This window comes from Mesorhizobium sp. CA5, from assembly GCF_020165105.1.
Classification (GTDB): domain Bacteria; phylum Pseudomonadota; class Alphaproteobacteria; order Rhizobiales; family Rhizobiaceae; genus Mesorhizobium.
The window spans coordinates 1-100,248 of record NZ_JAIUHJ010000021.1 but is presented as its reverse complement, the minus strand read 5'-3'; the positions used below and the strand labels follow the sequence as shown (position 1 = coordinate 100,248).

The following is a 100,248-nucleotide window of genomic DNA, read 5'->3' as shown; positions in this document are numbered from 1 at the left end:
TCCGCACGCTCTTTTGCTTTGACAGCCTTGGCTCGTTCCTGTTCAGCCGCGTCGCGCTCGAGGCGGGCTTTATCGAGATCCTCACGGGTCGATGCTGCGGAAGCGCGTTCTCGGGCGAGAGTCTGCGCAGTCTCGGTTGCGGTCTGCTCCACCCGTCCTCTCGCTGTGGCTGCACCGGTTCGTTCCCGCTCGGCCTTATCCGCGATCGCCGCCTTGGACAGTTCCATTGCGGCGAGGTCGCCACGAAGGTCCTTCGACTTCCGGCGCTCGTCGTCAAGCACTCCGTTCACTTGCGCAAGCGAGGCCTTGGCACTGGCGCGGTCCTCGGCGGCCGTGGCCTGAAGCTGTGAAATTTGCGCCCGCGCTTGGGATAGGTCGCGCGCCATCAATTCAGTTCGCTGACGCTCCATATGAGCAGCCGGCATCTGCGTAACGACATAGTTGATGCTCTCGCCCAGCAGCCTGCGAGCATCTCCCGCAATGCGCTGCAATGCGTCATACGTGCGGGCTGCCGCGAGTTCGTTGCGCAAACGCTCCCCGTATGCGCTGTCGGCTGCTGCCATGCTTGTCCTCAGCGCGTCGACCTGCTTGCGCGATTCCAAGAGCGCACTCTGCAGAGAGGCGCTTCTGGCGCGCTCTTCTTCCACAGCTCGGTGCTCCTGGCCGGCCAGATTCCTCGCAGCGGATGCCTGAGCACGAGCAGCCTCGACTTCAGCCTTGGCAGCCGCGAGATCCGGGCCAGGCGATTCGGCATTCGTACGCCCGTCGCCCTGGGCTGGTCCCTCCATATCCAATGCAGCACTCGCCGGAACCGCGAAGGATCGCGAAAGATCGGGCTGGGAGGGATTCTGGGCCCGCGAAATGGCGGGGGCGCTTTCGACTCGATTTTGTCTCGTCATCGTATAGCCAAGCGGCACGGCCAGGCAGATCGTGGCGATGCCCAGGCGTGATACAAGACCGATAGGCCAGCGAACACGGGGAGGTGAGGCCGTAGCGCTGTTTGTCGGGGAAGCGAAGGGATTGGGCAGGTCGCCTGGCGAACTCTCATAAGCTTCGGAGATCATCTCGAAATGCTCGATTCGCACCCCGAACTGACGGTAGTTTGCATCCTGAGGCCGGGCATCCGCATCCGGGGACACGACAGCCTGAGAAGAACCAGGTCCGGTTGCAAGGTCGACCGGGCGTTCCCAGACCCAAGGAACCTCCTCGAGAGGAACAGGCTTGCATTCTTTCAGGTAGGCGTTTGGTTTCGGGCGACTCCGCAGCACTGCGACAAGGGCATGCCGGAGCACAAGAAAGACGCCCGCCAGTACGAGTATCGCAATCCCGGCCAGGATGGCGAGATCTGTGTTATTCGTGTAAATTTCGGCAAGATGATTTGGCATCGTCGTGCCCATGTGGTCTTGGGTGCAATTTAAGTTCGCGAAGCGGTGTTTGGGTCTTCTCCCCGATGCTGGCTAAAGCTGCTGCTGCTCTCGAAGCTGTCACTGCTTCGGGTCTTCCAGTGCGGTGCGAATGTATTTGTTGCGTTGCGGAGCGCGGTCATGCGCCGGCAGAAGATGTGCGCTCGAACCGAAGCTCGAAGACACCGTGGCCGCCGGTTGTCGCCCGCCGCAAATGTCCCGAAAAGCCGACTCGCACCTCTCCATCGTCAATATCCCAAAAGTTCTCCCACGATGCTTTCCAATCCGCATTTTTGGGAGTCCGGACGGTCCATTCTGAACTCTAAGCTAGGTCATAGACCCTCACGGTCAACCACCTCGGCAGGACTTCCGGCCATGCAGAACGGCCATGCTGATGCCCGCTCTTCGCGCGCGTCTGAGTCTCCGTTCAAACTCGATAGGCGCGTCGACAACGCCTTCTATGATCGAATCTGCGCATTGGTCGAACAGACGCGTCTCCTGCGTGAAATCGCGGCGGAGAATCGTACATGGGGACGGCGAAAGAAGCTTGTGGAACCAAGTCGTCCACAGGACATCCAGTTTGGCTGGGGAACCTGGATTCGAACCAGGACTAACGGAGTCAGAGTCCGTGGGTCTACCGTTAACCTATTCCCCAGCAGGCGCGTCTGGTATCGCGCGATGCGGACGGCTCATGTGCCGCGAGCGCTGCCTTGTAGCCGCCATCCGAAAATAGTCAAGCCCGCAGCTGAGATCAACGCAGGCTTTTTGAACCTTTGTCCGATGCATGTCGTTCTCCCAAAGCCGTTCCGCACTTTGGGCGACATGCATTGGCTCTGCCGCCGGGCGCCGAAGGCTCAGCTCTCGCCTTTGCTGTATTGGGAATGCTCGAAATAGAGCACCACGCCAAGGCCGATCAGCAGCGGAATGATGAGATAGAACAGGCGGAACACCAGAAGCGCGGCGAGCACGCCGACGGGATCCATGTCCGAAAGCCCGGTGAGGAAGACGAATTCGAACACGCCGAGCGCGCCAGGCGCGTGCGACAGGAGCCCGATCGAGAACGACACCATGAACACGCCGAGCACCACGAAATAGCCGGGATTGCCGATCTCGGGCAGGGCAAAATAGATGATCGCGGCGGCCCCCAGCAGTTCGACCGGCCCGATCAGCAATTGCCGCGCCACGATCGGCAGCGCCGGATAGTGCAGCTGGAAGCTGCCTATCTTTAGCGGTCTCAGCCGCAGCCAACTGCCGAAGGCGTAGGCGCCGACAAGGATGAGCATGGCGAGCCCGGCGGCGAATGCGGCGCCGTGATGCGGCGCGCCCGTGAAACGGTCGATGATCTGGGGTTCCAGCAACAGCACGAGGCCGCCGAGGAAAACGCTGGACAGGATGAAGGTGAACCAGCAGATCGCCACCAGCACGCCGACCTCCTGGCCGGTCAGACCTCGCGTGCCGTAGGCGCGGTAACGGATGACCGCGCCGGAAAACACCGAGCCGCCGATATTGTGCGACACCGCGTAAGTGGTGAAGGAGCACAGCGTGACGAACAGCCATGATACTTTCTTGCCGATATGCAGCAGCGCGATATGGTCGTAGCCGGCGAGCGAGGCATAGGCGACGACCGCGCTCAGGGCCGCGAGCACCCAGCCGCGCGGCGGGATGGCGGCAATGCCGGCCCAGACATCGTCGAGCGAAACGCCGCGCAGTTCGTGGATGAGCAGCCACAGCGAGAACGCCACGGCCGCGATGCCTATGACCGGCCAGAAATAGCGCCTCCAATTCATTGCGTCGTCATCATGCGTTGCAACTCATTGATTTTGATGTTGCCCAACCTTCGAACCTTCATTTCAGACATGCCTGATTGAAGCCGGCTATTCAACCGGCAAGACATTGCCCCAACGTGATCTGGCAAAATGCGACGTTTGCGAAATTCGGCCTCGCGCTCTTGGTGATTGTGAACGGCGCTGCTACTCTGTTGCCAACTTGAACAAATCGAGGTGCCTGCTGCGTCCGCTACCGGTTCGCGCGGCGCCGGAAGGAACTGAAGTGGAAGACCACGATACCGGCGCGGGCGCGTCGGCAGTGGGCATGTCCGGGGCATCGCCGACGCAATCGGCGGGCCCGCACACGGCGCGATTCAGCCGCCACGCGGGTGCGCACCAAAGACATGCCGGCCAGCGACAGATTGGCCTAAGCCAGGCCGACCAGCATGGCGATCAACCGAAAGGCAAGACGCGCAAGCGACGCAAGCGCAAGCGCGGCCGCAAGGTGTTCGCGCGTGACGAGAACGTCGCCGTGCCGCATGCCGCGCCTGCCGCCACGGCGACAAAACAGCCTCCGAGCGGGCTTTCGCCGGTTGAGCCAAGGCTGGCGGCCCCGCAGCGTCCGCCGCAACAGGAATTGCCTGTCTTCGCCGCGCTCGACCTCGGCACCAACAATTGCCGGCTGCTGGTCGCGGTGCCTGGCCGTCACGGCCAGTTCCGCGTCATTGACGCTTTCTCGCGCATCGTCAGGCTGGGCGAGGGGCTGACCGCCAGCGGCCGGCTCAGCCAAGCCGCGATGGATCGCGCGGTCGAGGCGCTCAAGATCTGCGGCGAGAAGCTGCGCAACCGCAAGATCAGGAAAGCCAGGCTGATCGCCACCGAAGCCTGCCGTTCGGCCGCAAACGGTGTCGAGTTCCTGGATCGGGTCGAGCGCGAGGCCGGACTCAAGCTCGAGATCATCGACCGCCAGACCGAGGCCCGCCTTGCCGTTTCCGGTTGCGGCTCGCTGGTCGAGCGCGACACGCAAGGCGTGGTGCTGTTCGACATCGGCGGCGGCTCGTCGGAAATCGCGCTGATCGACCTGACCGGACGGCGCTCTCCGCGGCTCGCCAACCACATTGTCTCCTGGACCTCGCTGCCCGTCGGCGTGGTGTCGCTCGCCGAGCGCTTCGGTGGCCGCACAGTCACGCGCGAGACCTTTGCCGCCATGGTCGACGATGTGGCTGCGCGGCTGAAGGTCTTCGACGGCCGCGACCGGCTGGCACATGTACTGGCAAGTCCCAACTTCCACCTGCTCGGCACCTCCGGCACGGTGACGACGCTCGCCGGCGTGCATCTCGACCTCGAGCGCTACGACCGCCGCCGCGTCGATGGGCTATGGATGGACCGCGACAGCGTCGACCGTATGATCGAGCGGCTGATCGGCTGGGATTTTCAGCAGCGCTGCGCCAATCCCTGCATCGGCGCCGACCGCGCCGATCTCGTGCTCGCCGGCTGCGCCATCCTGGAGGCGATCCGCGGTGTCTGGCCGTCCGAGCGCTTGCGCGTCGCCGACCGCGGCCTGCGCGAGGGGATACTGAGCGAATTGATGGCCGACGACGGTGTTTGGCGCGATGGCGGGCGAGGCCGTTGATGGCTAGAAAACCGGATAAGCCGGGTTCCGCCGGCATTCGCGTCCTCAAGACCAGGATCAAGAAGAAGAGCGGCTTGAAGGAATCCTCGCGCCGCTGGCTCGAGCGCCACATGAACGATCCCTATGTGCAGCGCTCCAAGGCCGATGGCTATCGCTCGCGCGCCGCCTATAAGCTGATCGAGATCGACGACAAGCATCATCTGCTGAAGCCCGGCATGAAGGTCATCGACCTCGGCGCTGCGCCCGGCGGCTGGTGCCAGGTAGCGGCCGCCCGGACGAAGTCGACGGCCGAAAACCCACATGTCGTCGGCATCGACTATCTCGAGATGGCCGCGGTTCCGGGCGCCGTCATCCTGCAGATGGATTTCCTCGATCCCGACGCGCCGCAAAAACTTGCCGAGGCGCTCGGCGGCCGGCCGGATGTGGTGCTGTCCGATATGGCGGCACCCACGACCGGGCATCGCCGCACCGACCATCTGCGGACCATGCATCTGTGCGAAGTCGCGGCCGATTTCGCGTTGCACGTCCTGGAGCCCGGCGGACATTTCCTCGCCAAGACTTTTCAGGGCGGCGCCGAGAACGAGCTTTTGTCATTGCTGAAGCAGAATTTCCGATCCGTCCACCATGTGAAGCCGCCGGCCTCGCGCGACGAATCGGTGGAGCTGTATTTGCTGGCGAAGGAGTTCAAAGGCTAGCGCCTTTTCCTTCTCCCCTTGTGGGAGAAGGTGGCCGCGAAGCGGCCGGATGAGGGGTGCTCCAGGGAAAGCCAGCGTCTCACTCCGCTGGAACACCCCTCATCCGTCTCGGCGCTACGCGCCGATCCACCTTCTCCCACAAGGGGAGAAGGAGCGTTCACTTCCCCGCGGTCCCGACCGTTTCCAGCGTCTTCGGCTTGGTCAGCCGGCCGTGGCCCGAGACCGCGTTGCCGGCCTCCGGCGCAAGCCGCATGAAGGTGATCGATGCCGCCGCCGAGACGGCTGCCACGATGAAGAAGGCGATGTGGAAATCCCGCAGTGTCAGCGGCCCGCCATGGATCGAGGTCGACACTTCGAGGATGCCGCCGGCCAGCGCCACGCCGAGCGCGATCGACAATTGCTGGAAAACCGCCGTGATCGGTGTCGCCTTGCTGGTGTCGGCGGGCGTGATCTCGGCATAGGAAAGCGCATTGACGCCGGTGAAGAACATCGAGCGGATGAAGCCGCCGACCAAAAGGATCGCCAGCATCAGAGCGTAAGGCGTCTGCGGCGTGAACAGGCCGTAGATGGCGATCGATGCGGCCGCGACAAGCGAGCCCCAGATCAGCACGCGGCGGAAGCCGGCGAGCCTGAAGATCAGCGCGGTCACGAACTTCATGCCGATGGCGCCGATCGCCGAGACGAAGGTGATCATGCCGGACTGGAAGGGCGTCAACCCGAAGCCGATCTGGAACATCAGCGGCAAAAGGAACGGCACCGCGCCGATGCCGATGCGAAACAGCGAGCCGCCGAGCACCGAGGACCGGAAAACCTGGTTGCGGAACAGCTCCAGCGCCAGCAGCGGATTCCTGGCGTGCCGCGCATGAAGGAGATAGAGCGCGCCCGAGACCACGCCGACTACAATGGTGATGAAGCCGGCCATCGGCGGCAGCGCCGGCAGGCTGACGACGGAAAGGCCGAAGACGATGCCGGAAGCGGCAAGGCCGGAGAGCACGAAGCCCGGGAAATCGAGCGGCGGCGTCTCGGCGGGCTCCGTCCTGGGCAGATAGCGGGTGGCGAGCCACATGCCGATAAAGCCGATTGGCACGTTGATCAGAAAAATCCAGTGCCAGGTGAAGTATGTGGTGATGAAGCCGCCGATCGGCGGGCCGACGAGCGGGCCGACCAGCGCCGGCACGGTCAGCCAGGACATTGCCGCGACCAACTCGCTCTTAGGCGTGGCGCGCACCAGCACCAGGCGGCCGACCGGCGTCATCATCGCCCCGCCCACGCCTTGCAGGAAGCGCGACACCACGAAAGCCGGCAGTGAATTGGAAAACGCGCAGGCAACCGAGCCGGCGATGAAGACGCCGATCGCAGCGCGAAAGACGTTCTTGGCGCCGAACCGGTCGGCCATCCAGCCGCTGATCGGAATGAAGATCGCCAACGACACCAGATAAGCCGTCAGCGCCAGCTTCAGCGCGATCGGGCTGGTGTGGATGTCGACGGCGATCGCCGGCAGCGACGTCGCGATCACGGTCGAATCCATGTTCTCCATGAACAATGCGACCGCCAGAATAAGCGGGATGGTGCGGTTCAAGGGAAACGCCCTGATTTGTCTTCGCGATTCTAGGCCCGGCTTGGGGGCAAACCGGTGCGACCGGGCGGTTATCACGCCTCGGCCCGGATGTCGCATTAAATTGCTGTCACTTTTATATGACCGCAACTACTGGTGGCTGGAAGACGGTCGGGCGCAAGACTTTGCGATTGCCCAACGACCCGCTTTTCTTCCGCCCCAGGACGTGGTACCAGCCAGCGCCAATCCTGAAAGGGAAGAAGAGAGTCGGCGCTGGCCAATCGGCCCGGCGCCTTTTCCGCATTCAAAAGGACTGGCCATGGCAAAAATCATCGAAACGTCCACCGGCGCGCTGGCGCTGACTTTCGACGACGTGCTCTTGCAGCCCGGCCATTCCGAAGTCATGCCTGGCGAGACCGACATCCGCACCCGCATTGCCGGCGACATCGATCTCAACGTGCCGATCCTGTCGGCGGCCATGGACACCGTCACCGAGGCGCGGCTGGCGATCGCTATGGCGCAGGCCGGCGGCATCGGCGTCATCCACCGCAATTTCTCGCCGTCCGAACAGGCCGAGCAGGTCAGGCAGGTGAAGAAATTCGAATCCGGCATGGTGGTGAACCCAGTCACCATCGGCCCCGACGCCACGCTGGCCGATGCGCTGGCGCTGATGCGCACCTATTCGATTTCCGGCATTCCGGTGGTCGAAAATGGCGGCACCGGCGGCCACACGGTCGGCCGCCTCGTCGGCATCCTCACCAACCGCGACGTGCGCTTCGCCTCCGATCCGTCGCAGAAGGTCTACGAGCTGATGACGCGTGAGAACCTGATCACGGTCAAGGAGAATGTCGACCAGGAGGAAGCCAAGCGTCTCCTTCACAAGCATCGCATCGAGAAGCTGGTAGTGGTCGACAGGAACGGCAATTGCGTCGGCCTGATCACCGTCAAGGACATCGAGAAGTCGCAGCTCAACCCGCACGCCACCAAGGACGCGCAGGGGCGCCTGCGCGCGGCGGCCGCCACCAGCGTCGGCGACGACGGGTTCGAGCGCGCCGAGCGCCTGATTGATGCCGGCGTCGATCTTTTGGTCATCGACACCGCGCATGGCCATTCGCAGCGCGTGCTGGATGCGGTGACGCGGGCGAAGAAACTGTCGAACTCCGTGCGCATCCTGGCCGGCAATGTCGCCACCGCCGAGGGCACGCAGGCGCTGATCGACGCCGGCGCCGACGCCGTCAAGGTCGGCATCGGCCCGGGTTCGATCTGCACCACCAGAATCGTCGCCGGTGTCGGTGTCCCGCAGCTGTCGGCAATCATGTCGGCGGTCGAGACGGCCAGCAGGGCCGGCGTCAGCGTCATCGCCGATGGCGGCATCAAATATTCAGGCGATCTCGCCAAGGCGCTTGCCGCCGGCGCAAGCGCGGCCATGATCGGTTCGCTGCTTGCCGGCACCGACGAGAGCCCCGGCGAGGTCTATCTCCACCAGGGCCGCTCCTTCAAAGCGTATCGGGGCATGGGTTCGGTCGGCGCCATGGCGCGCGGCTCGGCCGACCGCTACTTCCAGGCTGAAGTTCGCGACACGCTGAAGCTGGTTCCGGAGGGCATTGAAGGGCAGGTTCCCTATAAAGGACCTGTGGCTGGCGTGCTGCACCAGCTTGCAGGCGGCCTGAAAGCCGCTATGGGTTATGTGGGTGGACGTGATCTTGCAGATTTCCGCGAGCGCGCCACTTTTGTGCGCATATCCAACGCCGGACTTCGTGAAAGCCATGCCCATGACGTCACGATCACCCGCGAAAGCCCCAATTACCCGGGCGGAATTTGATCGGCAGACCGATCGGCCTGACCGCCGGCGGGGACTGTGGCGTGACTTGAGCGTGGCGGTGCTTCGGCTGTCGCGTCACGCGGCGGCGCTCTCCATCGCCTCGATTGCGCTGTTCCTGGTCATGACAGCGCTGGAGTTTCTCTATTTCCAGCGCTTGAGCGGCGGCCTGGCCTCGCTCGACATGCGCGTCGCCGGCTTCACGCCCGACGAAGGCATGGCGTGGCTCACCGCGCTCGGCCGGCGCGGCGGCGAGATCATCATCGTCTGGCACTATCTGACCTTCGACCTTTTGTTCCCGGCGCTGCTGTCGCTGACGCTGGTGAGCCTTATCCTCGCCTTCGGGCGGCGACTCAGCACCTTCCGCGCCATGCCGGCGCAGCTGCAGGCCTTGTTCTCGCTGGTGCTGGTGGCTCCCTATGCGGTCGCCGACTACACCCAGAATTTTGCCATGGCGCGGCTGCTCTCCGATTTCCAGCTGGCCAATCCCGATTCGCTGGCCTTCGCCTCTTTGCTGACCGTCAGCAAATTCGCGCTGCTGGCGATCCCGGTCTTCGTCATCGCGGTCTTCGCGCTGGCCGGGCGGCGACGCTGAGGACAAGCAGATGCGCCAGACAGCCATCTTCTGGCCGATGCTGGCGCATGTGCTTCTGGTCTATGTCGTCTATCTGGTGATGTTCAAGCGGCGCTATCTCGCCGTGAAGTCCGGCGAAGCCAGGATCGGCCAGTACAAGGTCCGCTCAACCGAGCCGGCCTCGAGCGTCACCGTCGCCAACAACCTGATCAACCAGTTCGAGCTGCCGGTTCTCTTTCACGTGCTGTGCCTGGCGCTGTTCGTCACCAACGGCGTGAACTATCTGACGCTGGCGTTGATGTGGCTGTTCATAGTCACGCGCTATGTCCACGCCTGGGTGCATCTCGACAGAAACCATGTGCTGCACCGCAGCCGCGCCTTCTTCCTTGGCGCCGGCATACTTCTCATCGCCTGGATCTGGTTCGCGCTCCACCTGCTCGAGGTGGTGTGAGGCTCGCCTTTCCCTTCTCCCCTTGTTGTGGGAGAAGGTGGCCGCGCAGCGGCCGGATGAGGGGTGTTCCAGCTTGACACGGACTTAAGCCAGCGTTGGATGCCGCGATAGGAGATCGCCAGCGTTTCACTTCGCTGGAACACCCCTCATCCGTCTCGGCGCTGTGCGCCGATCCACCTTCTCCCGCAAGGGGGAGAAGGAAGAGGCGCTACAGCTCGAACAACGCGATCCGGCGCTTGTCGAATTTGATGCCGATCTCGCCGCGTACCAGCCTTAGCGCCTGCTCGCCGAAAACGGCGCGCCGCCAGCCCTGCAATGCCGCCACGTCGGCTTCGTCGCCCTCGGCGGCTATACGGTCGATATCGTCGCTGGAGGCAAGCACCTTGGTGGCCACGCCTTCCTTCTCCGCGACGATCCTGAGCAGCACCTTGAGCAGTTCCGCCGCCGCGCTCGACCCCTCCGGCGGCTGCACGCTTTTCGGCAGTTTCGGCATCGCGTCCTTGGGCAGCGCAAGCGCCGCGTTGACCGCGCCGAGCAGCGCGGTTGCCGTGGCGGAGCGTTCCCACCCTTTCGGCGTGGTGCGCAGCTTGCCGAGCGCGGCCGCATCGCGCGGCGCCTGCTGGGCGATCTCATAGATCGCGTCGTCCTTGAGCACGCGGCCGCGCGGCACGTCGCGCTCGCGCGCCTCGCGTTCGCGCCAGGCCGCCACCGCCTGCACGATCGCCAGCTCCTGCGGTTTGCGCAGCCGCATCTTCAGCCTTTTCCAGGCATCTTCGGGATGCGGATCGTAGGTCTCGCGCGAGGTGAGGACATCCATCTCCTCGTTCAGCCAGTGGCCGCGATTCTCGCGCTTCAGCTCGGCGCTGAGATGCTGGTAGACCTCGATCAGGTGGGTGACGTCGGCAAGCGCGTATTCGAGCTGCTTGTCGGAGAGCGGCCGGTGCCGCCAGTCGGTGAAGCGCGAGGACTTGTCCAGCCGGGCTCCGGTGACCTTCTGCACGAGCTGGTCGTAGGAAACGCTGTCGCCGAAGCCGCAGACCATCGCCGCCACCTGGGTGTCGAACACCGGATGCGGCACCAGATCGCCGAGATGGACGATGATTTCGATGTCCTGGCGCGCCGCGTGAAAAACCTTCAGCACCGCTTCGTTGGCCATGAGCCGGAAAAACGGTTTCAGGTCGATGCCGGGCGATAACGGATCGATAAGCGCCTCAATCCCAGGCGCGGCCATCTGGATCAGGCAAAGGATCGGCCAGAAGGTCGTCTCGCGAATGAATTCGGTATCGACGGTAACGAATTCCGACTTTTCGAACGCCGCGACAACGCTCTCGAGTTCTTCTTGTGTGGTGATGACCTGCATCAAATCGCTTTTGGCACAATATTAGGCCTCTTTCAATTTCAGCCGCGCGGGCATTCGTCAAGCGCCGCGACGTCGTCACGCACCGCTAGTTTCGCGCGATGGCGATATGCGCTGGCCCGGCGGGGCGGTTCAGGCCTCGCCGGCCTGCGCCTCCACGCTTTGCCTTGCGGTATCCGCGGCTTCGGCCGATGGCCGTCGGCCAAGCACGCCGGCTGTGGCCAGGCTGAGCAGGATGAAGGGGATACCGATGCCATAGGCCGAGCGGATGCCCCAGTGGTCCGACACGAAGCCGAGCAGCGGCGGGCCAAGCAGAAAGGCGACGAAGGAGATCTGCGACAGGGCCGCGACATTGATCGCCGCCGGACGGTCGGTACGCTGCGCCGCAGCCGAGATCGCCAGCGGAAAGATGGCGCTGCTGCCGATGCCCAGAAGCGCAAAGCCCAGCATCGAGATGAAGGGCAGCGGCGAGAAGAAGACGATGAAGACGCCGGCCATCATCGTCGCCAACAGCACGCGCGCCACGCCGCTTGGCGAGTAACGATCGACGAAGCTGTCGGCGAAGAAGCGTGTCATCGCCTGCGAGAAGGCGAACAGTGCGACCGTGATCCCGGCGACGAACGGCCCTGAGTCGAACACGGTGCGCATATAAATCGCCGACCAGTCCATGCTGGCGCCTTCCATCAGCATTGCCGACAGTGTCACCGCCACGAGGATCAGGATCGGCAGCGTCGGACGGGCGAATATCGGCGGCTTGTCGCCGGTCGCGGCGAAACGGGCAGGCGCGGGTTCGAAGCCGCCCAGGAACAGCGCCATCGCAACCGCCACCGTCGGCACCACCAGCGCCAGATGCAGTTGCGGCGACAGGCCGAGATGCGCCAGCGCGCCGCCGAACAGGCCGGCGCCGAAGAAGCCGATGCTCCAGAACGAATGCGCCCGGTTCATGATGCGGCGCTTGAGCAGGAACTCGGTCCTGTCCGCCTCGACATTCAAGATGATCTCGATGCTGCCGATCATCAATCCGACCGGGAGCAGCATCAGGAACAGGGCGGCGGGGCCCGACGCATGCACCGCGACGGCATAGGCGAAGCCAAGCAGCGGCACCAGCCACAGCAGCGCGCGGCGAAACCCGACGCGCTCCAGGATCGGCGTCCCCAGCGTCAGCGCGATCAGAGTGCCGATCGGCGTCCCGATCAGGGCGAGACCGAGCGTGCCGTCCTCGATCTGCATGGCCCGCTTGATGTCGGGCAGCCGTGGAAAGATATTGCCCATGGCAAAGGAATAGATCGCGAAGCCGGCATAGACGCGGTGCTGGGGGGCGAGTTTCAGGCCAAGGGTCATCAGGCAAATCCGATAAGGAGATTTTGGCGGCGGCTCTCAGGCTGCGGCGACTCTGTTTCTTGCATGAACAGGCAAAACATGCAACAACGTGCACAAATAAATAGGATCGCGCATGCTCACCGAAGAACGCCACCAACTCATTCGCGACCGGCTTGCGGCCGACGGAAAGGTGCTGGCCGGCGAGCTTGCCAGCCGTTTCGGCGTGTCGGAGGACACTGTGCGCCGCGACCTGAGGGAACTGGCGAAGGCCGGGCAACTGCGTCGCGTTTATGGCGGCGCTGTCCCATCGGGGCCCTTTGCAGCCGCGCCGCTCAGCCAGCGCAGCCGTCATGCGGTCGAGGAAAAAACCCGGCTCGCCAAAGCGGCTGTTGCGCTGCTCGGCGCGGGGCAGTCGCTGTTCATCGACGGCGGCACGACCAACGAGGCGATTGCCCGGGCGATCCCGCGCGATCTGGAGCTGACCGTCGCCACCAATTCGCTGGGCGTCGCCTCGGCTCTGACGGACCTTCCCCTGATCGAGCTGATCGTGCTCGGCGGCCGCTATGTGCCCGATCTCGGAACCTGCGTCGGGACCGATACGCTCGCCGCTGTGGCGCAGCTCGGCGCCGATCTGTTCTTTCTTGGCTCCTGCGGGCTGGATATCACGCGCGGCGTCACCGCTTTCGATTCGGCCGAAGCCGAGGTGAAACGCGCCATGGCGAAAAACAGCGCCGGCATCGTCATTGCCGTCACCAACGACAAGCTCGCCACCGCCGCGCCCTATCGCGTGGCAGGGGCGGATGCGATCCGCCATCTCGTGGTGGAAAGGACCGCGCCTGCTGCCACGCTCGCCGATTTCCAAAGCCGGGGTGTGCAAGTCCACTTTGCCTGAACAGTCGCAGCGGCGCGCCTGTGTGACCGCTTGCCTTGACAAAGCCGGCCTCTCATGCGCTTTTCGCGCCAATTTTCGAGCCGGGCCGGACGCCCGCAATTTCCGGACTTTACCCCATGACTATGCATCGTTACCGCAGCCACACCTGTGCCCAGTTGAGAAAGAACGACGTCGGCAATTCCGTCCGCCTGTCGGGCTGGGTGCATCGCGTGCGCGACCATGGCGGACTGCTCTTCATCGATCTTCGCGACCATTACGGCCTGACCCAGATCGTCGCCGATCCGGATTCGCCGGCCTTCAAGGCCGCCGAGACCTTGCGCGGCGAATGGGTGATCCGCGTCGACGGCGAGGTCAAGGCGCGGCTGCCGGAAACCGTCAATCCGAACCTGCCGACCGGCGAGATCGAGATTTTCGCGCGCGAGATCGAAGTGCTGTCGGCCGCCAAGGAGCTGCCGCTGCCGGTGTTCGGCGAGCCGGATTACCCCGAAGACATCCGCCTGAAATACCGCTTCCTCGATCTGCGCCGCGAGACGCTGCACAAGAACATCGTCGCGCGCACCAAGATCATCGCCGAGATGCGCAAGCGCATGGGGGAGGTCGGCTTCACGGAGTTTTCGACGCCGATCCTCACCGCGTCGTCGCCCGAAGGCGCGCGCGACTTCCTGGTGCCGTCGCGCATCCATCCCGGCACCTTCTACGCGTTGCCGCAGGCGCCGCAGCAGTACAAGCAGCTGATCATGGTCTCCGGCTTCGACCGCTATTTCCAGATCGCGCCCTGCTTCCGCGACGAGGATCCGCGCGCCGACCGCCTGCCTGGCGAATTCTATCAGCTCGACCTCGAGATGAGCTTCGTCGAGCAGGACGACGTGCTCTCCACCATGGAGCCGGTGCTGCGCGGCGTCTTCGAGACCTTTGCCGCCGGCAAGCCTGTGACCCAGGAATTCCGCCGCATTCCCTATGACGAGGCGATGCGCACCTACGGCACCGATAAGCCTGACCTGCGCAACCCGATCGAGATGCAGGCGGTCTCGGATCATTTCCGCGACTCCGGCTTCAAGGTCTTCGCCAACATCCTTGCCAACGATCCGAAAGCCGAGGTGTGGGCCATTCCGGCAAAGACCGGCGGCAGCCGCGCCTTTTGCGACCGCATGAATTCCTGGGCGCAGGGCGAGGGGCAGCCTGGCCTCGGCTACATCTTCTGGCGCAAGGAAGGCGAAAAACTCGAAGGCGCGGGTCCGATCGCCAAGAACATCGGCGAGGAGCGCACCGAGGCGATCCGCCAGCAGCTCGGCCTTGCCGATGGCGACGCCGCCTTCTTCGTCGCCGGCGACCCGAAGAAGTTCGTCACCTTCGCAGGCGCCGCGCGCACCCGCGCCGGCGAGGAGCTGAACCTCGTCGATCGCGAGCGTTTCGAGCTCTGCTGGATCGTCGATTTCCCGTTCTTCGAATGGAACGAGGACGAGAAGAAGATCGACTTCGCCCACAACCCGTTCTCGATGCCGCAGGGCGGCATCGACGCGCTTAACGGCCAGGAGCCGCTCGGCATCAAGGCGTTCCAGTACGACATGGTCTGCAATGGCTTCGAGATCGCGTCGGGCGGCATCCGCAACCATCTGCCGGAAACCATGGTCAAGGCTTTCGAGATGGTCGGTCTCGACCGCGCAACCGTGGAGGAGCGCTTCGGCGGCCTTTATCGCGCCTTCCAGTATGGCGCGCCGCCGCATGGCGGCATGGCGGCCGGCGTTGACCGCATCGTCATGCTGCTCGTGGGGGCCAAGAACCTGCGCGAGATCACCATGTTCCCGATGAATCAGCAGGCCTACGACCTTTTGATGAACGCGCCGTCGGAAGCGACCCCGCAACAGCTGCGCGAGCTGTCACTGCGCGTCGCGGTTACGAAAAAGGAAGGCTAGGACTCCGAGCCAAGCCTCTCCTTCTTTTCGAGAAATCGGTTCGACAAAAAAAGCCCGGCATCGCTGCCGGGCTTTCGTTTGGAGCTGACGTGTTCGATCAGTCCTGGTTCGCCTTGACCTTGACGCCAAGCGTCTTCGGCAGGTCGAGCGGGTTGGACATGGCGCCGGCCATGATCAGCGCGAACGGCACCGACGACGGCGGCTCGGCCGAGATTTCCAGGCTCTTTGGATTGTCGAGGAAGGTGTTGACCGCCGCCGAGACTTCCGCCGTCAGCTCGGGATTGTTGAGCTGCGCCATGCCGAACGGCACGATCGCCTTGGCCTGGTTGGCGACGTCCTTGGCCGACATGCCCTGTTGTTTGCCGACATAGTCGAGCACCTTGCCGGTGAGCGAATCGTCCTCGAAGCGCACCGATGCGCCGTTGAAAGAAAGCTGCTGCATCAGGCCGAGCATGGCCATGCCTTGCGCGGAATTGTCGGCGCCTTCCGGCTGGGCGGCGAGCTTCTTCTGCATCTCCTGCATCGACTTGATGAAGTCGAGCGTGTAGCCGCCGAGATTGAAGGTCATGCCGAGCGTGCCGGCATTCTCGACCGAGATGTCATATTTCGACAGCTCCATCTTGCCGTCGCTCGGCTGCCAGGTGCCGGCCATCGCGATGTTGCCCGAGATGTTCTGGTAGCCGAGCGCGTCGATCGCTTCCTTGGACTTCGGATCGTCGACCAGCGACAGGTCGGCGGTGAATTTTTCGGTATTGGCGGTAAAGTCCATCGCCTTGCCGTCGGCCGGCGGGGTGATCTGGACGGCAAGCCCGTCCATCGCGAAAGCCGTCTTGTCGCCGACCTTGACCGTCATGTTGGAGAGTTCCGCCGACTTGTACATCATCAGCGAGCCGAGCGGATCGGTGCCGCCTTCGGCCGGGACCTTCATGTCGTGGACGACCACCGGGCTGAGATTGAGCGTCACGCCGTCCTTGCTGTGCTCGAAAGGCGAGGTCGAGAGGGTTGCGATCTCATAGCTGCCATTGGCCTCGCTGACCCCCTCCAGCTTCACGTCGCCGATCGGCAGCGCTTCCTTCTCGGCCGCCGGCTTGATGGAAACACCTTGCAGGACGGCGTTCGAATCGTCGCCGGAGACGCCTGTCCAGGAAATCTCGACGCCCTGGGCGGCAAGGGCCGCCTTGATGCGCTCGGCCACCGCCGGATCGGCGGCGAAGGCCGAATTGAGCGGCAGCGTCAGCAGAAAGGTCGAAAAGGCCAGTTTCTTGAGTGTTGAGCGTTGGATTGTCATGGCGAGTTCCCTGTCCTGATTGGCTATTGTGAAATTATTTTTGACATCTGCTCCATCACCATTCCGTGACGAACGGGACGGGAAAAAGGCATTTCCGGGCCCATTTGTCGAAAACGGCGATGAAAAGCAAACGCCGGTCGGCAGCTATTGCCCGATGCGGTGAATTTGTCATGAAGACCGCGGCTTTCCTCCGCCAGCGCGTTGCATTGCCAGATAGCGGCCGCATGTAACGGATTGATGTTGGTCGGCCTCGTGTTGCCGACTAAGCCTGTTGCAGATCGGCGGCAAATTGCAGCTGCCGCGGGGCCGCTTCCGTGAAATTCTTCACACCGCCGGCTGCGCATCTATAGCCACGGCGAATGCGCCGACGTTCACGCGGCGCTTGCCGCGAATCACCCGCTCAGCTAGTCCAAATTCATGGGAAAAAGGCTTTTGCCGCCTGATGACAATGGCGGCGGCGATAAAATCGAACCGGTCGATCTGAAGGAAGCGCTCGAGCGGCGCTATCTCGCTTACGCGCTGTCGACCATCATGCATCGGGCGCTGCCGGATGTGCGCGACGGACTGAAGCCGGTCCATCGCCGCATCATGCATGCCATGCGGCTGCTCAGGCTCAACCCCGATCAGGGTTTCGCCAAATGCGCCCGCATCGTCGGCGACGTGATGGGCAAGTTCCATCCGCATGGCGACCAGTCGATCTACGATGCGCTGGTACGGCTGGCGCAGGATTTCTCGATGCGCTACCCGCTGGTCGACGGGCAGGGCAATTTCGGCAACATCGACGGCGATAACGCCGCGGCGATGCGCTACACCGAAGCGCGCATGACCGAGGTGGCGAGCGAGCTGCTTGCCGGCATCACCGAGGACGCGGTCGATTTTCGGCCGACCTACAATGAAGAGGACGAGGAGCCGTCCGTCCTGCCGGGCGCTTTCCCCAACCTGCTCGCCAACGGCTCGTCGGGCATTGCCGTCGGCATGGCGACCTCGATCCCGCCGCACAACGCCGCCGAGCTTTGCGACGCAGCACTCCATCTGATCGAGCATCCCGAAGCGCCGGTGGCGAAGTTGATGGATTTCGTCCAGGGGCCGGATTTCCCGACGGGCGGCATCATCGTCGACAGCCGCGCCTCGATCCTCGAAGCCTATGAGACGGGCCGCGGCGGTTTCCGCGTGCGCTCCAAATGGGGCCAGGAGGACCAGGGAAGGGGCACCTGGAGCATCGTCGTCACCGAGATCCCCTACGGCGTGCAGAAGGCCAGGCTGATCGAGAAGATCGCCGAGCTTTTGATGGCACGCAAGCTGCCGCTGCTCGAAGACATCCGCGACGAGAGTGCGGAGGACATCCGCATCGTGCTGGTGCCGAAGAGCCGCACCGTCGATCCCGGCATCCTGATGGAATCGCTGTTCAAGCTTACGGAGCTCGAAAGCCGCTTCCCGCTCAACATGAACGTGCTGTCGCGCGGCAAGGTGCCGAACGTCCTGTCGTTGAAGGGCGTGCTCAAGGAGTGGCTCGACCACCGCCGCGAGGTTTTGATCCGTCGTTCGAAATACCGGCTCGGCGAGATCGAGAAGCGGCTGGAAATCCTCGCCGGCTACCTGATCGCCTATCTCAATATCGACGAGGTCATCAGGATCATCCGCGAGGAGGATGAGCCCAAGCAGGTGATGATGGCCCGCTGGTCGCTCACCGACAACCAGGCCGAAGCCATCCTCAACATGCGCCTGCGCGCCTTGCGCAAGCTCGAAGAGATCGAGATCCGCAAGGAATTCGACGGCCTCACCGCCGAGAAGAAGCAGATCGAGGCCCTGTTGGCTTCCGACGCCAAGCAATGGTCGACGATCAAGTGGGAAGTCGCCAAGGTCCGTGACACGTTCGGTCCGCAGACCGAGCTCGGCAAGCGTCGCACCCAGTTTGCCGATGCGCCCGAGCACGACTTGACCGACATCGCGCATGCGATGATCGAGCGCGAGCCGGTCACCGTCGTTGTGTCGGAAAAGGGCTGGCTGCGCGCCATGAAGGGCCACCTGACCGACCATTCGCAGCTCACCTTCAAGGAAGGCGACAGCCTGAAGCTCGCCTTCCATGCCCAGACCACGGACAAGATCCTGGTCTTCACCACCGGCGGCAAGTTCTACACCATCGGCGCCGATCGGCTGCCGGGCGGGCGCGGCCATGGCGAGCCGATCCGCATTATCGTCGACATGGAGAACGACCAGGACATCGTCACTGCCTTCGTCCATGATCCCAAACGCAAGCTGCTGCTCGTCTCATACGACGCCAACGGTTTCGTCGTTTCGGAGGAAGAGGTCGTCGCCAACACCCGCAAGGGCAAGCAGGTGATGAACGTCAAGGCGCCGGACGAGGCCAAGCGCTGCATCCCGGTTTCGGGCGACCATCTCGCTATTGTCGGCGAGAACCGCAAGATGCTGGTCTTCCCGCTGGCCGAAATTCCGGAAATGGCGCGCGGCAAGGGTGTGCGGCTGCAGAAATACAAAGACGGCGGCGTGCTGGACCTGAAGACCTTCACCCTGGCGACGGGGCTCTCCTGGCAGGATTCGGCCGATCGCACTTTCACCAAGTCGCGCGAGGAACTGACCGAATGGATCGGAGCCCGCGCCGCCGCCGGCCGCATGGTGCCGAAGGGTTTCCCCAGGACGGGGAAATTTGGGTGAAGCAGCACCTTTCCTTCTCCCCTTGCGGGAGGAGGTGTCGCCGAAGGCGACGGATGAGGGGTGTTCCAGCTTGACACGGACTTGAGCAGCTTTGGATGCCGCGATATGGGGTCGCCAACGCCTCGCCCTGCTGGAACACCCCTCATCCGTCTCGGCGCTGCGCGCCGATCCACCTTCTCCCACAAGGGGAGAAGGAAAGGCACTATTTGGACTATCGTCACGATTGCTGCACTATGATGGTGCATAAGCATCCATCGAACGATCAGGCAGGGAGCAACGCCGGGTTGAAGCGCGCCGAGATCCAGAAGCCGGGGCAGCGCCTGTTCGGCCTGTCGACGCCGCTGAGGGCGGCCGTCATCCCGCCGCTGTCGGCGGCGCGCTGGCTCCTGGTGCTGATCGTCGCTGCCGGCGTCTATTTCTTCCACGGCTTTCTGTTCCCGGTGCTGGCGGCGCTCGTCATCGCCTTTGCCAGTTGGCCGCTGTACCGCCGGCTGCTCGTTGGTGTCGGCGGCAACCGAACGGTCGGCGCGACCTTGGCGATCCTTTTCATCCTCACCTTCCTGGTGGTGCCGATCGCGCTTGCCGGCACCTATGCCATCAATGAGCTGCGCGAGTGGGTCACCTGGGCGATCGAGACCAATCGCAACGGCGCGGTGACACCGGGTTGGATCGCCGCCATACCGGTCGTCGGCCAGTGGCTGAACGAGCAGTGGACGGCCTATCTCGGCCATCCCGGCGGCATCGGCGAGTTGATCCAGTTGATCAGCGGCTCCAACATCGGCAGCATCTATCGCGGCGCCTTGGCCGCCGGTGGCAGCGCCTTCAGCCTGATTCTGACGCTTCTGTTCATGATGATCGCGCTGTTCTTCGCCTATCGCGACGGCGAGTCTTTCGCGGCCCAGGTCGATCGCCTCGGCGAACGCATCCTGCCGACGCGCTGGGAACGCATCTCGCGCGTCGTTCCGGCGACCATTTCCTCGACCGTGACGGGCATGACCATCATCGCCATCGGCGAGGGCCTTGTGCTCGGCATCGCCTATTGGCTGGCCGGCGTTCCATCCCCGGTGACGCTCGGCGCGCTTACCGGCATCATGGCGCTGATCCCCGGCGGCGCGCCGCTCTCCTTCACCCTAGTGTCGATCTACCTCGCCGCCAGCGGCAAGCTTTTCGCCGGCACGGCGCTCTTCATCTGGGGCGCGGTCGAGCTCTTCATCGTCGACAAGACCTTGCGGCCCAAGCTCGTCGGCGGCCCGATCAAGCTGCCGTTCCTGCCGACCTTTTTCGGCCTGATCGGCGGCGTCAAGACGATGGGTTTCCTCGGCTTGTTCATCGGCCCGGTGTTGATGGCGCTGCTCGTCGCCATCTGGCGCGAATGGCTGCGCGAGGTCGAGATCATGGACGAGCTTCCGCCTGTCGCCCACGAGGCCGGCGCGCCGCCACAGATCGAAGCGGCGGCCGAGCCGAGGAAAGTTCAGGCCGGGTGAACCACGGCAAGCGCAGCACGGCGCTTGCGGCCCTCATGGAATTGCCACAGCGAATGCGCGACCAGCGTCACGATCAGGATCGAGCCGCCGATCAGGCTGTTGCGCGTCGGCTCCTCGGCGAAGATCAGCCAGACCCAGACCGGCGCCAGCACCGTCTCCAGCAGATAGAACATCGCCACTTCCGGGCCTGAAATATATTTCGGTCCGTTGGCAAGGCAGAAGAACGAGATCGGCATGATCACCGCGCCGTTGAAGACGATCCACCACGGCGCGTTCACGTGAACGCCTTCGCCCGAAATCATGAAGACGGCGAGTGCCAGCGGCAGGATGACGCCGACCAGCGCGGTGAAGCCCATGTCCTCGCCGCTGGCGCGCGAAATGGTGATGGCGAGGGCGACGAAGAAGGTCGAGCACAGCGCCATGAAATCGCCGAACAGATGCCCGGTGCCGACGGAGCCGCCGACGATGATCAGCACGCCGAAAATCATCGCCAGCATGGCGATGACGGTTGCAGGCCGCGGTCTTTCCTTGAGGAAGAGCCATGACAGCAGCGCCGCGAACACGGTGTTGAAGGCCAGGATGAAGACAAGGTCGGCCGTCGAGGTGTGATAGACCGCCGTGACGAAGCATATTCCGGTCATGCCGTAGCAAAAGGCCACGGCAAGTCCCGACCAGCCCGGGATGAGCCGGGGCGCGTTCCGGTCGAACGACCGCCAGACGGCCCACACCACCAGCCCGGCCAGCAAGGTGGTGGCGGTGCGCAACATCATGATCGTCCAGGGTGTGCCGTCGGCGAGCCGGATCAGCGGTATGTCGACGGTCAGTGTGAGGCCGCCTATGGCGGTGATCAGGAGACCTTTTTGGTGGTCGGTGTGGGTGGACACTTGGGCATTCTCGCAAACTATCTTGAGCAGGCGCACAGCGGCCCCGCCGCGCTCGTTCCAGCCTGAGGGCCGAAAGACCGGTGTCCTCCTCCTTGAAACAGTTAAGGATGAAGCGTGGGGAGGTTCAGCGACTGACCGCTTCGTGGTCGTAGCGTTCCCAGCCTTTCGGGCCGAGATGCTCCTGCGGCATGAAGCGCATCTTATAATTCATCTTGCGCGAGCCGTTGACCCAGTAGCCGAGATAGACGTGGGGCAGTCCCATCGCCTTGGCGCGGGCGATGTGATCGAGGATCATGAAGGTGCCGAGCGAGCGGTCCTCGAAGTCGGGATTGAAGTAGGAATAGACCATCGACAGGCCATCGGCCATCTTGTCGGTGAGCGCGACGGCTATCAGCTCGCCATGGCCCTTGCCGGTGATGAACGTGTCGGGGCCGCGACGCCGGTATTCGATGATCTTGGTGTCGACATGCGTGTCTTCCACCATCATCGCATAGTCGAGCACGGTCATGTCCGACATGCCGCCGCGGCGATGCCGGGCGTCGAGGTAGCTGCGGAAGAGGGAGTATTGCTCCGTCGAAGGCTGCGCGTCATGCATGGCGCCGACGAGGTCGGCATTGTGCTGGATGACGCGGCGCATGTTGCGGCTGGGACTGAATTCCTGTGCCAGGATGCGGACCGACACACAGGCGCGGCACGACTCGCAGGCCGGACGGTAGGCGATGTTCTGCGAGCGCCGGAAGCCGCCTTGCGTCAAGAGGTCATTCATCTCCGGCGCCTTGTCGCCGACAAGGTGCGTGAACACCTTGCGCTCGAACTGTCCCTCCAGGTAGGGGCACGGCGACGGCGCGGTCAGGAAGAACTGCGGCGACTGGGTCGGATGCTGCGTCATCTAATCTTGGAAACGCTCCTGCGAATCGCCCTACCTTTGGCCCGGTCGCCGAAAAATTCAACAGGATTATGCTGCCGCGATGGCCTTGGCCTGTTCATATTTAAGCACGGGCGACGCGGCGGCTTGATGCGCGCGGCCGTGAATCCGTCAGATATCGGTGCGGGTTACGACGGTGCCGAGCAGCAGGTCGTGCAGCGTGCGCTTGCGGTCGGAGAACAGCGTGACCAGGAGCACTAGCGGCGTCAGGATGACGTTGCCGGCCCAGAACAGCACCGAGTGAACCACAGCCGTCATGCCGTCGATGCGGCTGCCGTCGAGCTTCTCCAGGCGGATGCCCATGATCTTCATGCCGGTCGTCGCCTGGTCGCGGCTGCCCAGCGTGTTCCAGATGTAGAGGATGGCGACCATCGGCACCAGCACGGAAAACAGCGCCCAGCCGAGGCCAAAGGTCAACAGGCCGAGAATGGCGACCAGGATGGCGAAGGGAATGGTCAGCAGCGCGACGAAGAAATAGTCGAGCAGGAAGGCGAAAATGCGCCTTGTCCGCACCCCACGATATGCGCGGGTGTCCTCAAACCTCGTCGTGATGATCTCGCCGTCCAATACGCGTGCGTTCATATCCGTTCCTCGATCGCAGCACCCCCGTGGGAATGCCTGCCGCCTTTTCAAATGGTGAGGGCGGCCTGGAATTCAAGGAACGTGCCCGCCACCGCCGGGCGCGACGTCAGAAGATGCCGGGACAGAGCCTGTAGCGAACCCGCCCGAGATAGTCGCGATACTCCTCTGTCAGCGCCAGGATGCGCTCCTCGCGCAGGATGCGATGGACCTGGAACAGGGTAATGATCGCGTAGACGGCGAAATTGTAGAGCGAGAAGCTCGACAGCAGGAACAGGATGTGCCCTGCCAGATAGCCGGCATAGATTGGGTGCCGCACGAACCGATAGGCGCCGCCGGTGACGACGCCGCGGTTGGCCGGCAGGATGGCGAAGGAGCGGCCAAGCGACATCTTACCCCAGATCACCAGCCACAGCGCCAGGAATTGCAGCGGCGCCGCGATATAGAGCGGGATGACGGCGATTCCATCCTGGAACGATACGAAACCCGAACCGAAAGCGGCCGTCACCGAGATGAATACCGTGAAAGGGCTCCAGTCGCGGACAATCGGCCGGCGCGCCAGCAGCAGCCAGGTAAAGGTCAGAACGTCGGAGATCATGAGCAGCAGGATGTTCAGCCGGCCCGGATCGATGACGAGGTGACGAGCACCGCGATAGACGAAGACCGCGGCGACCACCAGCGCGATGAAACGGAACAGGCCCTCGCGCAGGTCGGTGAGAACCACGCTGCTCTGAAGGCCGGACCAGAAACCGGTCTCTGCGCCAGGCAGCGCATCGCTTTTGGAAATCGCCAACTCTGTTACCCCGGTGGTCCCCTCGACATGGACCATTGCACGCAAGCCTTGCCGTCCGGTTAAGGTTTCTCATGCTTTTGGTTGCATCGGCGGATTCGCCCGCCGAGGGAATGGTGTTGCCTGTTGAACATGACATTCTTCCCGGTCTAGCTTGCTGCGGCGCACAAAGGGGACGGGACATGGACTACGACATGCTGGTCATCGGCAGCGGCCCTTCGGGGCGCCGCGCCGCGGTGCAATCGGCCAAGCTTGGCAAGTCGGTGCTGGTGGTCGACAGGGGCCGGCGCCTTGGCGGCGTCTCGGTGCATACCGGAACCATCCCGTCGAAGACGCTGCGCGAGACGGTGCTCAACCTCTCGGGCTGGCGCGAACGCGGCTTCTACGGACGCGGCTACCGGGTCAAGCAGGACATTTCGATCTCGGATCTGGTCGACCGGCTGCACAAGACGCTCGATCATGAGGTCGAGGTGCTGCAGCACCAGTTCATGCGCAACACGGTGAAGAGCGCGCGCGCCGCGGTGAAGTTCCTCACGCCGAACAAGGTCAGCCTGACCGCCGATAATGGCGACTATAGCGAAGTCGGATTCGCCAACGCGCTGATCGCCGTCGGCACCAGGCCGCACCGCCCGGCCGACGTGCCCTTCGACAAGAAGCGCGTCTTCGACAGCGACGAGATGCTGGAGCTCCATCATCTGCCGCGCACGCTGACCGTGATCGGCGCCGGCGTCATCGGCGTCGAATACGCCACCATCTTTTCCGCCCTCGACGTGCCGGTGACACTGGTCGAGCCGCGCAACACCATCCTCGATTTCATCGATCGCGAGATCGTCGACGACTTCATCCACCAGATGCGCGACCGCGGCATGACCATCCGCCTCGGCAGCACGGTGAAGGAGATCGCCTCGAAACCCGACCACGCCGAAGTGACGCTGGCCGACGGCCGCACCATCCGCTCCGAGATGGTGCTCTACGCCGCCGGCCGCACCGGCAATGTCGCCAGCCTCGGCCTCGACACGGTCGGCATCGAGGCCGACGCCCGCGGCCGCATCAAGGTCGATCCGCAGACTTTCCAGACCAGCGTGCCGAACATCTACGCGTCCGGCGACGTTATCGGCTTCCCGAGCCTGGCTTCGACGTCGATGGAGCAGGGGCGGGTGGCGGCTTGCCACGCCTTCGGGGTTCACCTGCCGCCGCCGCCGGAGAGCTTTCCTTATGGCATCTACGCCGTGCCGGAGATTTCGACGGTCGGCCTGTCGGAAGAGCAGGTGCGCGACAGCGGCGCAGCCTACGAGGTCGGCCTGGCGCGCTTCCGCGAGACCTCGCGCGGCCACATCATGGGGGTGAGCAGCGGTTTCCTGAAGCTGTTGTTCTCGGTCGAGACGCGCCGCCTGCTCGGCGCCCACATCGTCGGCGAGGGCGCCACCGAGCTCATCCATATCGGCCAAGCCGTGATCAATCTCGGTGGCACGGTCGACTTCTTCGTCAACAACACCTTCAACTACCCGACGCTGGCCGAGGCCTACAAGATCGCCGGCCTGGACGCCTGGAACCGGATGGGACATGGGTGAGGGGATCGGGCGAGGCCGGTCGAGCAGCCCCTCAACGCGTGTCTGGACGATGTTCCTATAACATGCCGGGATGGTCTCGATCGTTGATGGCCGCACCGGGCCCCGCCTGGCCCAGTCAGGCGACCGCGACAGGCGCTGCCAGCCACTGCCGCAGGATCGCGGCGTCCGCATCGCCAAACTCGTGGCCCGAGGCGACGATGCGCGCGTCGACCTCGGCTTGGCGTTCGCTGAACAGTGTCACCAGGGCAGAGGCGAAAGGGCCATAGGTCTGGTCGGCCGCCCCGGCAATGATCAACACGCGGCTGCCGCCGAGGTTGGCCATCGGCGAGATGTCGAGCACCGGCATCGCCCTCAACAGCGCTGCCTGTCTGACAATGCCGGGATGGAGCAGCATCAGGCTGGAGACGACATTGGCGCCGTTCGAATAGCCAAGGAAGGTCGCGCGTTGCAGGTCGAGCCGCTGCACCTCCGCGACCTCCGTCACGAACTGGGCATAGGCGGCCGTCTCGGCATGGATGGAGACCTGCTCGAAACTGGTCGGCGTGATTCGCTCGAACCAGCGAAATCCGTCCTCCTGTGGAATGCGGCCGCGCGCCGCGACGATCACCGAACGCGGCGCGATCTGCCTTGCCAGCGGCAGCATCGTCGTCTCGTCGACACCTGACCCGTGCAGCACGAACAGGCACTCGCCGCTTGCGTTCGCCGGCCTCAGCAGACGGTAAGGAAAGGCGAGGTCCCGGCGCAGGATACTGTTTTTATCGCTATATTCGGAAGCGCTCATATCCATTTGATTCCATGAGAGATTCGTTGATTTGCCGGCTTCAAAACGGAATATTTTCGCGCTCCGCGAAAGTTGATTGAACCAGGCGCAATTCGGGCCGTTTTTCCGCCGATACACTCCCCCGTGGGAGGAATCGAAGCGGTGCGCCCCGGGGGTCGCATTTGCTGGCTATGAACAACCAGCTTTGAGGCCTTTTGTCGATGACCACCCCTGTTCCCAACGACCGCGATAAGCGTGTCGGAGAGCGCGATACGCGCATCAATGATCGTGACACACGTATCAACGATCGTGACACGCGTATCGACGTGCTGCGCGCGCTCGCGCTGCTCACCATTTTCGTCGACCATGTGCCTGGCACCGTCTTCGAGAACTGGACCTATAAGAATTTCGGCTTTTCCGACGCGGCGGAAGCCTTCGTGCTGATTTCCGGCATCTCGGTGGCGCTGGCTTACGGCACAAAGTTCAAGCCGGGCGGCCGGTTGCTCGCGATCTTGAAGATGTGGCGGCGCGCCGGGGTGCTCTACATCTCCCACATCGTCATCACCATGGTGGTGATCGCGCTGTTTAGCGCCGCCGCGCTGTTCGCCCACCGGCCGGAAATGCTGTCGATGATCAACATAGAACCCTTGATGCGCAACACGCCGCAGGCGCTGCTCGGCATCGTCACGCTCGGCCACCAGCTCGGCTACAACAACATCTTGCCGGTCTATGCGGCGCTGCTTCTGGCGGCGCCTGCGTTCGTCCTGTTCGTCAGCTATCGGCCCGTGCCGGCGCTGATCGTGTCCGGCCTGCTGTGGCTCGTCGCTGGCATTTGGCAGATCGCGCCGCCGAACTATCCGGAGCCCGGCCTCTGGTTTCTCAACCCGCTGTCCTGGCAGTTCCTGTTCAACATCGGCCTTGCCGCCATGCTGCATGTGAAGCGCGGCGGGCGCATCCCGGTCAATCCGTGGCTGCTGGGTGCCGCCGGCATCTATGTGGTCGGCGCGGCGATCTGGGTGCACACTCCGCTCTGGGGTCAGATCACATGGTTCAACCTGCCGGTGGTGATCGGCGGCTTCGACAAGACCTTCCTGTCGCTGCCGCGGCTCTTGCACATTCTTGCGGTCAGCTATCTGATCGTCGCGCTGCCGACGGTCTCCAACCTCTTCCGCGTCCGGCCCGACAATCCGCTCGCGATCCTGGGCAAGCGCTCGCTGCCGGTTTTCATCGCCGGCACGCTGCTTGCCATGGCGGCGCAGGTGCTGAAGCTGATCAACCCGGGCGGCCCGGCCTACGACACGCTGCTGATCGCGGCAGGCATCGCCATGCAGCTCGCGCTCGCGCTCTACCTCGAATGGCTTGCCAGCCTCGGCCCATCCCGCGCCAAGCCGGTGCGCGAGGAGCCTGCGCGTGCGACATTCGGCGTGCAGCCGCTGCCGGCGCGGGCGGGCGGCTACTAGCCGCAGGGCGAGGAAATGCCTGCGATCTATCCGAATTGCCTGAGCCCGCTCAGGCTTTCGGTGCCGGCCCGGTCGAACCTCTGACGACGAACTCGACGCCCATCGTCTCGCGCCGCACCGCGCCATCATGGTCGAGAATCATGCGCGCGGCGCGGCGGCCGATCTCGGTGATCGGCTGGGCGATGGTGGTCAGTGGCGGCGTGGACAGCGCGCCGTCCGGCACGCCGTCAAAGCCGACAATGGAGACATCGCCGGGAACGTCGAGCCCCCTTGCTCTCAGCCAGGCGATGGCGATCAGGGCCATGCGGTCCGACATCGCCAGGATGGCGGTCGGCGGTTCGCCGCTGGCGAAGATCGCCTCGAGGCCGGCCCTGGTGCTTTTTTCCTCGTTCTCGGTCTCATAGACCGGGATTTTCGCCGTATCGATGCCGAAGCGGGAAAGCTCCTCGAAATAGCCGGCAAGGCGATCGCGCGTTCCGGTGTAGACCGCGCTGCGCACCGCTTCCGGCGTTACGAAGCCGGTTCGGTTGTCGGCAAAGCCCAGCGACAGGACGGCGAAACGGCGATGGCCAAGCTCGGCGAGATGGCGCGCGGCGAGCCTGGCGCCGGCGACATTGTCGACGCCGATGGCCGATACGGTCTCGTCCTGGAAGCCGAGCTCCAGCGCAACGAAGGGCAACCTGCGCTCGCGCGTCAGGTCGACAAGACGCGAGCCGCCTTCGATGCAGAACAGTACAAAACCATCGACAAGCGCGCTCTGAATGTTCCAGGCCAGCTTTTCCTGATTGGCGGCCGAGACCAGCGCGATGCCCGCGCCGGTGGCATCGCAGGCTTCGGAAATGCCGGCCATCATCACGCGGGCGAACGGATCGTCGAAGAAGTAGGAGAGCGGCTCGGTCGTGGCGACGCCGATGGCGTTGACCTTGCCGGCGCGCAGCAAGCGGCCTTTCGGGTCTGGACCGGCATAACCCATCTGCTCCGCCACCGCCTTGACCCGCTCGCGCACTTCGGCGCGCACGATCTCGGGACGGCTGAAAACATTCGAGGCCGTGCCATGCGAGACGCCGGCGGCCTTGGCGATGTCGGCCAGCCTGATCGGTCTTGCCTGGCCTTCGAGGAGTGATGCCATGTCGTTCCTCCGAATCCGGTCACGGGAAGAACATGACCGCTGAATTGCTGCTGGTCATCTAACATTTTTGTTGGATCGATTCAAATCCTGCTTGACTTCGCGTGATTGAGGCCTATGATTTGAATCGATCCAAATCCGCTCGCTTTTTGACGGAGCGGTTTCAACAGGAGGGTGCCATGCATCCGGTGAGTTACTTGTTCGAGGACATCTACGGCAACGACTGGGGCATCGCCTCGGCGGCCATTAGCCAGAAGCGGCGCGGCAGAGTGGGTCCCTGGCGCCGCGAACTGCGCTTCCTCGTGGAGCGCAAGCGCGGCTGAACCGTGGCCATTTTTCGTGTCCACGCATTGGATCGATTCAACTTGAGGAGAAGCAGTCATGCATCCGATTGGTCATCTTTTTCAGGACATCTACCGCAACTATTGGGGCATCACGCGCGGAACCGAGCAGCCCGAGCGGCGCCGCGCCAACGACCTGCCTGCGCGCAAGCACAAGCGGCGCGCCGATTAAAAACGCTCGCCGGAAATACCTACGGCCGAGGACGCCACAGCGCCGAGACGGCGATCGCTACCCAGCCGGCGATCAAAAGTGTACCGCCGATCGGCGCCGACATCGGGAACAGCCGCGAGCCGAGAAAGTCGCGGGCGAGCAGATCGCCGCAGAACAGAAGCAGGCCCGCGAGCAGGACGAGGCTGGCGATTCTGAGGCAGCGATTGCCGCCGGCAAGGCCGATGGCAAGGAACGCCGGCGCATGCACCAGCAGGAAATTGGCCGCCGTGCCGGTGAAGGCGCCGCCGCGATGCGCCGCCGTCGCCGACAGCGCCACTCCGGCCGCGCCGACGAGGCCGGCTGCCAGCACGAGAACGCGGCTCCCGCCGTCTGATGCTTGCCCAGTAAGGCTCATCCTGGATGCTCCATGCTGCGGTTGAGGTGGAGGCGCCGGTTAGGATTCGCCGGCTTCCAGCAGCATATGCCGCGCCCGGCGCGACTCGACAATCCAGTTGTAGGCAGCACCCAACGCCATCAGCACCGCTGTGCCCAGAAACACCGAGCGCATACCGAAATGCCCGCCGACGAAGCCGCCGGACAGCGGCCCCGCGACCTGGCCGACATATTGCGCCGAAATCGCCAGGCCAAGCACATTGCCGCCGATCCCGTCAGGGATGTTGTGGCGGATCACGCTAGTGATGCAAGGCAACAGTCCGCCCAGCGCCAGGCCCATCAGGAAGCGCAGGCCGATCAATTGCCAGCCATTGGTGACGTAGGCTTGCGGAATGAGCAGCAATGCCGAGACGGCAAGGGCACCGACCACGACGTTCCAGTGACCGACGCGGTCGGCGAGTTTCCCCAGCCAGGACGAGGACAGGATAGTACCCAGCGCCGCCGCGGACATGACGACGCCTGCGACCATGGTCACCTTGCTCTGGTCCTCGGTGAGCTGCTGCACATAGACGGTGATGATCGGCTCGATCGACATGGTGGCGAAGGCGAGCAGCATGCCGGTGGCCAGCATGGCGACGATCGGCCGCTTGTCGGGGATCTGCGACCAGCCGCTTTTCGGCTTCGTCGTCGAGGCGGGCTTGGGCGCCGGCGGGTTCTCCTTGATCAGGAAAGTCGTCGCCAGGAAGGCCAGGAAAATGACGGCGCCGGACAGCAGGAAGGTCGCGCGGATGCCGATCAGCGGCGGCAGCAGGCCGCCCAGCAGCGGTCCGACCAGCGAGCCCGCCGTGATACCCGCCGCCAGCACGCCCAGCGCCCAGCCGGAGCGCTCCTTGGGCGTCTGCATCGCCACCAGGATCGTCGAACCCGATGAATAACCGCCGGCAAAACCGATCAGCAATCGAAGCAGCACCAGCTGCAAGACGCTCTCAACCATGCCGGTCAACGACATGCAGATCGCCATGCCGAACGAAGCGCGTACCAGCATCAGCTTGCGGCCGTAGCGGTCGCCAAGCCGTCCCCACAAAGGCGCGACCAGCGCGGCCGCGAAGAAGGTCGCGCCAAAGGCGATGCCCGACCACTGCACGATCGCCACGTGGCCTTCGGCGCCGAGCTGCTCGACGTATAGCGGCAGGAACGGAAGAAGCAGCGTCATGGCGACAAGCGTGCTGAACGAGCCGGCGAAGCAGACGGCGAGATTGCGTCGCCAATGGATATTGAAGCCGCTCTGTTCGGGTTCCTTGGGCGTCATGTCATGCGTGCCAATACTGGGGTTGTTGCGGATACCAATTTGGGATACCAAGATGGTATCCGTCATGGACCTGATACTCGCTACTGTCAATGCGAGCGCCGTCAACGCGGCTTGGAAAACGGGACGACAAATGTCGCAGATGCAAAATGTCGAAAGACAGCTTCGCGAGATGATCCTCGGTTTGGAGATCGGCCCGGGCGAGCGGCTGACCGAGCGCTGGATCGAGAGCCGCTTCGGCGCGTCGCGCACGCCGGTGCGGGCCGCATTGCTGCGCCTGGAGACGGAAGGGCTGATCGGCCGCGACGGCCGCGGCTGGACGGTGGCGCCGATCAACCTTGCCGAACTCGGGCAGATCGCCGTCTACCGCGAGGCGGTCGAAGTCGCGGCGGTTCGCCTCACGGCGGCGCTCGAAGACCGTGGCGGCATCGACGTGATCGCGGCGATGCTCGATTCCTGCGATGCTGAGACGCCGCGCGAGGAGTGGCATCGCGTCGGCCTGGATTTCCACATCGAACTGGCAAGGCTTTCCGGCAACGAGTTTCTGCTCAGGGCAGTGCGCGACGCGATGACCAGGCTGTCGCGTGCGCGCTGGCTGGAGGTGCGCGATGAGAAGGCGCTCGGCCGTGCTTGGGCCGAACATCATGCCATCCTCGCCGCCGTCAGGAGCGCCGATGCCGATGAAGCGGCGCGGCTGCTTTCCGCTCACATCGCCGGCAGCCGAGATCGGCTGGTCACCTCATTGCATGACGACCGGCGCGGTTTGCGCGCACGCGGGTTTGCCGTGGTCGCGGCTTGAGGGAAAGCGTCGACACAACGCCGGTTGCATTAGCGGGCTTGCAACATGGCCGGGAGAATGCTGTAGGAGACGAGGGGAACTTGCTGAACTCGCGGACGTATGGCCACACTCTCTCGAACCGCCGCAAAGCTGTTCTATTACGCGCGCAATTTCGCGCGCGACCGCGCACCGCAGTCCCTGTTTCGCGACCGCCTCGCCAGCCGGCTTGAACAGGCCATGCTTTCGGGCAAGACGGTTCGCGAGCGGCTGAACTACTACAACAAGCTGGAACACCCGTTCGTGCCCAGTCCGGACGCCATAGCCGTCGGCAAGCTGCCGTCCTCTTCCAGCATGTATTATTACGACCTCAAGGAATTCGCGCGCTATTTCGATCCCGGCCTGCTGATCGATTTCGAATTCGGCGACGTTGTCGGCGTTCCGGAGTTCCCGAGGATCGTCAAGGACCGGCCCATCGGCGACGACAATGCGAACGGCGTGCTGATGAAGCTGAACAAGTTCCGTCACTTCTACATGCCGCCCGACAAACTGTCTTTCGCCGCCAAGCGTCCGATGGTGGTCTGGCGCGGTCATCTCAACAATCCGATTCGCACCCGCTTCGTCGAAAAAGCCGCCGGCCTGCCGATTTGCGATGCGGGTTCCCACAGAGCCGATGCGCCGGACGGATACCGCAAGCCGTTCCTGAACATCGAGCAGCAGCGACAGTATCGCTACATCGTCTCGCTCGAAGGCAATGATGTCGCGACGAACCTGAAATGGATCATGAGCTCCAATTCACTTTGCCTCATGCCGGAACCGACCTACGAAACCTGGTTCGCCGAAGCCCAGGTCGAGCCCAACGTCCATTACGTGCCGCTGCAGCCGGATTTCTCCGACCTGCTCGACAAGGTGGCCTATTTCGAAAAACATCCCGACGAGGCTGGGCGGATAACCGCCGCCGCCAATGCCTATTGCCGCAGATTCGGCAATGAGCAGGACGAGCAGGCGATCTCGCTGCTCGTCCTCTACAAATATTTCGTGCTGAGCGGACAGGTAAAGCCCGACGCGGAAGTCTGGCGCTTTATCGCCGGCTGAGCGTTTTAAGCGTGAGAGCGGTCGAGCACCTCGTCGGCCGGCCCGAAACGATCCCTGGCCGTGAACTGCTGGTGCCAATAGGGATAAAGCACCGGCGGCCGGCTGACGACGTCGAGACGCTGCCGTTCGTCCTCGGTGAGCGACAGGCTTGCCGCGGCGAGGTTGTCCTTGAGCTGCGCCTCGTTGCGCGCACCGATCACCAGGGAGCTGACGGCCGGTCGGCCGAGCAGCCAGGCAAGCGCCACCTGCGCGCCCGACACGCCGCGTGCCTTGCCGATGAAGTTGAGCACGTCGACAATGCGCCACAGGCGATCCTCATCGCGGATCGGCGGTTCCGTCCAGCCGCCGATCTGGCGCGCGGTCGGGCTGTCGCGATGGTATTTGCCGGAGAGCAGCCCGCCGGCCAGCGGGCTCCAGACCAGCACGCCGAGGCCCTGGTCGACCGAGATCGGCAGCAATTCGTATTCGGCCTCGCGCGCTTCCAGCGTGTAGTGGATCTGCTGAGTGATGAAACGGGCCTGATGGCGGCTGTCGCTGACGGCAAGGGCCTTCATTACCTGCCAGCCCGACCAGTTGGAGCAGCCGATATAGCGGATCTTGCCCTGATTGACCAAGGTGTCGAGCGCCGCGACCGTCTCCTCGACCGGGGTGAGCCCATCCCATTGGTGGACGAAATAGACATCGATGACGTCGGTCCTGAGCCGCTTCAGGCTCTTTTCGCACTCGCGGATCAGGTGATGGCGCGACAGGCCTTCGTCATTGGGGCCGGTGCCGATACGCATGCGCGCCTTCGAGGCGATCAGTACATCGTTCTTGCGCTTGCCGCCAAGCGCCTCGCCGATGATCTCTTCCGACAACCCGTTGGAATAGACGTTTGCGGTGTCGATGAGGTTGATGCCGGCATCGATGCAGGTGTCGATGATGCGTTTGGCTTCCGAAAGATCCGAATTACCGACGGCGGCGAACGGACCGGTGCCGCCGAAGGTCATGGTGCCAAGCGTCAATGTCGAGACTTTCAAGCCGGATCGGCCGAGCGTGCGGTATTCCATGTCGGTCCTCGCAATTTGTTTTGAAGAAGCGCCGTGGCGAGCGCCGGAAAGAGGCGAGGGATTTGTAGGACAATTCCCGCCGCTTGTCGCCCCGCTATCGATACGGGGTCGATCACATATCTTCCATGTCGATGCAGCTGCCGGGCGATTGCAATAAAACCGTCATTGCGCCTCTGTATCTCAGTCGGCTTACGGAGTGTCCGGCCGGGGCTTCCGAAGCGGTGATGGCTGACAGGCAGACGGAGCAGCGCGATGAATGAACTGAAACCGAATTCCGGAGCCAAGGACTGGCTGGAGGCCGAGCTCGAGGATACGCTCGACGAGGACTATGAGCTGGAGCTGTCCGAGCCGGCGCTCTCGCTCGAGATCGCCAAGATCTACAAGAAGTCGCATCCGCCCTCCATCGAGCGCATGACCTATTTTCGCGAGCTGCTCAGGCTGCAGTCGGAGCTGATCAAGCTGCAGTCCTGGGTCGCCTACCACAAGAAGAAGCTGGTGGTGGTCTTCGAAGGCCGCGATTCCGCCGGCAAGGGCGGCGTCATCAAGCGCATCACGCAGCGGCTCAATCCGCGCATCGCCCGTGTCGTGGCATTGCCGGCGCCGACCGAGCGCGAGAAGTCGCAATGGTATTTCCAGCGCTACGTGCCGCATCTGCCCGCGGGCGGCGAGATCGTGCTGTTCGACCGCTCCTGGTACAACCGCTCCGGTGTTGAGCGGGTGATGGGCTTTGCCAATGGGGACCAAGTCGAGGAGTTCTTCCGCGACGTGCCCGAATTCGAGCGCATGCTGGTCCGTTCCGGAATCACCCTGGTGAAATACTGGTTCTCGATCACCGACGAGGAGCAGCAGATGCGCTTCCTGATGCGCATCCACGATCCGATGAAGCAGTGGAAGCTCTCGCCCATGGACCTGCAGTCGCGTGTGCGCTGGGAGCAATACACCAAGGCCAAGGAAGAGACCTTCGCCCGCACCAACATTCCGGAAGCGCCCTGGTTCATCGTCGAGGGCAACGACAAGAAGCGGGCACGGCTGAACTGCATCGACCATCTGTTGCAGCAGATGCCCTATGAGGAGGTTCCACACGAGGAAATCACGCTGCCGGAGCGCGTCTTCAATCCAGAATATGAGCGCCAGGTCCTGCCGCGCGAACTCTACGTGCCGGAGAAGTATTGAGGCGCCCTCCTTCTCCCCTTGTGGGAGAAGGTGGATCGGCGCGCAGCGCCGAGACGGATGAGGGGTGTTGGAAGAAATGAGGCGGTGACGATTTCCAGCTCGTCGCCAAGCTGGAGCACCCCTCATCCGACCTCGCTTCGCGAGGCCACCTTCTCCCACAAGGGGAGAAGGAGAAGCCTGGCCTACGCCCGCCCGATCATCACATGCGTGGCATCCGCCGTGGCAACCTGTTCCGTGCACTGATACCCCAGCTTCAGCATGTCGAGCCCGGCGAACAGATGCTCCCCTGAGCCGAGCAGGACAGGCGAGATGGCCAGATGCATCTCGTCGATCAAGCTCTCCTGCAGATACTGCCGAACGGTCGAGACGCCGCCGCCGACCCGCACATCCTTGCCGCCGGCCGCTGCCTTCGCCTGTTCGAGCGCCGAATGAATGCCGTCAGTAACGAAGTAAAAGGTCGTGCCGCCTTCCATCTCGATCGGTGCGCGTTTGTAGTGCGTCAGCACGAAAGTCGGTACATGATAGGGCGGGTTGTCGCCCCACCAGCCTTTCCATTTGTCGTCCGGCCATTCGCCGCGGCTCGGCGCGAACATGTTGCGGCCGAGGATCCACGCGCCGATATTCTCGAAGCTGCGGACCGCAAAATCGTTGTCGGTATCCGTGGTCCCGCTATCTTTGCCGATCATCTGGTGGAAAGAGCGGGTCTTGATCATCCATTTGTGCAGATTTTCGCCACCGACGCCCAGCGGCGTGTCGAGGCTTTGGTCGGGACCGGCGCCGTAACCGTCGAGCGACAAGGTGAAAGCGTTGACACGCAACTTGGACATGGCTGCCTCCTAAACCAGTTGTAATTCGAAATCAGTCTTTGGGATAGCTTAGCTGATTGCGTATTGCAAGCAGTTTATTCCAGCGGGCTGACGACTTTCAGATCGGCCATCCTACCGGCCCGGTTGTTCCTCGAGGCGATCTGTGACAGCGTTTCTCCGGTCAGGGTAACGTTATGCCTGCGCGATGACCGCTCGACCCCAGGATCAGAAGCTTGCCATACGGGTGCTCACACCGCAGTTGTGGCCCGCGCTCGAGGACCTGTTCGGCGAAAAGGGCGCGACGGCGGGATGCTGGTGCATGTACTGGCGCATCGGCGCCGGCTACCGCAAGCAACCGGCTGATCGCAACCGGTCGGCGTTCAAGACGGTGGTGCAAAGAGGACCGCCGCCAGGTTTGCTTGCGTTCGAAAGGGAAAAGGCCGTCGGCTGGTGTCAGATAACGCCGCGCAGTGCCTTGCCGCATCTGGGCAGGGTCTGGCGGCTGAGGGCTGGCGACGATGTGCCGGTATGGTCGCTGTCTTGTCTCTATATTCGCATCGGCTATCGCAGGCGGGGGATCGCCACCGCATTGATCGAGGGTGCGGTGGCGCTTGCCTTCAAGAGCGGCGCGCCAGCCGTGGAGGCCTATCCGATAGACGCGGAGCTGTCGCCCAGTGCGTCAAGCACCGGCTATGTCTCGACCTTCGAGCGCGTGGGTTTCGTCCGCGTGCCGTCTCCAACGAGGGAACGGCCAATCATGCGGCTTACCCGCACGAAAACGGAGCGGGCGTTCGAGGCTAGCCCCTCAGCATCTCCGCCACCACCGGCGCGAAATAGGTGAGCACGCCGTCACAGCCCGCCCGCTTCAGCGCAAGCAGCGATTCCAGCATCGCCTTTTCGCCGTCGATCCAGCCATTGGCGGCCGCTGCTTTGATCATCGAATATTCGCCCGACACCTGATAGGCGAAGGTCGGCATCCGCAGCTCGTCCTTCAGCCGGCGGATGATGTCGAGATAGGGCAGGCCGGGCTTGACCATCAGCATGTCGGCGCCCTCGGCGAGGTCCTGCTCGGCCTCGCGCACGGCCTCGTCGGAATTGGCGTGGTCGATATAGTAGGTCTTCTTGTCGCCCTTGAGCAGGCCGGCCGTGCCGACCGCCTCGCGATAGGGTCCGTAGAAGGCCGAGGCGAACTTCGTCGCATAGGACATGATCGCCACGTCCTGGAAGCCGTTGGCGTCGAGCGCGTCTCGGATGGCGCCGATGCGGCCGTCCATCATGTCGGACGGAGCGATGATATCGGCGCCCGAGGCGGCCTGAATGACGGCAGCCGCGGCGACCTGCTCCACCGTCTCGTCATTGACGATGATGCCGTCGCGCAGGATGCCATCATGGCCGTGGCTGGTGAACGGGTCGAGCGCGGCATCGGTGATGATGCCGATCTCCGGCACCGCGTCCTTGATGGCGCGCGTGGCGCGGTTGATGACATTGTCGGGGTCGAGGATGTGCGATCCGGTCTGGTCGCGCAGCGCAAGCTCGACATTGGGGAAGGTGGCGATGGCCGGGATGCCCAGCTTGGCCGCGCGCTCGGCTTCCTTCACCGCGAGGTCGAGGGACAGGCGATAGACGTCCGGCATCGCGGCGATCGGCTCGCGCGTGTTCTTGCCGTCGATGACGAAGATCGGCCAGATCAGGTCGTTCACCGAAAGCTGGTTCTCCTGCACCAGCCGTCGCGACCAGTCGGCCTTGCGCATGCGCCGCAGCCGCCGGCTGCCGGTGATCTCGTCGACGCTGCGCGCGCCGGCGGGCTTTGCGGGAGTGAATTTGTTCATCGCCGAAACTCTCTTTTGCGCCCGGCTTTTACCACGCGTCTCCGCTGCTGACCAATGCGACACGATTGTGCCAGCGTCGAAGCGCGAGTTCCTCGCCCCTGCCAAAGGCGGGGGAGAGGTGGCCGCGAAGCGGACGGAGAGGGGGCCTTCGTAGGGCGCTCCCCTCTCCGTCTCGGCTTCGCCGAGCCACCTCTCCCCACTGCGTGGGGCGAGGAACCCTCACGGCTGCCCGTGCCCCGACAAAATCTGCGCCGCGCCCCTGATCGCCACACGGAACGCCTCGTCGAAGCTGACGCCGCGCGCCTGCCAGCGGTAGGTCCTGCCGCGATCGTCCAGCCGCCAGTCGGCGATCCAGCCAAGCTCCTTGTCGCTCCACACGATGCTGCCGGCGAGCGCCCGGGCCGCTCCCGCTTTCTTCGCGAGCTTGTCGAGCTTTGCCATATCGGCGGCCGCGAGCGCCTTTTCGTCAAGGCCGCCGAGCTGGCTGGCCTTTGGAAAGACAATGCGCATCAGCAGTGGACTTGTGGCGTTGGCGAAGGATTCCCTCATGGTCTTGCCCAGGTCCTCATCCGCCGTCAGGACGAAATGCCGCGAGCCCTGCTCGGCGGTCATGAAGACGGCGATAGGCGGCCGCTCGCCGAGCCAGGGCCTGCTGCCGAGTTGCGCCAGCAGCTTGTCGATGACAGCTGGCTTGTAGAGGCAGGTGAGATCATGCGGCCTGTCATGCGTGCCTTGCTCGTCATGGATCGGGATGCCTTCGAGGCGGTCGTGATAGCGGAAGGACTGCACGAAGTCGGCCGCCTTGTCGCGCAGAGCCAGCATCTCCGTCTTCTGCGTCAGGCGCTGGTCGCCCGAGACCTTGACCAGCACCTTGTCGAGGCAATCCTTGAAGCCGATCTCGCGATTTGTCTCGCCGGTGCCGGTGACGATCGCCTGCGCCTGGTAGAGCTCGGCGATTGTCGCGGCGCGGACGGGCAGTCCCAGACATAGGAGACCGACCAATCCAACCGCAAAGCGGAAAATTCCAGGCATGTCGATCTGCTCGAAACCTGTCGGGCGCGGGCACAGTGCTTTGCGGTTACCTAACATCTGGCGCTGCCGCCCGCCAGCGCAAGGAGCGCTGCCCAGTAACCGCCGCCATTGACGCGTCTCCATGCCGCCTTTAGCACTTCTCTCCCCCGGCGGGCGGAGAGAGGGATTCTCTGGTGATGGATTTTGGCGGAGGCGACGAGATCCGCTTCGAGCGGCTGGGCAGAGCGGGTGTGGTCACTTTGACCCGCCCCAAGGCTCTCAACGCCGTCACGCACAACATGGTCAAGGCGCTCGGCAGGGCGCTCGACGCCTGGGAGCAGGACACGGGCGTCGGTGTCGTCGTCGTCAAGGCCGAGGGCAGGGCGTTTTCCGCCGGCGGCGACATCCTGCATATTTACGAGGCCGGCCGCGCCGGCGAACCTCCGGTCGATTTCTTCGCCGACGAGTACCGGCTCAACGCCCGCATCGCGCGCTTCCAGAAACCTTATATCGCTTTGATCGACGGCATCGTCATGGGCGGCGGCGTCGGCATTTCCTTCCATGGCTCGCATCGCGTGCTGACCGAAAACGCGCAGTTCGCCATGCCGGAGGTCGGCATCGGCTTTTTCCCGGATGTCGGCGCTAGTCATCTGCTGCCGGATCTCGGCGGCTCCTTCGGCATGTATCTCGGGCTGACCGGAAATCGCATCCGCTACGGCGATGCGCTTTGGTCGGGGCTTGCCACGCACACCATCAAGGCGCAGGACCAGGCGGGGTTGCTCGACGCGCTGGCGACCAGCAACGATCCGGATGCCGAGCTGCGCAATTTCTCCGTCCCGGCAAAACGCGAGACGGAGCAGCAGGACCTGGATTCGATCGCACGCCATTTTTCGCAAAGCTCGCTTGCCGATATCATCGCCAGCCTCGAGGAGGCCGCCGCCGACGATGCTTTCGCCGCCAGGACGCTTGCCATGATCAAGACCCGTTCGCCGACCAGTCTAAACGTCGCCTGGCGCGAGATCAGCGCCGGCTCGACACTGTCGATGGACGAATGCATGAAGATGGAGTTCCGCATCCTCAACCGCATGCTTTCCGGCCATGATTTCTACGAAGGCATCCGCGCCGCCATCATCGAAAAAGGCTCGAAGCCCGAGTGGCGACCGGCAGGACTGGATGAGGTCCGGACGGCCGACATCGACGCCTATTTCGCGCCGCTCGGGGACAAGGAGCTTGCCCTGTGAGCGAGGTCACCTCCAGGCGCGTGGTGCTTCAGCCCTCGACCACCGAGGTCATCTTCGCCTGGTTCCAGCGCGTCATCGCCGGCTACTGCCTGTTGTTCGGCATCCTCTATTGGATCCGCCTCATCGGCATTTATCCGGGCGAGATGTGGCGCTTCGACCTGATGCCGGTGCACTGGCAGGTGGCGGCGGCCATGCTCGCGGTGTTCTTTCCCTTCGCCGCCGCCGGCCTCTGGATGCTGGCATCGTGGGGGCCGGTGATCTGGTTCATCTGCGCCGCGACCGAGACGGTGATGTATGCCGGTTTCCCCGATCTCTTCGGCCACCGCCTGCTGATCGTGATCTCGCACGCCTGCGTGGCCTTGCTCTACATCGTCTTTCGCGTCACCATCTGGCTGCAGAAGCGCCGGCTCCGCCAATGAGCATGATGCCGAAAAGTGTGAAGCGGTTTTCGGACGATATCATGCTCCACCCATAAAGCCGGCCGAGGGCCGGCCTTCGGAACCGGTTTCGCGGCCCCGTTTCACTGCAAGATCCATTGGCTAAATCTTTAGGTTAATTGTTCTTGCTCGGGTGACCGATCGTTAAGCGTCTTCCGAAACGTCTTACCGGTAAGCTCTTGTTAGCCCTGGCGTTTAAGTCGAATTTTATGAGTATTCGATAGTGTCGCGATCAAGGTGAAAAACAAAAAATCACCAAGGCGACAAACGAGAGGCAAAGACAATGATCAATTCGCGTCCGGCGGCGAAGACCGCAAACGTATCTGACGATCGCCGCGAGGCTATCCGCTCGCTTTACATGGAATCGCTGCAGCTGGTGGAGCGTCTGCACCGCCGCCTGCTTGACGTGATCAAGGACGAGTTCGACCGCAACGGCCGTTCCGACATCAACGCCATCCAAGCGCTGCTGCTCTTCAACATCGGCAACTCCGAGCTGACCGCCGGCGAGCTGCGCTCGCGTGGCTATTATCTCGGCTCCAACGTCTCCTACAATCTGAAGAAGCTGGTCGACCTCGGCTTCATCAACCACCAGCGTTCGCGCATCGACCGCCGTTCGGTCCGCGTCTCGCTGACGCCGAAGGGCAACGAGGTGGCCGACGTCGTCGCCGGCCTCTACGAGCGCCATGTCGGCTCGATCGAGGCGGTCGGCGGCATCAACACCGACGAGTTCAAGCAGATGAACCGCGCGCTGCAGCGGCTCGACCGCTTCTGGAACGATACGATCGCTTACCGGATGTGAGCGCTTCGCAATTGGGGACGGGAAAGCCGCGCCGAAGAAGCGCGACCGGGAGAAGAGTACGGGATCGGTGCTTGAAGCGCACCGGTCCTATCCTTTTGCGAAGGCGGGCATCTGCGGGAGTTTGACCGTCGCTCTGCGCATTGAAGCTCCGCGCCTGAAGGGCAGGGTGCTTACTTCGCAAGGACGCGCCAGCATCGCGCGATGCAAAAAAGCATCGCCGCCCTTCCTTTCACCTCGCCGCCGCATGCAAATCGCGGGCCAAGGCCACGTTGCCGCCATAATCGCGGTCAATGCGGTTTGTGAGTGACGCTGCGGGCCTGTGCCTTGCGCTCCTTGGAACCTGCGTTGCGGCAGCGCGTTTCTGGCGGCCGACCGATGCGGGTCATGGTTGGCGAATTGTTAAGTTCGCCAGCCCTAGAGTGCGGACAAGCCGCCCGGCAAGCGAATTGAGCGAGAGCGAATAGCCAAGAATGTCTGCCATGAGAACAAGCCGCCGTTTCTTCCTCACTGGAGCCTCCGCGCTCGCCGCCGCCATGGTTGCCGGTCATGCGAGCGCGCAGGACGTGATCGGGGACATCCTGAAATCCTCGACCCGCGGCAACTGGGACGACCAGTTCGACGCCCGCGGCACCGACACCAACAAGGTCGCCTCGACGCTGCCGATCTTCAGCCTGCAGACGGTGGCCTTCACCGAGCAGGCGGTGGCGCAGTACCAAAACATCGTCTCCCAGGGCGGCTGGGAACAGGTTCCGGCCACCAAGAAATTGCAGCTCGGCGTCGACGATCCGGATGTCGTCCCGCTGCGCAAGCGCCTGATGGTCTCGGGCGACCTGCCGCAGAGCGCCGGCATTTCGACGGCCTTCGATTCCTACGTCGACTCGGCGGTAAAGCGCTTCCAGCTCCGTCACGGCCTGCCGGCCGACGGTGCCATGGGCAAATACACTTATACGGCAATGAATGTCTCGGCGCAGATCCGGCTCGGCCAGTTGCAGACCAACCTGCAGCGCCTGAAGGAAAAGGCCGGCACGCTGGGCGACCGTTACGTGCTGGTCGACATTCCGGGCGCCCAGGTCGAAGCGGTCGAGAACGACCGCGTCGTGCTGCGCCACACCGCGATCGTCGGCAAGATCGACCGCCAGACGCCGATCGTGAACTCGAAGATCAACGAGATCATCGTCAATCCATACTGGAATGCGCCGGTCTCGATCGTGCGCAAGGACATCATTCCGCTGATGCGGAAGGACCCGAACTACCTCAAGGACAGCCACATCCGCCTGTTCGCGCCGGACGGCAGCGAGGTCGATCCGATGACCATCGATTGGTCGACGGACGACGCTGCGAAATATCGTTTCCGCCAGGATCCGGGCAACAACAACGCGATGGCCTCGGTCAAGATCAACTTCCCGAGCCCGGACGGCGTCTATATGCACGACACGCCGCAGCAGAGCCTGTTCGGCAAGCTGATGCGCTTCGATTCCTCCGGCTGCGTGCGTGTCCAGAACGTGCGCGACCTCGTCACCTGGATCCTGCGCGATACGCCCGGCTGGGACCGCCAGCATTTCGAGGCAGCGATCAAGACCGGCGAGAACACGCCGATCCAGGTCGTCAACCCGGTTCCGGTTCACTTCCTCTACCTGTCGGCGTGGTCGACCGCTCCGGGCGTCGTGCAGTTCCGCGACGACATCTACGGCCTCGACGGCGCCAGCGAGCTGCAGATCAGCTCCGCGCTGTAAGCATCCGATGTAAGAAGAAAAAGGCCGCTCTCGTAGCGGTCTTTTTTGTTCAGGCCAGCCGCGGGTTTGGATCAGGAATCGAACTCGGCTTCAGGCTGGCGGGCATCGAGGCTGAGCGCGCCGAACTGCAAGCCATGCTTCGTCGTGGCGAAATCAACGATCACACGGCGCGCAAACTGTTTACCGAGATCACCTTCTCCGAAACGACCGTCAAGGACGGCGAACCGCGGGATTAGAACCGGGTGCGCTTGTCTTGGCGCAAACCGGCCAGCAAATTTCGCGCCGCAAACGTGGCGGCCCGAAAACAACTGTGTTAATGCGCGGCGACCTCGCAGACCTCCGGCCCCAAGGGAAAGCAAGCCATGTCAAATGCAGCGGCAGCCTCCAGCAAATTCGAATCCTTCTTCGAGACCACGCTTGCCGACGCCGATCCGGAAATCTTCGGCGCCATCCGTAACGAACTCGGTCGCCAGCGCCATGAGATCGAGTTGATCGCTTCCGAAAACATCGTGTCGCGCGCCGTGCTCGAGGCGCAGGGCTCGATCATGACCAACAAATATGCCGAGGGCTACCCGGGTAAGCGCTACTATGGCGGCTGCCAGTTCGTCGACGTGGCCGAGGAACTGGCTATCGAGCGCGCGAAGAAGCTGTTCGGCTGCAACTTCGCCAACGTCCAGCCGAATTCGGGCAGCCAGATGAACCAGGCAGTGTTTCTGGCGCTGCTGCAGCCCGGCGACACTTTCATGGGTCTCGACCTGAATTCGGGCGGCCATCTCACCCATGGCTCGCCAGTCAATATGAGCGGCAAGTGGTTCAAGGTCGTCTCCTACGGCGTGCGCAAGGAGGATCACCTGCTCGACATGGACGCGATCGAGAAGACCGCGCATGAGACGAAGCCGAAGCTGATCCTGGCCGGCGGCACCGCCTATTCGCGCATCTGGGACTGGAAGCGTTTCCGCGAGATCGCCGATTCGATCGGCGCTTACCTCATGGTCGACATGGCGCATATCGCCGGTCTCGTCGCCGGCGGCATGCATCCGTCGCCGCTGCCCCACGCCCATGTCGTGACCACGACGACCCACAAGTCGCTGCGCGGCCCGCGCGGCGGCATGATCCTGTGCAATGACGAGGAAATCGCCAAGAAGATGAACTCGGCGGTGTTCCCGGGCCTGCAGGGCGGGCCGCTGATGCATGTCATCGCCGCCAAGGCGGTGGCGCTCGGCGAAGCGCTGAAGCCGAGCTTCAAGGCCTATGCCGAAAGCATCGTCGCCAATGCCAAGGCGCTGGCCTCCAGCCTGCAGGAGACTGGCCTCGACATCGTCTCGGGCGGCACCGACAATCACCTGATGCTGGTCGACCTTCGTCCGAAGAACGCCACCGGCAAGCGCGCGGAAGCAGCCCTTGGCCGCGCCAACATCACCTGCAACAAGAACGGCATCCCATTCGATCCGGAAAAGCCGTTCGTCACCTCTGGCGTGCGCCTCGGCACGCCGGCCGGCACCACGCGCGGCTTCGGCCAGGCCGAGTTCCGCGAGATCGGCAAGCTGATCGCCGAGGTGCTGGACGGGCTGAAGGCGGCGAATTCCGATGAAGGCAACGCGGCGGTCGAGGCCGCTGTGAAGGCCAAGGTCACGGCGCTGACCGACCGCTTCCCGCTCTATCCCTATCTCGGTTGACCGGGCGCCGCGCGTCATCTTTTATCCTGCGCTTGCGCCGCTCCTCTGGGCGGCGCGGCTTACTGGAGATCCGATGATGCGTACTTCCCGTCTCGCCGCGGCTTTGCTTGGCCCGCTTGCCGCCTTCGCCGCCTCCGCCGCGATGGCTCAGGACGAAACCAAGCCGAATGCTGATCTGCCCGCCACCAATACTTTCGGCAGGTGGACCACCATCATCGATACGCTCAATACCGGCCAGGACGCGCACAAGACCTGCGCCGCCTCGACGGCTTTCCTCGACGGCAACGGCAATGCCGGATCCCTGACGCTGTCGATCTCGACCGGCGACGCGCTGCCGCCGGATGCCTATCCGGCCATCATGTTCATCATCGACAATAAGACCTTGCCGACCGGCGACAAGATCGCCGCCACTTTCGGCGACCCCGGCGTGAAGGTCGCCGCGACGGTCACCTCCAACGCCGCCGCCGGCGGTCGCCCCAGCTGGATGGTCGACAACCAGGCCAAGACCAGCCTTGCCTTGCTGCGCGCCATGCGCAAGGTCACCTCGCTCGATGTGGTCTTCGGCAAGCAGGCCGTCGCCAGCATCCCGATGGATGGCTTCACCAAGGCCTATCGCAATCTCGGCACGTCCTGTGGGTTTTCGACCAAAGACGTCGCGCCCTGACGCTTGTTGGCCTACCGGGCAGGGGCGCTGGCAATCTTGCTCGCGCCTCGCTATCTCTGAAGGGGAGAAAAGGTCTTTCCTTTGCCAAGACGGCAAAAGGCACTAAGCCTTCCGCCATCTGAGAATCGCGAACCGAAAGCTTCCCATGCGCTGTCCCTATTGCCAGTCCGAAGATACGCAGGTGAAGGATTCGCGTCCCGCCGAGGATGGCGCGGCCATCCGCAGACGCCGCGTCTGCCCTGATTGCGGTGGTCGTTTCACCACCTTCGAGCGCGTGCAATTGCGTGACCTCGTGGTTGTCAAGAAGTCCGGGCGCAAGGTGCCGTTCGACCGCGACAAGCTGCTGCGCTCGGTCGAAATCGCGGTGCGCAAGCGCAATGTCGATCCCGAGCGCATCGACCGCGCCGTCACCGGCATCGTGCGCCAGCTCGAAAGCTCCGGCGAAACCGAGGTTGCCTCGGGCGAGGTCGGCCGGCTGGTCATGGAGGCGCTGAAATCGCTCGATGACGTTGCCTATGTCCGCTTCGCCTCGGTCTACCGCAATTTCCGCGAGGCCAAGGATTTTCACGAGCTGCTGGGCGAATTGAAGGGCGACGAGGAGAAGACCGAAGAGGACGCCGGCTGATCATGGCGGGACAGCGACTGGACGAGGCCGCGCAGGCGGCCCTTGATCGCCGTTTCATGGCCGCGGCCATCAGGCTGTCGCGCCGCAATGCCGGCCGCACCTCAACCAACCCTTCCGTCGGCACCATCATCGTGCGCGACGACGGCGCCGGCCCGATGATCGTCGGCACCGGCGTGACGGCCGTGGGCGGCCGCCCCCATGCCGAGACCGAAGCGCTTGCCGAGGCCGGCGAGCTTGCGCGCGGTGCTACGGCTTACGTCACTCTGGAGCCCTGCGCCCATCACGGCCGCACGCCGCCCTGCGCCAACGCGCTGGTCAATGCCGGCATCGCCCGCGTCGTCGGTGCGGCGAGCGATCCCGATCCGCGCGTCTCCGGCAAAGGCTACGCCATCCTGCGCACCGCCGGTGTCGAGGTGGTGGAGAAGGTGCTGGCCGCCGAGGCCGCCGAGCAGATGGCCGGCTACCTGACTCGTTCCCTGAAAAAACGCCCGGAAGTGACGCTGAAGCTTGCGCTTTCGAGCGATGGCAAGATCGGTCGCAAAGGCGCCGGCCAGGTTGCCATCACCGGCGAGATCGCACGGCGCGATGTCTATCTGATGCGCGCCGAGTCCGACGCCATCCTGATCGGCATCGGCACCGCGCTCGAGGACGACCCGGCGCTGACCGTGCGCCTGCCGGGACTGGAGAACCGCTCGCCGGCGCGCATCATCCTCGATCGGCAGATCCGGCTGCCGGAGACGTCCAGGCTGGTCTCGGGCGTCGACCGCGTGCCGCTCTATGTCGCTGCTTGCCCAGAGGCCGATGCGCACCGGCGGGCGTCGCTCGAACGCGCAGGCGTGCACTTCATCGGCACGGAAACCTATGAAAGCGAGATAGCCTTGCCGGAGTTGCTGGAGGATCTGGCGGCACTCGGCATGGCGAGCGTTTTGGTCGAAGGCGGCGCCAGGGTGGCCAAGGCCTTCCTGGAGGAAGACCTGGTCGACCGCATTGTTCTGTTCCAGGGGCCGGAGGCGATCGGCGAGGACGGTATTGCATCGCCCATCGACGCCGACCACATCCCGGCAGGCTTTCGCAAATTGCGCGACATGCGGTTTGGCGAGGACAGCTATGCCGAATGGGTAAGACCATGATCGCGAAAAGTGGGAACCGGTCTTTGTGCGAGATCATGGTCAAAACGAAAGACACTCTCTGATGTTTACTGGAATTGTCACGGATGTGGGCGCTATCGCTTCGGTGAAGCCGCTGGCGGAAGGCGTTGGCCTGCGCATCGACACCGCCTATGATCCCGAGACCATCGCGATTGGCGCCTCGATCTCTTGCGGCGGCGTTTGCCTGACGGTCACGGCGCTGCCCGAGCACGGCTCGAATGCGCGCTGGTTCGAGGTCGAGGCCTGGGAGGAAGCGCTGAGACTGACCACCGCGTCGAGTTGGAAGCCCGGCACCAGGATAAATCTCGAACGCGCGCTGAAGATCGGCGACGAACTCGGCGGCCACATCGTCTCCGGCCATGTCGACGGCATCGCCGAAATTGTCGAGCGCAAGGAAGAAGGCGATGCCGTGCGCTTCACGCTGGAAGCGCCGCGCAATCTGGCGAAGTTCATCGCGCCCAAAGGGTCGGTCGCGCTCGACGGCACCTCGCTTACCGTCAACAAGGTCGAAGCGACCCGCTTCGACGTGCTCCTCATCCATCATTCGCTCAGCGTCACCACCTGGGGCGAGCGCCGGGCCGGCGACCGCGTCAACATCGAGATCGACACCATGGCGCGTTACGCAGCGCGCCTGGCGGAGGCCGCGAAAGAGGGGCTTTGATGGATCCCAAAGGAGCTGAAGAGACCGTCGAGCGCCGGCAGATGACTCTCGACGCGTTGGCGGATGTCGATGCCGGCAGAGTGATAAAACACCAGGAAGTCGAGGCTTGGGTCAAAAGCCTGGTGGATCGCGCGGATCTCGCAACGCGTCAGCCTGAATAGGTCACAGAACGTCGCGCCACAGCATCTTCCGCTTGCGGTCAACCCGGCTTCGGCCTAAGTCACCGGCAACCCCCCGGAGACTTTTATGGCTGGCACATCCCAACACGGCAAAGCGTTCATTCGCCCGAAGGCGAAGGCGCATCTGCTCATTGTCGAAGCGCGCTTTCACGACGATCTCGCCGACGCCCTGCTCGAAGGCGCGACAGGCGCGCTCGATGAGGCCGGCGCCACCTATGACGTGGTGACGGTTCCCGGCTCGCTCGAAATACCGGCCGTTATAACCTTCGCGCTCGATGGAGCGGCCGAAGGTGGCACGCATTACGACGGTTTTGTTGCGCTCGGCACCGTCGTCCGTGGCGACACCTATCATTTCGATATCGTCGCTAATGAATCGAGCCGCGCGCTGATGGACCTTTCGGTGCAGGAGGCGATCGCGATCGGCAACGGCATCCTGACGACCGAGAACGATGCGCAGGCATGGGCGCGCGCGCGGAAGACGGAAGGCGACAAGGGCGGCTTCGCGGCGCGCGCGGCGCTGACCATGATCGCGCTCAAAGAGAAATTCGGAGCCCAATCGTGACCGATCCCGCCTCGACCGGTGCGGTGCGCCACGCCAACAAGCGCGGCGCCGCCCGTCTTGCCGCCGTCCAGGCGCTCTATCAGATGGATGTGGCCGGCAGCGGCGTCTTCGAGATCACGGCCGAATACGAAGCCTTCCGCCTCGGCAAGGAAGTCGACGGCGCGCTCTATCGCGAGGCCGACGCGCAATGGTTCCGCGCCATCCTGACCGGCGTCGTCGAGAACCAGAAGACCATCGATCCCGTCATCCGCCAGGCGCTGACCGAGGACTGGCCGCTGTCGCGGCTGGATTCGACGCTACGCGCCATCCTTCGCGCCGGCGTCTACGAATTGATGAAGCGCGAGGACGTGCCGGTGGCCGTGATCGTCTCCGAATATGTCGACATCGCCAAGGCATTTTACGAGGAAGACGAGCCGAAGCTGGTGAACGCCGTACTGGATCGCGTTTCGCGCCGGGTTCGCGGCGAGGGACGCGGCAAGGACGCTTCGTGACAACCGCAACGGCCGCGTTCGCCGAGACCGGCAGGGAAGGGCGTCGCACGGCGGTGCTGCTTGCCGCAGCGCAGGCGATCGTCGGTTCGGCCGCGCCGATCGCCATTTCGCTGGGCGCGCTCGCCGGGCAATATCTGCTCGGTCCAGACAAGTCGCTCGCGACGGCGCCGGTCACCGGTTTCAATATCGGCGTGGCGCTGGGAGCCTTGCCGGCCGCTGCCATCATCCGCCGGCTCGGCCATCGCGGCGGCTTCATGACAGGCACTATCGTCACCGCGCTCGGTGGCCTGGTCGCGACGCTCGCGCTCTTCCAGGCAAGCTTCTGGCTGTTCGCCTTCGGCCTCTGCGTCATTGGCGTCGGTGGCGCTTTCGTCCAGCAATTCCGCTTCGCGGCTGCCGACAATGCGCCGCCGGAATTCAAGGCGCGCGCCATCTCCTTCGTGCTGGCGGGCGGCATCATCACCGCCGTCCTCGGGCCGCAGATCGTCATCTACACGCGCGAATTGCTGGCTCCGGTAATGTTTGCCGGGTCCTTCGCCTCGATCCTGCCCCTGGGGGCGGTTGGCGCGCTCATCCTGTCGTTCCTGCGGGTTTCCTCCCGGACCGGCGCCGTCACTGAAACCGCTGCAAGCGATGCCCGCCCGTTGATTGAAATTGTCGCCCAGCCGCGTTTCGTCGCCGCGTTGTTCTGCACCGTCGGCAGCTACGCGCTGATGAGCTTCGTCATGACCGGCGCGCCGCTCGCCATGGTCGGCTGCGGCCTGTCGGAAGACAATGCCACGCTTGGCATTTCGTGGCACGTCATGGCCATGTTCGGGCCAAGCTTCTTCACCGGTACGCTGATCCATCGCTTCGGCGCCGAGCGCATCGTCGCCACTGGCCTTGTCCTGCTGATCGGCTGTGCTGCCGTGGCGCTTTCCGGCCTGGCGCTCTGGCAGTTTTGGACGGCGCTGATCCTGCTCGGGCTCGGCTGGAATTTCGGTTTCATCGGTGCCACCGCAATGGTCGCGGCCAGCTACCGGCCCTCCGAGAAGAGCAAGGTCCAGGGTTTCCACGACTTTGCCCTGTTCGGCTCCGTCGCATTCGCTTCGCTGATGTCGGGCGCGATCTACAATGCGTGGGGTTGGACCATGTTGAACTGGATCGTCTTCCCTGTCGTCGCGCTCTGCTTCCTGGCGCTCGGCACGTTGAAGTTGGTGGGTGCTCCCAAATCTTGAAGAAGGCGCCCGACCAGCTCTTCCGGCCTCTCGAACAACCGGCCTGAACGACCGGCGTCAGGCATCCGGGGGGAGCACCTGCAGGACCCGCGCGATGAACATGTGGAACTCCTGCATATAGTTGCGCAGGAATGTCTCTGTTGACGCCACCGTCACCTCGCCATCGTCGGTGATCAGCCCCGGGGTGAACTGAATGTAGGCTTCGGGCGAGTTCATCTGGGGCGCGTTGCAGAAGCTGAGCACGCTGCGCAGGCTCTGTTGGGCGACCGCGGTTGCGATCGCGCCCGGCGATGTTCCGATGACGGCAGTCGGTTTGCGGGCAAAGGAGTTCTTGCCGTAGGGCCGGCTGGCCCAGTCGATTGCATTCTTCAGGCCGCCGGGGATCGATCGGTTGTACTCCGGCGTGACGAAAAGCACCGCCTGGACCGATGCGATGGCTTTCTTGAACTCCAGGGCGACAGGCGGGAAGGCGGCGTCATAGTCGTAGCTGTAGAGCGGCAAGTCCTTGAAGGGGATTTCCGTCATCTCAAGTTCCGGCGGCGCCAGTTTGACGAGAGCCTTCGCAAGCTTGCGGTTGATGGAGCCCTTGGCGAGGCTGCCGATGAGGTAGCCGACTTTGTGCTTGGCCATGACACACTCCTGTTTTGGCCGCCGACCCGCCTTTCCCAATATTTCGCAAAACAGGGTAAGCCGCCAGCCGGCCTTAGGTCGGCATCGCGCTATGTCGGGTGGAACAGTGCTTTTGTCGGATCGAACAAAATTATTGCGCCTGTCCCCCAAGTTATGAAACCGTGTACCCCGACTGCCCGTCATAGCCGTGCTCATATACAGCCACCGATCAATCGGTTCACAGCAAGGGATTTCACAATGTTTTCAATCGGAAAGCTCGCCGTAGCAGCCATTGCGCTCGGCCTTGCCACTGCCTCGGCCAGCGCCCAGGTGGTCGTCTCCTCGAAGATCGATACCGAAGGCGGGGTGCTGGGCAATATCATCCAGCTCGTGCTTAACGCCAACAACATCAAGACAACGGACCGGATCCAGCTCGGCGCGACGCCCGTGGTGCGCAAGGCGATCACCGCCGGCGAGATCGACATCTATCCCGAATATACCGGCAATGCCGCCTTCTTCTTCCAGAAGGCAGACGATCCGGTCTGGAAGGACGCCGCCAAGGCCTACGAAACCGCCAAGAAGCTCGACTATGACGCCAACAAGATCGTCTGGCTATCGCCGTCGCCGGCCAACAACACCTGGGCGATCGCGCTGCGCAAGGAAGTGGCCGACGAGAACAAGCTCGTCACCTTGACCGACTTCGGCAAATACGTCGCGGGCGGTGGCAAGGTGGTGCTGGCGGCCTCCGCCGAGTTCGTCAATTCGGCGGCGGCGCTCCCGGCCTTCCAGACGACATACGGCTTCACGCTGAAGCCGGATCAGCTGATCACGCTCTCCGGTGGCGATACCGCGGCGACCATCGCAGCCGCTGCCAACCAGACCAACGGCGCCAACGCGGCCATGGTCTATGGTACCGACGGCGGCATCCAGCCTTCCGGCCTCGTCGTGCTCGAGGACGACAAGGCTGTGCAGCCCGTCTATCAGCCCGCACCGATCATCCGGGAAGAGGTCCTGAAGCAGCATCCCGAGATCGAGACGCTGCTGAAGCCGGTCTTCGCCAAGCTCGATCTCGTCACGTTGCAGGGGCTCAACGGCCGCGTTCAGCTGGGCGGCGAGCCAGCGAAGGGGGTCGCGGAGGATTTTTTGAAGAAGAACGGGTTTTTGAAGTAAGATAAGCCCGCCTTGAAAAGCTAGAAGTCGTTGCGAGGCGCCCCCCTCTGTCCTGCCGGACATCTCCTCCTCAAGGGGGGAGATTGGCTGTTGCTGCGCGTCGCTCTCTTCTCCGGCCTTGGTGATTGGCGAAGGCCCTCGCGACATCTGATCTCCCCCATAGAGGGGGAGATGGCCGGTAGGCCAGAGGGGGGCGCCTCGCGCAAACGCGCGTCATGACCCTGCGCCTCGACAAGCTCGGCGTCGTCATTGCCGCGATCGTGGCCTACGCCGCGTTCCTCGCCCCGTTCGCCATGTTCCGCGCCAATCGTATCGTGCCGGGGCAGGCGCGCTCGATCCTGGAAGCGCTGCCGTCCATGCTTGGCATGCTATTGCTGGCGATAGCGACAGGGGCCGCGATCGTCGCCCTGCTCAGGACGCCGCTTTTGCTCAGGCTGATCGCCGGCGTCGTGGCGCTGGTCGCGCTGTCGGCCCTGATCGGTGTTGCCGGCGGTTTTCTGACGCCCGCCGGCAACACCTTCGCTCGCGTCTCGCCGGCCTCCGGTTTCTGGCTGCTGATCTTTGCTTTCACCTTGCTTCTCGCCGATGTGCTGACCAGGCTGAACCTGTCGCCCGGGGCGCGCGTCGGCGTGCTCGTGCTTGCCGCTTTGGCCATCGCCGCGCTGCTCGTTTCGGGACGTTGGGACAGTCTTTCCATTCTCAAGGAATATGCAGGCCGCGCCGACAGTTTCTGGGCTGAAGCTTCCAAGCACGTCACGCTGGCGCTTGGTTCGCTGGCCGGCGCGGTCGTGGTCGGGATACCGCTCGGCATCTTGTGCCATCGCGTCGAGAAGCTGCGGGCAGGGGTGCTCAACGTGCTCAACATCATCCAGACCATTCCGTCGATCGCGCTCTTTGGCCTGCTGATCGCGCCGCTCGGCTGGGTCGCCCTGCACGTGCCGGGTGCCGCCGCGGTCGGCATCAGGGGCATCGGCACCGCGCCGGCCTTTGTCGCGCTGTTCCTCTATTCGCTGCTGCCGGTGGTGGCCAACACCGTGGTGGGACTCGCCGGCGTGCCACGCGCCGCCAACGACGCCGCGCGCGGCATGGGCATGACCGATCGCCAGCGCCTCTTCGATGTCGAGTTCCCGCTCGCCTTTCCGGTGATCCTGACCGGCATCCGCATCGTGCTTGTTCAGAACATCGGGCTTGCCACTATCGCCGCGCTGATCGGCGGCGGCGGCTTCGGCGTGTTTGTTTTCCAGGGTGTCGGCCAGACGGCGATGGATCTGGTGCTGCTCGGCGCGCTGCCGACCGTGGCGCTGGCCTTTGCTGCGGCGATCATCCTCGACGCGGTCATCGAGATGACCGCCACCAAGCGCAGGGTTGAAACGGCATGATCGAAATCGAAGGCATTACCAAGCGCTATGACGAGACGACGGTGGTCGACAATGTTTCGATGGTCATCGAGCCTCGAACCGTCGCAACCATCGTCGGCACGTCGGGGTCCGGCAAGACGACGCTGCTCCGGATGATCAATCGGCTGGTCGAGCCGACCTCCGGCGTCATCAAGCTCGACGGTGCCGACAACCGCTCGGTGCCCGGCTATCAGCTGCGCCGCAGGATCGGCTACGCCATCCAGGGGCATGGCCTGTTTCCACACCGCACGGTAGCGCAGAACATCGCCACCGTGCCGTTGCTGCTCGGTTGGGACCGAGACCGCATCAAGGCGCGCGTCGACGAGTTGATGACGCTCTACCAGCTCGACCCGCAGGCTTACGGGCCGCGCTACCCGCACGAGCTTTCCGGCGGGCAGCAGCAGCGCGTCGGCGTTGCACGCGCTTTGGCCGCCGAGCCGAACGTGCTTTTGATGGACGAGCCCTTCGGCGCGCTGGACCCGATCATTCGCACCAAGGCGCAGGAGGATCTGCTGGCGATCCAGAAGCGCTTCGGCACCACCATCATCCTCGTCACCCACGATATGGAAGAGGCCGTGCATCTGGGCGACAAGATCGCCGTCATGGATGCCGGCAAGCTGGTGCAATACGCAAGACCGGCGGAGATTCTGGCCAGGCCTGCGAACGGCTTTGTCGAGACACTGGTCGGCGCCAGCGAAAGGCCGTTCCGGCTGCTGTCGCTCGGGCCTGTGCGCGATGCCGTGGAGCCGGGCGGTGCCGAAGGCGAGGCGATCCCCGGCGAAGCCACGCAACGCGACGCCTTGGCCGAGTTGTTGTGGTCGGGCCGCCCGGCGCTGCCGGTGAAAGGCGCCGACGGCAAGCTGCTCGGCCGCGTCACCGTCGAAGGCCTGGTGAAACGCGCGGCGAGGCCGCAATGAAAGCCTGGCTGCCCGCGCTGTTGAGGCTGGCTGTCCTGGTGCTGCTGGTGGTCTTCATCACCGCCCCCGGCTGGTTTGAACCGCTGCTGAAACCCCTGACCGAGAATGGCGCGCCGGCGATCTACAACCAGGGCAGCCTGCTGACGCTGACGTTGCAGCATTTTAGGATCGTGCTGATCGCGACGGTGGCGGCGACGACCATCGCGGTGGCTTTAGCCATCCTGGTCACAAGGCCGGCGGGCGCCGAGTTCCTGCCCTTGTCGCGCAGCCTGGTCAATATCGGCCAGACCTTCCCGCCCGTTGCCGTGCTGGCGCTTGCCGTGCCGGCCGTCGGCTTCGGCGAAAAGCCGACGCTGATCGCGCTCTTCCTCTATGGCCTGCTGCCGATCTTCGAGAATGCGCTGACGGCGCTCACCACGCTGCCCGGCAACGTGATGGAAGCGGCGCGCGGCGCAGGCATGACCGGCTGGCAAAGGCTGATGAAGGTCGAGCTGCCGCTGAGCGCCCCGGTGATCCTCGGCGGCATCCGGCTCTCGGTGGTCATCAGCCTCGCCACCGCGACCATCGGCTCGACGGTTGCCGCCAAGACGCTGGGCGAGGTGATAATCGCCGGCCTGATCTCGAACAACCTTGCCTTCGTGCTGCAGGGCGGTCTGATCGTCGCGGCGCTTGCCGTGCTGATCTATGACGGCCTGTCGGCGATCGAACGCTACGCCGCGCGGCGTATGGGGCAGGGGGCGGAGTAGCTGGTTGGTCGGCAATACCCGGCGTCATTTCAATCGATCTAATTCGAAGCCTGCGCCGACACAGCTATTGGCACCATCGTCTTTTGGGCGAAAGCCGGGCAAAAACCGAACAATATCTTGACGTTCCAAGCCCTGTTTCGCATACACCCCAGCCAAGGGGTGGATTCCGCATGCGGCATCCATCTCCGTTCCAACGGCCCAGGGAGGGGTTCTTTTGGGCCATCAATCGAGGAAAATCCGGCAATGACCATCATTACCGCCGTCATCGCCTGCGGCCTGCTGTCAGTTCTGTACGCCATCTGGGCGACACGTTCGGTCCTTGCGTCCGATCAGGGCAATCAGCGCATGCAGGAAATCTCCGCCGCCATCCGCGAAGGCGCCCAGGCTTACCTGGCGCGCCAGTACACGACCATCGCGATCGTCGGCATCGTCGTTCTCCTGCTTGCCTGGTGGCTGCTTTCGATCACCGCCGCCATCGGCTTCCTGATCGGCGCGGTGCTCTCGGGCGCCGCCGGTTTCATCGGCATGCATGTCTCGGTGCGCGCCAATGTGCGAACCGCGCAAGCCGCTTCGAACAGCCTTGCCGCCGGCCTCGACATCGCCTTCAAGTCGGGCGCCATCACCGGCATGCTGGTAGCGGGCCTGGCGCTGCTTGGCGTCTCGATCTACTACTTCATCCTGACCGGCCCGATGGGCCTGCAGCCGAACGACCGCGTCGTCATCGACTCACTCGTCGCCCTCGGCTTCGGCGCCTCGCTGATCTCGATCTTCGCCCGTCTCGGCGGCGGCATCTTCACCAAGGGCGCCGACGTCGGCGGCGATCTCGTCGGCAAGGTCGAGGCCGGTATCCCCGAAGACGATCCGCGCAACCCGGCCACCATCGCCGACAATGTCGGCGACAATGTCGGCGACTGCGCCGGCATGGCCGCCGATCTGTTCGAGACCTATGCGGTGACCGTCGTCGCCACCATGGTGCTCGCCGCCATCTTCTTCGGCGGTACCGCGATGCTGGGGGCCGCGATGCTCTATCCGCTGGCCATCTGCGGCGCCTGCATCCTGACCTCGATCGTCGGCACCTTCTTCGTCAAGCTGGGTTCCAACGGCTCGATCATGGGCGCGCTCTATAAGGGCCTGATCGTCACCGGCCTGCTGTCGATCGTCGGCCTCGCCGCCGCTACATCGGCCACGCTCGGCTGGGGCGAGGTCGGCACGGTCGCCGGCATCGTCATCACCGGCAAGAACCTGTTCATCTGCGGCCTGATCGGCTTGGCTGTGACCGGCTTGATTGTCGTGATCACGGAATACTACACCGGCACCAACAAGCGTCCGGTGAACTCGATCGCTCAGGCGTCGGTGACCGGCCACGGCACCAACGTCATCCAGGGCCTCGCGGTCTCGCTGGAATCGACGGCGCTGCCGGCCATCGTCATCGTCGGCGGCATCATCGCCACCTATCAGCTCGGCGGCCTTTTCGGCACAGCGATCGCGGTCACCACCATGCTCGGGCTGGCCGGCATGATTGTGGCGCTCGACGCTTTCGGCCCGGTCACCGACAATGCCGGCGGCATTGCCGAAATGGCCGGCCTGCCCAAGGAAGTCCGCCACTCGACCGACGCGCTCGACGCGGTCGGCAACACCACCAAGGCGGTGACCAAGGGCTACGCCATCGGCTCGGCCGGCCTCGGCGCGCTGGTGCTGTTCGCTGCCTACTCGAATGATCTCAGGTTCTTTGCCGCCAATGGCGATAAGTACCCCTACTTCCAGGGCATGGGCGAGATCTCGTTCGATCTCTCCAACCCGTATGTCGTCGCCGGCCTCATCTTCGGCGGCCTGATCCCCTATCTGTTCGGCGGTATCGCGATGACCGCCGTCGGTCGCGCCGCCGGCTCGATCGTCGAGGAAGTGCGCAAGCAGTTCCGCGAGGACAAGGGCATCATGGCCGGCACCTCGAAGCCGAACTATGCGCGCGCCGTCGACATCCTGACCAGGGCGGCGATCCGGGAAATGATCATTCCGTCGCTGCTCCCGGTGCTGGCGCCGCTCGTCGTCTATTTCGGCGTGCTGCTGATCTCGGGCTCGAAGGCCTCGGCCTTCGCGGCGCTCGGCGCCTCGCTGCTCGGCGTCATCGTCAACGGCCTCTTCGTCGCCATCTCGATGACCTCCGGAGGCGGCGCCTGGGACAACGCCAAGAAGTCGTTCGAGGACGGCTTTACCGACAAGGACGGCGTCAAGCACCTGAAGGGTTCGGAAGCGCACAAGGCCTCGGTCACCGGCGACACCGTCGGCGATCCCTACAAGGACACCGCCGGCCCGGCCGTCAACCCGGCGATCAAGATCACCAACATCGTCGCGCTGCTTCTGCTCGCCGTGCTCGCGCACGGCTGATTGCGGCTATTCCACGACAAAGCCCGCGGGAGCGATCCCGCGGGCTTTGTGTTTCGGCATGACATCATGCATTCCGGAGGCACTCAACCGCCTTCCGGCCTTTCGCCGCCACGGCGATAGCGGGCCAGCAACGCCTTGGCGTCTGGCTCTCGTTCGGGCATCGGCGGCAAGCCGCGTGTCCGGCGCAACATGGCAATGAACGCGCCGCGGCGATATAGGCGACGGAAGGACCGCGCCCGCGGATGTATGCCAAGCATCGCCAGAAGCCTGCGTTTGAGATAGCGGAAGCGCTTGAGGGGGGCGGGTTCCTCGGCGTTGCCGAGAATCCTGACCCGCAACGCGTCTGGAGCATCCATCGCGTCCATCAGTTCTTCCTGTTCCCGCGCCGTATCTCGCGCGTAGCTGCCTTCGCGCTTGCCCGAATGCAGCATGAGCACGGTCAGATGGGGCATTGTCGCAATCACCGCACCCTTGCGCCAGGCACGGAACAGCCAGTCCTGGGAACTCTCGCAAACGCACTGGCTGGCCGGGCGCCATGGCCCAAGCCTTGGCAGCGACGCGCGCCGGATCATTTGCGCGGAGCCGAATCCGACTGTGGTGACTGGGTCATAGAAGCCGTCCCGGCCCATTCCGAGGATCATATGCCTGGAGCCTTTGCTCGCGGACGACTCGATGACTGCACCTCGGGCGATCACCACATCGGCACCGGTGGCGTCGATCCAGCCGCACATGGACGCCAGATGGTCGGGAAACCACAGGTCGTCATGGTTCAAGATGGCGACGAAGCGGCCGCGGGCCCGGGCAAAGCCGATATTGTTCGGACCCGACTGCTCGCCGAAGTTCACGGGAAGGTCGATATAGCAGATGCGGGCGTCTTCGAATGCAGCGACCATGGCCGCGGTGTCAGGACGGCACGCGTCGCCGATGACTATGGCCTCCCAGTCCTGCAGGGTCTGACCAATGAGGCTCTTCAGGGCCTGATGCAGCACCGCCGGACGATTGTGCGTCGCTATCACGATCGAGACCAGCGGTTCGATCGGTCCGATTGGCGCGCCTTGACCGGCCTGTTCCACACTACACCAGCTTGTAGGGGATTTGTTCCGTATCGGGCGGCAGGCGCCAATGGTCGGGCGCGTCATAGGCGTAAGCCTTGTCGACGAGGTTGAGCAGCAACGCTGTCTCCGGTCCGAGGGTCACGACACCGTGCCAGACGCCAGGCGGAATGGTAACGATTGCCGGTCGCAGGGCGCCGACGATCTTGTGCCAGACCGTGCCGAAGCTGGGCGAGGCCTTGCGCCCGTCGAAAAGCGATATCCGCACGCTGCCGGCGCAGCAGAACAGGCGGTCGAGGGTCGCCGCATGTGCGTGCCAGCCCGTCACTGCGCCCGGATACATGGTGCGCTGAAACACTTGCCCGACCGGCGATTGATCGAGAGCCCATTCCTCGCGAAAGATCTCGGTCAGGTAGCCGTTTGAGGTCGCGACGGGTCTGATTTCCTTGAATGTGACGCCCTCGATCGGCGGCGCATCGACGGCGAGCCAGTCCGGCGTCACCGTCTGTTGGTCAGGCGTGCCGGTGGCCATCCAGCCCTGCGGTACGGTACGATCGTTGTTGCTCATATCCAGCCCCCCGGAAATCGCCAAAGCGTCATACGTGGCTATACGGGCATAGGCAAGCACAGTCGGACGGTCGCCGGCAGGCGACGAAAGACCGTCGATCGAAGTCTTTCGTTCAGTCAGGTTGCCGGGCGAGCGAACTCAGGGCGTACCGCCGCCGCCGGGAATGCCGGGCGCCAGCTTGCTGGCGCCGCTGATGACCTGGCTCAGGAAGTTCTGGTCCTTGCCGCCGGTCGGCGTCGTCCGCGAGATGAAGTCGAAGACCTTGCCGTCCTTGAGACCGTAATTGGCGATCTGGGTGACGCGGCCGTCAGCGCCGAAATAGACCGCCAGCACGTGCTGGTCGATGATGCGCGGGTTGTCGAAGGCGACATAGCGCTTGCGCGTTTGCGAGATGTAGTAGAAGGCCTCGTTGTCGAAGGTCGCCGTCGTCGACGGCGTGCCCAGCGCCAGAAGCACCTGCTCGCGGCTCGATCCGACCGGCACCGAATCGATCGCCTGCTGGTCGATGACGTAGCCTTTCGTCAGCGTCTCGCTCGGATGGAGATCTCCGAACATCTTGGACGAATTGCAGGCGGAAAGCGCTGACACCATTACCAGCAGCGAAGCCGCGCCCACTGGGGCGGGCGCAAAGAACGACTTGAATTTCAGCGCACCCAACAACAAATCTCCATCACATCCCCGCAACTTGCGCTGGGCCGCAAAACCGGTAAACCAGCTTGCATGCCGATGCAACAAGGCCAAATCAAACAACAGGTCCCCGGGAGACCGCCCTCAATGTTCCAGCGCCTTTTTGGCCGCGAACGCAATGCCAACCGCGCTATCACCGACGCGCTCTACGCACAAATCGTGGCGGCGGCGCGGCAAACGGTGTTTTATTCCGACTGGAATGTGCCGGATATACCGCTCGGCCGCTTCGAGATGCTGTCGCTGCACATGTATCTCGTCCAGCACCGGCTGCATGGCGAACAAGGCGTTGCCGCCGAGGTCGCGCAAGTGCTGATCGACGAGTTCTTCCTCGATGTCGAGCATTCGCTGCGCGAACTTGGCATTGGCGATGTCGGCGTGCCCAAACGCATGAAGAAGCTGGCAAAGATGTTTTACGGCCGTACGGCCGCCTATGACGAAGCGCTCAAGGAAGACGATCGGGTGGCGCTTGCGGCGGCGCTCGCCCGCAACATCAGGCCGGACTCCGGCCCGTGGCCGCAGGCGCCGCTGCTGGCGGACTATGTCTGCGAGGCCTCGCACAAGCTTGCCGCCCAGCCGACCGAATCGATCGCCGCCGGCACCGCCGCGTTCCCGGCGGCCGGGGCAGCGTGAAGGAGGCCGGCATGAAAGACGCCGAACTGCGCAGCCCGGTATCCTTCGTCGCCAATGTCGCGCGCCTGCCGAAAAAGGGCCTGCCGGTCCTTGTCGAGGCCGATGAGCGCCAGCGCGAGGCGCTTGCCGCCGACTATGATCTGCTTTCGGTCGAGAGCTATCGCGCCGAACTGCTTGTGGTTCCCTGGAAGCGCAATGGCGTCAAGGTCACCGGTCGCGTCGCGGCCGACATCACGCAAGCCTGCATCGTCACCCTGGATCCGGTCGTCGCGCATATCGATGAGCCCGTCGAGGCGCTGTTTCTGCCCGAGCAGTCGAAGCTTGGGCGCGAAGGCTTCGAAGGCGGCGGCGAGATCGTCCTCGACGCCGACGGGCCGGACAGTCCGGAGACATTTTCCGGCGACACCATCGATGTCGGCGGGCTGGCCGAACAGTTTTTCGGTCTGGCCATCGACCCTTATCCGCGCAAGTCGGGAGCCTCGCTCGACGTTGCCGGCGACGATCAGACCGAGGAAAGCGAATTCCAGAAAAAGCTGCGTTCGCTGCTTGGGAAATCCTGAGGGTGGTCCGGATTTTGGAAAAGTTGGTTGTGCGCAGGCACAAAACCGTTATTTTCGCCGAACCTTCGCGAGGCCCCTTACCTCGGCAGGCGTCCGCCGCAAGCCAGGCAAACCGTGAGAAAAGCACTACGTGATCAGGATTTCCATCGATGCCATGGGCGGCGATCACGGACCAAGCGTGGTCATCCCGGCGCTGATGACCGTCGCCATCCGCCGCCCTGACATCCGCTTCGTCGTCTATGGCCGCGAGGACGTGGTGCGCCCAGAGCTCGCCAAGTTCCCGAAACTCGCCGAGATATGCGAGTTCGTCCATTGCGAGATCGCCGTGCGCATGGATGACAAGCCGAGCCAGGCGCTTCGCCACGGCCGCTGGAAGTCGTCGATGTGGAAGGCCGTCGAAGCGGTCAAGAACGGCGGCGCGCAGGCCTGCGTCTCGGCCGGCAACACCGGCGCGCTGATGGCGATGTCGAAATTCTGCCTGCGCACGATGGCCACCATCGACCGCCCGGCGATCGCGGCGCTCTGGCCGACGACGCGCGGCGAAAGCGTGGTGCTCGATGTCGGCGCCACCATCGGCGCGGATGCGCACCAGCTTATCGATTTCGCCATTCTGGGTACCGGCATGGCGCGCTCGGTGTTTGGCGTCGAGCGGCCGAGCGTCGGCCTCCTCAATGTCGGCGTCGAGGAGATCAAGGGCCAGGAAGAGGTCAAGGAAGCCGGCCGCATGTTGCGCGAGGCTAACATGGCCTCGATGAATTATCGCGGCTTCGTCGAGGGCGACGATATCGGCAAGGGCACGGTCGACGTGGTGGTCACCGAGGGCTTCGCCGGCAACATCGCGCTCAAGACCGCCGAGGGCACCGCAAGGCAGATCGCCGGCTATCTGCGCTCCGCCATGAGCCGCACGCTCATGGCCAAGATCGGCTACGTCTTCGCCAAGGGCGCCTTCGACAGGCTGCGCGAGAAAATGGATGTCGGTCGCTCCAATGGTGGAGTCTTCCTGGGGTTGAACGGCATCGTCGTGAAGAGCCATGGCGGCGCCGATTCGGACGGATTCGCGGCCGCCATCGAGCTCGGCTACGATATGGTACGCAACAATCTGCTTGACCGGATCGAGGCCGACCTCGATCTGTTCCATGCGCGCAACCCGACCGCGCAGGCAAACAGGAAGTCCGGCGTCGCCGACGCCGAGGAATAGGAAAGAGCCTTGATCAGATCAGTCGTGCGCGGCAACGGTGCCGCGCTGCCCCGCCGCATCATGAAGAATGCCGACTTCGAAGGCATGGTCGAGACCTCCGACGAGTGGATCGTGCAGCGCACCGGCATTCGCCAGCGCCACGTCGCCGCCGACGACGAGACGACTGCCTCGCTTGGCGAGGATGCGGCGCGCGCCGCGCTCGACAGCGCCGGCATGACGCCCGCCGATATCGATCTCATCATCCTGGCGACCTCGACGCCCAACAACACGTTCCCGGCGACGGCTGTCGAAATCCAGAACCGGCTCGGCATGCATCACGGCTTTGCCTTCGACCTGCAGGCCGTGTGCTCGGGCTTCGTTTACGCCGTCGCCACTGCCGATCTCTATATCCGCGGCGGCCTGGCCAAACGCGTCCTGGTGATCGGCTCGGAAACATTCTCGCGCATCCTCGACTGGAGCGACCGCTCGACCTGCGTCCTGTTCGGCGACGGCGCCGGCGCGCTGGTTCTCGAAGCGGAAGACGGAGCCGGCGCGATCACCGATCGTGGCGTGCTGGCCGCGAGCCTGCGCTCCGACGGCGTGCACAAGGACAAGCTCTTCGTCGACGGGGGCCCTTCGACCACGGGAACCGTCGGCCATCTGAGGATGGAAGGCCGTGAAGTGTTCAAGCATGCCGTCGGCATGATCACCGACGTCATCGAGGCGACCTTCAGCGAGGCCGGCATAACGGCCGAGGACCTCGACTGGTTCGTGCCGCATCAGGCCAATAAACGGATTATTGACGCTTCCGCCAAGAAGCTCGGGATCGCTGAGCAGAAAGTGGTGGTCACCGTCGATTTACACGGTAACACCTCGGCTGCTTCGGTGCCGCTCGCTTTGTCGGTTGCCGTCGCCGACGGTCGCATCAAGAAGGGCGACCTGGTTCTTCTCGAGGCGATGGGTGGAGGCTTCACCTGGGGCGCGGTGTTGCTCCGCTGGTAAGTGCCGAACTCGCCGGTTCGGTCCTTGACCTTGCCGGATCAATTACTTAGGCTCAGCCTTTGCCTGTATCGATTTACGTTTTTGCGAGCAGATGGGACGGTCGCATGGGGGGAAAGACACTTACGCGTGCCGACCTTGCTGAAGCCGTTTACCGGAAGGTTGGTTTGTCGCGAACGGAATCGGCGGAACTCGTCGAGGCTGTGCTGGACGAAATCTGCGAAGCCATCGTTCGCGGTGAGACGGTCAAGCTGTCGTCTTTCGCTACCTTCCATGTCCGCTCGAAGAACGAGCGCATCGGCCGCAATCCCAAGACGGGCGAGGAAGTGCCGATCCTGCCGCGCCGGGTGATGACGTTCAAGTCCTCGAACGTGCTCAAGAACCGGATCCTGCGTTCGCATCAGAACAGCAAGGGCAAGGGCGGCAAGTAGTTTGCTGGCGAATGCGGTTGAAAACCGCCGGCGGTTTTGAAGCCGGGCTTGAATATCGTTTCATAAATCGCTGAAATAAGGCGCGATTCGGCACCATGCCCGGATCGTGGTCCAGTGTGGAGGATTGGCCCATGGACAAGAGCCCCGATGCTTTCCGCACCATCAGCGAAGTCGCGGAAGATCTTGACCTGCCGCAGCACGTGCTGCGTTTCTGGGAGACGCGTTTCACCCAGATCAAGCCGATGAAGCGTGGCGGCGGCCGGCGCTACTACCGGCCGCAAGACGTCGAGCTCATCAAGGGCATCCGGCATATGCTCTACGATCAGGGCTATACGATCAAAGGCGTGCAGAAGCTGTTGCGCGAGAACGGCAACCATTTCCTGGTCGCCATCGGCAATGGCGACATGGCCGCGGTGGAGGCCATCGCCCAGCGCCGCCAGGCCGAGCAGGTGCCGCTGACGGCGGCCGCGCAGCCGCGCGGCGACGAGGACGCGCTGGTCGGCCAGCCGAAAGTGAAGCCCAGCCGCCGTTTCTTCGGCCTCGGCAAGAGCGACGACGAAGGTCCGGTTCAACCCGACTCGTCGAGATTGTCGCGTGACAATCGCGCCTTGCTGCAGGAGGCGCTGTTCGACTTGCTGGAATGCAAGCGCCTGCTCGACCAGGTTCGTTGAACGGTCATCTTCGACTTGACGGTGCTCGGCCGGTCGGTCGGCCGGAACGGGCTCTTCGCCCGTGCGTTAGGCCTTCTCGAAGAGAAGGACAACAAGCATGGCATCGTTTTCGACCCTCTCCGACGTTGATATCGACAAGCAGGTCGCGGCACTTTCGCGACAACTGCACGACCTGAAGAAGGTTCTGGCCAGGCGCGGTGACGCCTATTACGAGGATGGCCGCGAGGCGGCGTCCGACTATTATTCGCAACTTGCCGATCGCCTCCACGAGGCGCTTCCGGCAATAAGGCGCAGGGGCAGGGCGATCGAGCGCACGGCGCGCGATCATCCGGCGACGGCCGCCGCCGTCGGGCTGGTCGTGGTCGGACTGCTTGCCGGCCTTTTGATCGGCCGGCGCTGATCGATCGAGGGGATATAAACAGAAATGGCGGCCGTCCTCGACGGCCGTCATTTCCGTGCCGCTACAGGTGATCAGTTCGCAAGCTTGAGCCGCGTCTTCGGGTCGACCTTCATGACCTGACTGCACTTGCCGTAGACGGTGCCGTTCTTGTCGGTGGCATCGGTATAGGTGCCTTTGCAATCCAGCTGCAGCACCAGGCAAGAACCATGGCCCTTACAGACCGCGCCGCTCGCCGGTCGGATGCGTGCCAGCAAAAGCCGGAGCCGAGACCGAGCCGAAAGCCGAGACGACAAGAGCCGCGGCCAGGGTGATACGCTTGAAGTTGGTCATTTGAGCATTTCCTTCCATTGGTTTTGGGATCGCCGTCCCGGCGTCCCGTTGGGGTGAGGAGCACCTTGCGGCGCCCATGACCGCTTAGTGCTGCGGCCAATGGAAAGGTTCATATGCCGCGCGTTTTTTTCATTTGACCGGCGATATCGGCGGATTGGGAAAGCCGTGCGCGGCTCTCCTCGGCGCGCGCCACGCATCCGGCGCGCGGCACCCGACATGGAGGCGGTTCACTCCGCGATGCCGCCGCCTCAGATAGGCCGAGTGTTCAAGCGGCCAAAGCTGTTCGAGCCGCTCGCTGCCTCCTCACATCGGCGGCGCGATGCCGTGATTCCCGACAACGACCCGGTTCGCGACCAGCTTGCCGTCGCCGCCACGCTCGGCATTGACGAACACTGCGATGCCCGGCGTGAGATCTGCCGGCGTGGCGGTGGCGAATGTCACGATCGGTGTCGTCTGCGGGATAGCGATCTGCTTCTTCTGGCCGTTGTCATAGGTGAGCGTGACAGTGCGGCCTTCGATCTCGCTGACATCGGCGACGGTGCCGTTGGTCATGCGGCTGTTGGGCTGCAGGTCCCAGCCGCGATCGCCTTCTCCGGTACCCTTCAGAGCAGCCGGAAAGATCACGACTTCCAGCGCGCCGCTGCCGCCGTCGGCCTTGGATATCGAGGCGATGCCGAGAAAATCGCCCTGTTTAATGTCGGCTGCCGAGGCCGTGGCTACGCCTGAAATCTTCCACCCGTTGCCGAGCGTGATCGCATTGGTTTTGCCATCGCGATCCTTGACCGTCAGCGTCGATCCGGCAACGCTGACGACAGTGCCTCGAACACGTATGGCATCCGCGGCCCACGCTTGCGTCGCGCCGATGACGCTTGAGACTGTGCCGAGCACAATTGCGAACGATTTCAAATTCATGGCATCCGATCCTTCTGAGAAATGCCCGGCGTCGGTCTGTCTGCCGCCGGTGACGGCAAGCTAACGAATCGAGACGTCGAAAATGCCGGCGGATCCGGCCGCGGACCTTCAAAAGAACTTGATTGAGCGCTGCGCGACCTTACATGTACGCAGCCCGAGGCATCAGCCGAAACGCAGCTTCACGAACGCGTGACGCCGCATGGGTGCTCTTGGCAAATCATTTGTTAACGAGCATTCTCCCGCCCGTCTCAGGCAACACCACATTTCATCCGACCCTGTTTCATCCCAAGGAGTTGCCATGCCCAACACCGTACGAAACGCTGTTTCCAACGACATTATTGCCGCGTCCGGCCTCAACCCGTTCAAAGCCGCGCGCGAAACCAGGGGATACACGATCGAGGAACTCTCTTTGACCTGCGGCCTCGCCGTGGGCGAGATCGTCGACATCGAGGACGGCAAGGATGCCGACCCCGCCAAGCTTCGGCGCATCGCTTCCGCCCTGCAGGTGCCGGAAGAGGAATTGATCAGAGTGCCGGCCGCCGAGAACCGGCCCACGCAGCAATAGGACGCAAGCAAGCGTCCATGTGAAAGCCCGCCAAGGCATGCCTGGCGGGCTTTTTGATGCATGTCGCCCAACTATGCGCTGCGGTTTTGGGGAAACGGCATGCGTCAAGACAAGGATGCGCAACGCACGGCCGTGGCTCTTGTCAATGACCGCGCCGCCATGCGATTCGCGAGCCGGTGTTCGACAGGTCTGACGAGGGGTCGCCATGAGTTTGGAATCGGTTCGCGCCTTTTTTGCCGAGCATGCGCCCGATATCGAAGTCATCGTCACCGAGGCAAGTTCGGCCACGGTCGCGCTTGCCGCCGAAGCCCATGGCGTCATGCCGGCGCAGATCGCCAAGACGATCTGCCTGCGCGTGGGCGACGAGGCCATGCTGGTCGTGACCAGCGGCATCGCCAGGCTCGACAACCGCAAATTCAAGGACAGCATGGGCGGCAAGCCGCGCATGCTGGGCGGCGAGGAGGTGCTGGCAATCACCGGCCATCCGCCTGGCGGCGTCTGCCCGTTCGGCCTGCCGTCGCTGCTGCCCGTCTATTGCGATCTGTCGCTCAAGGCCTTCGACGAAGTCGTTCCCGCAGCCGGCGCCACCAATGCCGCGGTGCGCATCACACCGCAGCGCATGGCCGATCTGGTCGGCGCCGTATGGGTCGACGTTTGCCAGTAGCAATTGCCGCCTAGATATCCCGTCATGGTTCGTCGCGGGCCGTAGCGCGGCTTTGACCGACATTCGGCGGGGCCCGCTCGCTTCCATTTGGTTTGGTATAGGCATCCGCGCCTTTCGCCGTCGCGCGTCAACCGACTCGAAAGCGTCGAGGATGGTCAAAGATTTGGACATTAGTCTTGACAGAAATACAGATGTTCAATACCCGTCAAGCGATGAAACAGCATGCGATGTGGGAGGAATAAGCGGCATGGCTTCCAATATTTCGTTGACGGGCCTTGCCCGTGACCTCGAGGAGCGCGCCAAGTCCGGCAAGCCCATTCGCATCGGCCTGATCGGCTCGGGCGAAATGGGCACCGACATCGTCACCCGCGTCGCCCACATGTCCGGCATCGAGATCGGCGCCATTTCCGAACTCAACCTGCCGGCCGCCGGCAAGGCCGTCGATATCGCCTTCCAGGAGACCGGCCATGCGCGCGAGGTTTCGAGCGCATCGGCCATGACGTCGGCCATGGAGGCCGGCAAGATCGCCGTCACCAACGATTCCAGCCTCGTCATCGGCAACGACCTGATCGACGTCGTCATCGATGCGACCGGCGTTCCGGCCGTCGGCGCCGAGATCGGCCTGCGCGCCATGGAGCATGGCAAGCATCTGGTGATGATGAATGTCGAGGCCGACGTCACCATAGGCGCCTATCTCAAGAGCGAAGCCGACCGCCTCGGCGTCACCTACTCGCTGGGCGCCGGCGACGAGCCGTCTTCATGCATGGAACTGATCGAGTTCGTCTCCGCCATGGGCCACCCGATCGTTGCCGCCGGCAAGGGCAAGAACAATCCGCTCAACATCGACGCCACGCCCCCGGACTATGAGGAGGAGGCCAAGCGCCGGCACATGAACGTGCGCATGCTGGTCGAATTCGTCGACGGTTCGAAGACCATGGTCGAGATGGCGGCGATCGCCAATGCGACCGGGCTGGTTCCCGACAAGCCCGGCATGCACGGTCCGGCGGCGACGCTCGGCGAATTGTCGAAGGTGCTGGTGCCCGAGAAGGACGGCGGCGTGCTGTCGAAGGTCGGCGTCGTCGACTATTCGATCGGCAAGGGTGTGGCGCCCGGCGTCTTCGTCGTCGCCGACATGTCGCATCCGCGCATCTCGGAGCGCATGGAAGACCTGAAGATGGGCAAGGGTCCGTATTTCACCTTCCATCGTCCCTATCACCTCACCTCGCTGGAAGTGCCGCTTACCTGCGCCCGTGTCGTGCTTTATGGCAAGGCCGACATGGTTCCGCTGGCCAAGCCCGTGGCCGAAGTCTGCGCCGTTGCCAAGAAGGATCTGAAGCCCGGCGACAAGCTCGATGCCATCGGCGAATATTGCTACCGCGCCTGGATCATGACGGCTCCGGAAGCCCATGCGGCGCGCGCCGTTCCCTGCGGCCTGCTGCAGGGCGGCTCCGTGACTGCACCCATCAAGATGGGCGAGCTCATCACCTATGCCAACGCGGCGCCCGCGCCGGGCTCGAAGATCGCCGAGCTGCGTGCCCGCCAGGACAAGCTCGTTTACGGCGCCGTGGAGGCGTGATCATGGCTGGAGCCAGCAAAGCCGCCGTCGTGGATAGCCGGGCCAACCTGCCTTTCGTCTATCGCCAGTACAGTCCGGAGCAGCTGAGGGAGGTGCTTCACAAGATGTACCTCATCCGCCGCTTCGAAGAGGGCGCGGAAGAGTGCTACACGCGAGGCCTCATCCACGGCACCATGCACCTGTCGATCGGCCAGGAAGCCAGCGCCATGGGCATCTGCATGCCGCTCGCTGCGGACGATCAGATCACCTCGACGCATCGCGGCCATGGCCATTGCATCGCCAAGGGCGCCGAAGTCAGCCGCATGTTCGCGGAGTTCTTCGGCAAGACCACCGGCTACTGCAAGGGCCGCGGCGGCTCCATGCATATCGCGGATGTCGCCAAGGGCAATCTCGGTGCCAACGGCATCGTTGCCGGCGGCATCCCGATCGCGGTGGGCGCCGCGCTCTCGTCCAAGATGATGAAGACCGGCAAGGTCGTGGTTTCCTTCTTCGGCGACGGCGCCAACAATGAGGGCGCCTTCCACGAGGCGCTGAACATGGCGGCGGTCTGGAAGCTGCCGGTGATCTTCGTGTGCGAGAACAACGGCTACGGCATGTCGACCTCGACGGCGCGCTCGACCGCGGTCAAGAACATCGCCGAGCGCGCGGCCGCCTATTCGATGCCGGGCGTCATCGTCAACGGCAATATCTTCTCCGAGGTCGCCGAGGCGTCCTTCAAGGCCGTGGAGCGGGCGCGGGCCGGCGAGGGGCCGACGCTGATCGAATCCAAGACCTACCGTCATCGCGGCCATTCCAAGAGCGACCGCAACCGTTACCGCACTAAGGAAGAGATCGAGGATTGGATGGCGAACCGCGATCCGATCACGCTCTTCGAGACGGAACTCCGCGATTTCGGCTTCATCGACGACCAGGGCATCCAGACGATCCGCGACGCGGTCGCCAACGAGATCGCCGACGGCATCGAGTTTGCCAAGGCGAGCCCGACGCCGGAGATCGCCACCTTGCAGAATTATGTTTACACGGAGCAAGCGTGATGGACGCCACGCTGCGTGAACTGAGCTACGCCCAGGCGATCCAGGAAGCCATGGCGATCGCCATGGACATGGACGAACGTGTCTTCCTGATGGGCGAGGATATCGGCGTCTATGGCGGCGCCTTCCAGGTGACCGGCGACCTCGTCGAGCGCTACGGCACCGAGCGGGTTATAGACACGCCGATCTCCGAACTGGGCGGCGCCGGCGTCGCGGTGGGCGCGGCCGTCACAGGCATGCGGCCGATCTTCGAATTCCAGTTCTCGGATTTCGCCACGCTCGGCATGGAGCAGATCGTCAACCAGGCGGCCAAGATGCGCTTCATGCTCGGCGGCGAGGTTTCGGTTCCCGTGGTGATGCGTTTCCCGGCGGGCTCGGGCACGGGTGCCGCCGCGCAGCACAGCCAGAGCTTAGAGGCCTGGCTCGGCCATGTGCCCGGCCTCAAGGTCATCCAGCCGGCGACGCCGCACGACGCCAAGGGCATGCTGCTTGCCGCGGTCGCCGATCCGGACCCGGTCATGATCTTCGAGCACAAGCTGCTCTACAAGATGAAGGGCCATGTGCCGGAAGGCCACTACACCGTGCCGATCGGCAAGGCCGAGATCCGCCGCGAAGGCCGCGACCTCACCATCGTCGCTACATCGATCATGGTGCAGAAGGCGCTCGACGCCGCGGCTGTGCTTGAAAGCGAGGGCATCGACATCGAAGTGGTCGATCTGCGCACGATCCGCCCGATCGACAGGCAGACCGTGATCGACAGCGTGAAGAAGACCTCGCGGTTGCTCTGCGTCTACGAAGCGGTGAAAACACTCGGCATCGGCGCGGAAGTGAGCGCGCTCGTCGCCGAAAGCGAGGCGTTCGACTATCTCGATGCGCCGATCGTGCGCCTTGGCGGCGCCGAGACGCCGATCCCCTACAATCCGGATCTGGAAAAGGCGACGGTGCCGCAAGTTCCCGACATCATCGCCGCCGCGCGCGACCTCGTGAAAGGGGTCCGCTGAGCGATGCCGACCGAAGTCATTCTTCCCAAGGTCGACATGGATATGGCGACCGGACAGATCTCGCGCTGGTTCGCCGAGGAGGGCTCGCACGTCAAGAAAGGCGACGTGCTTTTCGAAATCGAGACCGACAAGGCAGCGATGGAGATCGATGCGCCGGCCAGCGGCACGCTGCGCGACGTCACCGGCAAGGAGCGCGTCGACATTCCGGTCGGCGAGCCCGTCGCCTGGATTTACGCCGATGACGAGGTCTATGAATCAGGAACGACGCCGCAGAACAGGGCGCCAATCTCCCCCCTAATAGGGGAGATGTCGGCGAAGCCGGCAGAGGGGGGCGCTGTCCCGCCAACGTCTCGTTCCTTCGCGCCCCCCTCTGCCCTGCCGGGCATCTCCCCCACGAGGGGCGAGATCGGCCAATCGCAGGGCGAGCGCGCAACGCCGCTGGCGCGCCGCTTGGCTCGCGAAGCCGGTCTTAAGATAGCCGAAATACAAGGCAGCGGTCCGCGCGGCCGTGTCGTGCGCGCCGACGTTGAAGCCGCAGTCGCAGCGAAAGGCGCGGCCACCCTTGGTCAGCCAGCCGCCGAGATTCCGGTCGAAATCCCGTCCGCTCCGGCCGCGGCGCCCAAGCCGATGTCGGACGATCAGGTGCTGAAGCTGTTTGCCGAAGGCTCCTACGAGCTCGTGCCGCACGACAACATGCGCAAGACCATCGCGCGTCGCCTGGTTGAGGCGAAGTCCACCATCCCGCATTTCTATTTGACGCTGGACTGCGAGCTCGACGCGCTGCTTGCGCTGCGCACGCAGCTCAATGCCGCGGCCCCGATGAGGAAGACCGACAAGGGCGAGGCGCCGGCCTACAAGCTCTCGGTCAACGACATGGTCATCAAGGCCATGGCGATGGCGCTGATGGCGGTGCCGGATGCCAATGCCTCGTGGACCGAGAACGCCATGGTCAAGCACAAGCACGCCGATGTCGGCGTTGCCGTCTCGATCCCCGGCGGCCTGATCACGCCGATCATCCGCCATGCCGACGAAAAGACGCTGTCGGTCATCTCCAACGAGATGAAGGACCTGGCCAGCCGCGCCAGGAGCCGCAAGCTGAAGCCGGAAGAATATCAGGGCGGCACGACGGCGGTGTCCAATCTCGGCATGTTCGGCGTCAAGGACTTTGCCGCCGTCATCAACCCGCCGCATGCGACGATCCTGGCGGTCGGCGCCGGCGAGGAGCGGGCGGTGGTCAAGAAGGGCGAGATCAGAATAGCCACCGTGATGTCGGTGACCTTGTCGACCGATCACCGCGCCGTCGACGGCGCGCTCGGCGCCGAGCTGCTCGGCGCCTTCAAGCGCTTGATCGAAAACCCGATGGGCATGCTGGTGTAAGCCAATCCCTGCAGGGCCTTGATCCGGCTTGCTTACGCCACAGGCCCTCCGATCACCGACTTGTCAGGCCGGCAGCTCGCGCAAATCCCGGCCCGGCGCTTGAAGCCGCCGTCATTTCGTTCCACATCGGGCGCAATGAACGGCAAGATGCGGGAATGGTTTCGGAATTGGCGATGGGCCTTGGCCGCATCGCTGTTCCTGCATGCCCTGATCGCGGCGTTCCTGTTCTTCGGCTTGCCGAGGCCCGACCAACTGCCGGACCAGCAGGAACAGCCGGTCAACGTCGCGATCGTGCCGCCGCCCGAGCAGCCCAAGCCGAAGCCCGCTCCAAAGCCACCGGAGCCGAAGCCTGAAAAGAAGGCTGAAAAGCCGCCCGAGCAGGCCGTGCAAAAGCCACCGCCTCCGCAGCCGGCGAAACCCCAGGACGTCCCAGTTCTGAAGCGCGTTTTCCAGTATGGCGAGAAGGATACCGGCCCGGAGAAATCTCCCGACGGCGGCAGCGCGCCGGCCAACGCCCCGTCGCCGCCCAAGGATGAATCCGCGAAGCCGCCCGTCTCATCGCAACCCGCGCCCAACCAGCCGGCTCCGCCTGCAACGCCCGAGCAGCAGGCGGACACCAACGAGGCTCAAGAGAAGCCGGTAACCACCGCGCCGGACGAAAAACCCGCGCAAAGCGAGGAGAAGCAGGCAACCGAGGACACTGACAAACAGCAGCCGCAAACCGCCGAAAAGCAAGCTGCCGAAACGCCAAAGCCGTTGACGGCCGAGGCCGGCGACAAGCCTGCGCCAGCCGAAAAGGCAAAGCCCAAGCCTTCCAAAGCTATGAAGTTCAAATCCGCAAGAGCTTTGAGAGCGCCAAGGGGAAACCCGGGAAGCTCAAGCCCCGCCGACAGCGAGGTCGCGGGATCGCCGATCTATTCCGGCCTTCCGGGCGTCAGAAAGCTTTACTCGCCAGGTGCGACCGGCAACGCGTTTGCCACAAGCTCGATGGAGAACGTGCCGCGCGATCAGCGCGTTGCCAATCTTTGCGCCAATGTTCTGAACCAGGAATTGCAAAGTGCCGATTACTCGCCCAAATGGCTGCCGACCATTCCCCTGAAGCAGGGCAATGTTCTTAACCCTCCGCAGGCTGCCTTCAGCACGACAACCCAGTGGTATGATCTGAGCTTCCGCTGCGAGGTCGACGCCGATGCAACGAGGGTCCTGTCCTTCAACTTCCGCGTGGGGGGATTGGTCCCGCCTGGGGAGTGGACGCGGCGTCGCTTCCCAAGTCTCCGCTAGTTCAGGCCGGGACACCAAGCCCGGCCAACTGCCGGCTGACGTCGTGCCAGTCGGCGCAGACGAAATCCGCGCCCGCGGCCTTCAGCCGGGCGCCGTGCTCGGGATAGGTATGCCCGCCGCCGGTATAGCCGATCGCGATCATGCCGGCCGCAACCGCGCCCTGGACGCCAAATGGCGAATCCTCGATCACGACGCAGTCGGCCGGCTTGGCGCCCATCTTCTCGGCGGCGTAGAGGAAGATATCGGGCGCCGGCTTGCCGTTCTTGACCATCGAGGAGGAAAAGATCGCCTCGCCGAAGAAGCGCGACAGTCCGGTCACCGACAGGCTGTGGTTGATGCGTTCGACCGAAGATGACGAGGCGACGCAGCGGTCGCCAGCAAGCGCGCTCAGGAACGGCAGGATCCCCGGTGTCGGCTTCAGCTCCTCCGAAAAAAGCAGCTTGGTCTCGGCCCAGATGTCGCCGTCGGCGGTGGGCGGGAACTGATGGCCGGTCAGTTCCTTGATTTTGATGATGATGTCGGCCTGCTTCATGCCGATGCATTGCGCGATGATGCCGCCATGGACGCCGGGCATGCCATGCTTCTCATAGACGCGCTCATAGGCCTTGGCGGCCAGCGGTTCGCTGTCGACGAGAACGCCGTCGCAATCGAAAATCAGTCTAGGTTGCGCCACGCGCTTCTCCCGGCCTCTGTGCCAATAAGCACATCGCTATCGATAAAAAGTCAGATGTTCAATAGCGAGGCGGATGCATCTCCTGCGCATCAAAGCTGACGCAGCGCCTCGCTGGCCGGCGTGGATCCAAGCGCGCGCTGCATAGCCTGGCGCGACTGCGCACGATCGGGTGTGATCCAGTTGGGCTCGGCGCCGAGGAAGCGGTCGAGGAAGGCCACGGCATAGGCGGGCATTTCCGTCGCGTTCTCGCGGTAGGACCACCAGGTGCGCAGGTCGTCGGCGCATTTATCGATGCTGGGCGCTGTGCCGAACTCCTGCTCGTGCACGGCCAGGATCGCCGACACGCAATAGTTGGTGTAGAGGAAACCTTCCGGCCAGAAGCGCACGATTTCCGCCGTGCCGGCATTGGCCTCCGTCTCGATCATCTCGGTGAGACCTGAGACCTCCCGTGCCGGCGCCTGGCGGATCAGCTCGCGCAGCACCAGCCCGGCGGCGAAGACGATGAAGTCCGCGCGGTCGACAGCTGCGAATCGCTTCTGCGCTTCCATGACGTCGATCCAGTCGAGAAAGGCGCGTGTCAGCTTGGCCTCGTCGATCTCGAAACGAACGCCGAAGGTTTCCGACACCACCTTCGCGCTGCTGCGGAATGTGGCGCGAAACCAGCGCAGCTGCCGCAGCCGGTGACGAAGGTCCGGCATAAGCGCCAGTTCGTGCCTGAAAGGCAGATCCATGTCTCTGATCCCGTTTGACGACAGGCTAGCACAGGCGCTGCCGTTGCCGAAATCGGTCAGCCGCCTGTGGAGCGTTACGGCGGCCAATATAATACATGTTGACATTCTAGGAAACAAATGTTCTCACTTTCGGGTCATCTCGCCTCCGTCCAATATGTGCCGGAGGAAGAGAATCGGGAGGAAACCGAAATGGCGATCTGGCAGTGGGCGCTGCTTCTGCTGTTTGTCGTCTGGGCGCTGCAATCGCTCGGCGTCTGGCTGCAGATGCGGCATTATGCGGACGTCTTCAAAGGCGTCACCGGAGAGTTCAAGGACGGCTTTGTCGGAGCCGGCAATTTCCGCGGCCGGCTCGCCAAGGGCACCATCGCGCTCGTCGTCGTGACGCCGGACCTCATCGTGCGCCGCATGATGGTCATGAGCGGCCGTTCGGTGCTCACCAAGTTCAAGCGACATGAAGAATTCGAGGGGATCCCCCTCGATCGACTCCGGTCCAACCCTGCGATCATGGGGGAGGGGGAACCCGGTGTGGCCGAGGCCGTGAAACGGGCGATCGAGCAGATCGACCGCGCACGGTCGGAGCCGGGGAAGAAGCCGGGCCTGTCCGGTTTGAACGTAGCAAGGGCTTAAGCGACGCCGGCAGCCGGCTGGGAATGACCGGCGGGGTCATAAGGAGGAGAAATGTCTGTAATTTCGTTATTGGCGCAGCATGCCGATCTGGCGGTGCACAACCTGCATGTCGCAGGCACCATGGTCTCGGATGCTGCCTGGCACGGCAAGCTCGGCGTCGAGCATGCCACCGACCATCTCGTGGTCCTGGCGCAGGCGGCGACCGACAATGCGCCCGTCACCGCCGATCAGCTCAAGGAACAGCTGAAGAATGTGCAGCAGGAAGAGCAGCTCGGCTGGCTGACCGCCATCGGCAAATATTTCATCGGCATCTTCCAGAAGGGCGGCGAAGTGTTCGCCGGCTTCGTCACCGGCATCATCCCGACGCTGGTCGTGCTGATGACCGCCTTCTACGCCGTCACCGAACTGGTCGGCGAGGAGCGCGTCCACGGCCTGGCGCGCGGCGCCGGCCGCATCGCCCTGACCCGCTACACCGTGCTGCCGGTCCTGTCGGTGTTCTTCCTCACCAACCCGATGGCCTACACCTTCGGCTCCTTCCTGGAAGAAAAGCACAAGCCTGCCTTCTACGACGCGGCAGTGTCTTACGTGCATCCGCCGCTCGGCCTGTTCCCGCACATAAACCCCGGCGAATATTTCGTCTGGGGCGGCATGCTGGTCGCGCTGCTCGACCTCGAGAAGCGGGGCGTCATCGCCAATGGCTACCATGTCAAGGTGGCGATCTGGTACGCCATCGTCGGCCTCGTCGTCATCCTGCTGAAGGGCATCCTGACCGAGCGCATCACGGCCATCATGGCACGCCGCCAGGGCGTCGAGCTCTAAGGGCGGGAGGACACCATGGCCAAGACATACAAGGCAGTAAAGATCTCGAAGGGTTCGACCGGCTGGGGCGGGCCTCTGGTGATCGAGCCGACCGAACAGCGCAATAAGGTCGTGTCGGTAACCGGCGGCGGCATTCATCCGGTGGCGCAGCTCATCGCAGACATGACCGGCGCCCAGGCCGTCGACGGCTTCAAGTCGCCGCCGATCGAAAGCGAGATGGCGGTCGTCGTCGTCGACTGCGGCGGCACCGCGCGCTGCGGGGTCTATCCGCGCAAGCGTATCCCGACCGTCAACCTGACGCCAGTCGGCCAGGCGGGTCCGCTCGCCCAGTTCATCACGGAAGACATCTACGTTTCGGGCGTGAAGCCGGCCAACGTCACAATGGCGGACGGATCCGAAGCGGTCACCACTGCGGGGGGAGCAGCATCGATGAGTTCAAGCAACAACACCACTGCCAGGGCGGCCGAGCCGCTGCCGAGCGAAGGCGGGCTTATCGGCCTGATCAGCTCGATCGGCCGCGTCATGGGCCGTGTGGTCGGCATCTTCTTCAATTCCGGCCGCCGCACCATCGATCAGGTCGTCCGCAACGTGCTGCCCTTCATGGCCTTCGTGACCATGCTGATCGGCCTGATCCTCTATACCGGCATCGGCGACGTGCTGGCGCAGCCGATGGGGCCTTTAGCCAACAACATCGTCGGCCTGCTGGTCATCTCGGCCATCTGCGGCCTGCCGTTCCTGTCGCCTATCCTGGGACCGGGCGCCGTTATCGCTCAGGTCATCGGCGTCGCCATCATCGGCCCGCAGATCGCCAACGGCACCATCTCGCCAGCAATGGCCCTGCCGGCGCTGTTTGCCTACAACACGCAGGTGGGCTGCGACTTCGTTCCCGTCGGTCTGGCGCTCGGTGAGGCCAAGCCGAAGACGATCGAAATCGGCGTGCCGGCGGTGCTCATCAGCCGCCAGATCATGGGCCCGGTTTCCGTGCTGATCGCATGGATCGTCTCCCTGATCGTGTTCTAAAAAGCGTAACAACGAGGTTCGCCATATGTCGGTTCTTCTCAAGACACGGGTCACAGCAATAGGACCCGAAGTGGCGGACCTCGCCGAGGGCGGCGTGGTCATCCTTTTCGCGGATGGCTCGCCTCCCGAACTGGCCGAAGTTTCCGTACTGCATAGGACGGAAGAAGGCCCGAGCGACGATGCGCCGGCGACAGGCGCCTCGATCACGCTCGGACCGGTTTCGGCGACGATAACGGCGGTTGGCTCCACGGCCTGGAGCAAGGTCCGCGAAATGGGTCATGTCGTGATCTCCTTCAACGGAGCATCCGAGGCCGAAAGGCCGGGCGAGGTTTGCGCATCCGCGGTCGATACCGGGGCGCTCGTAGCGGCGCTGACGCCAGGCGCTGTCATCACCATCGCCGCCTGATAATATCCGCGCTGTCTGTCGACGGCGCCCAAACCTAGAGTATTGCCATGGAACGCTCGACCATCGTCAGAGTGCACGAAGGTTTGCATGCCCGTCCCGCCACGCGGTTCGTGAAACTCGCCAAGGGTTTCGAATCCGATGTCGAGCTCGTCAAGGACGGAAAGGCGGTCAGCGCCAAGAGCTCGGTCAAGCTGATGCTCCTGGCTGTCAAGGAAAACCAGGAAGTCACCGTGCGCGCCAACGGCGCCGACGCGATCGAGGCGATCGAGGCGCTGATCGGCTATCTGGAGAACCCGCGCGCTGGCCTCGACGACGAGGGCGAGGCAGGTGATGAGGGCTCGCAAGCCGCAGCCCCGGCGCCCGCTCGTGAGGCCGCGCAGCCTTCTGCCGCAGCGGTGGATGGAACCCCGAAACTTCAAGGCGTCGCCGCAAGCGAGGGCGTGGCGATCGGGCCGGCCTTTGCCCATTTCCCGCCGGAGATCGCGGGACCGGGCAGACGCCTGCAGGCCGATGAGATCGAGGGCGAGCTCGAGCGCTTCCGCGGCGCAGTCGCCAGCGTCCAGGCGCGCATGGACCGCACGCTTGCCGAGAACAATCTCTCCGCCGGCGACCGCGGCATCGTCGCCGCGTTGCGCGACATTGCCACCGACGAAAGCATGACCGGCGAGGCGGAGAAGCTGATCAAGGAAGGCGATGACGCGGTGTCCGCCGTCATTGGCGCGGCGGCCACCATCGCCGCCGATTTCAGCGCGGTCGACGACCACTATCTCAACGCCCGGGCCGACGACGTCCATGCCGTCGGCAGGCAGATCTGCCTGGCGCTGCTCGGCCAGGACGAAGTCAGCCTGGAAACCATCCCGCAGGGCGCGATCCTCATTGCCGACGACATCGGCGCCTGGGATCTGGCGCGCGCGCCGCTGAAGCGCATCGGCGGCGTGGTCTGCGGCCATGGCGGCGCCACCTCGCACATAGCCATCATCGCCCGCTCGCACGGCATCCCGGCCGTGTTGGGTCTCGGCGACAAGATCAACGAACTGCGCACCGCCAGGGAGGTGGCGATCGACGGCAGTGCCGGACATGTGATCGTCGATCCGGACGAGGCCGCGCGCAAAGACTTTGCCCGGCGTGTCGAGGCAGCGGCGCAGGAGCGCGCCGGGCTGAAAGTGTTCAAAGGCATGACGCCTACCCGCGCCGACGGCACGGTGATCGAGGTCGCGGCCAATATCGGCTCGCTGGAAGAGATCGAGGCGGCGCAGGAGGCCGGCGCCATGGGCGTCGGCCTATTCCGCACCGAGCTGCTCTTCATGCGCCACATGCATCTGCCGTCGGAAGAGATGCAGGCCGAAACCTACAGCGCACTGGCCAAGGCGTTTGCGCCGCATTCGGTCATCGTGCGCACGCTCGACATCGGCGGCGACAAGCCGATCGCCGGCATCGAATTCCCCGACGAGGAAAACCCGTTCCTCGGCTGGCGCGGCATCCGCATGTGCCTGGACCGCCCCGACATCTTCAAGAAGCAGCTGCGGGCGCTGTTGCGCGCCGCCGTCCACGGTAACATCAAGGTGATGCTGCCGATGGTCTCGGAGATCGCGGAGGTCACGCGCACGCGCGCGCTGGTCGACGAATGCGCCGACGAACTCAAGGCCGAAGGCGTGCCGCATGCGAGCTTCGACCTCGGCGTGATGATCGAGACGCCAGCCGCCGTGCTGATCGCGCCCGCGTTGGCGAAGGAGGTGGCGTTCTTTTCGATCGGCACCAACGACCTGACCCAGTACATCATGGCCGCCGACCGACTCAATCCGACGGTCGCCAAGCTCAACGACGTCACCAGTCCGGCTGTGATGTCGGCGATCGAGCTGACGGCGAAGGCAGGCGTCGCCGCCGGCATCATGGTGGGCATGTGCGGCGAGGCCGCCGGCCGTCCGGACCTGATCCCCACCTTCATCGGGATGGGCCTGACCGAGCTCAGCATGAGCCCGGCCTCGATCCAGCGCGCCAAGAAGACGATCGCGGCCATGGCGGCCGAACGGTAGCGGATAATTCGCGGCGGTTACGCTAGATGCGCGAGCAGGGTGGCGAGAACCGGTGTCAGTTCCTGGACGGCATTGGCCTGGGCGCAGGCCTGCCGGATGCGGTCTTCCCGCACTTCGGCAGCCAGCACCGCGATCTCGAGAATGTCGGGCTCGGGCGTTCCATCCGCCTTGGTCGCCAGTCCGCAGGCAAGCGCCACGGGCGCGAGGCACCTGATGTCGAGAGACCGGTCGCCGGCTATCGCCGGGCCTGGACCGGTCTCGCCAGGCTGAACCGGACGGTGGTTGAGGCATTCGACGAGCAGAGCCGCACAGGCCGCCGCGACCTGGTCCGTCGATGCCGCATCCGCCGTCGCGCCGGCCAGGAGGTCCGCGTAGCGCTTGCGCATTGCGACATGCACGGCGGAAAAGCTCGCCTCGTGGACGCGCGGATTGTCGATGCCGTAGCCGGCAAGGACCGCGCGGGTCAGATAATACATGTCGCGCCTGAACTGACGCTCGCCGCCGATCTGCCGGTCTTCATCGCCGTGCGGGAAATAGATCCGCAGGCTTTTGACGGTCGTGCCGTCGACCTTGAGCGGCCGGGAATGCGGTACGAAGGATTCGGCGATCGTCAGCGCCTCGTCGACGGCGCTCGCGGCGTGGCCGAGCAGGCTGCGGCCCGGGAAGAGAGGCAAATTGCCGGCGATATCTTGCGAGGGGTCGCCAGCGCTGTCGTGGCGGTTCTGGCGGATGGCATCGCGCAGTTCCCGAAGCCGGTCCTTCAGGTTGGCGCGGACGTCTTCGGAAATTTGTCGCAGCATCGCCAATTGCCTCGAAATGCTGAAGCCGGTCACGGCTTTGGGCGCCAGCCGCCCTCTCTAGATTGTTCGTCTCGCTTGGTAGATCAATAGGCGATATTTAACCAGCATGCAGAATCGGCGAGGTGTCACCGCCGGGGTTGGAGGGGAAATTGGGCAGGCGACGGCAGGGCGAACCAGAAAACGGCAGGGCGGCGGCCGAGGCATCCGAGCAGGTCGTGAGCGAAAGCCGGACCGACCGCCTCAGGATCCGCGCCGCCTGGATGTATTTCGTCGAGCAGATGACGCAAAACGAGATCGCCGACGTGCTCGGCGTCGGCCGCGTCACCATCGTGCGCATGCTGGCCGAGGCGAGGGCACGCAACGAGGTGAAGATCACCATCGAGAGCGAGCTTTTGGAGATCGTGCGGTTGGAGCGCGCGCTCGAACAGACCTTCGGACTGCAGCAGGCGCTGGTGGCGCCGCTCACCGATCCCAATGCCGACCCGATCCCGGCAATCGCCGCCAAGACCGGCATGTTCCTGTCCGACGCGATGAAATCCGGCATGCGGGTCGGCGTCGGCTGGGGAGTCACGCTGTTCAACACCTTGCCCTTCATCAGCGCCAAATCGCTAACCGATTTCAGCGTGATTTCGCTGCTTGGCGGCGTCGGCGTCGCGCGCCGGGTCAACCCGGCCGAGTTCGCCTGGCGCTTCGCCCAGATCTTCCAGGGTGACGGCTATCTGATGCCGACGCCTGCGGTCGTCGACAGCGTCGAGACAAAAATCGCGCTGGTCGAGCGCTGCGGCCTGCAGGAGATTTTTGAGATGGCCGATGCGCTCGACGCCGTGCTGCTCAGCGTCGGCGGGATCGCTTCGGCCACCACTTTCTCGCGCGGCGGCTTCCTGAAGGAAGCGGACCGCGAGGCGCTGCTTGCGCGCGGCGCCGTCGGCGATCTCCTGTTCCATTTCTATGACCGCAATGGCGATCTGGTCGACCATCCCGTCAACAGCCATGTGATGTCGGTGGATGTCGACCGCCTGCGCAAGGCGCCGATCCGCATCCTCACCTCCGGCGGCGCGGAAAAGACCGAGGCGCTGCTCGGCGCCATGAACCTGATTGCGCCGACCATCCTGATCACCGACGAGGAAAGCGCGCGCCGCATGCTCGCGGCGCATGGCGCTTGAATCATGCGACGGAAGGGCTCGCTCGCTGCGGAATTGAGGAGCGCAGGTGCTTGCGGGCAGGTTCCTCCACCAGAATGAAAACGACGACCGAGATAACGACCAGCAAAGGCTGGTACAAAAGACTTCCGACCCATTCCCATTCTCCGGTGAACAGCACCGGAATCCACTTTCGCACCGGGATTTGCAGGATGTAGAGGGCATAGCTTGCATTGCCCAGCAGCACGAGCGGCTTGTACGACAGCACGCGTTGGGTCTTGCCGTCATTCACGGCGCATGTCGCAATCAGCGCGACAAAGCCGATCGCCGCGAAACCCCCTGTCGTCACCATGCGTGTCGCGACAAGCGTGGCAACCGTGAACGCCATGGCCAGAATGGCTGGCCGGTCGCTGCGGAAGCGATCGAACGCGCCGGCCCTAAACAGCAGAGCGCAAATGATGCCGGTCATGAATTCGGGCAGCCTCAGCAGCGGGAGAGGCACCAGCTTCATCCAGCCGAACGCAAGGTAGCCGGTCGGTCCGAGACCCGGCAGACACATAACTACGAAAATCAGCACCAAAGCTGCCAGGCTGATCCACAGGACTCCGCCCGTAAGCCTTGAAAGGACGGGAAGCAATAACGGGAACACAAGATAGAAAAAGAACTCGATCGAGAGTGTCCAACCCGGAGGATTCCAGAAGAATCCGAGCATTGTCGTTGGTCCGCCCCATGCCTGAACAAGGCCAAGTGTCGCCAGTGATGCAAGCGGGTGATCCAAGGGCATGCTTGTCAGCGGCAAAGCCACAATAAGGGCAAGGAGATAGATTGGATAAATTCTGGAAAACCTCGCTAAGGCGAACTGTCGGATCTCGTACCAGTCAGACATCTTGTCGAAGTAGGAATGGGTGAGAATGAAGCCGGACAGCAGGAAGAAGAACGAGACGCCCAGATAGCCGTTCTGCACAAAATTGGCGATCGGGGGCGGCGCTCCGTCAATGTCTGCCGAGTGGAAGGCAAGCACATAGAGAGCGGCGAAAAATCGCAAGCTGGTCAGCTGTGTGAGGCTCGATCCCGCTGAAGAAGGCTTCGGTTTCATACAGAGTGCCGTTGCTGTAAGCGCGAAGCGGTGCTCAGAACTGTCGATACTGCGTGGAATCCTATACGCCGAGCCGCATTAACAAATCCGTTAACGCTCCACGCCGGTGTCAGCGCCCGGCGCCATGGGGGAGAACCGAGGCGCTGCTCGGCGCCAGGCACGTGACTGCGTCGACGATTCTGATCGCCGATGAAGAAGCGCACCGCATGCCCACTGGCGGACGGACAACGATCTTCTTGTTCTTCGGCCTCCTGGCCAGATAGATCTTCCGCTCGCGTGACAGCCCCCAAGCTTCTGCCGACAAGTCGCGGAACTACTCTAAAATCAACGAGAAGCTGTTTTTGGACCAAACGGTTGCCCAAGGAGCGGAAGCCTTCGGCTCAACCTAAGAACTTGGGGGGAAGTTCTCTTTCAAATGGTCGGAGTGGCCGGATTCGAACCGACGACCCCTTGACCCCCAGTCAAGTGCGCTACCGGGCTGCGCTACACTCCGGACCGGGTGGCGATGTATCGTGATAAGGCGGTGCGGGTCAACCGAATTCGGTGCCTATCGCGCAGGTGAAATTGCAACGAGCGATGCAGGCCTTCCCAGCCGCAATTCCCGCTGGTGCCGGTACTCCAGCGCGATCGCGCCCCAGACCAGGCCGAGCAGCAAATAGAGATGGCGCCAGTGGTCGATGTCGATGAAGGTGCCGAGGCCGATATTGCCGAGATAGGCGACATAGGCGCAGAGCAGATAGGGCTGCCACGGCCGGTCGCGCAGAAGGATGCGGAAGCCGGCGCCGATTGTCCATAGCGTCAGCGTCAGGAACGAGACGAAGCCGAGCCAGCCATAATCCATCAGCGCCTTCAGCCAGATGTCGTGCGTGTCCTCGCCATAGATCGTGCCGAAGACCAGCGGGCCGATGCCGAACGGGTGCTCCATCGCCAGCTGGAAGCCGATCGAATAGCGGGCGAAGCGGCCGAGCCGCGCCGAATCATAGCTCTGCTCAAGCTGCGCGCGCTGTGTGAACATGTCCGACACGCCGGGTAACTGCAGGATGACGATGAGGGCGATGACCAGCAGCGCCGCGGCAGCGATCGTCATCACCACCACGCGCAGCCGGAACTTGCCACTGGCGCTCTGCAGGAAGAGGCAGGCGGTGAGCAGCACCGCCGACACGGCAAACATGCCCCAGGCGCCGCGCGAGAACGAGAAGAAGATGCCGGCGGTGATGATGAGCAGCGGCACGGCCAGAAGCGGCATCCGCGACACCGGGCCGGTCAAGAGCAGATAGAGCAGGTAGGTGCCGGGCAGCACCAGGAACGGCCCGAACACGTTCGGATCCTGGAAGGCACCGGCGGCGCGGTCGTATTTGGTGAACATTTCCGCGCCCGGAAACGCATGAAAGTAACCGGCGATGCCGAGCAGCGACGTCGCCACGGCCGACACGACATAGGCGATGAAGATCAGTCGGTAGAGGCTCGGCTGGACCGAAGTCACCGAGGCGAAGAACACCGCGCTGAAGGCCAAAAACAGCGAGACGGCGAGATAGAGCGGGGTGTTGGCGAGGTCGGCCATCTGGGTCATCGCGATCATGCCGCCGATGTTCATCGCCACCAGAAGCACCAGCAGGGGCATGATCGCGCGCGAGATTCGAAGCCCGAACAACGCCCAGACCGCGATCAGCCCGGCCATGTAGATTTCATAGGGCGCCGGCTCGCTGATGACGAAGCCGGAAAGCAGGATGCCGACGCCGATCGCAGCCGATGCGATCAGCGAGATCAACTTGGCGTTGACCGCCCGCGGCGGCAACCGGTTGACTGCCGATGGCTGCAACTGGTTGACAGCCTGTGGCGGCAATTCACTGGCGATGGCGCTCAATAGGCGTTTTCCGTGTTGAGCAGGCGGATCGGCGTCAGGAACAGGATGCGCAGGTCGAACAGCATCGACCAGTTCTCGATGTAATAGAGGTCGTATTCGGTGCGCATGCGGATCTTTTCGTTGGTGTCCATCTCGCCGCGCCAGCCGTTGATCTGCGCCCAGCCTGTGACGCCGGGCTTGACCTTGTGGCGGGCGAAGTAGCCGTCCACCACCTCGTTGTAGAGAAGGTTGTGCGACTGCGCGGCGATGGCATGCGGGCGCGGCCCAACCAGCGACAGCGAGCCGAACAACGAGTTGAAGAACTGCGGCAGCTCGTCGATCGAGGTCTTGCGGATGAAGCGGCCGACGCGGGTGACTCGCGGATCGTTCTTGGTCACCGTCTGCTTGGCGGTCGGATCGGAGCGGTCGGTGAACATCGAGCGGAACTTGTAGACTTCGATGATCTCGTTGTTGAAGCCGTGCCGCTTCTGCTTGAACAGCACGGGGCCCTTGCTGTCGAGCTTGATGGCGATCGCGGTGACGAGCATCACCGGCGAGAAGACGATGATCCCGATGAGCGAGAAGACGATGTCGAAGGCGCGCTTGGCGACCGAATCCCAGTCGTTGATCGGCTTGTCGAAGATGTCGAGCATCGGCACCGAGCCGATATAGGAATAGGCGCGCGGCCGGAACTGCAGCGCGTTGGAATGTGCCGAAAGCCGGATATCGACCGGCAGCACCCAGAGTTTCTTCAGAAGCTGCAGGACGCGCGATTCGGCGGTCAGCGGCAGCGACACGATCAGCATGTCGATGCGCGCGATGCGGGCAAATTCGATGAGCTCGGAGATGGTGCCGAGCTTCGGGTAGCCGGCGACGATCGGCGGCGAGCGCTTGTCGTTGCGGTCGTCGAAGATGCCGCAGATGCGGATGTCGTTGTAGGGCTGCTTCTCGACCGAGCGGATCAGCTGCTCGGCCGCCTTGCCGCCGCCGACGATGAGCGCGCGGCGCTCCATGCGGCCGTCGCGCGCCCAGCGCCGGATGAGGCTGGACATCACGAGTCTCAGGCCGAAGATCAGCGCGAAGCCGGCCACGAACCAGGTGCCGAACAACAGGCGCGAATAGTCTTCCGACGCCTTGATGGCGAAGGCGGTGAGCGCCATCAGCGCGAAGCTGCCTGCCCAGACCAGCAGCACGCGGCCGAAATTCGCGAGGGGGCGCATCAGCGCCGCGATCTGGTAGCAATCGGTCACGTCGAGCAGCACCACGGCCAGGAACGACGTAGCCGCGATCGCCAACGGATACTGCCAGGCCAGATAGCTGAAGAAGCCGACATAGTGGAAATAGACGCCGAGCCCAGACAGGAACAGCATCGCGAACTCGACCATGCGCAGCACGCCGCTGACCATGATCGGCGACATGGTATCACGCCGGTATTGCGAAGCGACCTGGCGCGCCACATCGTTGATGCCGCCAGGCTTTTCGCCATCGGCGGGAGCATCGTAGTTGCGCACCGCATCTATGGAAAAGCGGTGCGCGGGGTCGATCTCATTCATGGGAACTGTCCGCGAGCTTCGCGCAACTGCATAGCAAAAGAGAGCTAAGAAAGCCTTGAAACAACCGGTGGTTTTGGAGTTGTTGCGGCCCGCGGCCTATTTGTTCAGTGCCGCGAAATAGGCCTTCTCGATATCGGCGGCCATGACATCCGCACCGAATCGGGCCTTCAGCTCATCGGCTTGCGGCATCAGTTTTCGATAGCCGTCAAAGTCGCTGAGCGCCGCCCCCATTTTGGCGGCGAGCTGAGATGCGTCGGGGCGGATCAGGGCAGGGGAGTCTTCGCCGAAAATTTCCGGAATGCCTCCGACAGCGGTCGCGATCATCGGCATGCCGGCGGCTAAAGCTTCGAGCACGATATAGGGCATCGCCTCCGCGCGGGATGGCACCACAATCAACTCGGCCAGAGCGAAAGCCTGTCTCGCCGGCATGGGCGGCAGGAATCGGACGCGGCTTTTCAGGCCGAGTCGCTCCACTTGCGCGTGGTAGCGCGGCAGGTCGTCGCCGTCGCCGACCATCACGGCGCTTAAGGGGCGTCCGAGCTCGTCGCCGGCCATAGCCAGCGCATCGATGAAGATATCCGGGCCCTTCAGGTCGCGCATCATGCCGATGTACAGGAAATCGGCGGCATTCGCTGCCGTCGTCACCGGTTCGAATTCGGCGGCGCGCAGGCCGTTATAGACAAGCGTGTTGGGTATGGGCGGCTCGCCGACCTTGCGGCGATAGGTGTTGCCCTCGTAGTCGGAAACGAACAGCAGGCAATCGGTGAAGCGCGCCATGAAACGCTCCAGGCCGAAGAACAGCTTTCCCATCGCGGTCGTTTCGTCATAGTGGAGGGAGCCGCCATGCGGCGAATAGAGGCGGGCAACGCGAAACCTTGATACCCGCAACAGTGAGCCGAACAGCCGGGCATAGGCGCCACCCTTGGCGCCGTGCCCGTGCAGCACGTCCGGCCGCAATTCCTGGATGATTCGATAGGTGCGCCAGGCCGAGGCGAGGTCGCCCGGCCCGACATGACGCTGCATCGGCGTGCGATGGATGCCGAGCGCGAGGCTGTCCTTCATCGCCTCGAACAAGCGCTCCTCATAGTCGCCGCCGGTGGTCGAGTCGCAGACGATTCCCACCGCATGGCCGGCGGCGACCTGCGCCTCGGTCAGGTCGCGCACGTGCCGGAAGATTCCTCCGACAGGTGAGCGAAAGCAGTGCACGATCCTGAGGTTCACCGCCACGACGGGTTTTTCAGAACAGCCGTTCGCGGACGTAGACGGTGTCGCCGGGCAGGAGTGGATCGGATGTCAGCACCCGCCCGGTCATCACCTTGCCGTTGATATCGCGGGTGATGTCGACGCTCTCCTGATTGGCGCGCGGCGTGAAGCCGCCGGCAATGGCGACCGCCTTTTGCACGGTGAGTCCCGGCACGTAGGAATACTGCCCGGCAGCGCCCACTTCGCCCATGACGAAGATCGGCCGGTAGCGGTCGATTTCGACCGAAACGTCGGGATCGCGCAGATAGCCTTGGCGCAGCTTGTCGGCGATCGCTTTTTCCAACTGCTGCGCGGTGTGGCCGCGCGCCGGCACCGCGCCGACCAGCGGAAAGGACAGATAGCCGGACTGGTCGACGCTGTAGGTGTTGGTCAACCCGTCCTGCTCGAACACCGTGACACGGACGCGGTCGCCGGCGCCGAGTCGGTAGGGCTGATCGAGCACTTCATGAAAGGCGGCGGGTGTCGGGCGGTAGCTCGAGCAGCCGGTGAGCAGCGACAGGGCAAGCAAAGCGCGAAAGAGGGAAGCAGTGCTTTTCATGACCGGCCAGGAACCTTCATCGCTCTTGCCGCAAGCCGCGGCACAACCCCAGGAAAGTGCGACCGTTATCAGCCTGTTAGGGTTAATGGGCGGTAAAGGAGCGCGGTCCGGGAGAGCGGAGATCGGTAAAAAGCCCAATTGTTCTATTGCTTTCGAGCAATCTTCTTTGAGTGCCCTCTAATAAGCATTCATTCTGATCTTAACGGGTGAGTTACCATAGTTCTTTACGGTCCAGCTTCGACTCAAAGCTCGGAGCAGGATGCATGTCCGTTCAGTCAGCGGCCGCAGACGTCGATGTCGACCTGAGACAGCTCTTCGCCAGCCTGGCGAGGAACTGGCTGCGCATTGTTTTTGTCACGCTTTTGGTCACCGGGCTGGCCTTCGCCTTCGCCTGGCTCGCGACGCCCTATTATAAGGCGACAGCCAAGCTGGAGATCGGCTCGCGCGAATCGGAATACACCCGGCCGCCGGGCACCAACGACGACGACAAGCCGATTCTCGACGAGCAGGGCGTGGCCACCCAGGTCCAGATCATTTCCTCGCCCGACATCCTCAAGCAGGTGGCGACCAAGCTCAACCTGGACAAGTTGCCGGAGTTCGACGAAACGCTGAAAATGTCGTCGCTCGGGCGTGTGCTTGTGCTCGTCGGCTTGAAAAGCGATCCCTTCGATATCCCGCCGGACGAGCGTGTGCTGAACGCCATGCACGACAAGCTCAATGTTTACGCCGTTGAAAAGACGCGCGCGATCGCGATCGAGTTCGCCTCGAAGGATCCCAAGCTTGCCGCAGCGGTCGCGAATGGCATTGCCGAGGCCTATATCGCCTCGAAGAGTGACGCCAAGCTCGAATCGAACGCCGCCGCGACCAACTTTCTGGCGCCGGAAATCGCCGATCTGCAGAATCGCGTGAGGGATGCCGAGGCCAAGGTCGCCGCGTTCCGCGCCCAGTCCGACCTGCTGATGGGCGGCAACAATTCGGTGCTTCCGACTCAGCAGCTCTCTGAGCTGTCGAGCGAATTGTCGCGTGTGCGCGCCAGCCGCGCCGCCGCCGAGGCGAGTGCCGAGAGCGTGCGCCGGGCGCTGCGGAATGGCGGTTCGCTGGACAGCGTGCCGGAGGTCCTGTCTTCCGAGTTGATCCAGCGCCTGCGCGAGCGCCAGGTGGAGCTGCGGGCCAATATCGCCGATCTTTCCACAACCCTGCTGGACAATCATCCGCGCATCCGGGCGCTGAAGTCGCAGCTTGCCGACCTCGGCGGCCAGATTCGCAACGAGGCGCAAAAGATCATCCGGGGGTTGTCGGCTCAGGCTCAGACGGCGAAGGCCCGCGAGGATCAGCTGATCGCGGACGTCAACACCTTGAAGGCCGCGTCAGCGCGCGCTGGCGAGCAGCAGGTGCAGCTGGATGCCTTGCAGCGCGACGCGAACGTCCAGCGCCAACAGCTTGAATCCTATATGGCAAGTTACAATGCGGTAGCCTCGCGCAAGGATCGCAGATACTCGCCTGTGGCGGCGAGCCTGATCGCGCAGGCCCAGGTGCCGTCGCAACCTTATTTTCCGAAGATCGGGCCGATCACCGGGGCCGCCGCCGCCGCTTCGCTGCTGCTGATGGCGATCGGCACGCTGCTTGGCGAGCTGTTCTCGGGCCGTGCCATGCGTCCGGCCGCCGGCGCCCGTTTCACCGATATCGAGCAGGTGGCGATGCCCGCTGCGCGCACCGAGCCGGTTGTAGCCGAAATCGAGGACGACCAGAGTCCTTTCGCGTCCTATGAGACGTCCATGGCCAGCGAGCGACGTCCGGAGAGACAGCCGCCGATCGCGCAGAATGAGACATTTGAAGCCGACACCGTTGCGGCAGAGCAACCAATGCCCGAGCCGGAACCCAAGCCGGGTCCGTCCAGGCTCGGCGAGATAGATGTCGACAGGGCTGCCGAGAAGTTGATCGGTTCCGGCGCCGCGCGCGCGATCTTCGTATCGCCGGAAGGCGACGAGGCGGCCGCCTCCGCCGTGCTCGTGGCGCGTGAAGTAGCTGACGCCGGCCTGCGCGTGCTGCTGCTTGACCTCACGGCATCGGGCGCCGCATCGCGGCCGATGCTGGACTCGAGCCTTTTCCCGGGTATCACCAATCTGCTTGCTTCCGAAGCGCAGTTCAGCGACGTCATCCACCCCGATCTTTATTCCGACGCGCATGTCATTCCGGTCGGCACCGCCGACCCCGTCCGCGCGATGCGCGCCGCCGATCGGCTGCCGATCATCATGCAGTCGCTGACCACGGCCTACGATCTCGTCGTGGTCGAATGCGGCCCGGCCGACGCGCAAGGCATCGGCCGCCTGGTCGGTGACGGCACCGAAGTCTTCCTGTCCATGCTAGAGGCCGACGACCAGGTGACGCAGGCCGCGGTCAAGCTGATCGAGAACGGCTATCCCAACCTGACACTGGTCACACCGGTCGGCCATGAACCGGGAGACCCATTGCCCCGACGCCGGTCGGCCGCATAAGACCGGAGGCCGGCACCGCGACGAATGGGACACGGCTCAGCCCCGGGGCAATTCTTAGCTACAAGGGCGAACCGCGGCATTTCTCGGCGACTCCTGCACTTTACATCGGCGGCGAGGCACCTAGTTTTGATGCTTCGCGCTGCGCATTTTCGTGCGTGGATGATCGAGAGCGGGACCGTGAACCCTAAGCCGGCCCCTCAACTCCCAAAGGATGGCTGTTATGACACAGGCCAAGAACGGCGACACCGTGCGCATCAACTACATTGGGCGTCTGGTCGACGGCACCCAATTCGATTCTTCCGGCAATGAACCGTTGCAGTTTACACTGGGTGAAGGACAGATAATCGCTGGTCTCGAAACCCATGTCGAAGGCATGGAGGTCGGCGCGAAAAGCACCGTCACCGTCCCCGCCGACGCCGCTTATGGCCCACATCGCTCTGAAGCGGTCGTAACCATCGACCGCGCCAGCGTGCCGGAAAACATCAACGTCGATATTGGCACCCGATTGCAAGCCCGCACCCGCGAGGGACGTGCCATGCAAGTAACGGTCATCGGCGTGGACGATGCCAGCGTCAAGCTCGACGGCAATCATCCGTTGGCCGGAAAGGACCTAGTGTTCGATGTTGAATTGGTCGAGATCGTTCAGGCGGCATAGTTAGGCAATTCCAGGAAAAGTGTGAGCGGTTAGGTTCGGCAACTTCGCCGCAGCCTTCCGGCTGGAATTGCGTCAAAGACAAAGAGACAGCGCGGTTCGCCGTTTCCGTGAAACGGTGCAACCGCTCCAGAACTGAACGACTGCCGCAGGGTCGCGGTCAAGGGCGCGTTCGAAAAGGCATTCCCGTGTGGCCCGAAGGGGCAGCGGAATCGCGATTGTCACGGCGCGCGATCGGTCAGAGCGTTGGCCCCTTCCTGCCCGGCGCAGTGCGCGCAGCAATAGATGACATCGCCCTGCTCGACGCCATGTCCCATGATCCGCACCCTGCAGTGAGGGCAGGTCGGCGCAAGCTTCTGGACCGCGCACTCGAAGCTGTCGAACGTGTAGGCTTGCCCGCCCAGGCTCACAAGGAATGCCTTGTCATAGTCGTTGCCGCACTGGTCGCACTTAGCCATGGCCATTCTCCTTCTGGGTGCGAAAACCTCCCGGCGCTCGATAGGTTCCGTTGAGTCACTCGGGGTCCCGCTTGCGCGCATCGTGCCGGGAACACGACGGCGATTGTGCGACTCTGACCAGGCCTAGCTGTCGTCTTCGGTCGCGACAGGCGCCGCCTGTCCGGCAGCCTTGCGGCGCAGCATTTTGGTCAGCTTCCAGACCGTCGGGTTGTTCTTGATGAAGCCCTTCGCGCGCGCGCCTTGCCGCATCGTCGTCGCCAATGCGCGGCCCTTCAGCGTCAGCGGCGCAAGCACCTCGAAATGCTGGACCTCGATGTCGCACCAGAGCCGCTTGTAAGGCTCGTCGCCGACCGAGAAATCATACACATCGAAGCCAAGCTCGCAGGCTTCCTGGATGTTGTCGAAGAACAGGAAGTCGCCCGGGCTGGCGGACGAGAGATCGTCCTCGGCGATGGCGCCGAACTCGCAGATCAGCCGCTTGCCGGACCGGCTGGAGCCGGTCACCGCGCGCAGCTTGCCCGCCACATCCAGGCCGTGCAGCAGGAAGGGCGGCTTTTCCTCGGCCAGCGCATCGGCGAACAGCGCCCGGAAGAAGTCGTGTATTTGTCTGTCGCCGAAGACATTGGCGATGCCCATCTTGGCGAAACGCACCTCCTTCATCTCGAGGAAGGCATCGAGCAGCCTGTCGACCTCCTCGGGTGTGCGTGCCTCGATGCGGCGGAAGGCGCCGACCGCCTCGAACTTGCGCGTCTGCGAGCGGTGCTTCTTGCGCTTGCGCTTGCCGCTCGCGCGCGACAGCAGCGCGTCGAACCCGCCGCCGAGATCGACCGCAAGCGCGAGGTTCGGACTTGGAAAGCCGGGCAGCGCGGCCAGCGGATTGGCGACGCCGTCGAGTTCTGGCAGCAGCCTTTCAAGCGAGATCAGGTCGATATCCGGCCGCGCCCGCCCGATTGCCTTGAACATCGAGCGGATCGCCTGGCCGTCGATAGAAGGCAGGAAACGCGGGTCGGCGGCGGCGAAATTGCCGTTGGCGTGGCGCCCGCCGGCGAAACGGGCAACCTTGAACGGGCCGCGCCCCACGATCTCCAGGGCCAGCGACAGCGCCGGGCGGCCATCGCAGGACAGCGTCGCGACAACCATGTCGGCGCCGGTCGCGGCCGCCCAGTTGCCCACCCAAGATGCGCTTTGCGCCGGCGCGAACAGCGCCGAGGCGCAGAATTGCACATAGTCGGCAAGGCCGGTGCCGCCGCTTGCGATCACAGTCCACCGACCCTGATCGGCTCGCACCGGGCGCGCGGAAGCCTCGTTGGCCGCGACCCGATTGCCATCAAATGACGCGGTGGCGTCAACCATCCCTCAATCCTTAAGACGTATTGGTTGCAACCTGGGGTTCGCATAGGCGAATGTCGTGCTTGAATAAGCCTAGGCGCAAAAGGTGAAGGAATGATCGACGGGGGCGATGCAATCCGGAAGCTGGCGCTGAACCTTGCCCGCTACTCCGGCCTTGCGCCTCTGGCGCGGCCGTTTGTCGGCGGCATCGGCGCTATCCTGATGCTGCACCGCGTCACCGCGACACCGGAGAAGCCGAACAGCGTCAATCGGCATCTGAACATCGCTCCCACTTTCCTCGACAAGCTGATCTCGGACATGAAGGGGCAGGGTTATGCCTTTGTTTCCCTTGATGAAGCGATCGAACGCATCAAGACGGGCGGGAAAGGCGGCCAGTTCGCCACGATCACGGCCGACGACGCCTATCGCGACAACATGACCGAGGCGCTTCCGATCCTGGAAAAACACGGCGCGCCGATCGCCATCTACGTCGCCCCCGGCCTGATCGACGGCGCCGTCGACCTCTGGTGGGACGTGATCGAGGACATCGTCGACACCAGCTCGCGCCTGACGCTGACGATGGGTGGCAAGTCGACGACGATCGATTGCTCGACACAAGGTCGAAAGATCCAGGCCGTCGCGCGGCTGAACACCTGGCTGACGTCGGAGGTCCCCGAGGAAGAGCAGGGCGCTACGCTGCGTGAACTGGCCCGTTCGAACGGCTATGAATTCGGCACAGGCCGCCCATGCACCTTGATGAACTGGGATGAGCTTCGCACCATGGCCGCCCATCCGCTAGTGACCATCGGCGCGCATACCGTCAATCATCGGAACTTGAAGCGGCTTTCCGAATCCGATGCGCGCCATGAGATCGGCGATGTCCGTCGCATTCTCAAGGAAAAGCTCGGCGAAGAGCCGCGTCATCTGGCTTACCCTTACGGCTATGTTAGCGCCGTCAGCTGCCGCGAAGTGGGCTTTGCCCGCGACGCAGGCTATGCGTCGGCGGTGACCACGCGGCATGGAGTGCTGCGCTCCGAGCATGCCGGCTTCCTGCACGCGTTGCCGCGCATCTCCGTCAATGGCCGCTATCAGAGCCTTGCGCATATCCGCACGATGCTGTCCGGCATCACGACGCCGCTGGCCAATGCGGGCAAGATGGTCGTTACGGTCTAGGCCTGCTTCACGCTTGCCTGACGCCGGCAAGGTTCATCCCTTCGGGCGCGGCTCGATGATCAGCCATTTGATGATGGCCATGGCCGGCAGAACCCAGAGAAAGCCGCTGAGCAGGAAGAACAGGAGATGCGCCGTGGGCCCGTATTCGGCGAGCCTGGTGACCGCGACGGCGGAGGCGATCAGCGCGTAGATGACGACCAGCGCCACGAGCAATATGGTTCCGATCAGCTTTTTCAGGCGAATGGGCATGTCGCGGTTCCGTTGACCCGCCCCGCTTAGGCCGAATGACAAGAGCGCGCAACCGTCGCGACCCGGCGCGACGGCGTGCCGCGCTGTCCAGTCTTGCCAGTTGAGCGGCCTTGGTCCACCAATCTCGCGTTTCAACCGCCGGGAATGCGAAATGGCTGCCATCACCGCCACAGCCCCCTATGCCGCACGCGACCGCGACCTGCACAACCGCGCTTTGGTGCGCGGCTGGCTCTACGTCGTGCTGCTCGTGCTGGTCGCGCTGGTGCTGGTCGGCGGTTCCACTCGTCTCACCGGCTCGGGTCTGTCGATCACTGAGTGGCAGCCGATACACGGCGTCATCCCGCCGCTCAACGACGCCGAATGGCAGGAAGAGTTCCAGCGCTACCAGCAGATCCCGCAATATGCCGAGATCAACAAGGGCATGAGCGTCGAGGATTTCAAATCGATCTTCTGGTGGGAGTGGGCGCACCGCATCCTGGCGCGCGGCGTCGGGGTGGTCTTTGCCTTGCCGCTGCTGTTCTTCTGGGCGACGCGCCGCATCGAACGAGGCCTTGGGTTGAAGCTGGTCGGCATCCTTCTGCTTGGTGTACTGCAAGGCGCCATCGGCTGGTGGATGGTGGCTTCGGGCCTGGTTGACCGCGTCTCGGTCAGCCAATACAGGCTGGCGACGCATCTGACGCTTGCCGCGCTGATCTTCACGGCGACAATGGTGGTGGCGCGAGGCTTGGCGCCGCATTCCGAGCCCGCCGCCGACCGGTCGACGCAGCGGCTCGCCGGCGTCATCGTGCTTTTGGCGCTGATCCAGATCTATCTCGGCGGGTTGGTCGCCGGGCTGCACGCGGGCCTTTCCTACAACACATGGCCGCTGATGGATGGAAAGGTGATCCCCTCCGATCTGCTTCTGCTGAAGCCCGCCTGGCTGAACTTCTTTGAAAACCCAAAGACGGTGCAGTTCGTCCACCGACTGGGCGCCTATGTGATCTTTGTCGTGGCACTCTGGCATATGGTCGCGACGTGGCGGCGCCAGCCTGGCACCACCCATGCCCGCCGGGCCACGCTTCTGTTCGCGCTGGTGGTCGTCCAGGCCTCGATCGGCATCGGCACGCTAGTGATGCAGGTGCCGCTGCACATGGCATTGACGCATCAGACGATCGCGCTTGTGTTGCTTGGCTTCGCTGCCGCGCATTGGCGCGGCACCAAGGGCGCCTATCCGCTGCCGACCGATATACGCGTCAGAGGCTGAGGCGAACCTTGCGGATCGCCTCGGCGGTAGCAAGCTCCAGGTTCACGACCGCTCAGTGCTTGATGCCGAGCATCAGGTCGAGATTCTGCACCGCGGCGCCCGACGCGCCCTTGCCGAGATTATCGTAGACGGCCATCAGCAGTGCTTGCGCCCTCTCGTCATTGGCGAAGACGTAGACCTTCATCCGGTTGGTGCCGTTATAGATCTCCGGATCGATCTCCGGCATGCGCTCCATGAGGGTGTAGGGCGCGACCTCGACCACGCCGCCATCGATCGACGCATAATGGTCGGCAATCGCCGCGTGAAGCTCGGCGCCAGTCGGCACGCGGTCGAGACCGCCGAGTTGCAGCGGCACCACGGTGATCATGCCTTGCGCGAAATTGCCCACCGCCGGCTGCATGATCGGGTCGTGCGACAGCTTTGCATAGGTGCGGAGCTCCGGCACATGCTTGTGCTGCAGCGTGAGCCCGTAGGGTAGGAACTCGGGCGCGTCCTCGCCCTTGCCGACATAGTCCTCGATCATCGGGCGGCCGCCGCCGGAATAGCCGGAAATGCCGTTGACGGTGACCGGGAAGTCGGCAGGCAGCAGGCCCGCCGCAACCAGTGGCCGCAGCGTCGCGATCGGCCCCTGCGGCCAGCAGCCCGGATTGGCTATGCGTTTCGCGCTGCCGATCCTCTTCGCCTGGTCCTTGTCCATTTCGGCGAAGCCATATTCCCACCCCTCGGCCACGCGATGCGCGGTCGAGGCGTCGATCACCTTGGTCGTATCGTTCGTAATCAGCGACACGCTTTCCTTGGCCGCCGCATCCGGCAGGCAAAGGATCGCGACATCGGCCGCGTTGAGCATCTCGGCGCGGGCGGCAGTCTCCTTGCGGCGTTCCGTCGGGATGGAGATGATCTCCAGGTCGTCACGGTCGGCCAGCAGCGCCCTGATCTGCAGGCCTGTCGTGCCGTGTTCGCCGTCAATGAAGATTTTCGGTTTCATCGCTTGCCAAATTCCTCGCGATTCCAAAGTCATATGCCGTAGGCGTGATTTGCCGCGGCATGATGGCCGTTGCTCAGTTCGTCGAGCCGCGCCTTTCGCTCTGCCAGCAGACCGAGATAATGCATGGCGATGATCGATCCGGCGATCGCCGTTATATCGGCATGATCGTAGGCCGGCGCAACCTCCACGATGTCGGCGCCGACGATGTCGATCTGGCCGAGTTGGCGCAGTGTCGACAGCATCTTGGCCGAGGAGGGGCCGCCTGCCACCGGCGTGCCGGTGCCCGGCGCGAAGGCCGGGTCGAGACAGTCGATGTCAAAGGTGAGATAGGTCTTCTTGCCACCGGTGCGCTCGACGATCGCATAGGCGATGTCGGAGGCGCGCATCTCCTCGACCTCATGGCCGTAAAGGATCTTGATGCCGAACGTGTCGGGCGCGTGCGTGCGGATGCCGACCTGGATCGAGCGATCGGGGTCGATGATCCCCTCCTTCACCGCGCGGGCGACGAAGGAGCCGTGATCGATGCGCTTGCCGTCGTCGGGCCAGGTGTCCTGGTGCGCGTCGAACTGCACGAGCGCCAGCGGCCCGTGGACGGCGGCATGCGCCTTTAGCAGCGGCCAAGTGACGAAATGGTCGCCGCCCAGCGTCAAAAGGAACGCGCCTGATTTCAGGATCTTGGCCGCCTCGCGCTCGATCGTGCCGGGAGTTTTCTGGTGATTGCCGCTGTCGAGCAGGCAATCGCCATAGTCCACCACTGAGAGATGCTCGAAGAGGTCGCGCGAGAATGGATATTGCGGATCGTTGTCGAGGATCGCCGAGGCGCGGCGGATCGCCTGCGGCCCGAAGCGAGCGCCGGGCCGGTTGGTGACGGCGGCGTCGAAGGGAATGCCCCACACGACCGCGTCCGCGCCCTTCACGTCCTTCGTGTATTTGCGCCGCATGAACGACAGCGCGCCGGCATAGGTCGGCTCGAACGACGCGCCCGTCTTGGAGCGGGCGGTGAAGGCGTGGTCGATCTCATTGTTCGCCATTAGGAATCCTCGGTTTCGTCGGGGCAGCCACAACTACAGAACCGGCACGCAACATGCCAGTCACAGCTTGCGGAAACGAAGCGGCGCTCGGCGAGTGCCACGGCAACACAGGATCTGTATCATTATGGCTGAGACTGCCTTGCTCAATCTTGCATCCGCGCCCGCCGCGACCCGTGTCGGCACGACGGCCGGAGAGCGTTTCCTGGTGCTGGATTCCTGGCGCGGCATCTGCGCGCTGCTGGTGGCGCTGTTCCACTTCCCGACCAGCTCGATAGTGTCGCAGAGCGCCTTTGTCGGCGGCTCCTATCTGTTCGTCGATTTCTTCTTCGTGCTCTCCGGCTTCGTCATTGCCAGCGCCTATGGCGGACGGCTCGCCGGGCAGGACGACCTTGCACGGTTCGCGCTCGTGCGTTTCGGCCGCATCTATCCGTTGCATCTCCTGATGCTCGCCGCCTTCGCCGGCTTCGAGGCGCTGCGGCTCGTGCTGCCGGCGCTTCACGGAACGGGCCCGGCGCCCTTCACCGCAGGCTTCGACCTGAAGAGCCTGGTCGCCAACCTTTTCCTTCTGCAGGGCATGGGCGTTGAGGATCATCTGAGCTGGAATGCGCCGAGCTGGAGCATTTCGGCCGAGTTCTTCACCTATCTGCTTTTCGCCGCCGTCGTGTTCACCGCCGGCCAGCGCGCCTGGATATGGCTCGTTGCCGCAGCCGCGACGGCGCCGCTTTTCCTGCTCGCGGTCTCGACGCGTCATATGGACGTGTCCTTCCATTTCGGCTTCCTCCGCTGTCTTTACGGCTTCTCGCTCGGCGCGCTGCTTGCCTGGTTTCAGCACGATTCCATTGCAGAGGCGCGACAGGCGCTGAGCGGCGGGGCAGGGCGCCTCGCCTGGACGCTGGCGGAGCTGGCGATGATCGTCGTGATCGCGCTGTTCGTTTCGGTGGCGGGAACGAATGACGCCGGCATTGCCGCGCCGGTCATCTTCGCGCTGGCGCTTTATCTCTTCGCCCATGAGGGCGGGTGGGTCAGCTTGGCCTTGCGCAGCTGGCCGATGCTGCTGCTCGGCTCGCTCTCCTATTCGATCTACATGGTCCACATCTTCGTCCAGGCCCGCATGATCAATGTCGGCGGCCTGATCGAACGCAAGCTCGGGCTCGGCATAGTCGGCGACCTGATGCTGCGCGGTGACCATGCGACCGGCTTCGGCCCCGGCTCGCCCTGGATCGGCTTCGCGGCTTTGGCCGCGATGTTGATCGCCGTCATTGCCGCGTCGTGGTTCACATGGCAATTCGTCGAAATGCCGGCACTGGCCTGGTTCCGCCGCATTTCCAAGCGGATCTGATCCAAAAACTAGCCGGCTTCGTTCATTGCGCTGTCATGGGCATCGCCTAACCGGGTTCCAACCCGGAACGGAGCGATTCCCCGATGCGAACACTCTGGCTGAGCCTTGCCTTTTCCGCCGCCCTTGCCACCGTTGCGGGGCAAAGCTTAGCTGGTGAAAGCCGGGCCAGCCAGATTCTCGACCGCTTCGAGCATGCCAACCAGTGGCGCGATCATGTGATGATTGCCGCGCATCGCGCCGGCAGCATGCAGGCCGGCAAGACGCTTTACGCCGAGAATTCGCTGGCCGCGGTCGAGGGCTCGATCGCGATCGGCGCCGAGATCGTCGAGGTCGACGTCCGGCGCGCGAAAGACGGCGAGTTCGTCATCATGCATGACAGCTGGCTCGACCGCACGACCACGTGCAAGGGCGAGGTGGTGAAATACACGTTGGCCGAGCTTAAGAAATGCCGGCTGGTCGTCGAGGGCACGGGCACCGTCACCAAAGAGACCGTGTCGACACTGCGCGAGATGCTGCTGACGACCAGGGACAGGATCCTGATCAACCTCGACAACAAGCTGGAGGTGACCGACCTGCCTGGCATGGTCGCGGAGGCGCGCGATCTCGGCATGGCCGACCAGGTGATCGTCAAGGAGAATCTCTGGAACCGGCAGCGCATCGATGCCGCGAGCGCGGCACTTACCCAGGCCGGCGGCGGCTTCCAGTTCATGCCGATCCTTGCCGACGACGCCGTGCATGATGCGGCCTTCGCCGATGAGCTCGACAAGGCGTTTGCGCCGCGCGCCATCGAATTGATCACCTGGCGCAACGGCGCCGAGACGCTGACATCGACCGGCGGGCCGCTGTTCAGCACCCGCATGCGGGCGGAAGCGGCGCGGGGCGACTGGCACCTCTGGGCCGACACCTACGCCGTCGTCAACAAGCCCGGCGGCTTTCTCGCCGGCGGCCGCGGCGACGAGCTTGCCGTCGCCGCCAGCCTGCCGCGCGAAGCCTGGGGTTTCTGGGTCGACCGCGGCGCCACCATCATCCAGACCGACGAGCCGAAGGCGGCAATCGCGTGGCTGACGGCCAATGGTTATCGCGTGCCTTACACGACGAACGGCAGGACTGCTGAGCCGGCGCATACGGCGAGCATCAATTAGCTGGCGTTGGCGCTGGAGCTGCCAATCTCCCCCCTCGTGGGGGAGATGCCCGGCAGGGCAGAGGGGGCGCTGTCCCGCCGGCGTAACGGTGCTTGGGTTCCTCGCCCCCGCCAAAGGTGGGGGAGAGGTGTCCGCGAAGCGGACGGAGAGGGGGCCTTCGTAGGGCGCTCCCCTCTCCGTCTCGGCTTCGCCGAG

The 100,248-nt window shown here is 63.8% G+C and carries 97 protein-coding genes, 2 tRNA genes and 1 pseudogene; 61 read left to right on the top strand and 39 right to left on the bottom strand.

Features of this window, described 5'->3' with window-relative positions:
- The 3 genes and pseudogenes from LB529_RS23875 to LB529_RS23865 form a co-directional block, all read right to left on the bottom strand.
- Positions 1-1,397, bottom strand: a pseudogene (locus tag LB529_RS23875) (hypothetical protein); the annotation flags it as partial.
- A gap of 587 nt (positions 1,398-1,984) precedes the next feature.
- Positions 1,985-2,058: transfer RNA gene (locus tag LB529_RS23870), tRNA-Gln, on the bottom strand.
- A gap of 199 nt (positions 2,059-2,257) precedes the next feature.
- Positions 2,258-3,190: a YbhN family protein gene (locus tag LB529_RS23865; protein ID WP_224708317.1), complete on the bottom strand. Its 933-nt coding sequence runs from the start codon at positions 3,188-3,190 to the stop codon at positions 2,258-2,260.
- Between the two features lie 262 nt (positions 3,191-3,452).
- Here LB529_RS23865 and LB529_RS23860 point away from each other — a divergent pair, with 262 nt between their 5' ends.
- A complete protein-coding gene (locus LB529_RS23860; protein ID WP_224712459.1) occupies positions 3,453-4,802 on the top strand; it encodes a Ppx/GppA phosphatase family protein in 1,350 nt (449 codons plus the stop codon).
- Positions 4,802-5,497, top strand: a complete 696-nt coding sequence (locus LB529_RS23855) for an RlmE family RNA methyltransferase (protein ID WP_095767720.1) — start codon at positions 4,802-4,804, stop codon at positions 5,495-5,497. Before LB529_RS23860 ends, LB529_RS23855 begins: the two co-directional genes overlap by 1 nt.
- 157 nt (positions 5,498-5,654) lie before the next feature.
- Here the strand turns inward: LB529_RS23855 and LB529_RS23850 are convergent, their stop codons facing one another.
- Positions 5,655-7,076, bottom strand: coding sequence for an MFS transporter (locus LB529_RS23850; protein ID WP_224712458.1), 1,422 nt, complete (start codon positions 7,074-7,076; stop codon positions 5,655-5,657).
- A 295-nt stretch (positions 7,077-7,371) separates the two neighbouring features.
- Between LB529_RS23850 and guaB the strand changes: the two genes are divergently transcribed.
- The 3 genes from guaB to LB529_RS23835 are packed head-to-tail and all read left to right on the top strand — an operon-like array spanning position 7,372 to position 9,896.
- The gene (gene guaB, locus LB529_RS23845) at positions 7,372-8,874 is read left to right on the top strand and encodes an IMP dehydrogenase (protein ID WP_224712457.1); all 1,503 of its coding nucleotides are present in this window, start codon (positions 7,372-7,374) and stop codon (positions 8,872-8,874) included.
- A 46-nt stretch (positions 8,875-8,920) separates the two neighbouring features.
- Positions 8,921-9,466, top strand: a complete 546-nt coding sequence (locus LB529_RS23840) for a hypothetical protein (protein ID WP_224712456.1) — start codon at positions 8,921-8,923, stop codon at positions 9,464-9,466.
- Positions 9,467-9,476: 10 nt separating this feature from the next.
- On the top strand, positions 9,477-9,896 hold the full coding sequence (locus tag LB529_RS23835; RefSeq protein WP_095767715.1) for an MAPEG family protein: 420 nt from the start codon (positions 9,477-9,479) through the stop codon (positions 9,894-9,896).
- Positions 9,897-10,104: 208 nt separating this feature from the next.
- Here the strand turns inward: LB529_RS23835 and rnd are convergent, their stop codons facing one another.
- Positions 10,105-11,256 (bottom strand): ribonuclease D, encoded by a 1,152-nt coding sequence (rnd, locus tag LB529_RS23830; RefSeq protein WP_095767714.1) that lies wholly within the window; start codon positions 11,254-11,256, stop codon positions 10,105-10,107.
- Between the two features lie 129 nt (positions 11,257-11,385).
- Positions 11,386-12,594, bottom strand: coding sequence for an MFS transporter (locus tag LB529_RS23825; RefSeq protein ID WP_224712455.1), 1,209 nt, complete (start codon positions 12,592-12,594; stop codon positions 11,386-11,388).
- Between the two features lie 112 nt (positions 12,595-12,706).
- Between LB529_RS23825 and LB529_RS23820 the strand changes: the two genes are divergently transcribed.
- Entirely contained in the window at positions 12,707-13,465 is a 759-nt protein-coding gene (locus LB529_RS23820) for a DeoR/GlpR family DNA-binding transcription regulator (RefSeq protein ID WP_224712454.1), read from the top strand.
- A 122-nt stretch (positions 13,466-13,587) separates the two neighbouring features.
- A complete protein-coding gene (gene aspS, locus LB529_RS23815) occupies positions 13,588-15,378 on the top strand; it encodes an aspartate--tRNA ligase (protein WP_224712463.1) in 1,791 nt (596 codons plus the stop codon).
- Between the two features lie 97 nt (positions 15,379-15,475).
- On the opposite strand, the gene LB529_RS23810 is transcribed toward aspS, so the two are convergent.
- Positions 15,476-16,666: a hypothetical protein gene (locus LB529_RS23810; protein ID WP_095767710.1), complete on the bottom strand. Its 1,191-nt coding sequence runs from the start codon at positions 16,664-16,666 to the stop codon at positions 15,476-15,478.
- 417 nt (positions 16,667-17,083) lie between these two features.
- On the opposite strand from LB529_RS23810, the gene parC reads away from it, so the two are divergent.
- The gene (gene parC / locus LB529_RS23805) at positions 17,084-19,339 is read left to right on the top strand and encodes a DNA topoisomerase IV subunit A (protein WP_224712453.1); all 2,256 of its coding nucleotides are present in this window, start codon (positions 17,084-17,086) and stop codon (positions 19,337-19,339) included.
- Positions 19,340-19,623: 284 nt separating this feature from the next.
- Positions 19,624-20,823 (top strand): AI-2E family transporter, encoded by a 1,200-nt coding sequence (locus LB529_RS23800; RefSeq protein ID WP_224712462.1) that lies wholly within the window; start codon positions 19,624-19,626, stop codon positions 20,821-20,823.
- On the opposite strand, the gene LB529_RS23795 is transcribed toward LB529_RS23800, so the two are convergent.
- From LB529_RS23795 to LB529_RS23780, 4 genes are all read right to left on the bottom strand, one after another.
- Entirely contained in the window at positions 20,811-21,707 is an 897-nt protein-coding gene (locus LB529_RS23795) for a DMT family transporter (RefSeq protein ID WP_224712452.1), read from the bottom strand. The two genes, LB529_RS23800 and LB529_RS23795, sit on opposite strands and share 13 nt — an antisense overlap.
- A gap of 124 nt (positions 21,708-21,831) precedes the next feature.
- A complete protein-coding gene (locus LB529_RS23790) occupies positions 21,832-22,596 on the bottom strand; it encodes an arginyltransferase (RefSeq protein WP_095767708.1) in 765 nt (254 codons plus the stop codon).
- A gap of 147 nt (positions 22,597-22,743) precedes the next feature.
- Positions 22,744-23,214 carry an RDD family protein gene (locus tag LB529_RS23785; RefSeq protein ID WP_073989170.1) on the bottom strand — a complete coding sequence of 157 codons (471 nt, stop codon included), beginning with the start codon at positions 23,212-23,214 and terminating at the stop codon, positions 22,744-22,746.
- Between the two features lie 106 nt (positions 23,215-23,320).
- Complete coding sequence (locus LB529_RS23780) at positions 23,321-24,040, bottom strand: methyltransferase family protein (RefSeq protein WP_140842901.1); 720 nt, start codon at positions 24,038-24,040, stop codon at positions 23,321-23,323.
- A 143-nt stretch (positions 24,041-24,183) separates the two neighbouring features.
- Here LB529_RS23780 and sthA point away from each other — a divergent pair, with 143 nt between their 5' ends.
- The gene (gene sthA / locus LB529_RS23775; protein ID WP_140842649.1) at positions 24,184-25,572 is read left to right on the top strand and encodes a Si-specific NAD(P)(+) transhydrogenase; all 1,389 of its coding nucleotides are present in this window, start codon (positions 24,184-24,186) and stop codon (positions 25,570-25,572) included.
- Between the two features lie 115 nt (positions 25,573-25,687).
- Here the strand turns inward: sthA and LB529_RS23770 are convergent, their stop codons facing one another.
- Positions 25,688-26,353: an alpha/beta hydrolase gene (locus LB529_RS23770; RefSeq protein WP_224546765.1), complete on the bottom strand. Its 666-nt coding sequence runs from the start codon at positions 26,351-26,353 to the stop codon at positions 25,688-25,690.
- 200 nt (positions 26,354-26,553) lie between these two features.
- Between LB529_RS23770 and LB529_RS23765 the strand changes: the two genes are divergently transcribed.
- Positions 26,554-27,792, top strand: a complete 1,239-nt coding sequence (locus LB529_RS23765) for an OpgC family protein (RefSeq protein WP_224712451.1) — start codon at positions 26,554-26,556, stop codon at positions 27,790-27,792.
- Between the two features lie 49 nt (positions 27,793-27,841).
- Here the strand turns inward: LB529_RS23765 and LB529_RS23760 are convergent, their stop codons facing one another.
- On the bottom strand, positions 27,842-28,921 hold the full coding sequence (locus tag LB529_RS23760) for a LacI family DNA-binding transcriptional regulator (RefSeq protein WP_224712450.1): 1,080 nt from the start codon (positions 28,919-28,921) through the stop codon (positions 27,842-27,844).
- A 176-nt stretch (positions 28,922-29,097) separates the two neighbouring features.
- Between LB529_RS23760 and LB529_RS23755 the strand changes: the two genes are divergently transcribed.
- Positions 29,098-29,241 carry a hypothetical protein gene (locus LB529_RS23755; RefSeq protein ID WP_224546778.1) on the top strand — a complete coding sequence of 48 codons (144 nt, stop codon included), beginning with the start codon at positions 29,098-29,100 and terminating at the stop codon, positions 29,239-29,241.
- A gap of 58 nt (positions 29,242-29,299) precedes the next feature.
- Positions 29,300-29,431 (top strand): hypothetical protein, encoded by a 132-nt coding sequence (locus LB529_RS29065; RefSeq protein WP_263483149.1) that lies wholly within the window; start codon positions 29,300-29,302, stop codon positions 29,429-29,431.
- A 19-nt stretch (positions 29,432-29,450) separates the two neighbouring features.
- Here LB529_RS29065 and LB529_RS23750 read toward each other — a convergent pair whose 3' ends face one another.
- Positions 29,451-29,825, bottom strand: coding sequence for a DUF423 domain-containing protein (locus tag LB529_RS23750; RefSeq protein ID WP_224712449.1), 375 nt, complete (start codon positions 29,823-29,825; stop codon positions 29,451-29,453).
- Between the two features lie 39 nt (positions 29,826-29,864).
- Complete coding sequence (locus LB529_RS23745; protein WP_224712461.1) at positions 29,865-31,112, bottom strand: MFS transporter; 1,248 nt, start codon at positions 31,110-31,112, stop codon at positions 29,865-29,867.
- A gap of 130 nt (positions 31,113-31,242) precedes the next feature.
- Between LB529_RS23745 and LB529_RS23740 the strand changes: the two genes are divergently transcribed.
- Positions 31,243-31,908, top strand: coding sequence for a GntR family transcriptional regulator (locus tag LB529_RS23740; protein WP_140842662.1), 666 nt, complete (start codon positions 31,243-31,245; stop codon positions 31,906-31,908).
- Between the two features lie 99 nt (positions 31,909-32,007).
- The gene (locus LB529_RS23735; RefSeq protein ID WP_224712448.1) at positions 32,008-32,979 is read left to right on the top strand and encodes a glycosyl transferase family 90; all 972 of its coding nucleotides are present in this window, start codon (positions 32,008-32,010) and stop codon (positions 32,977-32,979) included.
- Positions 32,980-32,984: 5 nt separating this feature from the next.
- Here LB529_RS23735 and LB529_RS23730 read toward each other — a convergent pair whose 3' ends face one another.
- Positions 32,985-34,028 carry an aldo/keto reductase gene (locus LB529_RS23730; protein ID WP_224712447.1) on the bottom strand — a complete coding sequence of 348 codons (1,044 nt, stop codon included), beginning with the start codon at positions 34,026-34,028 and terminating at the stop codon, positions 32,985-32,987.
- Between the two features lie 252 nt (positions 34,029-34,280).
- Between LB529_RS23730 and ppk2 the strand changes: the two genes are divergently transcribed.
- Positions 34,281-35,201, top strand: a complete 921-nt coding sequence (ppk2, locus tag LB529_RS23725; RefSeq protein WP_095767696.1) for a polyphosphate kinase 2 — start codon at positions 34,281-34,283, stop codon at positions 35,199-35,201.
- 182 nt (positions 35,202-35,383) lie between these two features.
- On the opposite strand, the gene LB529_RS23720 is transcribed toward ppk2, so the two are convergent.
- Entirely contained in the window at positions 35,384-36,028 is a 645-nt protein-coding gene (locus tag LB529_RS23720; RefSeq protein WP_224546780.1) for a dihydrofolate reductase family protein, read from the bottom strand.
- 298 nt (positions 36,029-36,326) lie between these two features.
- Here LB529_RS23720 and LB529_RS23715 point away from each other — a divergent pair, with 298 nt between their 5' ends.
- Positions 36,327-36,848: a GNAT family N-acetyltransferase gene (locus tag LB529_RS23715; protein WP_224712446.1), complete on the top strand. Its 522-nt coding sequence runs from the start codon at positions 36,327-36,329 to the stop codon at positions 36,846-36,848.
- Here LB529_RS23715 and hemB read toward each other — a convergent pair.
- Together hemB and LB529_RS23705 are read right to left on the bottom strand one after the other, a co-directional pair.
- A complete protein-coding gene (hemB, locus tag LB529_RS23710; RefSeq protein ID WP_224530712.1) occupies positions 36,805-37,836 on the bottom strand; it encodes a porphobilinogen synthase in 1,032 nt (343 codons plus the stop codon). The two genes, LB529_RS23715 and hemB, sit on opposite strands and share 44 nt — an antisense overlap.
- 219 nt (positions 37,837-38,055) lie before the next feature.
- Positions 38,056-38,868 carry a DUF2066 domain-containing protein gene (locus LB529_RS23705; protein WP_224712445.1) on the bottom strand — a complete coding sequence of 271 codons (813 nt, stop codon included), beginning with the start codon at positions 38,866-38,868 and terminating at the stop codon, positions 38,056-38,058.
- Between the two features lie 176 nt (positions 38,869-39,044).
- On the opposite strand from LB529_RS23705, the gene LB529_RS23700 reads away from it, so the two are divergent.
- The 13 genes from LB529_RS23700 (at position 39,045) to LB529_RS23640 (ending at position 50,280) form a co-directional block, all read left to right on the top strand.
- A complete protein-coding gene (locus tag LB529_RS23700) occupies positions 39,045-40,088 on the top strand; it encodes an enoyl-CoA hydratase/isomerase family protein (protein ID WP_224712444.1) in 1,044 nt (347 codons plus the stop codon).
- A complete protein-coding gene (locus LB529_RS23695) occupies positions 40,085-40,507 on the top strand; it encodes a DUF6163 family protein (protein WP_140842678.1) in 423 nt (140 codons plus the stop codon). The genes LB529_RS23700 and LB529_RS23695 overlap by 4 nt, the downstream gene beginning before the upstream one ends.
- A 301-nt stretch (positions 40,508-40,808) precedes the next feature.
- Positions 40,809-41,324, top strand: a complete 516-nt coding sequence (ldtR, locus tag LB529_RS23690) for a transcriptional regulator LdtR (RefSeq protein WP_040983294.1) — start codon at positions 40,809-40,811, stop codon at positions 41,322-41,324.
- Between the two features lie 479 nt (positions 41,325-41,803).
- Positions 41,804-43,057 carry a murein L,D-transpeptidase gene (locus LB529_RS23685; protein WP_224712443.1) on the top strand — a complete coding sequence of 418 codons (1,254 nt, stop codon included), beginning with the start codon at positions 41,804-41,806 and terminating at the stop codon, positions 43,055-43,057.
- Positions 43,058-43,419: 362 nt separating this feature from the next.
- Positions 43,420-44,733 carry a serine hydroxymethyltransferase gene (glyA, locus tag LB529_RS23680; protein ID WP_224712442.1) on the top strand — a complete coding sequence of 438 codons (1,314 nt, stop codon included), beginning with the start codon at positions 43,420-43,422 and terminating at the stop codon, positions 44,731-44,733.
- Between the two features lie 76 nt (positions 44,734-44,809).
- Entirely contained in the window at positions 44,810-45,397 is a 588-nt protein-coding gene (locus LB529_RS23675) for a hypothetical protein (RefSeq protein WP_224712460.1), read from the top strand.
- 145 nt (positions 45,398-45,542) lie between these two features.
- Complete coding sequence (gene nrdR, locus LB529_RS23670; protein WP_140541281.1) at positions 45,543-46,022, top strand: transcriptional regulator NrdR; 480 nt, start codon at positions 45,543-45,545, stop codon at positions 46,020-46,022.
- A 2-nt stretch (positions 46,023-46,024) separates the two neighbouring features.
- Positions 46,025-47,152, top strand: coding sequence for a bifunctional diaminohydroxyphosphoribosylaminopyrimidine deaminase/5-amino-6-(5-phosphoribosylamino)uracil reductase RibD (gene ribD / locus LB529_RS23665; RefSeq protein ID WP_224712441.1), 1,128 nt, complete (start codon positions 46,025-46,027; stop codon positions 47,150-47,152).
- A gap of 61 nt (positions 47,153-47,213) precedes the next feature.
- A complete protein-coding gene (locus LB529_RS23660) occupies positions 47,214-47,831 on the top strand; it encodes a riboflavin synthase (protein ID WP_224712440.1) in 618 nt (205 codons plus the stop codon).
- On the top strand, positions 47,831-47,992 hold the full coding sequence (locus LB529_RS23655) for a hypothetical protein (RefSeq protein WP_224608442.1): 162 nt from the start codon (positions 47,831-47,833) through the stop codon (positions 47,990-47,992). Before LB529_RS23660 ends, LB529_RS23655 begins: the two co-directional genes overlap by 1 nt.
- Before the next feature lie 85 nt (positions 47,993-48,077).
- Positions 48,078-48,572, top strand: coding sequence for a 6,7-dimethyl-8-ribityllumazine synthase (gene ribH / locus LB529_RS23650; protein WP_140641425.1), 495 nt, complete (start codon positions 48,078-48,080; stop codon positions 48,570-48,572).
- A complete protein-coding gene (gene nusB / locus LB529_RS23645; protein ID WP_095767684.1) occupies positions 48,569-49,063 on the top strand; it encodes a transcription antitermination factor NusB in 495 nt (164 codons plus the stop codon). The genes ribH and nusB overlap by 4 nt, the downstream gene beginning before the upstream one ends.
- The gene (locus LB529_RS23640) at positions 49,060-50,280 is read left to right on the top strand and encodes an MFS transporter (RefSeq protein WP_224712439.1); all 1,221 of its coding nucleotides are present in this window, start codon (positions 49,060-49,062) and stop codon (positions 50,278-50,280) included. Before nusB ends, LB529_RS23640 begins: the two co-directional genes overlap by 4 nt.
- Positions 50,281-50,337: 57 nt before the next feature.
- On the opposite strand, the gene LB529_RS23635 is transcribed toward LB529_RS23640, so the two are convergent.
- Complete coding sequence (locus tag LB529_RS23635; RefSeq protein ID WP_095767682.1) at positions 50,338-50,910, bottom strand: NADPH-dependent FMN reductase; 573 nt, start codon at positions 50,908-50,910, stop codon at positions 50,338-50,340.
- 237 nt (positions 50,911-51,147) lie between these two features.
- Between LB529_RS23635 and LB529_RS23630 the strand changes: the two genes are divergently transcribed.
- The 5 genes from LB529_RS23630 (at position 51,148) to LB529_RS23610 (ending at position 57,504) form a co-directional block, all read left to right on the top strand.
- Complete coding sequence (locus tag LB529_RS23630) at positions 51,148-52,059, top strand: ABC transporter substrate-binding protein (RefSeq protein WP_224639613.1); 912 nt, start codon at positions 51,148-51,150, stop codon at positions 52,057-52,059.
- Positions 52,060-52,274: 215 nt separating this feature from the next.
- On the top strand, positions 52,275-53,438 hold the full coding sequence (locus LB529_RS23625) for an ABC transporter permease (RefSeq protein WP_224712438.1): 1,164 nt from the start codon (positions 52,275-52,277) through the stop codon (positions 53,436-53,438).
- Positions 53,435-54,373 carry an ABC transporter ATP-binding protein gene (locus tag LB529_RS23620; RefSeq protein WP_224712437.1) on the top strand — a complete coding sequence of 313 codons (939 nt, stop codon included), beginning with the start codon at positions 53,435-53,437 and terminating at the stop codon, positions 54,371-54,373. The genes LB529_RS23625 and LB529_RS23620 overlap by 4 nt, the downstream gene beginning before the upstream one ends.
- Positions 54,370-55,119, top strand: a complete 750-nt coding sequence (locus tag LB529_RS23615; protein WP_224712436.1) for an ABC transporter permease — start codon at positions 54,370-54,372, stop codon at positions 55,117-55,119. The genes LB529_RS23620 and LB529_RS23615 overlap by 4 nt, the downstream gene beginning before the upstream one ends.
- Positions 55,120-55,362: 243 nt before the next feature.
- Positions 55,363-57,504, top strand: coding sequence for a sodium-translocating pyrophosphatase (locus LB529_RS23610; protein WP_224530671.1), 2,142 nt, complete (start codon positions 55,363-55,365; stop codon positions 57,502-57,504).
- A gap of 83 nt (positions 57,505-57,587) precedes the next feature.
- Here the strand turns inward: LB529_RS23610 and LB529_RS23605 are convergent, their stop codons facing one another.
- The 3 genes from LB529_RS23605 to LB529_RS23595 all read right to left on the bottom strand — a co-directional run bounded on the left by LB529_RS23605 (position 57,588) and on the right by LB529_RS23595 (position 59,781).
- Positions 57,588-58,577, bottom strand: a complete 990-nt coding sequence (locus tag LB529_RS23605) for a glycosyltransferase family 2 protein (RefSeq protein ID WP_224609482.1) — start codon at positions 58,575-58,577, stop codon at positions 57,588-57,590.
- Position 58,578: 1 nt separating this feature from the next.
- A complete protein-coding gene (locus LB529_RS23600) occupies positions 58,579-59,124 on the bottom strand; it encodes a dTDP-4-dehydrorhamnose 3,5-epimerase family protein (protein WP_224609485.1) in 546 nt (181 codons plus the stop codon).
- A 138-nt stretch (positions 59,125-59,262) separates the two neighbouring features.
- Positions 59,263-59,781, bottom strand: coding sequence for an outer membrane protein assembly factor BamE (locus LB529_RS23595; protein WP_224712435.1), 519 nt, complete (start codon positions 59,779-59,781; stop codon positions 59,263-59,265).
- Between the two features lie 117 nt (positions 59,782-59,898).
- Between LB529_RS23595 and LB529_RS23590 the strand changes: the two genes are divergently transcribed.
- From LB529_RS23590 to LB529_RS23560, 7 genes are all read left to right on the top strand, one after another.
- Positions 59,899-60,441: a ubiquinol-cytochrome C chaperone family protein gene (locus tag LB529_RS23590; RefSeq protein WP_224712434.1), complete on the top strand. Its 543-nt coding sequence runs from the start codon at positions 59,899-59,901 to the stop codon at positions 60,439-60,441.
- 11 nt (positions 60,442-60,452) lie between these two features.
- On the top strand, positions 60,453-61,001 hold the full coding sequence (locus tag LB529_RS23585) for a YceD family protein (RefSeq protein ID WP_224712433.1): 549 nt from the start codon (positions 60,453-60,455) through the stop codon (positions 60,999-61,001).
- A 130-nt stretch (positions 61,002-61,131) separates the two neighbouring features.
- Positions 61,132-62,199 (top strand): phosphate acyltransferase PlsX, encoded by a 1,068-nt coding sequence (plsX, locus tag LB529_RS23580; protein WP_224712432.1) that lies wholly within the window; start codon positions 61,132-61,134, stop codon positions 62,197-62,199.
- Positions 62,200-62,208: 9 nt separating this feature from the next.
- Positions 62,209-63,180 carry a beta-ketoacyl-ACP synthase III gene (locus tag LB529_RS23575; protein WP_224712431.1) on the top strand — a complete coding sequence of 324 codons (972 nt, stop codon included), beginning with the start codon at positions 62,209-62,211 and terminating at the stop codon, positions 63,178-63,180.
- 104 nt (positions 63,181-63,284) lie between these two features.
- On the top strand, positions 63,285-63,608 hold the full coding sequence (locus LB529_RS23570) for an integration host factor subunit alpha (RefSeq protein ID WP_040983242.1): 324 nt from the start codon (positions 63,285-63,287) through the stop codon (positions 63,606-63,608).
- Between the two features lie 131 nt (positions 63,609-63,739).
- Positions 63,740-64,279 carry a MerR family transcriptional regulator gene (locus LB529_RS23565; RefSeq protein ID WP_140842716.1) on the top strand — a complete coding sequence of 180 codons (540 nt, stop codon included), beginning with the start codon at positions 63,740-63,742 and terminating at the stop codon, positions 64,277-64,279.
- A 97-nt stretch (positions 64,280-64,376) separates the two neighbouring features.
- Positions 64,377-64,679 carry a YqjD family protein gene (locus LB529_RS23560; protein WP_095767669.1) on the top strand — a complete coding sequence of 101 codons (303 nt, stop codon included), beginning with the start codon at positions 64,377-64,379 and terminating at the stop codon, positions 64,677-64,679.
- 71 nt (positions 64,680-64,750) lie between these two features.
- On the opposite strand, the gene LB529_RS29060 is transcribed toward LB529_RS23560, so the two are convergent.
- Together LB529_RS29060 and LB529_RS23555 are read right to left on the bottom strand one after the other, a co-directional pair.
- On the bottom strand, positions 64,751-64,873 hold the full coding sequence (locus LB529_RS29060; RefSeq protein WP_263497374.1) for a hypothetical protein: 123 nt from the start codon (positions 64,871-64,873) through the stop codon (positions 64,751-64,753).
- Between the two features lie 439 nt (positions 64,874-65,312).
- Entirely contained in the window at positions 65,313-65,921 is a 609-nt protein-coding gene (locus tag LB529_RS23555) for a hypothetical protein (protein WP_224639622.1), read from the bottom strand.
- A gap of 298 nt (positions 65,922-66,219) precedes the next feature.
- On the opposite strand from LB529_RS23555, the gene LB529_RS23550 reads away from it, so the two are divergent.
- The 7 genes from LB529_RS23550 (at position 66,220) to LB529_RS23520 (ending at position 73,416) form a co-directional block, all read left to right on the top strand.
- Positions 66,220-66,486, top strand: coding sequence for a helix-turn-helix domain-containing protein (locus LB529_RS23550; protein WP_095767666.1), 267 nt, complete (start codon positions 66,220-66,222; stop codon positions 66,484-66,486).
- Positions 66,487-66,691: 205 nt separating this feature from the next.
- A complete protein-coding gene (locus tag LB529_RS23545; RefSeq protein WP_224712430.1) occupies positions 66,692-67,150 on the top strand; it encodes a YbaK/EbsC family protein in 459 nt (152 codons plus the stop codon).
- A gap of 247 nt (positions 67,151-67,397) precedes the next feature.
- A complete protein-coding gene (locus LB529_RS23540; RefSeq protein WP_224626997.1) occupies positions 67,398-68,726 on the top strand; it encodes an NAD(P)H-dependent oxidoreductase in 1,329 nt (442 codons plus the stop codon).
- A 2-nt stretch (positions 68,727-68,728) separates the two neighbouring features.
- A complete protein-coding gene (locus LB529_RS23535; protein WP_224712429.1) occupies positions 68,729-69,760 on the top strand; it encodes a thiamine pyrophosphate-dependent dehydrogenase E1 component subunit alpha in 1,032 nt (343 codons plus the stop codon).
- Positions 69,760-70,758: an alpha-ketoacid dehydrogenase subunit beta gene (locus tag LB529_RS23530; protein WP_224712428.1), complete on the top strand. Its 999-nt coding sequence runs from the start codon at positions 69,760-69,762 to the stop codon at positions 70,756-70,758. The genes LB529_RS23535 and LB529_RS23530 overlap by 1 nt, the downstream gene beginning before the upstream one ends.
- 3 nt (positions 70,759-70,761) lie before the next feature.
- The gene (locus LB529_RS23525) at positions 70,762-72,135 is read left to right on the top strand and encodes a pyruvate dehydrogenase complex dihydrolipoamide acetyltransferase (protein WP_224712427.1); all 1,374 of its coding nucleotides are present in this window, start codon (positions 70,762-70,764) and stop codon (positions 72,133-72,135) included.
- A 135-nt stretch (positions 72,136-72,270) separates the two neighbouring features.
- Complete coding sequence (locus tag LB529_RS23520) at positions 72,271-73,416, top strand: DUF930 domain-containing protein (RefSeq protein ID WP_224712426.1); 1,146 nt, start codon at positions 72,271-72,273, stop codon at positions 73,414-73,416.
- A gap of 1 nt (position 73,417) precedes the next feature.
- Here LB529_RS23520 and LB529_RS23515 read toward each other — a convergent pair whose 3' ends face one another.
- Together LB529_RS23515 and LB529_RS23510 are read right to left on the bottom strand one after the other, a co-directional pair.
- On the bottom strand, positions 73,418-74,089 hold the full coding sequence (locus LB529_RS23515) for an HAD family hydrolase (RefSeq protein WP_224548290.1): 672 nt from the start codon (positions 74,087-74,089) through the stop codon (positions 73,418-73,420).
- Between the two features lie 89 nt (positions 74,090-74,178).
- On the bottom strand, positions 74,179-74,820 hold the full coding sequence (locus tag LB529_RS23510; protein ID WP_095767658.1) for a hypothetical protein: 642 nt from the start codon (positions 74,818-74,820) through the stop codon (positions 74,179-74,181).
- A gap of 189 nt (positions 74,821-75,009) precedes the next feature.
- Between LB529_RS23510 and LB529_RS23505 the strand changes: the two genes are divergently transcribed.
- Genes LB529_RS23505 through ptsP form a run of 5 tightly spaced genes read left to right on the top strand, consistent with a single transcriptional unit; the run spans position 75,010 to position 79,725 of the window.
- Positions 75,010-75,447: a transcriptional regulator GutM gene (locus LB529_RS23505; protein ID WP_095767894.1), complete on the top strand. Its 438-nt coding sequence runs from the start codon at positions 75,010-75,012 to the stop codon at positions 75,445-75,447.
- A gap of 51 nt (positions 75,448-75,498) precedes the next feature.
- Positions 75,499-76,266, top strand: coding sequence for a PTS glucitol/sorbitol transporter subunit IIC (locus LB529_RS23500; protein WP_224712425.1), 768 nt, complete (start codon positions 75,499-75,501; stop codon positions 76,264-76,266).
- Between the two features lie 15 nt (positions 76,267-76,281).
- Positions 76,282-77,286, top strand: a complete 1,005-nt coding sequence (locus LB529_RS23495; RefSeq protein WP_224634212.1) for a PTS glucitol/sorbitol transporter subunit IIB — start codon at positions 76,282-76,284, stop codon at positions 77,284-77,286.
- A gap of 25 nt (positions 77,287-77,311) precedes the next feature.
- A complete protein-coding gene (locus tag LB529_RS23490) occupies positions 77,312-77,692 on the top strand; it encodes a PTS glucitol/sorbitol transporter subunit IIA (RefSeq protein WP_140842734.1) in 381 nt (126 codons plus the stop codon).
- Between the two features lie 47 nt (positions 77,693-77,739).
- Positions 77,740-79,725, top strand: coding sequence for a phosphoenolpyruvate--protein phosphotransferase (gene ptsP / locus LB529_RS23485; protein ID WP_224712424.1), 1,986 nt, complete (start codon positions 77,740-77,742; stop codon positions 79,723-79,725).
- A gap of 17 nt (positions 79,726-79,742) precedes the next feature.
- Here the strand turns inward: ptsP and LB529_RS23480 are convergent, their stop codons facing one another.
- A complete protein-coding gene (locus tag LB529_RS23480) occupies positions 79,743-80,525 on the bottom strand; it encodes a hypothetical protein (protein ID WP_224608373.1) in 783 nt (260 codons plus the stop codon).
- Between the two features lie 149 nt (positions 80,526-80,674).
- On the opposite strand from LB529_RS23480, the gene LB529_RS23475 reads away from it, so the two are divergent.
- Positions 80,675-81,688, top strand: coding sequence for a sugar-binding transcriptional regulator (locus tag LB529_RS23475; protein ID WP_224608371.1), 1,014 nt, complete (start codon positions 80,675-80,677; stop codon positions 81,686-81,688).
- Position 81,689: 1 nt separating this feature from the next.
- Here LB529_RS23475 and LB529_RS23470 read toward each other — a convergent pair whose 3' ends face one another.
- The 6 genes from LB529_RS23470 to LB529_RS23445 all read right to left on the bottom strand — a co-directional run bounded on the left by LB529_RS23470 (position 81,690) and on the right by LB529_RS23445 (position 87,957).
- A complete protein-coding gene (locus LB529_RS23470) occupies positions 81,690-82,760 on the bottom strand; it encodes an acyltransferase family protein (protein WP_224608369.1) in 1,071 nt (356 codons plus the stop codon).
- A gap of 416 nt (positions 82,761-83,176) precedes the next feature.
- Positions 83,177-83,253 (bottom strand) — tRNA-Pro (locus LB529_RS23465).
- A 54-nt stretch (positions 83,254-83,307) separates the two neighbouring features.
- Positions 83,308-84,615, bottom strand: a complete 1,308-nt coding sequence (locus LB529_RS23460) for an O-antigen ligase family protein (protein WP_411962573.1) — start codon at positions 84,613-84,615, stop codon at positions 83,308-83,310.
- Positions 84,616-84,620: 5 nt separating this feature from the next.
- Positions 84,621-86,156, bottom strand: a complete 1,536-nt coding sequence (locus tag LB529_RS23455) for an undecaprenyl-phosphate glucose phosphotransferase (protein WP_224712423.1) — start codon at positions 86,154-86,156, stop codon at positions 84,621-84,623.
- A gap of 96 nt (positions 86,157-86,252) precedes the next feature.
- Positions 86,253-87,383: a glycosyltransferase family 4 protein gene (locus LB529_RS23450; protein ID WP_224712422.1), complete on the bottom strand. Its 1,131-nt coding sequence runs from the start codon at positions 87,381-87,383 to the stop codon at positions 86,253-86,255.
- A gap of 10 nt (positions 87,384-87,393) precedes the next feature.
- Positions 87,394-87,957 (bottom strand): polysaccharide biosynthesis/export family protein, encoded by a 564-nt coding sequence (locus LB529_RS23445; RefSeq protein ID WP_095767646.1) that lies wholly within the window; start codon positions 87,955-87,957, stop codon positions 87,394-87,396.
- Positions 87,958-88,220: 263 nt separating this feature from the next.
- Here LB529_RS23445 and LB529_RS23440 point away from each other — a divergent pair, with 263 nt between their 5' ends.
- Positions 88,221-90,452 carry a GumC family protein gene (locus tag LB529_RS23440; protein WP_224712421.1) on the top strand — a complete coding sequence of 744 codons (2,232 nt, stop codon included), beginning with the start codon at positions 88,221-88,223 and terminating at the stop codon, positions 90,450-90,452.
- 220 nt (positions 90,453-90,672) lie between these two features.
- On the top strand, positions 90,673-91,107 hold the full coding sequence (locus LB529_RS23435; RefSeq protein ID WP_224639633.1) for a peptidylprolyl isomerase: 435 nt from the start codon (positions 90,673-90,675) through the stop codon (positions 91,105-91,107).
- A gap of 218 nt (positions 91,108-91,325) precedes the next feature.
- Here the strand turns inward: LB529_RS23435 and LB529_RS23430 are convergent, their stop codons facing one another.
- Together LB529_RS23430 and LB529_RS23425 are read right to left on the bottom strand one after the other, a co-directional pair.
- Entirely contained in the window at positions 91,326-91,562 is a 237-nt protein-coding gene (locus LB529_RS23430; RefSeq protein ID WP_224712420.1) for a hypothetical protein, read from the bottom strand.
- Between the two features lie 123 nt (positions 91,563-91,685).
- Positions 91,686-92,915: a GNAT family N-acetyltransferase gene (locus tag LB529_RS23425; protein ID WP_224712419.1), complete on the bottom strand. Its 1,230-nt coding sequence runs from the start codon at positions 92,913-92,915 to the stop codon at positions 91,686-91,688.
- A gap of 90 nt (positions 92,916-93,005) precedes the next feature.
- Between LB529_RS23425 and LB529_RS23420 the strand changes: the two genes are divergently transcribed.
- On the top strand, positions 93,006-94,064 hold the full coding sequence (locus LB529_RS23420; RefSeq protein ID WP_224712418.1) for a polysaccharide deacetylase family protein: 1,059 nt from the start codon (positions 93,006-93,008) through the stop codon (positions 94,062-94,064).
- 33 nt (positions 94,065-94,097) lie between these two features.
- Here the strand turns inward: LB529_RS23420 and LB529_RS23415 are convergent, their stop codons facing one another.
- Positions 94,098-94,313 (bottom strand): DUF2842 domain-containing protein, encoded by a 216-nt coding sequence (locus LB529_RS23415; RefSeq protein WP_040999884.1) that lies wholly within the window; start codon positions 94,311-94,313, stop codon positions 94,098-94,100.
- A gap of 151 nt (positions 94,314-94,464) precedes the next feature.
- Between LB529_RS23415 and LB529_RS23410 the strand changes: the two genes are divergently transcribed.
- On the top strand, positions 94,465-95,556 hold the full coding sequence (locus LB529_RS23410; RefSeq protein ID WP_224712417.1) for a COX15/CtaA family protein: 1,092 nt from the start codon (positions 94,465-94,467) through the stop codon (positions 95,554-95,556).
- A 52-nt stretch (positions 95,557-95,608) separates the two neighbouring features.
- Here the strand turns inward: LB529_RS23410 and argC are convergent, their stop codons facing one another.
- Together argC and speB are read right to left on the bottom strand one after the other, a co-directional pair.
- Entirely contained in the window at positions 95,609-96,541 is a 933-nt protein-coding gene (gene argC, locus LB529_RS23405) for an N-acetyl-gamma-glutamyl-phosphate reductase (RefSeq protein WP_224712416.1), read from the bottom strand.
- A 29-nt stretch (positions 96,542-96,570) separates the two neighbouring features.
- Positions 96,571-97,572, bottom strand: coding sequence for an agmatinase (gene speB / locus LB529_RS23400; RefSeq protein ID WP_224712415.1), 1,002 nt, complete (start codon positions 97,570-97,572; stop codon positions 96,571-96,573).
- A 124-nt stretch (positions 97,573-97,696) separates the two neighbouring features.
- Between speB and LB529_RS23395 the strand changes: the two genes are divergently transcribed.
- On the top strand, positions 97,697-98,911 hold the full coding sequence (locus LB529_RS23395) for an acyltransferase family protein (RefSeq protein WP_224712414.1): 1,215 nt from the start codon (positions 97,697-97,699) through the stop codon (positions 98,909-98,911).
- 83 nt (positions 98,912-98,994) lie between these two features.
- On the top strand, positions 98,995-100,053 hold the full coding sequence (locus LB529_RS23390) for a glycerophosphodiester phosphodiesterase family protein (protein ID WP_224712413.1): 1,059 nt from the start codon (positions 98,995-98,997) through the stop codon (positions 100,051-100,053).
- Positions 100,054-100,248 lie beyond the last annotated feature (195 nt).

Bases quoted from the DNA above. Each gene is read 5' to 3' on its own strand.
- LB529_RS23865 (WP_224708317.1), bottom strand. From the start codon at position 3,190: ATGAATTGGAGGCGCTATTTCTGGCCGGTCATAGGCATCGCGGCCGTG.
- LB529_RS23855 (WP_095767720.1), top strand. From the start codon at position 4,802: ATGGCTAGAAAACCGGATAAGCCGGGTTCCGCCGGCATTCGCGTCCTC.
- guaB (WP_224712457.1), top strand. From the start codon at position 7,372: ATGGCAAAAATCATCGAAACGTCCACCGGCGCGCTGGCGCTGACTTTC.
- LB529_RS23835 (WP_095767715.1), top strand. From the start codon at position 9,477: ATGCGCCAGACAGCCATCTTCTGGCCGATGCTGGCGCATGTGCTTCTG.
- rnd (WP_095767714.1), bottom strand. From the start codon at position 11,256: ATGCAGGTCATCACCACACAAGAAGAACTCGAGAGCGTTGTCGCGGCG.
- LB529_RS23825 (WP_224712455.1), bottom strand. From the start codon at position 12,594: ATGACCCTTGGCCTGAAACTCGCCCCCCAGCACCGCGTCTATGCCGGC.
- LB529_RS23820 (WP_224712454.1), top strand. From the start codon at position 12,707: ATGCTCACCGAAGAACGCCACCAACTCATTCGCGACCGGCTTGCGGCC.
- aspS (WP_224712463.1), top strand. From the start codon at position 13,588: ATGCATCGTTACCGCAGCCACACCTGTGCCCAGTTGAGAAAGAACGAC.
- LB529_RS23810 (WP_095767710.1), bottom strand. From the start codon at position 16,666: ATGACAATCCAACGCTCAACACTCAAGAAACTGGCCTTTTCGACCTTT.
- parC (WP_224712453.1), top strand. From the start codon at position 17,084: ATGGGAAAAAGGCTTTTGCCGCCTGATGACAATGGCGGCGGCGATAAA.
- LB529_RS23790 (WP_095767708.1), bottom strand. From the start codon at position 22,596: ATGACGCAGCATCCGACCCAGTCGCCGCAGTTCTTCCTGACCGCGCCG.
- LB529_RS23785 (WP_073989170.1), bottom strand. From the start codon at position 23,214: ATGAACGCACGCGTATTGGACGGCGAGATCATCACGACGAGGTTTGAG.
- LB529_RS23780 (WP_140842901.1), bottom strand. From the start codon at position 24,040: ATGGTCCATGTCGAGGGGACCACCGGGGTAACAGAGTTGGCGATTTCC.
- sthA (WP_140842649.1), top strand. From the start codon at position 24,184: ATGGACTACGACATGCTGGTCATCGGCAGCGGCCCTTCGGGGCGCCGC.
- LB529_RS23770 (WP_224546765.1), bottom strand. From the start codon at position 26,353: ATGAGCGCTTCCGAATATAGCGATAAAAACAGTATCCTGCGCCGGGAC.
- LB529_RS23765 (WP_224712451.1), top strand. From the start codon at position 26,554: ATGACCACCCCTGTTCCCAACGACCGCGATAAGCGTGTCGGAGAGCGC.
- LB529_RS23760 (WP_224712450.1), bottom strand. From the start codon at position 28,921: ATGGCATCACTCCTCGAAGGCCAGGCAAGACCGATCAGGCTGGCCGAC.
- LB529_RS23755 (WP_224546778.1), top strand. From the start codon at position 29,098: ATGCATCCGGTGAGTTACTTGTTCGAGGACATCTACGGCAACGACTGG.
- LB529_RS29065 (WP_263483149.1), top strand. From the start codon at position 29,300: ATGCATCCGATTGGTCATCTTTTTCAGGACATCTACCGCAACTATTGG.
- LB529_RS23750 (WP_224712449.1), bottom strand. From the start codon at position 29,825: ATGAGCCTTACTGGGCAAGCATCAGACGGCGGGAGCCGCGTTCTCGTG.
- LB529_RS23745 (WP_224712461.1), bottom strand. From the start codon at position 31,112: ATGACGCCCAAGGAACCCGAACAGAGCGGCTTCAATATCCATTGGCGA.
- LB529_RS23740 (WP_140842662.1), top strand. From the start codon at position 31,243: ATGTCGCAGATGCAAAATGTCGAAAGACAGCTTCGCGAGATGATCCTC.
- LB529_RS23735 (WP_224712448.1), top strand. From the start codon at position 32,008: ATGGCCACACTCTCTCGAACCGCCGCAAAGCTGTTCTATTACGCGCGC.
- LB529_RS23730 (WP_224712447.1), bottom strand. From the start codon at position 34,028: ATGGAATACCGCACGCTCGGCCGATCCGGCTTGAAAGTCTCGACATTG.
- ppk2 (WP_095767696.1), top strand. From the start codon at position 34,281: ATGAATGAACTGAAACCGAATTCCGGAGCCAAGGACTGGCTGGAGGCC.
- LB529_RS23720 (WP_224546780.1), bottom strand. From the start codon at position 36,028: ATGTCCAAGTTGCGTGTCAACGCTTTCACCTTGTCGCTCGACGGTTAC.
- LB529_RS23715 (WP_224712446.1), top strand. From the start codon at position 36,327: ATGTACTGGCGCATCGGCGCCGGCTACCGCAAGCAACCGGCTGATCGC.
- hemB (WP_224530712.1), bottom strand. From the start codon at position 37,836: ATGAACAAATTCACTCCCGCAAAGCCCGCCGGCGCGCGCAGCGTCGAC.
- LB529_RS23705 (WP_224712445.1), bottom strand. From the start codon at position 38,868: ATGCCTGGAATTTTCCGCTTTGCGGTTGGATTGGTCGGTCTCCTATGT.
- LB529_RS23700 (WP_224712444.1), top strand. From the start codon at position 39,045: ATGGATTTTGGCGGAGGCGACGAGATCCGCTTCGAGCGGCTGGGCAGA.
- ldtR (WP_040983294.1), top strand. From the start codon at position 40,809: ATGATCAATTCGCGTCCGGCGGCGAAGACCGCAAACGTATCTGACGAT.
- LB529_RS23685 (WP_224712443.1), top strand. From the start codon at position 41,804: ATGAGAACAAGCCGCCGTTTCTTCCTCACTGGAGCCTCCGCGCTCGCC.
- glyA (WP_224712442.1), top strand. From the start codon at position 43,420: ATGTCAAATGCAGCGGCAGCCTCCAGCAAATTCGAATCCTTCTTCGAG.
- LB529_RS23675 (WP_224712460.1), top strand. From the start codon at position 44,810: ATGCGTACTTCCCGTCTCGCCGCGGCTTTGCTTGGCCCGCTTGCCGCC.
- nrdR (WP_140541281.1), top strand. From the start codon at position 45,543: ATGCGCTGTCCCTATTGCCAGTCCGAAGATACGCAGGTGAAGGATTCG.
- ribD (WP_224712441.1), top strand. From the start codon at position 46,025: ATGGCGGGACAGCGACTGGACGAGGCCGCGCAGGCGGCCCTTGATCGC.
- LB529_RS23660 (WP_224712440.1), top strand. From the start codon at position 47,214: ATGTTTACTGGAATTGTCACGGATGTGGGCGCTATCGCTTCGGTGAAG.
- LB529_RS23655 (WP_224608442.1), top strand. From the start codon at position 47,831: ATGGATCCCAAAGGAGCTGAAGAGACCGTCGAGCGCCGGCAGATGACT.
- ribH (WP_140641425.1), top strand. From the start codon at position 48,078: ATGGCTGGCACATCCCAACACGGCAAAGCGTTCATTCGCCCGAAGGCG.
- LB529_RS23635 (WP_095767682.1), bottom strand. From the start codon at position 50,910: ATGGCCAAGCACAAAGTCGGCTACCTCATCGGCAGCCTCGCCAAGGGC.
- LB529_RS23630 (WP_224639613.1), top strand. From the start codon at position 51,148: ATGTTTTCAATCGGAAAGCTCGCCGTAGCAGCCATTGCGCTCGGCCTT.
- LB529_RS23625 (WP_224712438.1), top strand. From the start codon at position 52,275: ATGACCCTGCGCCTCGACAAGCTCGGCGTCGTCATTGCCGCGATCGTG.
- LB529_RS23620 (WP_224712437.1), top strand. From the start codon at position 53,435: ATGATCGAAATCGAAGGCATTACCAAGCGCTATGACGAGACGACGGTG.
- LB529_RS23615 (WP_224712436.1), top strand. From the start codon at position 54,370: ATGAAAGCCTGGCTGCCCGCGCTGTTGAGGCTGGCTGTCCTGGTGCTG.
- LB529_RS23610 (WP_224530671.1), top strand. From the start codon at position 55,363: ATGACCATCATTACCGCCGTCATCGCCTGCGGCCTGCTGTCAGTTCTG.
- LB529_RS23600 (WP_224609485.1), bottom strand. From the start codon at position 59,124: ATGAGCAACAACGATCGTACCGTACCGCAGGGCTGGATGGCCACCGGC.
- LB529_RS23590 (WP_224712434.1), top strand. From the start codon at position 59,899: ATGTTCCAGCGCCTTTTTGGCCGCGAACGCAATGCCAACCGCGCTATC.
- LB529_RS23585 (WP_224712433.1), top strand. From the start codon at position 60,453: ATGAAAGACGCCGAACTGCGCAGCCCGGTATCCTTCGTCGCCAATGTC.
- LB529_RS23570 (WP_040983242.1), top strand. From the start codon at position 63,285: ATGGGGGGAAAGACACTTACGCGTGCCGACCTTGCTGAAGCCGTTTAC.
- LB529_RS23565 (WP_140842716.1), top strand. From the start codon at position 63,740: ATGGACAAGAGCCCCGATGCTTTCCGCACCATCAGCGAAGTCGCGGAA.
- LB529_RS23560 (WP_095767669.1), top strand. From the start codon at position 64,377: ATGGCATCGTTTTCGACCCTCTCCGACGTTGATATCGACAAGCAGGTC.
- LB529_RS23555 (WP_224639622.1), bottom strand. From the start codon at position 65,921: ATGAATTTGAAATCGTTCGCAATTGTGCTCGGCACAGTCTCAAGCGTC.
- LB529_RS23550 (WP_095767666.1), top strand. From the start codon at position 66,220: ATGCCCAACACCGTACGAAACGCTGTTTCCAACGACATTATTGCCGCG.
- LB529_RS23545 (WP_224712430.1), top strand. From the start codon at position 66,692: ATGAGTTTGGAATCGGTTCGCGCCTTTTTTGCCGAGCATGCGCCCGAT.
- LB529_RS23540 (WP_224626997.1), top strand. From the start codon at position 67,398: ATGGCTTCCAATATTTCGTTGACGGGCCTTGCCCGTGACCTCGAGGAG.
- LB529_RS23535 (WP_224712429.1), top strand. From the start codon at position 68,729: ATGGCTGGAGCCAGCAAAGCCGCCGTCGTGGATAGCCGGGCCAACCTG.
- LB529_RS23530 (WP_224712428.1), top strand. From the start codon at position 69,760: ATGGACGCCACGCTGCGTGAACTGAGCTACGCCCAGGCGATCCAGGAA.
- LB529_RS23525 (WP_224712427.1), top strand. From the start codon at position 70,762: ATGCCGACCGAAGTCATTCTTCCCAAGGTCGACATGGATATGGCGACC.
- LB529_RS23520 (WP_224712426.1), top strand. From the start codon at position 72,271: ATGAACGGCAAGATGCGGGAATGGTTTCGGAATTGGCGATGGGCCTTG.
- LB529_RS23510 (WP_095767658.1), bottom strand. From the start codon at position 74,820: ATGGATCTGCCTTTCAGGCACGAACTGGCGCTTATGCCGGACCTTCGT.
- LB529_RS23505 (WP_095767894.1), top strand. From the start codon at position 75,010: ATGGCGATCTGGCAGTGGGCGCTGCTTCTGCTGTTTGTCGTCTGGGCG.
- LB529_RS23500 (WP_224712425.1), top strand. From the start codon at position 75,499: ATGTCTGTAATTTCGTTATTGGCGCAGCATGCCGATCTGGCGGTGCAC.
- LB529_RS23495 (WP_224634212.1), top strand. From the start codon at position 76,282: ATGGCCAAGACATACAAGGCAGTAAAGATCTCGAAGGGTTCGACCGGC.
- LB529_RS23490 (WP_140842734.1), top strand. From the start codon at position 77,312: ATGTCGGTTCTTCTCAAGACACGGGTCACAGCAATAGGACCCGAAGTG.
- ptsP (WP_224712424.1), top strand. From the start codon at position 77,740: ATGGAACGCTCGACCATCGTCAGAGTGCACGAAGGTTTGCATGCCCGT.
- LB529_RS23480 (WP_224608373.1), bottom strand. From the start codon at position 80,525: ATGCTGCGACAAATTTCCGAAGACGTCCGCGCCAACCTGAAGGACCGG.
- LB529_RS23470 (WP_224608369.1), bottom strand. From the start codon at position 82,760: ATGAAACCGAAGCCTTCTTCAGCGGGATCGAGCCTCACACAGCTGACC.
- LB529_RS23455 (WP_224712423.1), bottom strand. From the start codon at position 86,156: ATGAATGAGATCGACCCCGCGCACCGCTTTTCCATAGATGCGGTGCGC.
- LB529_RS23445 (WP_095767646.1), bottom strand. From the start codon at position 87,957: ATGAAAAGCACTGCTTCCCTCTTTCGCGCTTTGCTTGCCCTGTCGCTG.
- LB529_RS23440 (WP_224712421.1), top strand. From the start codon at position 88,221: ATGTCCGTTCAGTCAGCGGCCGCAGACGTCGATGTCGACCTGAGACAG.
- LB529_RS23435 (WP_224639633.1), top strand. From the start codon at position 90,673: ATGACACAGGCCAAGAACGGCGACACCGTGCGCATCAACTACATTGGG.
- LB529_RS23430 (WP_224712420.1), bottom strand. From the start codon at position 91,562: ATGGCTAAGTGCGACCAGTGCGGCAACGACTATGACAAGGCATTCCTT.
- LB529_RS23425 (WP_224712419.1), bottom strand. From the start codon at position 92,915: ATGGTTGACGCCACCGCGTCATTTGATGGCAATCGGGTCGCGGCCAAC.
- LB529_RS23420 (WP_224712418.1), top strand. From the start codon at position 93,006: ATGATCGACGGGGGCGATGCAATCCGGAAGCTGGCGCTGAACCTTGCC.
- LB529_RS23415 (WP_040999884.1), bottom strand. From the start codon at position 94,313: ATGCCCATTCGCCTGAAAAAGCTGATCGGAACCATATTGCTCGTGGCG.
- LB529_RS23410 (WP_224712417.1), top strand. From the start codon at position 94,465: ATGGCTGCCATCACCGCCACAGCCCCCTATGCCGCACGCGACCGCGAC.
- argC (WP_224712416.1), bottom strand. From the start codon at position 96,541: ATGAAACCGAAAATCTTCATTGACGGCGAACACGGCACGACAGGCCTG.
- speB (WP_224712415.1), bottom strand. From the start codon at position 97,572: ATGGCGAACAATGAGATCGACCACGCCTTCACCGCCCGCTCCAAGACG.
- LB529_RS23395 (WP_224712414.1), top strand. From the start codon at position 97,697: ATGGCTGAGACTGCCTTGCTCAATCTTGCATCCGCGCCCGCCGCGACC.
- LB529_RS23390 (WP_224712413.1), top strand. From the start codon at position 98,995: ATGCGAACACTCTGGCTGAGCCTTGCCTTTTCCGCCGCCCTTGCCACC.